Here is a 112,395-nt window from a genome sequence, read left to right on the forward strand (position 1 = left end):
AAGGTGGGTGAGTCGACCTGTTCCCGCACGGCGTCGGCGTCCAGGTACTCGATGCCCTCGGCGAGGCCCTTGGCGCGGATCTCCCCGTACCACTCCTCCAGCTCCCGGGCCTGGTAGGGCTCGGTGGCGACGTCGATCTCGCCGGTGCGCTCGAAGTCGCAGTCGATGCCGTGGCGGGCGACCGCCTCCTCGATGGCGTCGAGGTTGCGGGCGCCCAGTTCCTCCAGCCGGTGGATCTCGTCGGGCCAGCGGGTGAGGCCGTTGGACAGTCCGTGGGTGAGGGAGGCGGCGCAGAATCCGCCGTTGCGGCCGGAGGCGGCCCAGCCCACCTCGCGGCCCTCGACGAGCACCACGTCCCGCCCCGGGTCGCGCTCCTTGGCGATCAGCGCGGTCCACAGTCCGCTGTAGCCGCCGCCGACGACCAGCAGGTCGCAGGTCTCGGCGCCGGTGAGGGCGGCCTCGGGGCGGGGGCGGCCGGGGTCGTCCAGCCAGTACGGGACCGGCTGGGCGTCCGAGAGAGATTTCGTCCAGTCGTTGCTGCGGCTCATGGCACCAGGGGCCATGATTTCAACTCCCTACGAAGACAAACCGAGATGCTTTATGCCTTGCGGCGGTTTCGGCGGTTGCCGATGACCATGGAGACCAGGACGAACAGTACGGCGATCACGAACATGGCCGTACCGACGACATTGATCTGAACGGGCGTTCCGCGCTGGGCCGATCCCCACACGAACATGGGGAAGGTGACGGTCGAACCCGCGTTGAAATTGGTGATGATGAAATCGTCGAAGGACAGCGCGAAGGCGAGCAGTGCGCCGGCCGCGATGCCGGGGGCGGCGATGGGCAGCGTGACCCGGACGAAGGTCTGGAAGGGACCGGCGTACAGGTCCTGCGCCGCCTGTTCCAGGCGTGGGTCCATCGACATCACGCGCGCCTTGACGGCCGTCACGACGAAGCTGAGGCAGAACATGATGTGGGCGATCAAGATCGTCCAGAAGCCGAGCTGAGCACCCATGTTGAGGAAGAGGGTGAGCAGCGAGGCGGCCATCACGACCTCGGGCATCGCCATCGGCAGGAAGATCAGCGAGTTGATCGCGCCCCGCGCGCGGAAGCGGTAGCGGACCAGCGCGAAGGCGATGGCGGTGCCGAGTGCGGTGGCGCCCAGCGTCGCCCAGAGGGCGATCTGGAGGCTGAGCGAGAGGGAACCGCACAGCCCGGCGACCCCGCACGGGTCCTTCCAGGCGTCCGTGGAGAACTGCTGCCATTCGTAGTTGAAGCGCCCGTTCGGTTTGTTGAACGAGAACACCGTGACGATGACGTTGGGCAGCAGAAGGTAAGCGAGCGTCAGCAGTCCGGCGATGACGACGAGATTGCGCTTCAGCCAGTTGACGAAGGCCATTTAAACCAGATCCTCCGTCCCCGACTTACGGATGTAGAAGGTGACCATGGCGAGAATCGCGGCCATGAGGACGAACGAGAGCGCGGCCGCCGTCGGATAGTCCAGCACCCGCAGGAACTGGGACTGGATCACGTTTCCGATCATTCCGGTGTCGGCCGAGCCCAGCAGGGAGGCGTTGACGTAGTCGCCGGTGGCCGGGATGAAGGTCAGCAGCGTGCCGGAGACCACGCCCGGCATCGACAGCGGGAAGGTGACCTTGCGGAAGACCGTGGAGGGCTTGGCGTACAGGTCCCCCGCCGCCTCGTGCAGCCGGCCGTCGATGCGCTCCAGGGAGGTGTAGAGCGGCAGGATCATGAACGGCAGGAAGTTGTACGTCAGACCGCAGACCACCGCGAGCGGAGTGGCCAGCACCCGGTCGCCGGAGGTCCAGCCGAGCCAGCCGGTCACGTCCAGGACGTGCAGCGTGTTCAGGGCGCCGACCACCGGGCCGCCGTCCGCGAGGATCGTCTTCCAGGCCAGGGTGCGGATCAGGAAGCTGGTGAAGAACGGCGCGATCACCAGGATCATGATCAGGTTCCGCCAGCGGCCCGCCCGGAAGGCGATGAGGTACGCGAGCGGGTAGCCGAGCAGCAGGCACAGCACGGTCGCGGAGGCGGCGTAGGCGACCGACCGCAGGAACTGCGGCCAGTACTCGGACACCGCGTCCCAGTAGGTCACGAAGTGCCAGGTGACCTTGTAGCCCTCCTCCAGCGAGCCGGTCTGCACGGAGGTGGAGGCCTGGTAGACCATCGGCGCCGCGAAGAAGACGACCAGCCACAGGATGCCGGGCAGCAGCAGCCAGTACGGCGTCCAGCGGCCGCGTTTGCGCGGGGGCTTCTGTTCGGGCGCGGTCGGGGTCAGCGGCGGCGGCGCCTCGGTGAACGTGGACATCAGGCGGCCTCGCCCTCGGCCACACCGGCGTCGATGTCCTGGGCCGCGTCGAGGCCGAAGGTGTGCGCCGGACTCCAGTGCAGGACGACCTCGGCGCCGGGTGCGAGGCGGGGGTCGCGGTCGATGTTCTGGGCGTAGACCTCGAACTCGGGGCAGGCCGCGCAGTCCACGACGTACTGGGTGGAGACCCCGATGAAACTGGTGTTGGCGATCCTGCCGGTGATGCGGTTGCGGCCCTCGGGGATGGCGCCCGCGTCGTCCGCGTGGGTGAGGCTGATCTTCTCGGGGCGGACCCCGACCAGGACCTTGCCGCCCGCCTTCGCCGGGGCGGAACACCGGGCGCCCGGCAGGACGAGCTTGTCCCCGGCCGCCTTCACGACGACGTCGTCGCCGCTGCGGGTGTCGACCTCGGCCTCGATGAGGTTGGAGGTGCCCAGGAAGTTGGCGACGAAGGTGGTCCGCGGGTTCTCGTACAGATCGGCGGGGGCGCCCAGTTGCTCGACGCGGCCCGCGTTCATCACGGCGACCTGGTCGGCCATCGTCATGGCCTCCTCCTGGTCGTGGGTGACGTGCACGAAGGTGATGCCGACCTCGGTCTGGATGCGCTTGAGCTCCAGCTGCATCTGGCGGCGCAGCTTCAGGTCGAGGGCACCGAGGGGCTCGTCGAGGAGCAGCACCTTGGGGTGGTTGATCAGGGCGCGGGCGACCGCGACGCGCTGCTGCTGGCCGCCGGAGAGCTGGTGCGGCTTCTTGCGTGCCTGCTCGCCGAGCTGCACCAGGTCGAGCATCTCGCCGACCTGCTTCTTCACGCTCTTGATGCCGCGCCGGCGCAGGCCGAAGGCGACGTTCTCGTAGATGTCGAGGTGCGGGAAGAGGGCGTAGGACTGGAAGACCGTGTTGACCGGCCGTTTGTAGGGCGGCAGCGCGGTCACGTCCTGGTCGCCGAGGTGGACGGTGCCGCCGCTCGGCTCCTCCAGCCCGGCGATCATGCGCAGGGTGGTGGTCTTGCCGCAGCCGGAGGCGCCGAGCAGGGCGAAGAAGGACCCCTGGGGCACGGTCAGGTCGAGCGGGTGCACGGCGGTGAAGGAGCCGTAGGTCTTGGTGATGCCGGCGAGGCGGACGTCGCCGCCGCCGTCCGTCGCGGCCTTCTGGTTCTTCGTCGTGTTGGTCGTCATCGTCGTCACGCCCCGGTGAGCTTCGCGAACTTCTCTTCGTATGCGGTCTCTTCCTTCGAACTCAGGGAGCGGAAGGAGTGCGACCTGGCCTGCATGGCCTGGTCGGGAATGATCAGCGGGTTGTTCGCCGCGTCCTCGTCGATCTTCGCCAGGTCGTCCTTCACGCCGTCGACGGGGCAGACGAAGTTGATGTAGGCGGCGAGTTCCGCGGCCGGGCCCGGTTCGTAGTAGTAGTCGATGAGCCGTTCGGCGTTGGTCTTGTGCCGTGCCTTGTTGGGGATCAGCATGTTGTCGCTGGACGTGACGTAGCCGCTGTCCGGGATGACGAAGTCGATGTCCGGGTTGTCGGCCTTGAGCTGGACCACGTCGCCGGCCCAGGCCAGACAGGCCGCGAAGTCGCCCTTGCTGAGGTCGGACGTGTAGTCGTTGCCGGTGAAGCGGCGTATCTGGCCGCGGTCGACGCCCTTCTGGAGGCGGGCGATCCCCGCGTCGTAGTCGTCGTCGGTGAAGCGGGCCGGGTCCTTGCCCATGTCGAGCAGGGTCATGCCCATGGTGTCGCGCATCTCGGTGAGGAAGCCGACCCGCCCCTTGAGCTTCGGGTTGTCGAGCAGGTCGGAGACGGACTTCACCTCGATGCCGTCCAGGGCCTTCTTGTTGTAGGCGATGACGGCGGAGATGCCCTGCCAGGGGTAGGAGTAGGCACGGCCCGGGTCCCAGTCGGGGCTGCGGAACTGGGGCGACAGGTTGGCGAAGGCGTGCGGCAGGTTGGCCGGGTCGAGTTTCTGGACCCAGCCGAGCCGGATCAGGCGGGCGGCCAGCCAGTCGGTGAGGACGATGATGTCGCGGCCGGTCTCCTGGCCCGCGGCGAGCTGCGGCTGGATCTTGCCGAAGAACTCGCTGTTGTCGTTGATGTCCTCGGTGTACGTGACCTTGACGCCGGTGCGCTTGGTGAACGCCTCCAGCGTGGGGTGCCGGCGGCCGCTCTCGTCGACGTCCATGTACTCGGTCCAGTTGGAGAAGCGGACCTGTTTCTCCTCCTTGGAGTGGTCCTCGGCGGAGACGCCGCCCTCGGTCTTGCCGGCCGCCGGGATGCCGCAGCCGCTCAGCAGGCCGAGGCCGCCGGCCGCGAGCGCGCCGCCCGTGGAGGCGCGCAGCAGCGAACGGCGGGTGAGGGCGGCCCTGCCGCTCCTGAGTGAGCGCCGCACGGCGGCCACTTGGGCCGGGGACAGGCGGTCGGGCTCGTACTGCTCCATGCGCGTGGTTGCCCTTTCGGGTGGGTCGGCCGTGGTCGGCGGCCTCTCGTCGTGACTATCGGTCCCCGAAGACGGTGCGGTGCCAGTCCTTGGCCGCCACCGCGGTGTTGTCGAACATGACGTGCTTGACCTGCGTGTACTCCTCGAAGGAGTACGCGGACATGTCCTTGCCGAAGCCGGACGCCTTGTACCCGCCGTGCGGCATCTCGCTGATGATCGGGATGTGGTCGTTGACCCACACGCAGCCCGCCTTGATCTCGCGGGTGGCGCGGTTCGCGCGGTACACGTCCCGGCTCCAGGCGGAGGCGGCGAGCCCGTACGGCGTGTCGTTGGCCAGCCGGATGCCCTCGTCGTCGGTGTCGAAGGGCAGGACGACCAGGACGGGACCGAAGATCTCGGACTGGACGACCTCGCTGTCCTGGGCGGCGTCCGCGATCAGGGTGGGCCGGTAGTAGGCGCCGTTCTTCAGGTCACCCTCGGGCGCCTCGCCGCCGCACACCACGCGCGCGTAGGAGCGGGCCCGGTCGACGAAGGCGGCGACGCGGTCCCGCTGCACGTGGCTGACCAGCGGGCCGAGGTCGGTACCGGGCGCGAAGGGGTCGCCGACGCGGACGGTCTCCATGAGGGCGGCGGTCCTCTCGACGAACGCCTCGTACAGGGGCCGCTGCACGTACGCGCGCGTGGCGGCCGTGCAGTCCTGGCCGGTGTTGATGAGCGCGCCCGCGACCGCGCCGTGGACGGCGGCGTCCAGGTCGGCGTCGTCGAAGACGAGGAAGGGTGCCTTGCCGCCCAGCTCCAGGTGGAGGCGCTTGACGGTGGCGGTGGCGACCTCGGCGACGCGCTTGCCGACGGCGGTGGACCCGGTGAAGGAGGTCATGGCGACGTCGGGGTGGGCGACGAGGTGCTCGCCGGCCTCCCGGCCGGTGCCGCTGACGATGTTGATCACGCCGTCCGGGATGCCGGCCTCGGTCGCCGCCTGGGCGAACATCAGGGAGGTGAGCGGGGTGATCTCGGCGGGCTTGAGCACGATGGTGTTGCCCGCGGCGATCGCCGGGAGGATCTTCCAGGCGGCCATCTGGAGCGGGTAGTTCCAGGGCGCGATGGACCCGACGACGCCGATCGGCTCGCGGCGCACGTACGAGGTGTGGTCGCCGGAGTACTCCCCCGCCGACTGCCCCTGGAGGTGGCGGGCGGCGCCGGCGAAGAAGGCCGCGTTGTCGACCGTGCCCGGCACGTCGAACTCCCGCGTCAGCTTCAGCGGCTTGCCGCACTGCAGGGACTCCGCGCGGGCGAAGTCCTCGGCGCGCTCGGCGAGGACGGCGGCGAAACGGTGCAGGGCGTCGGAACGCTCGCCGGGGGTGGCGCCGGCCCAGCCGGGGAACGCCTCCCGCGCGGCGGCGACGGCCGCGTCGACGTCGTCGGGGCCGGCCAGTTCATAGGTCAGGACGTCCTCGCCGGTCGCCGGGTCGACGACGGTGTGCGTCCGTCCGGAGGTGCCCTTCGTGAGACGGCCCGCGATGTACTGGGCCCCGTCCGCGAAGCGGTCCTGGGCCGGGAATCGGTCCGGGGTGGCGTTGCCCGGGTTGTGCATGTCGGCTCTCCTCCGTCTCCCCGTGGTGGGGGCCGGCGTGGCTCAGGCTCGATGTGAGTGCCGATCCTGACAGAGCACTAGGCCACCAACAAGTGATTCCGTTGTTGCCATTTGGTTACGCGACGGAATCTGTCGACCAGGTGTCGAGTCGCCACGGAAAAGGGCGGACGGAGTGTCAGTGGCGCGTGCCACACTCGCGTGCATGGAGAAGATCACGGGAGCAGCGGTGGAGGGCACGGGCCGGGAAGCGCTGGCCGGGCGGGTCCGCGCGGGCGAGCGGATCAAGTACCTGTGCTTCTGGGGGCACCGGCCGCTCCCCGACGGCAGGCTCGGACCGAGCTGTCTGAGCCAGTGGTGGCCGTCGCCGTTCACGGTGGCGGAGGTGGAGTACCGGACGGCCGAGCACTGGATGATGGCGGGCAAGGCCCGGCTCTTCGGGGACCCGGACGCCGAGCGGCGGGTGCTGGCGGCCGCTCATCCCGCCGAGGCGAAGAAGGCGGGCCGGCTGGTGCGCGGCTTCGACGAGACGGTGTGGGAGCGGGAGCGGTTCCGGATCGTGGTGGAGGGCAGCGTCCACAAGTTCGCCTCGGACCCGGCGCTGCGGGAGTTCCTGCTCAACACGGGCGACAGAGTGCTGGTGGAGGCGAGTCCCGTGGACCGGGTGTGGGGCATCGGTCTGGCCGCGGACGACGAGGCGGCGACCGACCCGGAGCGCTGGCGCGGGCCGAATCTGCTGGGCTTCGCGCTGATGGCGGCCCGTGAGCGGCTGCGCGCGGACGGCTGCTGAGCGACGCGATTCCCGGATGTCCGCCGGGCGGCTCTTGAGCGGCCGAGGGGGCGGCCCGAGGGCCGCCCCCTTGCCGCACAGCAGGGTTCAGGCGACGCTCATCAGACTCGCGAAGGCGAGGAAGCCGAGCAGCGGCAGGATCACGGTGGCCGTGATGCCGAGCACCAGACCGGCGGTCGCGGCGCCCTTGTTGGTGGCCTCGCCCCGGGTGGCCTTGCCCCGGCCCACCGCGCCGAAGATGATCCCGAGGATGCCCAGGATCACGCCGAAGAACCAGAGGAAGAAGGTCAGGCTGCACACCACGCCGATGATGCCGAGGACCAGTCCCGTGGTCCCCATGCCGTTGCTCGGCTGCATCGGCATGGCGTAGCCCGGGGCCTGCGGATACCCCACCGGCGGGGCGGCCGGGTAGGACGCCCCCTGGTTCGGGTAGCCGTAGCCGGGCGCGGACTGCGGGTAGGCGTAGCCCCCGGCGGGCGGCTGGCCCGGTTGCTGCGGCGACCCGTATCCCCCGGGTCCGGGATTGGAGTACGACATGAACTGCTCTCCCCTCGTTGGCGCTTGACATCGTAGAGGCACTGCTGGGGGGAGGTGCTCAGCTTTCCGCCGTCACGGAGACCGGCGCGGGGCGCGAGGAGCCGTAGTAGGGGTCGTCGTAGTACGAGTCGTCGTTGATCGCGGCGGTGATCCCGACGGCGATCAGGACGATCACGGCGATGCCGAGGACGACCCCGATGATGCCCATGACGAACCCGGCCTGGGCCTGCCCGTGGTTGTTGGCCAGGCCGGCCTCCGCCTTCCGGCGGCCCTTGACCCCGAAGACGATGGCGAGCACGCCGAGCACCAGGGAGACCACGCCGTACATGCAGAACAGCGCGCAGGCCAGGATGCCGAGCACCATCGAGGCGGTGCCCATGCCGTTCTGCGGGGCCATCGGCATGCCGGGCCAGCCGTAGCCCTGGCCGTACCCGGGATAGCCGTACCCGACCGGCGCACCGGCACCGTCGGGCGCGACCGGCGGAGGCGGCACCGCGGAGTCGGGAGGGGTGTAACCGGCGCCCGGCATCGACGTGACCGTGGCCTGGTCGTGCACGCCCGGCGGCGGCTGCCAGGCGGGCGGTGTGTCCGAGGCGGGCGGCCGGGGCGGCTCCTGGGCCGGTCCGGCGCCGGCGCCCTTGTCCAGCGACGGCCCGCTCTCCGGGGGAGCCCAGGGGTCGTGTCCGCCGGCGGGATCCCCGTCGGGCCGTATCGCGTCCGTCATCTCTCGTCCCCCCGGGGTCGTTCGTGCCCGCCATGCTACGGTCCCGGGCCGCCGGGCGTGAGACCGGCCTACGATGATCCCCGAACGACCGATCAGCCGATCACCCGCGCCCCACCGCCGCCGCGCGCGGCCCGGGGCGCCGCCCTGGGGAGGAACCCTTGACCGAGCACCTCGTCGACCCCGACGTCCCGCGCGATCTGCACGCCTTCATCGCCGGACTGCCGAAGGCCGAACTGCACGTCCACCACGTCGGCTCCGCCTCCCCGCGCATCGTCTCCGAACTGGCCGCGCGCCACCGCGACTCCAAGGTTCCGACCGACCCCGAGGCGCTGGTCGACTACTTCACCTTCACGGACTTCGCGCACTTCATCGACGTGTACCTGTCCGTGGTCGACCTGATCCGCACCCCGGAGGACGTCCGGCTGCTCACCTACGAGGTGGCCCGGGACATGGCCCGCCAGCAGGTGCGGTACGCCGAGCTGACCATCACCCCGTTCTCCTCCACCCGGCGCGGCATCGACGAGGGCGCCTTCATGGAGGCGATCGAGGACGCCCGCAAGGCGGCCGAGGCCGAGTTCGGGACCGTACTGCGCTGGTGCTTCGACATTCCGGGCGAGGCCGGTCTGGAGTCCGCCGAGGAGACGGCCCGGCTCGCCACCGACGACCGGCTGCGTCCGGAGGGCCTGGTCTCCTTCGGGCTCGGCGGACCCGAGATCGGGGTGGCCCGCCCGCAGTTCAAGCCGTACTTCGACCGGGCGATCGCCGCGGGCCTGCACTCGGTGCCGCACGCCGGAGAGACCACGGGGCCGCAGACCGTGTGGGACGCCCTCACCGACCTGCGCGCCGAGCGCATCGGGCACGGCACCAGCTCGGCCCAGGACCCGAAGCTCCTCGCCCACCTCGCCGAGCGGCGCATTCCGCTGGAGGTGTGCCCGACCTCGAACATCGCCACCCGCGCGGTGCGCACCCTGGACGAGCACCCGATCAAGGAGTTCGCCCGCGCCGGCGTCCTGGTGACGGTCAACTCGGACGACCCGCCGATGTTCGGCACCGATCTCAACAACGAGTACGCCGTGGCCGCCCGGCTCCTGGGCCTCGACGAGCGGGGCCTCGCCGGCCTGGCGAAGAACGGGGTCGAGGCGTCGTTCCTCGACGCGCCGGGCAAGGCACGGATCATCGAGGAGATCGACACGTACACCGCCGCCTGGCTCGCCTCCTGAGAACCGCGCCCGACGAGAGCTGCCCCGCCATGGACACCCCGCGCGCCCTGACCGCCGTCGCCCACCGCGGCGACCCCTACCGGTACCGCGAGAACACGATCGAGTCGCTGCGTTCCGCGCTGGACCGCGGCGCGGACGCGGTCGAGACGGACGTACGCCTCACCCGCGACGGCGTGCCGGTGCTGCTGCACGACGAGACGCTGAAGCGGCTGTGGCGGCACGACCGGCCGCTGCGGTCCCTGTCGGCCGAGGAGGTGCGCGGGCTGACGGCGGGCCGGGTGCCGACGCTGGCGGAGGCGCTGGCGGCCACGGACGGCAGCCGGCTGATGCTGGACCTGCCGGGCGGGCCGGGCGAGCGGGCGGTCCGGCGCATCGTGGACGTGGTGCGCGAGTGCGGGGCGCGGGACCGCGTGTACTACACGGCGGGCGCCGCGGCCATGCTCGCGGTGCGGGCCGCCGATCCCGCCGCCGAGATCGCCATGACCTGGACGACGGCGGCCCCGCCCCGGCCCGCGCTGCTGGCCTCGGTCCGGCCGCGGTGGCTCAACTACCGGTTCGGCCTGGTGACCCGGGCCCTGGCCGAGCGCGTCCACGCCGACGGCCTGCTGCTGTCCGCCTGGACCCCGGACACCCGCCGCACGATGCGCCGGCTGCGCGCCGCGGGCGTCGACTCGATCACGACCAACCGCATCGACGTCCTGTGCGCGCTGCGCGACGTGGGCGAGGCGCGCACCGAGGTCCCGTAGAACGTGACCCGTACAACCGACGCGATCACCGCGGCCGCGCTGCGGTAGCCCCGGCAGCCGCCGCGCCACCGCGTGTGCGCCGATCGTCGCCGCGCCCGCGGGGCCGAGCCCCCGACCGCCTTTTCATCGTCCGATGAATTCACCACGTGAGCAGTCTGCTACACGCCGACGATCCCGTTCCACCGCTTCGCGAACTCCGACCGCTCCCCCGCTGCGATGTCCCGTGCGATGGCCAGCCGTTCGCGCATCGCCGCGTCCGGGAAGATCAGCGGATCCTCCGCCAGGGCCGCGGTCTCCTCGTCGTCGGAGGAGGCGAGGACGTCCTGGGCGGCGGGGACCGGGCAGACGTAGTTGACCCAGGCGGCCAGCTCCGCGGCGACCTCGGGCCGGTAGTAGTAGTCGATCAGCCGCTCGGCGTTGGTCTTGTGGCGGGCCAGGTTGGGGATCATGAGGGACTCCGCCCACAGTTCGGCGCCCTCCTCCGGGACGACGAACTCGATGTCCGGGTCGTCCGCCTGGAGCTGGATCACGTCGCCGGAGTAGGCCTGGCAGGCGAGGACGTCGCCGCTGGAGAGGTCCTTGATGTAGTCGTTGCCGGTGAAGCGGCGGATCTGCCCCTTGGCGACCTGCTTCTCCACCTGGTCGCAGATCAGGTGGAAGTCGTCCGCCTTCCAGTCGGTGATGTCCACGCCGTTGCCCTGCATCAGCAGCGCGAAGGCCTCGTCCATGCCCGACAGGAGCGTCACGCGGCCCTTGAGGTCGGCCGCCCACAGGTCGGACACGTGCCGGATCTCCCGGCCGAGCCTGCGCCGGTTGTAGGCGATCCCGGTGATGCCCGACTGCCAGGGCACGGTGAACTTCCGGCCGGGGTCGAAGGCGGGCGAACGCAGCAGCGGGTCCAGGTACTTGGTGACGTTCGGCTGGCGGTCCCGGTCCATCTCCTGGACCCAGCCCAGCCGTACGAACCGCCCGCACATCCAGTCGCTGATGACGATCAGGTCGCGGTCGGTGGGCTGGTGGTTCATCAGGGACGGGCTGATCTTGCCGAAGAACTCGTCGTTGTCGTTGATCTCCTCGATGTACTCGACGGAGATGCCCGTCTCCTCCTCGAACGCCTCCAGGGTGGGCCGCCGGCTCGGGTGCTCGTCGTCGGTGTCGATGTAGAGCGGCCAGTTGGCCCAGGTCAGCCGGTGCTCGGTGGCGGACCGGTCGGCGGCGGCGCGGTCGCCCGGGGCGACGTACGCGGCGGGCACGCCGCAGCCGGCCAGTGTGCCGAGCGCACCGAGCGCGGCGGAACCGCCCAGGCCGCGCAGCAGGGTACGACGGGACAGCGGGGGCGTCTTCGGGAGCAGGGGCATGGCACGAAGGATCCCGCCCCGCGCCCGCCGGAACAATCGACGCTGCGTCGAGCGCACCCGTACAGGCCCGACACCCTGTCGACCTGGGCGAGTTCACGACCCAGGCGGGTCCACGCCGTCCACGTGGTGCGGCCCCGGACGGGGGTTCCCGTCCGGGGCCGCACGCGAGCCGGGCTTCAGCCGTCAGGCGCCGGGCATCGTCAGGCGCCCGGCTTCCGGCGCCGTCACGCGTCCAGCGACGTCATCACGTGCTTGATCCGCGTGTAGTCCTCGAAGCCGTACCCCGACAGGTCCTTGCCGTAGCCGGACTTCTTGAAGCCGCCGTGCGGCATCTCGGCGACCAGCGGGATGTGGGTGTTGATCCACACGCAGCCGAAGTCGAGCTTCTTGGACATCCGCATCGCGCGCCCGTGGTCCTTGGTCCACACCGAGGAGGCCAGCGCGTACTCGACGCCGTTGGCCCACTCGACGGCCTGGTCCTCGTCGCGGAAGGACTGGACGGTGATGACCGGGCCGAAGACCTCCTGCTGGATGATCTCGTCGTCCTGCTTGAGGCCGGAGACGACGGTCGGTGCGTAGAAGTAGCCCTTGTCGCCGACCCGGTGACCGCCCGCCTCGACCTTGGCGTGGGCGGGCAGCCGCTCGATGAACCCGGAGACCTGCTTGAGCTGGTTGGGGTTGTTGAGCGGGCCGTAGAGCACGTCCTCGTCGTCCGGCTGACCGGTCTTGATCTCGGACGCGGCCTTCGCGAGCGCACTCACGAACTCGTCGTGGATCGACTCGTGCACGAGCACGCGGGTGGCCGCCGTGCAGTCCTGGCCGGCGTTGAAGTAGCCCGCCTCCGAGATGCCCTCGACGGCCCCCGGGATGTCGGTGTCCTCGAAGACGACGACCGGGGCCTTGCCGCCCAGCTCCAGGTGGACACGCTTGAGGTCCTTGGAGGCCGACTCGGCGACCGACATGCCGGCCCGCACGGAGCCGGTGATGGAGGCCATCGCCGGGGTCTCGTGCTCGACCATCAGGCGGCCGGTGTCGCGGTCGCCGCAGACGACGTTGAAGACGCCCTTGGGCACGATGGAGCCGATGATGTCGGCCATCAGGGCCGTGGACGCGGGGGTGGTGTCCGAGGGCTTGAGGACGACCGTGTTGCCCGCGGCGAGCGCCGGGGCGAACTTCCACACGGCCATCATCATCGGGTAGTTCCACGGCGCGACCTGCGCGCAGACGCCGATGGGCTCGCGGCGCACGAAGGAGGTCAGCCCCTCCATGTACTCGCCGGCGCCGCGCCCTTCGAGCATCCGTGCCGCGCCCGCGAAGAAGCGGATCTGGTCGACCATCGGCGGGATCTCCTCGGAGCGGGTGAGCCCGATGGGCTTGCCCGTGTTCTCCACCTCGGCCGCGATCAGTTCCTCGGCCCGCTCCTCGAACGCGTCCGCGATCTTCAGCAGGGCCTTCTGCCGCTCGGCCGGAACCAGGTCCCGCCAGGCCGGGAAGGCCGCCTCGGCGGCCGCCATCGCGGCGTCCACGTCCGCCTCCCGGGAGAGGGGGGCGGTCGCGTACGCCTCGCCCGTGGCCGGGTTGACCACTTCCGTGGTCCGTCCGTCGGCGGCGTCCCGGAACTCACCGTCGATGTAATTGCGCAGACGACGCAGCTCGGTGCTCACTGCCGGCCCTCCAAGTTCGGGTGTCCATTGACTGAGACACCCACCCTAGACGGAGCGCCGACGTTTTCAACACCCCCGCTCCCCCCGAGGTTGCGATATCCGCAGCTTGAAGCGATCGAAACAACGAATTTCATTGATCCGGGCTTGCGAAACTGTCGATACGTCGTGCACAGTGAAGCCGTGGCCAGTCGAAGCGCAGACCAGAAGGACTCCCGCGAGTCCAGGAACGGCGGTCCCCAGTTGGACGCCGTCTCCCTCGCCATCATCGAGCAGCTCCAGGAGGACGGCCGCAGGCCGTACGCCGCCATCGGCAAGGCCGTGGGTCTGTCGGAGGCGGCCGTGCGCCAGCGCGTCCAGAAGCTGCTCGACCAGGGCGTGATGCAGATCGTCGCCGTCACGGACCCGCTCACGGTGGGCTTCCGGCGCCAGGCGATGGTCGGCGTCAACGTCGAGGGCGACGTGGAGTCGGTGGCCGAGGCGCTGGCGGCCATGTCCGAGTGCGAGTACGTGGTGATGACCGCGGGCTCCTTCGACCTGATGGTGGAGGTCGTCTGCGAGGACGACGACCACCTCCTGGAGGTCATCAACCGACGCATCCGGGCCGTGCCCGGCGTGCGCTCCACCGAGAGCTTCGTCTACCTCAAGCTCAAGAAGCAGACCTATATGTGGGGAACCCGATAATCGTGAGCACCGACAGCCCCAAGGACCTCAGCAAGGCCGCGTACGACCACCTGTGGATGCACTTCACCCGCATGTCGTCGTACGAGAACGCCCCCGTCCCCACCATCGTCCGCGGTGAGGGCACCCACATCTACGACGACAAGGGCAAGCGCTACCTCGACGGCCTCGCCGGCCTGTTCGTGGTCCAGGCCGGACACGGCCGCCAGGAGCTCGCGGAGACCGCCTCGAAGCAGGCGCAGGAGCTCGCCTTCTTCCCGGTGTGGTCCTACGCCCACCCCAAGGCCGTCGAGCTGGCCGAGCGCCTGGCGAACGAGGCCCCCGGCGACCTCAACAAGGTCTTCTTCACCACCGGCGGCGGCGAGGCGGTCGAGACCGCCTGGAAGCTCGCCAAGCAGTACTTCAAGCTCACCGGCAAGCCCACCAAGTACAAGGTGATCTCCCGCGCGGTGGCCTACCACGGCACCCCGCAGGGCGCCCTGTCCATCACCGGCCTGCCGGGCCTGAAGGCCCCCTTCGAGCCGCTGGTCCCCGGCGCGCACAAGGTGCCGAACACCAACATCTACCGCGCGCCGCTCTTCGGCGACGACCCCGAGGCCTTCGGCCGCTGGGCCGCCGACCAGATCGAGCAGCAGATCCTCTTCGAGGGCCCGGACACCGTCGCCGCGGTCTTCCTGGAGCCCGTGCAGAACGCCGGCGGCTGCTTCCCGCCCCCGCCGGGCTACTTCCAGCGGGTGCGCGAGATCTGCGACCAGTACGACGTGCTGCTCGTCTCGGACGAGGTCATCTGCGCCTTCGGCCGCCTCGGCACGACCTTCGCCTGCGACAAGTTCGGCTACGTCCCGGACATGATCACCTGCGCCAAGGGCATGACCTCGGGCTACTCCCCGATCGGCGCCTGCATCATCTCCGACCGCCTGGCCGAGCCGTTCTACAAGGGCGACAACACCTTCCTGCACGGCTACACCTTCGGCGGCCACCCGGTCTCCGCCGCGGTCGGCATCGCCAACCTCGACCTCTTCGAGCGCGAGGGTCTCAACCAGCACGTGCTGGACAACGAGGGCGCCTTCCGCGCCACCCTGGAGAAGCTGCACGACCTGCCGATCGTCGGCGACGTCCGCGGCAACGGCTTCTTCTACGGCATCGAGCTGGTCAAGGACAAGGCAACCAAGGAGTCCTTCAACGAGGAGGAGACCGAGCGGGTCCTGTACGGCTTCCTCTCGAAGAAGCTGTTCGAGAACGGGCTGTACTGCCGTGCCGACGACCGCGGCGACCCGGTCATCCAGCTCGCCCCGCCGCTGATCTCCAACCAGGAGACCTTCGACGAAATCGAGCAGATCCTGCGCGCCACGCTGACGGAGGCGTGGACGAAGCTCTGATCCGTCCTCCGATCAGCCTCTGATCATGTTTTGAGAGGATCATCACCGGCCCCGGTGCCGCCCGTTCGAGTGAGACACGGCGGCCCGGGGCCTCGTGCTGTCCGGCCCCCGCGCGGGGACTGCCTAGCGTGCCCAGTGACCGATCGGCCCCGTCTTCGTTCCCCCGGAAGGGGGACGACACAGCCGGGGAAATACGGATCAGAACCGAGGTGTACGCCCATGGAGGCCCCGCCGGACAACGACGTGCTCTGGGCCCGCGCCCTGCACTTCCAGCACCACGACGGCTCCCCCGCGCTGCAAGGCGTGTCGCTCGGCGTGCGCGAGGGCGAGATCCTCGCCGTGAGCGGCCCGCGCGGCAGCGGCAAGACCACGCTGCTGCGGTGCCTGTCCGGCCTGGTCAAGCCGCAGGACGGCGAGGTCTGGTTCAACAGCGTGCCGGTGCACACCATGGGCCCGCTCGGCCGCGAACGGCTGCGCCGCGACCGCTTCGGCTGGATCGACCCCACCCCGGCACTCGTCCCGGAGCTGAACGCCTGGGAGAACGCAGCGCTCCCCCTCATGCTGCGCGGCACCGGCCGGCGCCGGGCCAAGACCGCCGCCCTGGACTGGCTGGACCGCCTCGACGTCGGCGGCAAGGCACGCCGGCGCCCGCACGAACTCCGGCAGGCCGAGCGGCAGCGCGTCTGCATCGCCCGCGCCCTCGCCGTCGCCCCGGCCGTCCTCTTCGCCGACGAGCCGACGGCCCCGCTGCACCGCGCCGACCGCGCCCAGGTGCTGCGGACGCTCACCACGGCGGCCCGCTCGCACGGCATCACCGTACTGCTCGCCACGCACGACGCGCAGACCGCCGCCCTGGCGGACCGCGCGGTGGCACTGCTCGACGGACGGCGGGTGCGGACCGTGCACCTGCCCCCGCTCGCCGAGACCGCGGTGGCCACTGGTGCCGCCGGGACTCCCGGAACGGAAGGCCGGGCGGCGTGCTCGCTCTCCGCCTGACCCGCACCGCCCACCTCGCCGTCCACCTGCGCCGCCTGCTGGTCGCGGTGGCCTCGGCGGGCACGGGCTTCCTGCTGCTGTGCGCCCTCGGCTACGCGCTGAGCCACCCGGACACACCCGGCGCCGCCGCCCTCCGCCTGGCCTGGTGCGCGGCGCCGCTGGCCGCCGCGGTACACCTCGCGGTCGCCGTGGCCCGCACGGACCCCGGGACCCGGCCCCGCGCGGGGCTGTCGGCGATCGGCCTGGGCCCCGGCCGGCTGATGGCGGTCTCGGCGACGACGACGGCCCTGTCCGCCGTACTGGGTTCGGTGGCGGCCCTGTTCCTCTTCCTCCACCTGCGCGGCGACCTGACGGGCGGCCCGCCCTCCGGCCGCGTGGCGGCGGACGCCCTGGCCGTCGGCCAGTCCCTCCCCGCCCCGGCCGTCCTGACCCTGCTGGTCCTCGTCCCGGTGATCGCCTCGGGCGCGGTGGCCCACACGCTGCGCCCCCGCGACCCCCGGCCCGCCGCGGCCACCGCCCCGCGCGGCTACGGCCGCTTCGGTGCCTACGGCTGGGGCAAGGCCCGCGAAACCTTCGGCGCCTACGGCCGCTTCGGCTCCCGCACCGCCGTTGCCGCGGGCAGTCGTGCCGCTGGGGCGGCACGGGCGGGCACAGGCGGCACCCTGCAAACGCGGGCGAGTGACCCCCGGCCCCCGGCGGCGACGGACGGCGCCACACAGACGCTGGACGCCGTCCCCTCCCACCCGGCGGACGTCACCACGCAGACGCCGGAGACAGACCCCGAGCCCACTCCCCGCCCCCCGAACACCACCGCCCTCCCCTGGGGCGTCGCCGTACTCGCCGCAGGCCTCACCGTCGAGACCTACACCGGCAACGCCTCCCCCGCCCCCACCCCCGGCACCGCCCCCTCCGCCGGCGTCCTGATCGGCTGGGCCCTCACCGCACTGGGGCTCGCCCTGGCCGGCCCGGGCCTCACCCACCTGTGCGGCAGGCTGCTGCAGGCCGCCCGCCCCGGCGCGCTGCGTCTGCTGGCCGGCCGCGTCCTCATGGAGGAGTCCCACCGCATCGGCCGCCCCCTCGGCGTCGTCGCCGCCGTAGCCGCCGCGGCCTACGTGGCCGCCACGGTGTACGACGGGGACGGACCGGCCTTCGGCCCGCTCGCCACCCTGGGCGCCCTCCTCGTGGCGGGCTGCACGGTGGCCACCCTCCTCACCGCGGCCGTCGCGGCCAAACACGCCCGCGCCGACACCACGGACGCCCTGCTCCGGCTCGGCGCGCCCCCGTCGACCCTGCGCGGCGCCGCCGCGGTACGCGCCGCCGCGCTGCTCGCCCTGTTCGGTCCGCTGACGCTGATCGTCGCGGTGCTGGCGGCGCTGCCGTTGGACCACTGAGCAACGACCGATCCGCACCCCGGACGCGAAAATATTCTTGAGAAAGTCCGCGAACCGGCGATGAGTTCCGGGGCCGCCTCCCGTCTACCTCTTCGAACGGCACGACGACCGCAACGCATGAAACGGGAGAGGCCCCCATGTACCAGCAGATGATCTTCGTGAACCTGGCCACCAACGACCTGGACGTCTCCAAGAAGTTCTTCACCGGGCTGGGCTGGGAGCTCAACGCCCAGTTCAGCGACGACAGCACCGCCTCCTTCCCGGTGAGCGACACGATCGTCGTGATGGTGCACACGCCGCAGAAGTACCTCCAGTTCACCAAGAAGGACGTCGCGGACTCGACGAAGACCAGCGAGGTGCTGATCGCGCTGAGCGCCGAGAGCCGCGAGAAGGTCGACGAACTGGTGGAGAAGGCGGTCGCGGCCGGCGGCTCGGTCACCGGCGAGACCCAGGACCACGGCTTCATGTACGGCCGGGCCTTCGACGACCCCGACGGCCACACCTTCGAGGTCGTCTGGATGGACCCGGCGGCGGTCCAGGGCTGATCAGGACGCACGCCTAGCATGGGCGGGTGGATCAGACACCCGATCAGACACCCGCCCGGCGCAGGGCCCGGTCACCGCACGGGTCGGCGTCACTGTCACAGTTCCAGTCCCACCACGCTTCGCACGACCGGGAGATCGAGAGCCTCGCCGAGTTCGACCGCGTCGTCTCGGCGTCCGCCTCCCTCGCCCACCACCGCGTCCAGGCCGTCGACCTGACGGGCCGTACGGACGCACTGCTCGCCGCCGACACCACGGGCGCCGTCTTCCTCGGCTGTCCGATGGACCCCGGCGCGGCCGCCCGGGTCCGCGCCGCCGGCGCCCTGGTCTTCCCTCCCATACCGGGCCTCCCCTTCGACCCCTACCGGGGACGCGTCTACTCCCCCGACGAGCTGTTCGCCCGCCTCGACGAGGGCTACGGGGCGACACCGGACGCCCTCGCGTACGACTGGTTCCAGCAGACCAAGGCCGACGGGGACGTCTTCGCCTCCATGCTGCGCGCGATCCACGACGACGCCGTCTCGGACGCGCTGGACGAACTCGTCGCCGGCGCCCGGGTGGTGGGCGTCATGGGCGGCCACGCCATGGCGCGCGGCACCGCGGAGTACGCGGGTGCCGCACGTCTGGGCCGCGAACTGGCCCGCGCCGGGCTCACGGTGGCCACGGGCGGCGGTCCCGGCGCGATGGAGGCCGCGAACCTCGGCGCGTACGCCGCCCCGTTCGGCGACGGCATGCTGGACGAGGCCCTGATGCTGCTCGCCAAGGTCACGTCGTTCGCGCCCTCGGTCACCGACTGGGCGCGAACCGCGTTCGAGGTGCGCGAACGCTGGCCCGACGGCGGTGCCTCGATCGGCATCCCGACCTGGTTCTACGGCCACGAACCGCCCAACGCCTTCGCCACGCACATCGCCAAGTACTTCGCCAACGCCACCCGCGAGGACGGTCTCCTGGCCCGCTCCACGGCGGGCGTGGTGTTCCTGCCGGGTGCGGCCGGCACCTTGCAGGAGATCTTCGACAACGCGACGCCGAACTACTACGAGTCGCGCGGCGAGCCCACCCCCATGGTGCTCGTGGACCGGGAGCACTGGACCGAGACCCTGCCGGCCTGGCCACTGCTGCGCTCGCTGGCGAAGGGCCGGGCAATGGAGTCTCGAATCGCACTGGTTGGCCGAATCGACGAGGCTCCGGAGGCGCTGAAACGTCTCGGCGGTTAATAAGACGGCAAAGTCAACAGCCCTCGGCGGCATATGCGTTGACACTTCTTACGCCCCGCTTATAGACCAGTGAGGCTCATGGGTGTGCTGATGCCGCGTCATCGAGCGTCGGCGCCCCCTCCACCCCCCGCATCCGCGCTCCCGTAAAGGACAAACGTGGCAGTCCTGTCCATAATCAGCCGTACGGCATCCCGCCGCGGCGCCCGCGCCCTCGGCGTCGTCGCCGCCTCCGCGGCCCTGGCGCTCAGCGCCTCCGGCACCGCCCTCGCCTGCGACATCAGCGAGTTCTCCGCCAAGGCCCAGTGCGACGGCGACAACGGTGTCATCACCGTCACCGACGTGGACCCGACCGGTGTTCCGGCCACCATCACGGTCACGCTCAAGAGCACCGGCGAGCAGGTCGGCCAGGAGACGGTCAAGGGCTCCAAGGAGGGCACCACCGTCAACTTCGCCGTGGACTGGAAGCCGAACACGGAGTACCGCGTCCACGTCAAGGCCGACAGGTACGTCGACGACTTCATCAAGCCGGACGTCACCACCCCGTCGACGCCCTGCAAGACCGAGGACACCCCGACGCCGACCCCGTCGGAGAGCTCCTCGACCCCGTCCGACGAGACGGAGTCCCCGGCGCCCGAGCCGTCCACGTCGGCCCCCGCGCCGTCGCAGCCGGAGAGCAGCGCGCCGGCGGCCGCACCGAACGACAACGCCCCGTCCCCGGCGGCCGGTGACTCCAACCTCGCCGAGACCGGCGCCAACTCCAACACCGGCATGATCGCCGGTATCGCGGCGGCCCTGGTCGTCGTGGGTGGCGGTGCCGTCTTCTTCGGCCTGCGCCGTCGCGGAGCGAACAGCAACCGCTGACGCCCGCACACCGGTTCACACAGCGGTGGCCCGTCCCGGTCCGGGGCGGGCCACCGTCGTGTCAGCCGAACGTCGCCTTCGCCGACCGGAGTTCGAGCAACTCGCGGTCACCGAGCACCTCGAGCCCCGGCGCGTCCAGCGGCAGGCGGCCGTGGAAGGCCGGCAGGACGTCCGTGAGCGGGCCGATCACCCGAGCACCACGATCTCGGCCGCGTCGAACTCCACCCCGACCGCGTCCCCGACCTCGGGCGCGTCGCGCAGCGCGCAGGCTGCCTCCAGGCGGGGCGCGTCCTCGGGCTGCAGGTGGACGGCGACGTGGGTGCCGCGGAAGGTGCGGGCCGTGACCGTGCAGCGCAGGCCCTCGTCGGCGGGGACGACACGGACCCCGGCCGGCCGCACGAGGACCGTCCGCGTGCCCTGCGGGGCGTCCTCGGGGACCGGCAGCTTGCCCCACGGGGTGTCCGCGGATTGCCCGGCGACGGACGCCTCGGCGACGTTGTCGAATCCGAGGAAACGGGCCACGAACGCGTCCGCCGGCCGCTGCCACACCTCCAGAGGCGTCCCCGACTGGGCGATCCGCCCGTCCCGCATCACCACGACCCGGTCGGCGAGCGCGAAGGCCTCGCCCTGGTCGTGGGTCACGGCCAGCACCGTCGTGCCCAACCGCCCGAACAGCTCCCGCAGTTCCACCACGAGCCGCTCCCGCAGCGAACGGTCCAGCTGCCCGAGGGGCTCGTCCAGCATCAGCAGCCGCGGCCGGGGGGCGAGGGCACGGGCCAGTGCCACTCTCTGCTGCTCACCACCGGACAGCGCGGCGACGGACCGGCGGGCGGCGTCCGGCAGCCCGACCAGCTCCAGCAGTTCCCCCACCCGGTCCCGCTGCTCGGCCCGGGAGGCGCCGCGCATCCGCGGTCCGAAGGCGACGTTCCCGGCCACGTCCCGCTGCGGGAAGAGCTGGTGGTCCTGGAACATCAGCCCGACCTCGCGCCGGTGCGCGGGCACCCCGGTCTGGTCCCGTCCGTCCAGCACCACCCGCCCGGCGTCCAGCGACTGGAGTCCGGCGACCGCCCGCAGGAGCGTCGACTTGCCGCTGCCGCTGGGCCCGAGCACACACACCACCTCGTGCGCGGCGACCGCCAGGTCGACGGTGTCGAGCACGGCCCGCCCGCCGAAGCGGACGGTGGCGCCTTCGATGCTCAGCAGGCTCGACGGCATGGGTGGCATGGGTGGCATGTCAGAACTCCCCGCTCCGGTCTGTCCGCAGCCGCTCCAGCACCACCAGGGCCACGGCGCACACCAGCATCAGAATCGTCGAAAGGGCCATCGCCTGGCCGTAGTTCATGTCCCCCGGCCGGCCCAGCAGCCGCGCCACGGCGACCGGCAGGGTCGGATTGTCGGGCCGTGCGATGAAGACGGTCGCCCCGAACTCCCCGAGTGACACGGCGAAGGCGAACCCGGCCGCGACCAGCAGCGCCCTGCGCACCATCGGCAGGTCCACCTCGCGCCACACCCGCCACGGGGACGCGCCCAGCACCGCCGCCGCCTCCCGCAGCCGCCCGTCCACCGCCCGCAGCACCGGCAGCATGGTGCGTACGACGAAGGGGACGCCCACCAGCGCCTGCGCGAGCGGCACCAGGATCCACGAGGACCTGAGGTCCAGCGGGGGTTCGTCCAGCGCGATCAGGAAACCGAAGCCGACCGTCACCGCCGACACCCCGAGCGGCAGCATCAGCAGCGCGTCGAACCCGCGTACGAAGCGGCCCGCGTCGCGCCGGGTGAGCGCGGTCGCGGCCAGCGCGCCGATCACCACGGCGATGGCGGTCGCGGCGACGGCGTACTGGAGGGAGTTGCCGATCGCCTCGATCGGCGGGACGAGGAAGGTGCCGCCGTCCTCACGGGTCAGCGCGCGGTAGTAGCCGAACCCGGAGGCGCCCAGTGACCGCTGGACCAGCACCGCGAGCGGCAGCACCAGCAGGACGGCGACGACGCCCAGGACCCCGGCCAGCAGCGCCCACTGTCCGGCTCCGCGCGGCCGGCGCGCGGTCGTGGCCGCGTCGACCAGCCTGAGGGCGCTCTCGCGCCGCCGTACCGTCCAGGCGTGCACGGCGAGGACGGCGGCGACGGCCGTGAACTGGATCAGCGTCAGCACGGCGGCCGTGGACAGGTCGAAGACCTGGGAGGTCTGGCGGTAGATCTCCACTTCGAGGGTGGAGAAGGTGGGGCCGCCGAGGATCTGGACGACGCCGAAGGAGGTGAAGGTGAACAGGAAGACCATCAGCGCGGCGGCGGCCACGGCGGGCGCCAGCGCGGGCAGCGTCACCTGCCGCCAGGCCCGCAGCCGCGAGGCGCCCAGCATCCGCGCTGCCTCCTCCTGCCGTGGGTCGAGCTGCGACCACAAGCCGCCGACGGTGCGGACGACGACGGCGTAGTTGAAGAAGACGTGCGCGAGCAGGATCGCCCACACGGTGGTGTCCAGACGCAGGCCCCACAGCTCGTCGAGCAGTCCGCCGCGCCCGACCAGCGCCAGGAAGGCCGTGCCGACGACGACCGTCGGCAGCACGAACGGCACCGTCACCACGGCCCGCAGCACCTGTTTGCCGGGGAAGTCGAAGCGGGCGAAGACGTACGCACCGGGCAGTGCGACCAGCAGCGTGAGCGCGGTGGACGCCAGCGCCTGCCAGGTGGTGAACCACAGGACGTGCCGCACGTCGGACTGTGCGAGCACGTCCCCGATCCGGCCGAGCCGCCAGACCCCGTCGACCTTGAGGCCGCGCGCGACGATGGCGGCGACGGGGTAGGCGAAGAAGACCGCGAAGAACGCGACGGGCACGGCCACGAGGCCGAGCCGCGCCGCGCTCCCGCGCACGGTCCGCGCCCGCTCGCCCTGCCGGCTCACTTCAGTACGAGGGAGGTCCACGACTTGACCCACTGGTCGCGGTTGTCGGCGATCTTCGCCGGGTCGAGGGTCTGCGGGTCCTTCGCCTGCGGCCCGAACTTCGAGAACACCTCGGGGACCTGGGCGCCCTCCCGCACCGGGTAGACGAACATGTTCAGCGGCATGTCCTCCTGGAAGGACTTGCTCAGCATGAAGTCGAGGAGCGCCTTGCCGCCCTCGGGGTTCCTGGCGTTGCCGAGCAGGCCCGCGTACTCGACCTGCCGGAAGCAGGTGCCGTCGGCGACGCCCGTGGGGGCGGTGTCCGGCTGCGGGTCGGCGTAGACGACCTCGACGGGCGGGGAGGAGGCGTAGGAGACGACGAGCGGGCGGTCGCCCCCCGCCTTCTTGCCGCCGGCCGAGCCGGAGAACTCCTCGTTGTACGCCTGCTCCCAGCTGTCGACGACCTTGACGCCGTTCGCCTCGAGCTTCTTCCAGTAGCCCTCCCAGCCCCCGTCGCCGTACTGGGCGGCGGTGCCGAGCAGGAAACCGAGACCCGGCGAGGAACTGCCCGCGTTCTCGGTGACGAGCAGGTCCTTGTACTCGGGCTTGACGAGGTCGTCGAAGGACTTCGGCGGGGTCAGCTTGTGCTCGCTGAACCAGGCCTTGTCGTAGTTGACGCAGATGTCGCCCGTGTCGACGGGCGTGACCCGGTGCTTGTCCTGGTCGGTCCGGTACTCGGGCCGGACCTGGTCGGAGCCCTTCGCCTCGTACGGCTGGAACAGGCCGTTGTCGAGGGCGCGGGACAGCAGGGTGTTGTCGACGCCGAAGAACACGTCGCCCTGCGGGTTGTCCTTGGTCAGGATGGCCTTGTTGACGGCCTGCCCGGCGTCGCCGTCCTTGAGGACCTTGACCTTGTAGCCGGACTCCTTCTCGAAGGCGGCGATGACGTCCTTCGACGCGGCCCACGAGTCGTGGCTGACGAGGGTGACGGTCTTGGCGCCGCCCGAGCCGCCGCCGGCGTCGTCGGACGACGATCCGCAGGCGGCCAGGGTGCCGACCATGCCGAGGCCGACGGCCAGGACGCTGACCTTCTTGGTGATGCTCACTGGATTCCTCCTGGGGGACCAGGAGAAGACGCGGCCCCGCCCGGAACCCCTGGCGAGGGTCCCGGGCAGGGCGCAACAGCTCGAGTGGTGACCGATCTCCCTACCCAGAATGACCTGGGCCAGGTTCGGAGGGTCTGCGGCCGGTGCCGCACTCTCAGCGCTGTGGCGCTCCCCTGTCGGAATATGAAGATGTGACTGTGCTGACGTACTTCCGCCGGTCAGGTTACCGCTCGCTCGCGGCGAGCTGACCACACGCCCCGTCGATCTCCTGTCCGCGGGTGTCCCGGATCGTCACCGGCACACCGTGCGCCGCGATCGCCTCCACGAACGCCTTCTCGTCCTCGGGCCGGGACGCGGTCCACTTGGAGCCGGGCGTGGGGTTGAGCGGAATCAGGTTGACGTGCACGGGCTTGCCCTTGAGCAGCCTCCCGAGGCGGTCACCGCGCCAGGCCTGGTCGTTGATGTCGCGGATCAGGGCGTACTCGATGGACAGCCGGCGCCCGGACTTCGCCGCGTACTCGAACCCGGCGTCCAGCACCTCGCGCACCTTCCACCGCGTGTTGACGGGGACGAGGGTGTCGCGCAGCTCGTCGTCGGGAGCGTGCAGGGAGATGGCGAGGCGGCACTTGAAGCCCTCGTCGGCGAAGCGGTGGATCGCCGGGACCAGGCCGACCGTGGAGACGGTGATGCCGCGCTGGGAGAGCCCCAGCCCGTCCGGCTCGGGGTCGGTGAGGCGGCGGATGGAGCCGACGACGCGGTTGTAGTTGGCGAGGGGCTCGCCCATGCCCATGAACACGATGTTGCTGAGCCGCGCGGGGCCTCCCGGGACCTCGCCGTCCCTGAGCGCCCGCATGCCGTCGACGATCTGGTGCACGATCTCGGCGGTCGACAGGTTGCGGTCGAGGCCGGCCTGGCCGGTGGCGCAGAACGGGCAGTTCATGCCGCAGCCCGCCTGGGAGCTGATGCACATGGTGACCCGGTCCGGGTAGCGCATGAGGACGGACTCGACCAGCGTCCCGTCGAACAGCTTCCACAGCGTCTTGCGCGTGGTCCCCTGGTCGGTCGACAGGTGCCGCACGACCGTCATCAGCTCGGGCAGCAGTGCCTCCCGCAGCCGCTCGCGCGAACCGGCGGGGATGTCGGTCCACTGCTCGGGGTCGTGTGCGTAGCGCGCGAAGTAGTGCTGCGAGAGCTGCTTGGCGCGGAACGGCTTCTCGCCGGTCGCGGCGACGGCCTCCTTGCGCTCGGCGGGCGTGAGGTCGGCAAGGTGCCGCGGGGGCCGCTTCGCTCCGCGGGGTGCGGCGAAGGTCAGCTCACCGGGGGCTGGACGGGCCACGGTCGGACAACTCCTCATGACTGCGGGCCTGTGGCAACCCCCCGCGTCTGCGGGGACGACGGCAGGACCATGCCGAAGCCAGGAGACCTCACTGGAAGACCCCCGCAGTGGCGGGGACACACGGAAGGGCCCGCAGCCACAAGCCGCAGGCCCTTCCAGGCTACCTGATCGCTGTCAACCCGACCCGACGAAGATCACCAGCAGCAGCCACACCACCGGCGCCGTCGGCAGCAGGGAGTCCAGCCGGTCCATGATGCCGCCGTGACCCGGCAGGAGGGTGCCCATGTCCTTGATGCCGAGGTCGCGCTTGATCATGGACTCGCCGAGGTCGCCCAGCGTGGCGCTGACGGCGACCGCGAGGCCGAGCAGGAGGCCCTGCCACCAGGTGCCGTCGTCGATCAGGAACTGCACGCACAGCGCGCCCGCCACCATCGCGAACGCCACCGCGCCGAGCAGCCCCTCGCGGGTCTTGCCGGGGCTGATGCGCGGGGCGAGCTTCTTCCTGCCGAAGCGCCAGCCGACGGCGTAGGCCCCGGTGTCGCTGACGACCGTCAGTATCAGGAAGACCAGGACGCGCCAGGCACCGTCGTCCGCCATCAGCATCATGGCGACGAACGTGGCCAGGAACGGTACGTAGAACGCGGCGAACAGACCCGCGGTGACGTCCTTGAGATAGCCCTCGGGCGGCTCGGTCATCCGCCAGACGAGGACCGCGAGCGCCGTCAGCGCCATGGCGACCCACGCCCCCTCGGCGCCGCGTGCGTAACCGGCGACCACCATCGCCGCGCCGCCGATGGCGAGCGGTACGAGGGGCGCCTTGATGCCCTTGCGCTCCTCCAGCCGCTTGGTCAGTTCCCACAGGCCCACGACGACGGCGACCGCGATCACGCCGACGAAGACTTCCTTGACGACGAACAGCGACGCGATGATCACCACGCCGAGGCCGACGCCGACCCCTATCGCGGCCCCCAGATCGCGGCCCGCGCTCTTCTTCTGCGGCGGCTGGGGCTGCGCCGGCTGCGGGGCGTCGGGCATGGGCTCCGGATTCTGCGGCACCGCCGCATACGGCTGCGCCGACGGGTTCTGGTCGCGATACGGCTCGTCGCGACCGGACTGGTCGTGGAACGGCTCGTCCCGGAACAGGGGACCGCTCGGCCGAGCAGTCCCCTGGTCGTCGTCGTCCTGGTCTCCGCCGTGTTCGGGTACGTCGGGCACGATGGGCATGGGGCGAGTCTGCTGCGCGTAGTGCGCATCGTACGCGGGACCCGCCGGACCGGCGCCCTGGACGGGTCCCTGGTCGGACGGCCCCCAGTACCCGGCTTGTGGCGGCGCTCCCCAGGAAGAGTCGTTCATCAGACCTCGAGCAGTTCGGCTTCCTTGTGCTTCAGGAGCTCGTCCACCTGCGCGACGTACTTGGCGGTGGTGTCGTCGAGCTCCTTTTCCGCACGGCGGCCCTCGTCCTCACCGACCTCGCCGTCCTTGACCATCTTGTCGATGGCGTCCTTGGCCTTGCGGCGCACGGAGCGGATGGACACCTTGGCGTCCTCGCCCTTGCCCTTGGCGACCTTGATGTACTCGCGGCGACGGTCCTCGGTCAGCTCGGGGAACACCACCCGGATGATGTTGCCGTCGTTGCTCGGGTTGACGCCCAGGTCGGAGTCGCGGATCGCCTGCTCGATGTTGCGCAGGGCGCTCTTGTCGAAGGGGGTCACCACGGCCATGCGCGGCTCGGGCACGGAGAACGAGGCCAGCTGGTTGATCGGCGTCGGCGCGCCGTAGTAGTCGGCCACGATCTTGTTGAACATCGCCGGGTGCGCACGGCCGGTGCGGATCGCGGCGAAGTCCTCCTTGGCGACCACGACGGCCTTCTCCATCTTCTCCTCGGCCTCGAGGAGGGTCTCTTCGATCACCACTTGCTCCTGCGTGTCTTGAGTAGGCCCGGCTGCGGTCCCCTGTCGGAGCTGCGGCCGGCTGCGTCGCGTTCTTCCTGCACGGTTCCCGACCGGCGGGACATTGTCCATCCCCCGGCCCGGTCCCGTCCCGTCCGTCCCCCGGACAGGTGGCGTCCGCGGACGGGGGGTGTTCTCCGGTCAGTCCCGGCTGCCCTGGTCACCCACGAGCGTGCCGATCTTCTCACCCTTGACGGCGCGGGCGATATTGCCCTCCTTCAACAGCTCGAAGACCACGATGGGGAGGCTGTTGTCGCGGCAGAGGGTGACGGCCGTGGCGTCGGCGACCTTCAGGTCGCGGGTGATGACCTCGCCGTAGCCGAGCGCGTCGAACTTCACGGCGTCCGGGTTGGTCTTCGGGTCGGAGTCGTAGACCCCGTCCACTCCGTTCTTGCCCATGAGCAGGGCCTCGGCGTCGATCTCGAGGGCACGCTGGGCGGCGGTGGTGTCGGTGGAGAAGTACGGCATGCCCATACCGGCACCGAAGATGACCACGCGGCCCTTCTCCAGGTGGCGCACGGCGCGCAGCGGGATGTAGGGCTCGGCGACCTGGCCCATGGTGATGGCGGTCTGCACGCGGCAGTCGACGCCCTCCTTCTCCAGGAAGTCCTGGAGGGCCAGGCAGTTCATCACGGTGCCGAGCATGCCCATGTAGTCGGAGCGGGCGCGGTCCATGCCGCGCACCTGCAGCTCGGCGCCGCGGAAGAAGTTGCCGCCGCCGATGACGATCGCGATCTGCGCGCCGTCCCGGACGACGGCCGCGATCTCGCGGGCGATGGCGTGCACCACGTCGGGGTCGACGCCCAGGCCCCCACCGCCGGAGAAGGCCTCTCCGGACAGCTTCAGCATGAAGCGGCCGCGTACTTTGCCGTCGTCGCTCTTCTCGGCCTTGGTGGTCATGGAGATCTCGCCTCTTTTACGTGGGTCACACACACGAAGAAGGCCACTGCCGGCGGGGGCGGGTTTCGCATCCCATACGCGGCAATGGCCTCCTCGTCAGATCTGCTGTCGTCCGCCGCCACGCGCGCGTACGCAACGGCGTACGCGAACGGCGCCGACGACTGCTGTCGACCCTACCGGGGTCGTACGTCCGTCGCGGTACGGACTCAGATGCCGACCTTGATGCGCGAGAAGCGCTTCAGGCTGACACCGGCCTCTTCCAGCACCTTCTGGACGGACTTCTTGTTGTCCAGGGCGTAGGGCTGGCCGAGCAGGGTGGCGTCCTTGAAGAAGCCGTTGAGGCGACCCTCGACGATCTTCGGCAGGGCGGCCTCGGGCTTGCCCTCGGCGCGGGTGGTCTCCTCGGCGACGCGACGCTCGGTCTCGACGACCTCGGCCGGCACGTCCTCCTTGGAGAGGTACTTCGGCGCGAAGGCGGCGATGTGCTGGGCGACGCCCTTGGCGATCTCGGCGTTGGGCTTGTCCAGCTCGACGAGGACACCGATCTGCGGGGGCAGGTCGGGCATCGTGCGGTGCATGTACGCGCTCACGAAGCCGCCGGAGAACTGCGCGAAGCGGTCCAGGACGATCTTCTCGCCGAGGTTGGCGTTGGCCTCGTCCACGTACGCCTGGACGGTCTTGCCGGGCTCGATCTCGGAGGCGAGCAGGGCCTCGAGGTCGGCCGGGGCGGCCTTGGCGACGTGCTCGGCGATGGTCTTGGCGACGGACTGGAACTTCTCGCCCTTGGCGACGAAGTCCGTCTCGCACTTCAGCTCGACGAGGACACCCGAGGTGTTGTCGTCGGAGATGATCGAGACGACGGCGCCGTTCTCGGCAGAGCGGCCCTCGCGCTTGGCGACGCCCTTCTGACCCTTGATGCGGAGCGCCTCGACGGCCTTCTCGACGTTGCCCTCGGCCTCGTCCAGCGCCTTCTTGCAGTCCATCATGCCGGCGCCGGTGAGCTCGCGGAGCTTCTTGACGTCGGCGGCGGTGTAGTTCGCCATGATTCCGGAATCTCTCTCGAAGTCTGAAGATCTACGGGCGCCGGACGGCGGGGGCTTCGTGGGCCCCCGCCGTCCAGAACCCGAAGGTGGTGAGGGGTCAGGCCTGCTCGGCGTCCGCGGCCGGAGCCTCGGCGGCGGGCGCCTCGGCGGCCGGGGCGGCCTCGGCGGCCGGGGCCTCGGCGGGCTTCTCGGCGGCCTCGGCGTCGTCCTTCTTCTCGGCCTTCTCGCCCTCGAGCAGGTCGCGCTCCCACTCGGCGAGCGGCTCGCCCGCGGCCTTCTCGCCCTTGGCGCCGCCGGCGGCACCGGAACGGGCGATGAGGCCCTCGGCGACGGCGTCGGCGATCACGCGGGTGAGCAGGGTGACGGAGCGGATCGCGTCGTCGTTGCCCGGGATCTTGTAGTCGACCTCGTCGGGGTCGCAGTTGGTGTCGAGGATGGCGACGACCGGGATGTTGAGCTTCCGGGCCTCGCCGACCGCGATGTGCTCCTTCTTGGTGTCCACGATCCAGACGGCGCTGGGCACCTTGGACATCTCGCGGATACCGCCGAGGGTCTTCTCCAGCTTGGCCTTCTCGCGGGAGAGGACCAGCAGCTCCTTCTTGGTGAGGCCGGAGGCGGCCACGTCCTCGAAGTCGATCTGCTCGAGCTCCTTGAGGCGCTGCAGACGCTTGTAGACGGTCGAGAAGTTGGTGAGCATGCCGCCCAGCCAGCGCTGGTTGACGTAGGGCATGCCGACGCGGGTGGCCTGCTCGGCGATGGCCTCCTGCGCCTGCTTCTTCGTGCCGACGAACATGACCGTGCCGCCGTGGGCGACGGTCTCCTTGACGAACTCGTAGGCGCGGTCGATGTACGACAGCGACTGGAGCAGGTCGATGATGTAGATGCCGTTGCGCTCCGTGAAGATGAAGCGCTTCATCTTCGGGTTCCAACGGCGGGTCTGGTGACCGAAGTGGACGCCGCTCTCCAGCAGCTCCCGCATCGTGACGACGGCCATGGCCGTATCTCCTTGGTTTTCTCGGTTGTGCCGCGCGAGCCGGACGGCTCCCGCGCCTGACGCCCGGATGCGCCTGCCACTAGGGACCGAGGGGCGCTGACACGGACCTGTGCGGGCCTCGTGTCGGGGCGTGCGAAGTCGACCCGGTGACCCGGATCGCCACCAGAAGTGTACGGGACCCGCGGGGTACCGGGTGACGCGGCTGTCCACAAGCGGTGCGCGGTCCACAGGCCCGGGCGCCGATCGGCCCCGGTGCGGGACGGTGCTCGCATGCGAACGAGGCGATGGGTGCGTGGACGGGCCTGGCTGCCGGTGCTGCCGGCCGCGCCGGCCGTCATGTCGGTCATGACCGTCCTGGCCGTACTGGCCGTACTGGGTGTACTGGGCGTCCTGGGTGTTCTGACCGCGGGGCCGCCGGGTCGGACTCCGACGGCGGCGCCGGCGGTGGCGGTCGCGGCTGCCGTGTCGGGCCGTGGGGCGGCCGCGGTACCGAGAGGCGCGGCACCGGAGGGCGCACGGAGGGCGCCCGATCCGGGGGTACCGGCTGTGGCCCGCACCTGGCCGGTCGGGGTCCGGCCCGCGGTCCTGCGGGGCTGGGAGCCCCCGGCGAGCCCCTACGGACCGGGCCACCGCGGCGTGGACCTCGCCGCGGCGGACGGGACACCGGTGCGGGCGGTGGCCGCGGGGCGGGTGTCGTTCGCGGGGCCGGTCGCGGGCCGGGGCGTGGTGTCGGTGGAGCTGGCGGGGACGGGCGATCCGCCCCTGCGGACGACGTACGCGCCGGTCGCGGCGGTGGTGGAGGAGGGCGACGTGGTGGCGGCCGGGGAGGTGCTCGGCTCGGTGCGGCCGGCGGGCTCGCACTGCGCGGGCTGCCTGCACTGGGGCCTGCTGCGGGGCGATGTCTATCTGAACCCGCTGTCCCTGCTCCCGCCGTGGCTGCTGGACGCGGGTCCGTCGAGGCTGCTGCCGGTGCTGGGGGTGCCGTTGCCCGGCCGGGCGGGGGTCAGCCCCGTACGCCCCGCAGCGCCATGGAGACGGCCGCCTCCGTGATGGCCGCCGGCTCCTCGGCCGCGCCCAGCTCGATCCGGCGTACGGCCGCGTCCACGACGCCCTGGAGGAGCATCGCCGCCAGTCGCGGCTGGTCGTGCCCCAGTTCGCCGAGCGCCTCGACGATCATCGCGATCAGCCCGCCGTGCGCGGCCCGGATCTTCTCCCGCGCGCCGGCGTCCAGCTCACTCGCGGAGATGGCCACGACGGCCCGGTGCCGCCGGTCCCCGACCAGGTCGAGCTGGGTGCGCACATACGCCTCGACCTTGGCCTCGGGCGCCGTCTCACGCTCCATGGCCGCCTCGACCTCCGCGGCCCAGACGGGGAAGTCGACGGCGCACAGTTCCTCGACGACGGCCGCCCGCGACCGGAAGTACTCGTAGACGGACGACCGGGCCAGACCCGTACGTTCGGCGAGGGCGGGGAAGGTCAGCGCCTCCGTCCCGCCGTCGGACAGCAGGGAGCGTGCCGCGTCCAGCAGGGCGGCACGCTGCATCGACCGGTGCTCGGCCACAGAGGCCGCTCGAATCCTTGGCACGTCACCACTTTACGGACGCGGCACCGGGGACGGGAGTCACCTACCGGCCGGACGCCCGCCGACGGGCGGGCCGACCGGGGGGTTCTCGTGCCGGAAGTCCAGGTCAGCGGCCGAAGCCGGCAAGCTTGGCGCGCAGTTGCAACACCGACTTGGTGTGAATCTGGCTGACCCTGCTCTCGGTCACGCCCAGCACGTTCCCGATCTCGGCGAGGGTGAGGCCCTCGTAGTAGTACAGCGTGACGACGGTCTTCTCCCGCTCCGGCAGCGTGTTGATCGCGCGGGCCAGGAGCCGCCGCAGCTCCCGGTCCTCGGCGACCTCCACCGGATTGTCGGCGGCGGTGTCCTCCAGCGTGTCCATCAGGCTCAACCGGTCACCGCCCTCGCCGCCCGCGTGCAGGAGCTCCTCCAGGGCCACCACGTTCGCCAGCGACAACTGGCTGAAGACCGCGTGGAGGTCCTCCACCGCGATCCCCATCTCCACGGCGACCTCGCTCTCCGAGGGGGTGCGGCGCAGCCGTGCCTCCAGCGTCGCGTACGCGCGTTCCACGTTGCGCGCCTTCTGCCGCACCGACCGCGGGATCCAGTCCAGCGCGCGCAGTTCGTCGATCATCGCGCCCCTGATCCGGGTGATCGCGTACGTCTCGAACTTGATCTCGCGGTCGACGTCGAACTTCTCGATGGCGTCGATCAGACCGAACACTCCGGAGGAGACGAAGTCGGCCTGCTCGACGTTGGGCGGCAGTCCCACACTGACCCGGCCCGCCACGTACTTCACGAGGGGCGAGTAGTGCAGGATCAGCTGTTCCCGCAGCCGCTCGTCGCCGGTCGCCTTGTACGACCGCCACAGCTCGTCGAGCGTCGAGGGGGCGGACGGTCGCACGCTGCCACCGTCGCGGGCGGCTGGGGGGATCGCCGCCCGGTCGGACCCGGAGGTGTGCTGGGGCATTCGTCGCCTAGTGCCGTTCTGCCGTGATGTCGTGTGCTTGAGGCCGCCGGTCTGCTTTCTGGTGGTCACCTGCTGTCGGCCGTCTGCGTGGGGGCATCGTGAGCGTAGCGTGACTGGACTGTCGCGGTGTGCGAAGGAGCGGGTGGTGACCCTACGCAGATACGTTCCGCTGGACGCTCTACCGGGGGGACGGTGATCGCTCTGGGTGATCACTCGAATACCCCAACTGCCGGAATCCCCACGGGCGTCGGGCTTCCCCCGGACGGCCGAACACGGTGCGTCAGCACGGCCTGCGACCGCCGCGAATCGAGATCATCGCCTGGCGTGTCAACTTCCAGCCGTCGCCGTGTCGTTCGACGTAACCAAGCGCTCGAAGCTCGTACAGTCTCGCGGTCGCGTCGTCCTTGGTGGTCTGGGCGCTGCGTGCCACCTCGGCCGCCGTCGCCGTTCCCCGCCCGGGGAGTCCGGCCAGTGTGCGGCGGGTCCGGGGCTCCAGGAGATCGGTGGGCAGGACCGGCCCGCGTCGCTCCGGCGGCAGCTCACCCATGGCGCCGACCAGTTCGACCACCTCGGCGGCGTCGCCGACGAGCACCGCGTCGCCGCGCAGCAACTCGTGCACCCCGGCGGAGAGCGCGCTGGTCGCCGGTCCGGGCACACCCATCACGTGCCGGCCCAGCCGCCGGGCCGCGCGGGCGGTGACCAGCGAACCGCTGCGGTAGGCGGCCTCGACCACCACGGTGCCCCGGGTGAGCGCGGCGATGACCCGGTTGCGCAGGACGAATCTGCTCGGCGTCGGATGATCGCCCGGTGGCAGCTCTCCGACGACCAGACCCTGCTCGGCGATCCTGGTGATCAGCGCCGCGTGTCCGGGAGGGTAGGGACGGTCGACACCGCAGGCGAGGACCGCGGCGGTGGCGCCGCCGGCGCCGAGGGCGCCCCGGTGTGCGGCGCCGTCGATGCCGTAGGCGCCGCCGGACACCACGACCCAGCCGCGCTCTGCCAGACCGGCGGCGAGGGTGGCGGCCATGTGGGCGCCGTACTCGGTGCAGGCGCGGGCGCCGACGACGGCGACCGACCTGAGCGCCCACATGCGCAGACTGGGCCCGCCGCGCACCCAGAGCCCGAGCGGGCGGGCGTCACCGAGGTCGTCGAGCTGCCCCGGCCACTCGGCGGTCCCCGGGATCACGAACCGCACCCCCGCGGACCGGGCGGCGGCCAGGTCACGATGCGGGTCGGCCATGCCCGCCCGGGCGCACAGGCCGGCCCACCGCTTTTCGCTCACTCCCGGCAGGGCGCGTGTGCCCTCGCGCAGGTGCCGCACGACTTCCACGACACCGCGCTCCCGCACCCACCGCCCTCCGGCCTCGTCCCCGGGCTCCAGAACCCGGGCGAGGAAGACCCGCCCGAGCAGCTCGAGGTCCAGGTCCGCCTCGCCGGGCGCGCTGCCCCTCCCGGCCGCGCCGCCGTCTCCGGCCGCGCCGTCCTTCCCGGCCGCGAGGTCCGGCCCGGCCGAGCCGTCCCCTCCGGCCGCGCCGTCTTCTCCGGCCTTCCAGCCCGCTCCGGCCGGCCCGTGCTTCCTCGCCGCGCCGTGCCTGCCGGCCGCGAAGTCCGGCCCGGCCGGGGCGCCGGCGTCAGATGCGCCGCCGCCCGGAGGGTCGACGCGCCATGGCTCATCGCTCTCCTCAGAGCCGCCTCCGGGCGGAGCGCCGCCAGCGGCCACGGCGTCGCCGTCGAACAGGGCGCCGTCCTGCGGCGGCACGGTGTCCCCGCTCACGTCAGTGCTCCCAGGGCCATCGGGACGCCGCGCGGCACCCCGGTGCGCAGTTGCAGCGCCAGGGCCACGTCCCTCGGTTCGGGGCGGTCGTGACCGACGAGGTCCGCGACGGTCCAGGCGACGCGCAGGACGCGGTCGAGTCCGCGGGCGGTGAGGACACCGCGTTCCAGGCTGCGCTCCGCCTCGTCCAGCGCACCGGGCGCGGCGCGCCAGCGGCTGCGCAGCTCCCGGCCGGGCACCTCGCTGTTCGACCGCCACGGGGTGCCCGCGAGACGGGCGGCCGCCCGCTCCCGGGCCGCGCGCACCCGGTCGGCGACCGTCGCGGTGGTGTCGCCCCGGGGGCCGGTGCCCGCCAGCTGGCCGCGCGTGACCCGGTCCACCTCGACCCGCAGGTCGACGCGGTCGAGCAGCGGCCCCGAGAGCCTGGCCTGGTAGCGCCGGATCGCCGAGGGCGGGCACTCGCACAACTCGTCGGTCCGCGAGAACCGCCCGCAGGGGCAGGGATTGGCGGCGAGCACCATCAGGAACCGCGCCGGGAAACGCACCACGCCCGCGCTGCGCGCGATGACGACGTGCCCGGCCTCCAACGGCTGGCGCAGCGCGTCCAGCGCGTGACTGCTGAACTCCGGCGTCTCGTCCAGGAACAGGACGCCCCGGTGTGCCAGCGACACGGCTCCCGGCCGCGCCACTCCGGGGCCGCCCCCGACGAGGGCCTGCATCGTCGCGGAGTGGTGGGGAGCGCAGTAGGGAGCCACGTCGATCAGGGGCTTGCCCGGCGGCAGCAGCCCCGCCACCGAGTGCACGGCGGTGACCTCGAGGGACTCCGCCCGGCACAGCCGGGGCAGGATGGCGGGCAGCCGTTCGGCGAGCATGGTCTTGCCGGCACCGGGCGGGCCTTCCAGGAACAGGTGGTGGCGACCGGCCGCGGCGACCTCCACCGCCGTGCGCGCCGACTCCTGTCCGACGACGTCGGCGAGGTCGTGACCGTGGTCGTGCTGGGCCGCTCCCACACTGTGCATTCCGGTGGCCGCGCCGGTGCCGGGCATGCGCAGACCGGCCAGGAGCGGGTCGGGGCGGCCCTGCTGTGTCTGCTCCTGCTCCTCCTCCGGCACGGGTTCGTCGGCGAGGACGGCGATCAGCTGGCGCAGGCTGCGCACGCCGAGCACCGACACCCCCGGCACCAGGGACGCCTCGGCGGCGGCGCACTCGGGTACCACCACCTGCTCGTACCCGGCGTCCGCCGCGGCCAGCACCGCCGGCAGGATGCCGCGCACCGGTCGCACCCGGCCGTCCAGACCCAGCTCTCCGATCATCACGATGTCGGCGAGCACCCGCGGGTCGATCCGCTCCGCGGCGCCCAGGACACTCGCGGCGACGGCGAGGTCGAAGCCGCTGCCGCTCTTGGGCACCGAGGCCGGGCTGAGTCCCACCGTCAGCTTCTTCTGGGGCCACTCCGCGCCCGAGTTGACCACGGCCGCCCGCACCCGGTCCCGGCTCTCCGTCAGGCTCTTGTCCGGCAGCCCCACCAGCGTGAACGCCGCCACGCCCGGTTCCAGGTCGGCCTGGACCTCCACCACCACGCCCTCGACGCCTACGAGCGCCACCGAGCACGTACGCGCGAACCCCATCACGCCACCCCCCGGGCGTGCTCGACCACGGGGGCGCCGCGCTGCGGGAGGAGGACGCCGACCAGGTCGATGCGCACGCCGCCGGGCGGAGCCCCTCCATGGGTCTGGATCCAGCGTTCGGCGAGCCGCCGCAGCCGCTCCGCCTTGTCCGGGGTCACGGCGGCCATCGGGTGCTCGAAGGAGCCGCCCCTGCGCGTCTTGACCTCGCAGACGACCAGGACGTCTCCGTCCCGGGCCACGATGTCGATCTCGCCGGTCCTGCCGCAGCGCCAGTTGCGCTCCAGCACGGTCATTCCGGCCCCGGTCAGCCGGCGGGCGGCGAGCGTCTCGCCGTACTCGCCCATCGCACCTCGTGCGTTCATGTCGGCACCACCTCCGGCGCCAACCATCACGCAGAGCAGCGGATCCCGTCACTCACGGTGAACTACTCACCGGTTGTGGAAAACTCCGTCACCCGCCCGGAAGCTCCAGGTCGCTCTTGTTCAGCTCCTCGATGTTCACGTCTTTGAACGTCAACACCCGCACCTGCTTGACGAACCGGGCCGGCCGGTACATGTCCCACACCCAGGCATCAGCCATGGAGACCTCGAAGAACACCTCGCCCTGGACCGAGTGGACCTGCATCTCGTAGTCGTTGGTGAGGTAGAAACGCCGCTCGGTCTCGATCACGTATTTGAACAGACCGACGACATCGCGGTACTCCCGGTAGAGCTTGAGCTCCATCTCGGTCTCGTACTTCTCGAGGTCCTCGGCGCTCATGGCATGTTCCCCTTCAGCCGTGCGGTCCCCCCATTGTGCGCCAGTCCCGTGCGCCCCTAGACGATTTCGGTGTCCAGGGTCACCGGGCCGGCCGGGGGACCTTCGTCGAGCAGCGTGCGCAGCAGCTCGGCGAGTCTGGTCGGATACACCGTCTCACGTGCCCGGGTCAGTTCCTGACACGTCCACCAGCGCGCTCCGGCGACGCTGCGCCGCTCCAGTTCGGTGAGGCCGGGGCCCACCGCCTCGGTGGCGGTCCGGGCGGTGCGGGCCAGGTAGTACCACTCGTCCTGGTCCCAGCGGCGGCCCGCGAAGGGGAAGGAGCACCTGCGCCGCCACAGCACCGGGCCGAGTTCGACGTCGGTGATGCCGGTCTCCTCCCGGAGCTCGCGCCGGGCGGCCTCGGCACGGGTCTCGTCGCCCTCCACACCCCCGCCGGGCGTGAACCACCAGTCGTCGGCGGGGTCGTCCGGTTCGTGCCCGTGCAGGAGCAGGATGCGGTCGTCGGGGTCGAGCAGCACGACCCGGGCGACCCGGCGCAGTCCGCCCTCGTAGGTGTCCTGTGCCGCCGGGGTCTCCTCAGCGGCCACGGGCGGGCTCCGCTTCCCTTCGGGCGCGGGAGGCCCCGGCCCGCTTGGCCAGCGGACCGTAGGCCGCACCGCCCAGGATCAGCACGGCCCCGGCGATCACCAGCGCCACGACCGTCCGCAGCGGGCCCGGTGAGGACAGGTCCCCCAGCGCCTGGAATCCGGTCGGCCGCTCCAGCATGCCGTTCATCGGCCAGGCCACGGCGTCCACGCGGGCGTCCACGGCGCCGCGCGACACGGTGCCGCGGGCCGCGTCGGTGAGGTGGGCGGTGGAGTCCACGGAGTTGTCGCGCTCGTCACCGAGGAGGAACAGGCGGCCCTCCGGGACCTTCACCGTCTGGAAGTCGCTGATCTCGGCCGGCGTGCCGGCGGGCAGGTACGGCTCGTCGATCACCTTGCCGTTGACCTTCAGTTTGCCCTTCTGGCAGCAGGAGACGGTGTCCCCGCCGACGGCGACGACCCGCTTGACCATGGGCGCGTTGGCCCAGGTCGCGTCGTTGAACACGACGACGTCGCCGCGGCGGACGTCGGCGCCGTCGATGCGCTGCGCCAGGACCCGGTCACCGGCGTCGATGGTCGGCGTCATCGAGCTGGTCGGCACGGTGTAGGGCCGGTAGACCACCGCACCCCAGCCGAACCCGCCGAGGAACAGCACCAGACCCAGCGCCACGGCGATGCCGGACAGCCGCTGCCCGGTCCGGCCGCCCGCCGGACGCCTGTTCGCCGCGCCGCCGCGCGGGACCGTACGTGTCGTGCTCTCGCCACCCATGGAGCCGCACCTTACCCGGCGGTACGCCGACGGGGCAGCCCCCTCCCGGCGACCGGAAGACGGCCGGAAGGGGGCTGTTCGAACCTCAGCGGGCTGCGGTGGGCTCAGCGGGTCTCGACCGGGGCGGTGCGGCGACGGCGCCACCAGACGAACGGAGCCACGCCGGCGAGGGCCAGACCCTGGGGAGCGACCGAGAGCGCGGCGGCGGCCGAGGACCGGGTCTGGGCCTGGGACTGCAGGCCGTCCTGGCCGAAGGTGTCCGGGACCGGCAGGGTGCTCCAGCGGTCCATCGGCCAGGCGACCACGATGGCGCGGCCGACGACCTCGTCCACCGGGACCATGCCGCCGTTCTTGTCCGACTGGTTGTAGCGCGAGTCCCGGGAGTTCTGCCGGTGGTCGCCCATGACCCAGATTTTGCCCTCGGGCACCGTGACCTTGAACCGGCCGCCCTGGTCGTCGTCCGAGCACGGCGTGTTGCCGGGGTAGACGTACGGCTCGTTCAGCGCCTTGCCGTTGACCTTGAGCGGGCCGGTCTTGTTGCACTCGACCGTGTCGCCGGCGACGCCGATGACGCGCTTGATCAGGTCCTTCTCGTCCGCGGACGGCATCAGGCCGATCCAGCTGAGGACGGTCTGGAGCGCGTTCGGGTCGGGCGTCGGCTCGCCCGCCAGCCAGTCGGCCGGATCGTGGAAGACGACGACCTCACCGCGCTCTGGTTCGGAGCCGAACCAGGGGGTCAGCTTGTCGACCAGGACCCGGTCACCGATCTGCAGGGTGTTCTCCATCGAGGAGGACGGGATGGAGAACGCCTGCACCAGGAACGTCTTGATCAGCAGGGCGAGCACCAGCGCGATGCCGATCAGGATCGGCAGTTCCTTCCAGAAGGAGCGCTGCTTCTTGGCCGCGGGAGGTGTCGCGGGCGGTGTCCCGCCGACCCCCTCCTCCTCGGTCCCGCCGTTGCGCCCGTTCTGGCCGCTGTGTCCGTTCGTCACCCTGCCGTCCTCGGTTCCGGAGCCGTACCCGGAGTCCGGGGCGCCGACCGCCGCCGGGCCGGCCGCCTCCTCGGGGCGTCCGCGGTTCTCCTCGCCGTCGTGTCCGGACCGTGCGCCAACCGCCACATCCCCCACGCCAACTCCTCACTGTCTGCCGCCGCCTGCCCCGGATACGGCGCAGGCCCACCACTCCCATAACGAGCGGGAGTTCCGCAGGGGTCGGGAGTTCCACCATCGCGTTCGGATCGTAGGGGGCAACCCTATGCGACAGCTCGGGAGCGGCGGTCGAACCGGAGGCCGAGTCGGACACGGCCGCGTACGTTTTCGGTTCGTCCAGGGTGGTCCAGTGGCCGAACGGCCAGGCGATCACCATGGCCCGGCCCACCACCTCGTCCTGGGACACCGTGCCGAAGTCGGTCTCCTGGTGGACGCGGGAGTCGGCGGAGTTGGAGCGGTGGTCGCCCATCACCCACAGCCGCCCCTCGGGGACGGTGACGTCGAACGGCGTCCGGGACGGTACGTCTCCGGGGTACAGGTAGTCCTCGTTCAGGGGAACGCCGTTGACGGTGACGCGACCCTGTTTGTCGCAGCACTTGACGTGGTCCCCGCCCACGCCGACGACCCGCTTGATGAGGTCCTTCTCGTCGTCGGACGGCAGCAGCCCGATGAAGGCGAGGCCTTCCTTGACCTGCTTGACGACGACGGGGTCGTCCTTCTTGGTGGTCTGCTCGCCCTGGAGCCAGCCGCCGGGGTCCCGGAAGACGACGACGTCCCCGCGCTGCGGCTCGGAGCCGAACCAGGGGGTGAGTTTGTCCACCAGGACCCGGTCGCCGATCCGGATGGTCTGCTCCATGGAGCCCGACGGGATCACGAAGGCCTGGACGAGGAAGGTCTTGAGCACCAGCGCAATGAGGACCGCGACGCCGATGAGGAGCGGGATCTCCTTGACGGCACCGCGTCTGCGCCGCCGTTTGACCTTGCGCTGGAGCTTGCGGCGCTCGGCGCGCGAGCGGCCGCCGGCCGGCGCGGCGGTGCGTCTCGAACCGGTGGGCAGCAGGTTCTGCGTGGGGCTGCTGGGCGCTCCCCTCGGCTTGCCCCGGCTACCCATCGGCGTCCTTGGCGCGCGCCGCACCAGCACCGGCCCCGGCCCCGGCCTCGGCCCCGGCCCCGGCCCCGGCCCCGGCCCCGGCGTCAGAAGCGTCCCCGGTGACCGTCTGCGCGTCCGGCACGCGTGCGTAGGCGTCGGGGCGGTCGAGGTGGCCGGCGTGGCCGAAGGGCCAGGCGATCCAGTCGGCGCGGCCGATCACCGCGTCCAGCGGGACCATCCCGCCGCCCGGGGAGCCCAGGTGGTCGCGGGAGTCGCTGGAGTCGGCGCGGTGGTCGCCGAGCACGAAGAGGGTCCCGTCGGGGACGACGACGTCGAAGGGCACCGTGGACGGGCGGTCTCCCGGGTACAGGAAGGCAGACTCGTCGACCGACTGGCCGTTCACCCGGATCCTCCCCTCCTCGTCGCAGCACACCACGTGGTCCCCGCCCACACCGACAACGCGTTTGATGTAGTCGCCGTGCCCGAAGAGTCCGGTGCCGTCGAAGACGACGATGTCGCCCCGCTGCGGGCGGCCATCGAAACGGTACGCCAACTTGTTTACGAGAACGCGGTCGCCGATCCTCAATCCACGCTCCATCGATCCGCTCGGGATCTGGAACGGCTGCAGCACGAAGGTGCTGAGCAGCAACAGGAACAGCAGGAGGACCAGCAGGGTCACGGTGATCCGGCCGCCCGGCACCCAGTCGGTGATCCGTCCCCCGAACGCGGAACGCGACCGATCCTCCGGGCCTTCCGCATCCGAGGGCTGCTCGGAGTCGGAGGGGCGGGAGGAGCGGTCGCGCTCCGTGTGCTGTGCTTCGGTGTCCATCGGGGCCAGATGCTATCCGGCCCCGGCACGGACCTCGGAGGGGCGCTCAGCTCTCGCGCTTCTCCTTGATCTTCGCGGCCTTGCCGCGCAGCTCGCGCAGGTAGTACAGCTTGGCGCGGCGGACGTCACCCTTGGTGACGAGCTCGATCTTCTCGACGATCGGGGTGTGCACCGGGAAGGTGCGCTCGACGCCGACGGAGAAGGAGACCTTGCGGACCGTGAAGGTCTCGCGCACGCCGGCGCCCTGACGGCGGATGACGACGCCCTTGAACTGCTGCACACGGGAGCGGTTGCCCTCGATGACGCGCACGTGGACGTTGACGGTGTCGCCGGGGCGGAAGGCCGGGACGTCGCTGCGCAGCGACGCGGCGTCGACGGAGTCGAGCAGGTGAGACATTTCGTCTGCTTTCTTCGCTGATGCCACAGGTCATCAACGGAAACTAGGTGTTTCGGAATCAGGGTCGTGCGGGTCGGGACGGGCGTCGTCTCCCCCTGTGGCAGGGGCGCGCTCCGGACGGACGCACAACAGCCGCCTATTCTTCCATGCCCGGGGTCCTGCGCCAAAATCGGCCGTACGGTTCCCCGTCCGGATCCGGCTGCCAGCCCAGGATGGAGAGCATCTCGCGGTCCTTCTTGTCGAAGGCGGCGGGCTCGCACCGTTCGATCAGGTCGGGCCGGTTGGCCGTGGTGCGGCGCAGGGCCTCGTCGCGGCGCCAGCGGGCGATCTTCCCGTGGTGGCCGCTGAGCAGCACGTCCGGGATGCCGCGCCCGCGCCACAGGGGCGGCTTGGTGTGGACGGGGCCCTCCAGCAGGTTGGCCATGGCGCCGGGGGCGAAGGAGTCGTCCCGGTGGGACTCGGCGTTGCCGAGCACGCCGGGCAGCAGCCGGGCCACGGCCTCGGTGACGACCAGGACGGCCGCCTCGCCGCCGGCCAGGACGTAGTCGCCGATGGACACCTCGTACACGGGCACCCGGGTCGCGTACTCGTCGACGACGCGGCGGTCGATGCCCTCGTAGCGGGCGGGAGTGAAGATCAGCCAGGGCCGCTCGGAGAGGTGGACGGCGAGTTCCTGGGTGAAGGGCCGTCCGCTGGGCGTGGGCACGATCAGGGCGGGCTCGCCGGACCCCGTCTCGTAGCCGTCGGCCAGGACGGAGTCCAGGGCGTCGCCCCACGGCTCGGTCTTCATGACCATGCCCGGGCCGCCGCCGTAGGGAGTGTCGTCGACCGTGTTGTGGCGGTCGTAGGTCCACTCGCGCAGGTCGTGCACGTGGACGCCGAGCTGCCCACGCGCGCGTGCCTTGCCGACGAGGGAGACGTTCAGCGGTTCCAGGTACTCGGGGAAGATCGTGACGACGTCGAGCCGCATTACGCCTCGTCCCCGGCATCCTCGGCGTCGGCGTCCCGCGCGGAGGCGATCTCGGCCCGGTCGTCGATCAGGCCGGGCGGCGGGTCGATGACCGCGCGCTGTTCGTCGAGGTCGATGTCGGTGACGATCTCGGCCACGAACGGCACGTAGACCTCGCTGCCGTCGGGGCGCTCCACGACGAACAAATCCTGCGTGGGCAGGTGGGAGATCTCGGTGATGCGGCCGACCCCGGTGCCGTCGGCGGTCACCACGTCGAGGTCGATCAGCTGGTGGTCGTAGTACTCGTCCTCGTCCTCGGGCCGCTCGCCCGGGTCGACGTCGGCGATCAGGAGGGTGTTGCGCAGCGCCTCGGCGCCGGTGCGGTCGTGGACGCCGGCGAAACGCAGCAGGAGGCGGCCGCTGTGCACCCGGCCGGTCTCGATGGTGAGCGGTCCGGCGGAGGCGGGGTCGGTGGCCAGCACGGCACCGGGCCCGAGCCTCAGCTCCGGCTCGTCCGTGCGGACCTCGACGGTCACCTCGCCCTTGATCCCGTGGGCGCGGCCGATGCGCGCGACTACCAGCTGCACTGTGCTTGATCTCCTGTCGGAACTGCGGCGAGCCCGCACGAGGGGCTCATACGACTGCGGGCCGGGGACGGCCCAGTGGCCCTCCCCGGCCCGAGCCGGTGCTGCGATTGGCGTCAGCGGACGTGGTCCACGTCGACGAGATCGACACGGACACCGCGGCCGCCGATGGCGCCCACGACGGTGCGCAGAGCGCGTGCGGTGCGGCCGTTGCGGCCGATCACCTTGCCGAGGTCGTCGGGGTGGACCCGGACCTCGAGCACCCGTCCGCGGCGCAGGTTGCGCGAGGCGACCTGCACATCGTCGGGGTTGTCGACGATGCCCTTCACGAGGTGCTCGAGAGCCTCCTCGAGCATGCTCAGGCCTCGGACGCGGAGGACTCGGCGGCGGCCTCGTCCTTCTTGTCGGCCTTCTTCTTCTGGGTGATCGCCTCACCCTTGCCCTCGTCCTCGCCACCGATCGCCTCGAAGGACGGGCGGGCCGCCTTCTCGGCCGGCTGGAGCAGCGGAGCCGGGGCGGGCTCGCCCTTGAACTTCTGCCAGTCGCCGGTCTTCTTCAGGATGGCGAGCACGGGCTCGGTCGGCTGGGCGCCGACACCGAGCCAGTACGCGACACGCTCGGCGTCGACCTCCATCACCGACGGGTTGTACGTCGGGTGGTACTTGCCGATCTCCTCGATGGCCCGGCCGTCACGGCGGGTACGGGAGTCGGCGACGACGATGCGGTAGTGAGGCGAACGGATCTTGCCCAGACGCTTCAGCTTGATCTTGACTGCCACGGGAGTGGGTTCTCCTGGTTTTGACGTGGGTGGGCACGGCGAGAGAGCCGCGTGGGGTTGCGGTACCCGAGTGCCCGATGGACGCGTCAGCCGGAGGAGAGAGGGGTCCTGTGCGACTGTCGAGTACAGCTAGCCATTGTGCCACACGCGGGCAGGCCCACCGGACCGAGGGCACCGGATCCGCCACGCGGGCAAACCACGCTGCTCCGGACGACGACGGGCACCGGCCCGGCTGCCACGAGCAGCCGGGCCGTCAGCTCACTCCCGCACCGACCACCTCCGGAATGCGGAACGGCTTGCCGCAGCCGCCGCACATGATCGGGGCCTGGGCCAGCACCGACGGGACGACGCGGACGTTGCGCCCGCAGTCGCAGACCGCCTTCACGCGCACCCCTCCCCCGGAGGAGCCGTGGCGGGCGGCCGGACCGCGGAAGCTGCGGGCCGTGTCGGTCGCGGTGGCGGCGGTGTGGGCCTTCAGCGCGCGCTGGAGGCGTTCGATCGTCGGGCGGTAGCGGCGCTTCGCCTCGGGGGTGAGCGTGACCAGCGAGAAACCGCTGCTGGGATGCGGCTCCTCGGGGTGGTCCAGGCCCATCTCCTCGGCGATCGCGAGGAATCGACGGTTGTGATAGCGCCCCGCGCGGGAGGTGTCGCGTACTCCGCGCGCGGCGGCGATGCCGTGGACTGCCTCGTGAAGCAGTCGCTCGAAGGAGAGCTCGTGCCCGCAGGCGGACGACGACTCTCCGATCAGGGACTCGGGCGCGGCAAGATCGGGCAGCTCGGTGTGGTGCCGCTGAATGTCGGCCCACGCCTGCGCCAGCTCTGCGGCGAGAACAGGTGGTGTCGTGCTCACGTAATGACAACGAGCCGGGGTGCCGCTGTGTTCCTATTCCGGGGCATCCCAAATAATTTGCACGTACCAGTCAGTTGCCGCTGATGCGTCGCGACGAGGGCGGGTGCGCTGATCTGCGGAGAAGTCTCACAGCTCGTACCAAGCTGGTGCGTAGTCCGACGTACGCGCCGGCGCGTAGCCGCCGTCCACGCGCCGGAGTGTGTGCGACCCACGCGGGCGCAAGGGGCGTTTCGGCCGCTGTCACGCCGGAGGAGCGCCGTCCGAGGGGGCGAGTCGCCGGAAGCGACGTTACCGGGTGCCCCGCCGGCGTGCGGCACCGCCCCGCCTCCCGGTGCGTCCGGGCACCGCGCGGTGGCCGCCGGACCGGCCGGCCCTGGCCGGAACCGCTCCCTCGGCCCCGTGGCCACCCACGGTCATCACCCGGCGACTCGATCCGGCCATCCGGCCAAGGGCACCCGACGGGGCCACCCCGGGTACGACGCGGCCAGGCCCACGTTGCCGGGAAGTGAAATCTCGCCAGGGTGCCGGGGATCGGGCAAACCGGGCCCCGCTACCACTGGACGCCACGGCGAGCCCGGAGTTACCTGGCATACGGGGGGAGTGCGAGCGCACTGCACGGGGGCCATGGAATCGGGCACGGCGGCAACACTCGGCGATTGGGGCGCTTTCCTATGACACCTACGCTCGTGCGGCAGCACTCATCACACGCGGGGGCGACACCTCACGTGGACCTGCGTGCACGCGCGCGTGACTGGTCCGAGATACAGGAGCGGATGCTCGTACCGCTCTACGAGGCCGTCTACGAGCGACTGGACGTGGGCGGCGACACGCGCATGCTCGGCCTCGGCTGCGGTTCCGGTCTCGCGCTGCTGATGGCCGCCGCGCGCGGCGCGGCGGTGACCGGGGTCGACTCCCGCTCCCCGGAACTCCTGGCCCTGGCCCGTCGGCGCCTGACGACCGGGACGCCCGAGGAACCGGGGACGTACGAGGGGCCGCGGTCCCCCGGAACGGACGGCACAGGCGCGCGTGCCGGCGCACCGCGCATCGTCGAGGGCTCGCCCGAGGACGCGGCGGACCCGACGGCACCGGCGTTCACCCTGGTCACCGCCTTCGAGCCCACCGGGTGCCTCGCGGGCGACGCGGAGGGGCTCGGCACACTGCTCGCCCGGGCGACGCCGCTCGCCGCGCGGGGGGCGGCCGTGGTGCTGGCCGGCTGGGGGCCGCCCGAGCGGTGCGCCACGACGTCGGTGCTGCGGGTGGCCGCCAAGCTCGCCGACCCGATGCGCGGTACCGGCGGTTGGCGCCCCGCCCTGCGTGACGACCTGGAGGAGGTCGCCCAGCGGGCCGGGCTCCGGCCGGACGGCTCGGGACGGGTCGCCTGCCCGTTCGGCTACGCCGACACCGCCAGCGCGGTGCGGGGACTGCTGTCGACCGGGCTGTTCGACGCGGCGGCCGAGGCGACCGACCCGGAACAGGTCGACAAGGAGCTGAGGGAGGCCCTCCACCCCCACCAGCGGCCGGACGGGACCGTGTGGATGCCGAACGTGTTCCGCTACCTGATCGCCCGGGTGCCTTGACAGCCGCTTCCGATCGCATGTCCGCGGTACGCGATCGGCGCGTGACGCACTTCTTCCGGTGCGGGTGTGAATGGTGTGAAGAAGTCGGACCGGAGCTTCGGCGGTTTCCCCCGGTGGATCTTGGGCCTCTACGCTGATCCACCGTTCGGGGGAACAGACACATCTGCATACAGGAGCCTGTAGTGCCGCACCGCAAGACCGCACTGCGCCTCGCCGCGCCGGTCACCGTCCTCGCCCTGGCCCTCACCGCCTGCGGGGGCGGCGACGACACCGACGCCGACGCGAAGAGCCCGGCGACCACCGAGGCCTCGCCGTCGCCCTCCCAGCCCGCCTCGGGCGGCGACATGGCGACGGGCGAGAGCGCGACGGGGAAGGTCGCGGAGGACCCCGGCGAGGTCACGTACGAGGTCCTGGCCCAGAAGGTCGACGTCGGCACCGAGGAGGAGGCCGCGAAGGCGGTGGCGGACGCCGCGGACGCCAAGGGCAAGGTGCTGGCCACCGCGCACATCAAGTACACGCACAAGAGCGGCCCCGCGCTGACCGAGGGCTCCGACGTGCACGACGGCGCCACGGTCTTCGCCGACGGGCAGCGCGGGGGCGTCCTCATCGGCGCCTCCGAGGACGCGCCGGGCTGTGAGGACCCGTACGACGTCGAGAGCTGGAAACAGGGCGAGAGCCACGTCTTCTGCGAGACCTACGTGATCCCCGCGGGCGCCACCAGCGTCGAGGTCCACTGGTCCGAGGAGGACGGCGAGCCGTACGTCTGGAAGTTCCCGCAGAAGTGAGCTGACGGGGGCAGCCTCCTCGGCCGAGGAGGCTGCCCCCGTTCTCACACAGGAACGGGCGTCAGCCCATGAACTTCTTGAACTCGTCGGGCAGCTCGAAGTCCTGACCGCCCTGCTGCGGCAGTCCGAGGGCGCCCCCGCCCTGCGCGGCGGCGGCCCGGCGGGCGGCCTCCTCCTGCTCCTGCTGCTTGCGCTTCATCGGGTTTCCGGAGCGCTGCTTGCCCTTGGCCTTCTTCTGCTGCTTCTTCTGCCGGCCGGGCCCGCCGCCCATGCCGGGCATTCCCGGCATCCCGGGCATACCGCCGCCCTGGGCCATGCGGGACATCATCTTGCGTGCCTCGAAGAAGCGCTCGACCAGGTTCTTCACCGCGCTGACCTCGACGCCGGAACCCTTGGCGATACGGGCGCGGCGCGAGCCGTTGATGATCGTCGGCTCCTGGCGCTCGGCCGGGGTCATCGACTTGATGATGGCGGCCGTGCGGTCGACGTCGCGCTCGTCGAGGTTGTTGATCTGGTCCTTCATCTGGCCCATGCCGGGCAGCATCCCCAAGAGCTTGGAGATCGAGCCCATCTTCCTGACCTGCTCCATCTGGGCCAGGAAGTCGTCCAGGGTGAAGTCCTGGCCCTTCTTGGACGCCAGCTTGGAGGCCATTTTCTCGGCCTCTTCCTGGCTGAACGTCTTCTCCGCCTGCTCGATCAGGGTGAGCAGGTCACCCATGTCGAGGATGCGGGAGGCCATCCGGTCCGGGTGGAAGGCGTCGAAGTCCTCGAGCTTCTCGCCGTTCGAGGCGAACATGATCGGCTTGCCGGTCACCGAGGCGATCGACAGGGCCGCACCACCGCGGGCGTCGCCGTCGAGCTTGGAGAGCACGACGCCGTCGAAGCCGACACCGTCGCGGAAGGCCTCGGCGGTGTTGACCGCGTCCTGACCGATCATCGCGTCGACGACGAAGAGGATCTCGTCCGGCGACACCGCGTCACGGATGTCCGCGGCCTGCTGCATCAGCTCCTGGTCGATGCCCAGGCGGCCGGCGGTGTCGACGATGACCAGGTCGTGGACCTTGGTCTTGGCGAACTCGATGGAGTCCTTGGCGACCTTGACCGGGTCGCCCACGCCGTTGCCCGGCTCGGGGGCGTAGACCGCGACGCCGGCGCGCTCGGCGACGACGCTGAGCTGGTTGACGGCGTTGGGGCGCTGGAGGTCACAGGCGACCAGGAGCGGAGAGTGGCCCTGCTCCTTGAGCCAGCGGCCCAGCTTGCCCGCGAGCGTGGTCTTGCCGGCACCCTGCAGACCCGCCAGCATGATCACGGTCGGCGGCTGCTTGGCGAAGCGCAGACGGCGGGTCTCGCCGCCGAGGATGCCGACCAGTTCCTCGTTGACGATCTTGAGGACCTGCTGGGCGGGGTTGAGCGCCTTGGAGACCTCGGCGCCCAGGGAGCGCTCCTTGACCTTCTTGATGAAGGCGCGCACGACGGGCAGCGCCACGTCGGCCTCGAGGAGCGCGATGCGGATCTCGCGGGCCGTGGCGTCGATGTCCGCCTCGGTCAGCCTGCCTTTGCCCCGGAGGGATTTGAAGGTGGCTGACAGGCGGTCGGAGAGAGTATCGAACACGGCGGCGTAGGTCCTCGCGTCGGCGTTGGTGTGGGTCGCCCTCCAGGGTATCCGGCCGGGCAAGCAAATCGTCCCTGCCCGCCGCAGGAAGCGGACGGGGACCGACGCCCCGCGGGCACGGGGACGCCGGTTCGCGGTCACCCCCGCAGCGACTCCTCCACCTCCCGCGCGACGGACGCCGCCTCTTCCCCCGGCAACGGCACCCCCTCGCCCCGCGTCACATAGAACGCGTCCACCGCGTTCGCCCCCAGCGTGGACACATGCGCGCTCCGCACCCGCACCCCGGCCGCCTCCAGCGCGCGCCCCAGCCGGAACAGCAGCCCCGGCGCGTCCTGGGCGCGGACCTCGATCACCGTGGCCAGCCGGGAGGCGGCCGGGGCGACGGTCACGCGGGGCGGGGGCGGCTCCACGCCCCGGCGCCGGGGGTGGGCGGCGTCCCGTTCGGCGAGGCGTCCGGCGATGTCCAGCGTGCCGTCCAGGGCCCTGACCAGGTCGGCACGGAGCCGGGCGGCCTGGGGCAGGGAGCCGTACTGGGCGGCGACCCGCCAGTCGAGGAGCAGGACGGAGCCGTCGACGCCGTCCGGCAGCGTCACGGACCGCAGCTCGGCCGTGCGGACGGTCAGGCGGTGCAGGGCCAGGACGCCGGCCACCGCGGGGAGGACCCCCGCCTGGTCGGGTACGGCGATCAGCAGCTCCACGCCGAGCGGCTCGGGGACGGTGCCGGCCGGGTCGTCGGCCCCGGGGTCGTCCGAGCCGCGCCCGGACGACGCACCGGACGGACCGGACGGTCGGGCCGGATCGGCCGGCGGTTCGGTCTGCGCCCGCAGTGCCAGGACCGGACCACCCGTGCGGAAGGCTTCGACCGCGAGCCGCTCGTGCTCGGCGGTGGGCGCGGCGGCCTCGGCCTCGGCCGCCGGCTCCCCGGCCAGCACCCCGGCGACCCGTTTCACCAGGTCGGCGACGAGGGAGCCCCGCCAGGACGACCAGGCGGCCGGCCCGGTGGCCAGCGCGTCCGCCTCGGTCAGGGCGTGCAGCAGCTCGAGCGTGCGCTCGGTGCCGACCGCGTCGGCGACGGCGCGCACGGTGGCCGGGTCGTCGAGGTCGCGCCGGGTGGCGGTGTCCACGAGCAGGAGGTGGTGGCGTACGAGGGTGGCGAGGACGGCCGCGTCCGCGCGGTCGAAGCCGATGCGGGCGGCGACGTCCCGGGCGATGGTCTCGCCGGCCACGGAGTGGTCGCCGGGCCAGCCCTTGCCGATGTCGTGCAACAGCGCGGCGACCAGGAGCAGGTCGGGGCGGTGCACCCGGCGGGTGAACCCGGCGGCGCGGACGGCCGTCTCGATCAGGTGCCGGTCGACGGTCCACAGGTGCACGGCGTTGCGCTGCGGGCGGCAGCGGACCCGCTCCCAGTCGGGCAGCAGCCGCGTGACCAGGCCCTCGGCCTCCAGCGCCTCCCAGACCTGCACCGTGGGCCGGCCCGAACCGAGCAGGGTCACCAGTTGCTCACGCGCCTCGGCGGGCCAGGGCGTGGGCAGGGGGCGCGCGGTGGCCGCCAGGCGCCGTACGGCGTGCAGGGAGAGCGGGAGGCCGGCCTGCGCGGCGGCGGCCGCGGCGCGCAGCGGGAGTACGGAATCGCGTTCGGGGCGCGCGGCGCGGGCGAGCACCACCTCGCCGTCCTGCTCCACGACGCCCTCGGCGAGCGGGGAGCGTTCGGCGGCCGGTTTCCCGCCGTTCCTGCCGCTCATCATGGCGCGCAGCCGCGGGCGTACGGACCGCGCGCGCAGCACGCGCCCCACTTCGCGCCAGGTGACGTCGCCCGCGTAGGAGATGACGCGGGCCGCCTCGTAGACCTGCCGGAGCAGGGCGTCGGCGTCCAGCAGGCCGAGCCCGGCCGCCACCTCGTCCTGTTCCTGCAGCGCCAGCCGGTCGGTGGCCCGGCCCGTCGCCAGGTGGAGGGCGTCGCGTACGTCGAGCAGCTGGCGCCGGGCGTCGGCGAGGCCCTCGCGCGGGGCGTCGGCGAGCCAGGACGCGGCGACGGCGCGCAGGGCGGTGGCGTCGCGCAGGCCGCCCCTGGCCTCCTTGAGGTCGGGTTCCAGGAGGAACCGCAGCTCGCCCTGGCGTTCGGCGCGCTCGGCGCACAGGTCCCGGAGCTCGGGGAGGCGTCGGGGGGCCTGGTTGCGCCAGTCGGCGAGGACGGCGGTGCGCAGGGAGGAGGTCAGGCCGAGGTCTCCGGCGAGGTGGCGTGCGTCCAGGAGCCCGAGGTGCACCTTCAGGTCCTCGCCGGCCGTCTTGCGGGCCTGCTGCGGGGTGCGCACGGAGTGGTCGAGGTCGAGGCCCAGGTCCCAGACCGGGTACCAGAGGCGGTCGGCGAGTGCGGCGACGGCCTTGTCGTCGCGGCCGTCGTGCAGCAGGAGCAGGTCCAGGTCGCTGCGCGGGGACAGCTCTCCGCGCCCGTAGCCGCCGACCGCGACGAGCGAGACGCCCGTGTGTCCCCCGGTGGCCGCGCCGAAGAGGCCCGCCAGCCAGTCGTCCGTCAGTTCGGCCAGCGCCCTGCGGCGCGGCGGCCCGGACCGCTCCCCCTCGGTGAGGAGGCGCAGCCGGGCCGCCGCGTAGCCGCCGGGTTCCGGGCCTTCTGTTTCTTCGGTCACGTCCGTGCGCGTCACCCGGCGACTCCTGTTCTTCGGTGGTGTCAGAGCGCGTCGGGTCCGCGCTCGCCGGTCCTGACCCGTACGGCCGTGTCGACCGGGACCGCCCAGACCTTGCCGTCGCCGATCTTGCCGGTGCGGGCCGCCTTGACCACGACGTCGATCAGCTGCTCGGCGTCGTCGTCCTCGGCCAGGACCTCGATGCGGATCTTGGGCACGAGGTCGACGGTGTACTCGGCACCCCGGTAGACCTCGGTGTGCCCGCGCTGGCGGCCGTAGCCGCTGGCCTCGGTGACGGTCAGGCCGTGGACCCCGAAGGCCTGGAGGGCCTCCTTGATCTCGTCGAGCCGGTGCGGCTTGACGACGGCGGTGATGAGCTTCATGCGTCCACCTTCTTGCTCGGGGCCGACCCGGCCACGGAGGCGGCCGGCGTGGCGGTCGTCCGGGCGGCGCCGCCGCCGGCGCCGCTGAAGTCGTATGCGGTCTCGGCGTGCTCGGCCTGGTCGATGCCCGACACCTCGACGTCCTCCGGCACCCGCATGCCGATCGTCTTGTCCAGCAGGAAGGCGAGGACCGCGGAGACCACCAGAGAGTAGGCGAGGACGCCGAACACGCCCGCGCACTGCTTCCAGAACTGGTCGAGGCCGCCGCCGTAGAAGAGGCCCTGGACGTCGGACTGGCCCTTGCCGCTGGCGAAGAAGCCGACGAGCAGCGAGCCGAGGATGCCGCCGACCATGTGGACGCCGACCACGTCGAGGGAGTCGTCGTAGCCGAACCTGTACTTCAGTCCGACGGCCATGGCGCAGACCACGCCGGCGATCAGCCCGACGGCGATCGCGCCCAGCGGGGAGACGGCGCCGCCCGCCGGGGTGATGGCGACCAGGCCGGAGACGGCGCCGGAGGCCGCGCCCAGGGTGGTGAAGGCGCCGTGCCGGATCTTCTCGTAGGCGAGCCAGCCGAGGACGGCGGCGCCGGTGGCGACCTGGGTGTTGACGAACATCAGCGCGCCGACGCCGTCGTCGTTGCCGAGCCACGAGCCGGCGTTGAAGCCGAACCAGCCGAACCAGAGCAGACCGGCGCCGAGCATCACCAGCGGCAGGCTGTGCGGGCGCATCGGGTCCTTCTTGAAGCCGATCCGCTTGCCGATGACGAGGATCACGCCGAGTGCGGCGGCACCGGCGTTGATGTGCACGGCCGTGCCGCCCGCGAAGTCGATCACGCCCAGTTCGAAGGCCCAGCCGCCGGCGCCCCAGACCCAGTGGGCGACGGGGAAGTAGACGACCGTGACCCACAGGGCGATGAACAGCGCCCAGGCCGTGAACTTCACACGGTCCGCGAGGGCGCCGCTGATCAGGGCCGGGGTGAGGACGGCGAACATCAGCTGGAAGACCAGGAACACGAAGACGGGGATGGTGTAGCCGTCCCACAGCTCGGTCAGGCCGATGTCGCTCAGGCCCACCCAGTCGGAGTTCCAGCCGACGAGGCTGCCGGAGTCGGTGCCGAACGCCATGGAGAAGCCGTAGAGCACCCACAGGACGGTGACGATGCCGAGGCTGATGAAGCTCATCATCAGCATGTTCAGGGTGCTTTTGACCCGGACCATGCCTCCGTAGAAGAAGGCCAGGGCCGGCGTCATGAGCATCACCAGGGCGGAGCAGATGAGCATGAAGCCCGTGTTGGCGGCGGAGAGCTCGGTCTCTGCCGCGAGCGTGATGGCTGGAGCCATCGGCGTCTCCTCGTCGTTGGTACGGCCCCGTGCGGGCGAAGCCTGGGCGGGCAGTGAGGGGTGGGCCGGTTATGCGCCATGAGATTGGCGCAGCGCGGTTTCGGTGGGGGCCCCTCGCTGTTTCGCCGCCGTGACGAAGGCGCGGTGCGTGTTACGCGTAGGTGAACGGCCGGGTGCGGACGGGTGGGGTCGCGTCGTGCCGGGACGGTCCGCACCGGGACGCGGACCGGCCGCGGCGGGCCTCCGAATGACCTGGCATGGGGGAGCCGAGTCGGGCAGTTCGGGAGGGCCGGCCGCGGCCGGGGCTGGTGGGGGTTCAGACCGCTTCGGCGGTCTCCGGCAACTCGGCGGCGAGCCGTTCGGTGAGGTCGACGACCTCACCGAGGTCGCCGAAATCGCGTACGGCCGTGTCGACGGTCTTGCGGATGCGGGTGTTGACGCGTTCGGAGCGGACCTTCTTGGCGATGCCCATGGCCTCCTTGGCCAGGACGGTGCTCTCCTCGGGTTCGCGGCGCAGCAGGTGCACGGTGGCCATGCCGATCAGGTTGAGCGCGTAGGAACGCTGGTGCTCCTCGTCCTTGGCGAACAGCTCCACGGCCCGGCGCATCAGGGGATCGGCGAGGGAGGCGTAGGCGGGGCTGCGGCCCGCCACGTAGGCGAGGTCGCGGAAGGAGTGACTGTTCTCGCCGTACAGCTCGGCCTCGGAGAAGAAGCGGATCCAGTCGGGGTCCGGCTCGTCCCACTCGTCGGCCTCGGCGAAGATGTCCTCCGCCATGCGCACCGCGCGCTTGGTGCGGCCGGGCTGGCCCATGTTGGCGTAGGCGCGTGCCTCCATCGCGTACAGCATCGACTGGGTGCGGGGGCCGGCGCAGTCGCGGCTGCCGTACTGCGCGAGGTGGATCAGCTCCAGGGCGTCGTCGGGGCGCCCGAGGTGGATCATCTGGCGGCTCATGCTGGAGAGGATGTACGAGCCCAGCGGCCGGTCCCCCGCCTCCTTGGCGGCGTGCAGGGCGAGCACGAAGTACTTCTGGGCGGTGGGCTGGAGCCCCACGTCGTACGACATCCAGCCGGCCAGCTCGGCCAGTTCGGCGGCGACCTTGAAGAGCTTGGCGCGGGTGGTCTCCGTCTGGGGTTCCTGGAGCAGGTCGGTGACCTCGTGCAACTGGCCCACCACGGCCTTGCGGCGCAGACCGCCGCCGCACTGGGCGTCCCAGCGGCGGAACATGACGGCCGTGGACTCCAGCAGCTCCAGCTCCGGCCGGGAGAGCCGGCCGCGCGCACGGGAGGAGGGGGCGGCGGACTCGCGGTCGGCCGACGGGCCCGCGGAGGGCGTGGGCACGAGCCAGCGCTGCATGGGTTCGATGAGGGACGGGCCCGCGGAGAGGGCCAGCGAGCTCCCGAGGAAGCCGCGCCGCGCCAGCATGAGGTCGCTGCGCGAGAACTCGCTGAGCAGGGCCACGGTCTGCGGGCCCGTCCAGGGGAGGTCGACGCCGGTCGCGGAGGGCGTGGGGCGGGTGGAACGCAGGCCCAGGTCCTCGACGGAGACGACGACGCCGAAACGCTCGGAGAACAGCTCGGACAGGATCCGCGGGATCGGCTCGCGCGGGTTCTCCCCGTCGAGCCAGCGGCGCACGCGTGAGGTGTCGGTGGAGATGTGGTTGGCCCCCAGCTGGCGGGCGCGGCGGTTGACCTGGCGGGCCAGCTCGCCCTTGGACCAGCCGCTGCGGGCGAACCAGGAGGTGAGCAGCTCGTTCGGGCGCTTGTCAGCGTGCGACGCGCTCCCCGCGCTCGTACCGCTTCCGCCGTTGCCACTCACTGGAACGCCCCCATCCCTGAGACCACCTGTCGCCGAGTGCGCCAAGCCCTATCAGAATGCCGGTGGTTGCGGCCCACCGTCCGGTGGTTGACACCCTTCGAACGGAGGACCGGGTTGCCTCCGGCATACCCGCAAGTGCATGTGCCCCAAGGCTCCATGCACACAAAGTAGTCCCGCGATCACTCGTTCAGCCATGGCGATTGCGGAATCGCCACCATTCGCCACCCCTTCGAATGAACTCATGGTGGCCGGGACGCGATTCACTTGACATAGGCCAACCGGGAGTCGGTGCAACGGTGCGCACCGGGGCGTGCACCCGCGGACACACCACCCGGAGTGCTTCCGGACGCTGTCTGAACGGCGCCGGGCTGGGGAGTTGGAAGCAGAGAGTCACGTTTCACGTCCGCTGCGTAACCGCCGCTGGGTCGGACCCGTTGGAGGGGGCATGGGCTTCACGATCGGTATCGGCAGCAGTCGGGGTATGCGGGAGATCCGGTCCGGCGCGCGTCGCCGCGGCCGCGCCTCGGAGTGCACCGTCGTGGCCGAGTTCACCGGACTGTGGGGCTGGGACGTGGTCCCGGGCGCCCGGACCGCCGCGGGCGCCTGCTCCTGCGGCCTGCCCGACTGCCCCGCGCCTGGCGCGCATCCCCTGGACTTCGCGCCCGAGGTTCCCGCCGGGGCGAGACTCGCCGAGGCGAGCGAGGCGTGGGGGCGGTATCCGGGCGCCGCGGTGATGCTGGCGGTCGGGCGGACCTTCGACGTGATCGAGGTGGCCGAGCCGGCCGGCCTGCGGGCGCTGTCCCGGCTGGAGCGCATGGGCCTGCCGCTGGGCCCGGTCGCGGCGACGCCGCAGGGCCGCGCCCACTTCTTCGTCGCGCCGGGCGCCGCCGCCGAACTGCCCCGACTGCTGTACCGCATGGGCTGGGACGACCCGTCCGCCCTCGACCTGCGCGGCCTCGGCCCGGGTACGTACATCACGGCCCCGCCCTCCGACCGCGGCGGCCGGGGCCCGGTGCGGTGGCTGCGGCCCCCGGCCCTGGACTCGGCCACGAAGCCGCCGGCGGCCCGGCTGCTCCTGGGGACGCTGGCGTACGTGGCCCATCGCTCCCGGGCGTAACCGTCCGTCCGGGGCGCCGGTACGCCCGGGCGCACCCGTCTTCGGGCCGCCCGCCCCGGCCGCGTCACACGGCGAAGCGCCCGTCTCCCGGTCGTCCGGAAGGCGGGCGCTTCTCGCATGCGTGCCGTACGCGGAGGTGCGCAGGCGGCGCGGCGTCACTCGCCGATGAGGGCGTCCACGAAGGCCTCGGGCTCGAACGGCGCCAGGTCGTCCGCGCCCTCGCCGAGCCCGATGAGCTTGACCGGCACACCCAGCTCGCGCTGGACGGCGACCACGATGCCGCCCTTGGCCGTGCCGTCCAGCTTGGTCAGCACGATGCCGGTGATGTCCACGACCTCGGCGAAGACCCGGGCCTGGATCAGGCCGTTCTGGCCGGTGGTGGCGTCGAGGACGAGCAGCACCTCGTCCAGCGGGGCGTGCTTCTCCACGACGCGCTTGACCTTGCCCAGCTCGTCCATGAGGCCGGTCTTGGTGTGCAGGCGGCCGGCGGTGTCGATGAGGACGACGTCCGAGCCCAGTTCCTTGCCCTCCTTGACCGCGTCGAAGGCCACGGACGCCGGGTCGCCGGCCTCCGGCCCGCGCACGGTGTGGGCGCCGACCCGCTCGCCCCAGGTCTGGAGCTGGTCGGCGGCGGCGGCACGGAAGGTGTCGGCGGCACCGAGGACGACGCTGCGGCCGTCGGCGACCAGGACGCGGGCGAGCTTGCCGGTGGTGGTCGTCTTGCCGGTGCCGTTGACCCCGACGACCATCACGATGCCGGGCTTGCCGGTGGCGGGCTCGGTCTTGACCTCGCGGTCCATGTCGGGGCCGACGAGGTTGACCAGCTCCTCGCGCAGCAGTCCGCGCAGCTCTTCGGGGGTGCGGGTGCCGAGCACCTTCACCCGCTCGCGCAGCCGCTCGACCAGCTCCTGGGTGGGCTGCACGCCGACGTCGGCGGTGAGCAGCGTGTCCTCGATCTCCTCCCAGGTGTCGTCGTCGAGGTGCTCCCGGGACAGCAGGGTCAGCAGGCCCTTGCCGAGCGCGTTCTGCGAGCGGGAGAGGCGGGCGCGGAGCCGGACCAGTCGGCCGGCGGTGGGCTCGGGAACCTCGATCTGCGGGATCTCGAGCTCTTCGACGACGGGCGGCTCCTCGACGGTGGCGGTGCCGCCGTCCGGGAGGTCGACCTCCTCTATCGTCCGGCGCGTTTCGTCGCGCGGCGTCTCGGCCTCTTCACCGACGTGCGGCTCGGCCGGAGGGGCGGTGATGTCGGGCGTGGCGGGAGGAGGCGGAGGCAGCTGCTTCTTGCGGCGACTGCCGACGACCAGCCCGCCGAGCGCGCCGATCACGACCACGGCGATGACTACAGCAAGGATGACGATTTCCATAACGGGACCAGTATGCGTGACCTCCGGCACGGGCCCCCGTTGCCGACCCCCTTGTCGGCCTCTCGTCCAGTCCTCGTCGAGCCCTCGTCGGCTCTTTGTGGTTTCGTCCGAAGGACAAAGGGCCCTGGAGGGAACGAGTCGGAGCAAAGTACGATGGAGGAGGACGCGTCAACGCGCGTAGAGTCCCGACCGGCCCCTCTTCCCCACGATCGAGGCACGGACCCCCCACATGAGCAAGACCGCCGAGAACGAAGGCGCCCTGGAAACCCGTGGCATCGAGCAGGTGCCCGACCACGAGCGCACCGCCCGGACCCGCGAGCTGTTCCCGACCTGGGTCGGCGCCAACATCAGCGTGCTGCTGCTCACGATGGGCGCGAGCCTCGTCGTGGCGTACCACCTCAACTTCTGGCAGGCCCTGGTCGTCGCGGCCGCCGCGCCCGTCGTGTCGTACGGCCTGGTGGGCCTGATCGGCATCGCCGGCAAGCGCGGCGGCGCTCCCGGGATGGCGCTGTCCCGTGCCGTGTTCGGGCAGCGGGGCAATCTGCTGCCCGGTTCGCTGATCTGGGTGGCCCGCTGGGGCTGGGAGACGATCAACGCGGTGACCGGCGCCTATGCCGTGCTCACCGTGCTGGACATCGTGTTCGGCATACGGGCGAACAGCGTGCTGGACATGGTGACGCTGCTGGCCTTCGTCGTGGCGACCTTCGCGATCTCCGGGCTGGGCATCAACGCCGTGCAGAAGTGCAACAAGTACGCGACGTACCTCTTCGGCGCCTTCTCGGTGCTGGTCCTCGGCTACCTGGTCGTCGACACCGACTGGTCCGCGGTCTTCGACCGTTCCGCCGGTTCGGTGGCCGCGATGATCACGGGCGTCGGTCTGATCGCGGCCGGCGGGGTGAGCTGGATCCCGTCGGCGCCGGACTTCACCCGGTACCTGCCGCGTACGGCTTCCTCGAAGGGAATCGTGGGTGTCACGGTCGGCGGCGCCGGAATCGTCGTCCTGCCCATGGTCCTGATGGGCATGATCATGGCCGTCTCCACGCCGGACCTGGCCTCGGCCGCCGACCCGGTCTCCTTCCTGGGCGAGATCCTGCCCACCTGGATCGCGGTGCCCTACCTGCTGATCGCGCTGATCGGCATGCTGCTGATCAACTCGATGTCGATGTACTCGGCGGGCTTCACCGCGCAGACCCTGGGCTTCAAGGTCCCGCGGCACTGGGCGGTCTCGGTCAACGCCGTGATCTCGCTGGTCTTCGGCGGCGTGCTGATGCTGGTGGCGACCAGCTTCATGGGCTCCTTCATCGCCTTCCTGTCGCTGCTCGCGGTCGCCTTCTCGGCCTGGGTCGGCGTCTTCGGCGCAGACATGCTGCGCGGGCGGGAGTACGACGGCGAGGCGATGGCCGACACCTCGCGCACCAGCGCCTACTGGTACCGGGGCGGCTTCTCCCCCGCCGCCGTCGTCGCCTGGGCGGTGGGCCTGGCCGCCGGTCTGATGTTCACCACGTCCGACTGGTTCACCGGCCCCCTCGCGACCAACAACTTCGTCGGCGAGTACGGGCTCGGCTGGGTGGCCACGGTGGTGATCTCCGGACTGCTCTACGCGGTGCTGCCCAAGCCGGCGCCGGTCGTGCCGCCGGCCCCCGCCGAGCGCGCGGAGCGGCACGAGGACGAGACCGTGTCCGTCTGAGGAGGCGCGGGGGTCCGGGGCGCTCGGGGCGTCGGAAGAGGCGGGACCGCAGGACGGGGGAAGGACGCCGCGGAGGAACCCGGACGCGCCGGGCCACGGCGCCCGGGGGCGGAAGGACGCACCGGGCCACGGCGCACGGGGGCGGAAGGACGCCCGGGGGCGCGGGACCGTCCCGCCCGTCGGGTCACGGGCGGGTCAGCGCGAGGACGACGTTGTGCCCGCCGAAACCGAGCGAGTGGCTGACCGCGGCGCGGACGTCCTGGCGGCGGGGTGCCTTGACGACGCAGTCGAGGTCGAACTCGGGTGCGGGGGCCGTCAGGTTGGCGATCGGCGGGACGCGCCGGTGTTCGAGGGTCAGCACGGTCAGCGCCGCCTCGATGCCGCCCGCGGCGCCCAGCGCGTGCCCGAGGACCCCCTTGGCCGCCGTGACGCTGGGCCGGTGCGGCAGCACCCGTGAGACGAGCTCCGCCTCGACGGCGTCGTTGAGCGCGGTGGAGGTGCCGTGTGCGTTGACGTGGTCGACGTCGTGCGGGTCGAGACCGGCCTCGGCGAGCGCGGTGCGCAGCGCGGCTTCCGCTTCGCGCCCGTCGGGGGACGGCGCCGTGGGGTGATGGGCGTCGGTGGTCGCGCCGCAGCCCGCGAGCAGCGCGCGGGGCGGCCTGCCGCGGGCGGCGGCGTCGGCGACGCGTTCGAGGACCAGGACGCCGGCGCCCTCCGCCATGACGAACCCGTCGCGGTCGGCGGCGAACGGCCGGGACGCCCCGGCGGGCTCGGCCGTGCGTCCGGAGAGGGCGCCCATGCGCCAGAAACCCGTGGTGGACAGGCGGCTGATGCCGGCCTCGACGCCGCCGGCCACCGCCACGTCGCACACGTCGGCGGCCAGCAGGTCGCGGGCCAGGGCGAGGGCGGTGGCCCCGGAGGCGCAGGCGGTGGCGGGGGCGAGACTGACGCCCCGGGCCCCGAGGTCGATGGCGACCTCGCCGGCGCCGAGGTTCGGCAGAGCCAGCGGGATGGCGAGCGGTGAGACGAACTCGGGGCCGCGCCCGTCCAGGCGCCGCGCCTGCTCCTCCCACTTGTCCACACAGCCGATGCCGCAGCCCAGAAGGGTGGCGACGCGGGCACCGTCCCAGTCGGCGGGCCGGTGTCCGGCGTCGCGGACGGCCTCCCGGGCGGCGAGGACGGCGAGCTTCGCCGGCCGCCCCATGCGCCAGGACCGGCGCCCGACCCGCCGGTCCAGTTCGTCGTCGGTCAGGGGGACCCGGCAGGAGAAGTCCACGGGCAGACCGGTGAGGGCCGGGTCGGGGGCCGCGGTGCCGGTTCCCGCGCACACCGCCTCCCAGGTGGCCGCCGTTCCCTCCCCGCCTGGCGTGATCAGGCCGAGCCCGGTGATCGCGACGGGGGCGCGTGGCGTCACGGCGCGGTCACCGACCGGGCCCGCAGGGTGTCGAGGTGCTCGGTCACCTGGGCGAGGGTGGTCGCTCGGGTGGCGTGCTCCTCCTCGACCCGGACCTCCAGGCGTTCCTGGAGGATGAGCGCGAACTCCGCGAGGGCGAGCGAATCCATCTCGAGCTGTTCCAGGGTGCGGTCGGGGCTGATCAGATCCTCGGGGATCTTGAACGTGGTGGTCAGCACGGAGTGGATCACGTCGTACGTGTCGGTCATGGCTGGGCGGTTCCCTTCTCGGGGCCGGTGACGGCGGGACGTGCGGGTACGGGCGGGTGCTGCGGCTCCGGCGGGCCGGTCGGCGAGGAGGCGTCCGCCGGCCGGGACGCGTCCGCCGGCCGGAGCCCTTCGGTCGGCCCCCACGACGGGCCGGGGCCGGAGGGGCAGGGGCCGGAGGGGCAGGGGCCGGAGGGGCAGGGGCCGGAGGGGCGCTGTCCGCGGGGACGCGTCGGCTCCGGCAGGAGGCGGGCGAGGGTGTCCGCGCCGGACGCGGGACGGCCGGCGGCCTCGAACGCCGCGCGGACGCCGTCCGCGAAGCCGAGCGGCGGCTCGAAGCCGAGGCCGGTGCGGACGGCGGTGAGGTCGAACCAGTGCGGGTGCACGAGTTCGGCGACCAGGAAGCGGCTCAGGCCGTGGGTGCCGGGGTCCCCCAGCAGCCGGCCGGCGGCTTCGCGCACGGCCGCCACGGTGTGGGCGAGGGCGGGGGGGACGGGCCGCCAGACGGCGCGGATCCCGGCGGTGGCGAGGAGCAGGGCGACGAAGTCGCGCAGCGGCAGCGGCTCGCCCTGGGCGACGAAGTAGGCCCGGCCGCCGACCGGGCACCCCTGGTGGAGGCGGTCGAGGGCGAGCAGGTGGGCGTGGGCCGCGGTGCGGACGTGGGTGGTGTCGACGAGGTTGGACCCGTCGCCCGGCATGACGAGGCGGCCGCGGCGGACGGCGCGGGTCAGGCCGGGCAGGAAGTGCGGGTCGCCCGGTCCCCAGATGACGTGCGGGCGCAGGGCGAGGGTGGCGAGACCGGGGCCGTGGGCGTCGAGGACCAGCGTCTCCGCGACGGCCTTGGTGTGCGGGTAGGCGGCCAGGTACCGCCGGGGGCGGGGCAGCCGCTCGTCGGCGTTCTCCAGGCCCCCGGGCCCGAAGGCGACGCTGGCGGTGGAGGTGTGGACGAGGGTGCGCACCCCGAGCCGACGGCACCGGTCGAGGACGGTGCGGGTGCCGTCGACGTTGGTGCGCCAGTAGGGGGCCGACGGGCCGCCGGCCCCGGCGAGGGCCGCGTTGTGGACGACGGCGTCGCAGCCCCGCAGCGCCCGGTCGACGGCGTCGGGGTCGGTGAGGTCGCCGTGGACCTGGCGCACGCCGAGCCGGGTCAGCGCCGCGCTGGGGCGGCGGCTGAGGGAGACGGTCGCGGTGCCCCGGGCGGTGAGCTGACGGCAGATCTCGGCTCCGAGGAAGCCGCTGCCGCCGGTGACGAGGACCCGGCCGGGCGGGGGTGTGCTCACCGGACGCCGCGCAGGCGCCGGGCGGCCCAGACGGCCAGCCGCTCGCGGTCGATCTTGGAGTTGTGGCGGATGTCCGTCGGGAACCCCGGGTGGACCAGGACGGCGCCCACGTGCCGCCCTTCGGGACGGCGGTCCAGCAGCTCCCGCACCGCCGCGACCGCGGCAGCGCGACCGGACCCCCGCCCCGTCAGCTCCACGCACAGGACGGCCCGCTGCCTGCCGGGCGCCCCGACACCGACGAGGGCGGTGCGCCGTACGCCGGGCACGGTGTCGGCGGCGGCCTCGACGTCCTCGGTGGTCAGGGCGTAGCCGGGGCCGACGACACGGTGGCTGCGGCGCCCGTGGAACCAGATGCGGCCCTCCGCGTCGATGCGGCCCATGTCGCCCGTCCGGTGCTGCACCCCCTGGCCGGTGAGGATCTTGGCCGCCGCGGTGGCCTCGGGCCGGGCGTGGTAGGCGGGGCTGACGTTGGCCCCGGTGACGGCGATCTCGCCGACGCCGTCGGGGTCCGCGTCCAGGATCCGTGCCGCGACCCCGTCGACGGGCCGGCCCACGCACGTGCCGGTGCCCGGCGGGCGGACGTCGGTGGTGCGGATGGCGCTGACGGGCAGGCACTCGGTGGCTCCGTAGGCGCTGAGCACCTCGGCGTCCGGCCGCAGCACGGCGTGCAGGGCGTCGGCGAGGCCCGCGCGCAGCGGGGCGCCGAAGGAGATCACGCGGTCGACGCAGGAGAGGGTGAGGCGTCGGCGCGCGCAGTGCTCGGCGAGCAGACCGAGGACGGCCGGCGAGCCGACCACGACGTCCGTCCGCTGTTCCAGGAGCGGACGGACCAGGCGCTCGGGCGGGGTGCGCGCCGGGGCCCGGTGGCTGACCGCGGGTGCCACGGTCCGGTGACCGAGCACCGGACCGAGCAGGACGACGGGCAGGAAGCCGGCGAGCAGTGCTCCGTCGGTGCCGACCAGGCGGGCGAGTGTCTCGGCCTGCCCGACGAGGGTGCTGTGGTGGTACTCGGCTCCCTTGGGGACACCGGTCGATCCGGAGGTGAAGGCGATCAGCGCCAGGCCGTCCGGTGCCGGCGGGCGGGCGCTGTGTCCCTCCGGACCGGCGTCCGGTGCCGCCGGCCCGGAGGGCGCGTTGCCGCGCCGGGGCAGGGGCAGGCGCCGCCGGAGCCCGGGTACGGCGGCACCCGTGACGACCGCCGTCCGTACATGGCCGCGGGCCCAGCCCAGCGCCGTACGGCCCAGGTGGGCGAGCGGCTCGCCGACGAACACTTCTGGGGCCACCTCGTCCAGGCACTGGCGCAGGTCGGCCCGGGGGAGGCCGGGGTCGACCAGGACCGGGACGGCCCCGGCCGCGAGCAGTCCGTGGACGGTGGTGAACAGGTGGTACGGGTCGCCGGTCATGGTCACGGCCTTGTGGCCGGGGCGCACTCCGGCCCGCTCGAAGGCCTCGGCCGCCTCCCGGCATCCGTCGACGAGCCGGGCGAACGTGACCGCCCGGCCGGCGCCGTCGCGGCGGCCGTGGACGAGAGCGGTGTCGTGCGGGCGTTCCGCGGCGAGCTGTTCGAGCCGGGCGTGCAGATGTGCCATGTCAGCCCCGTTCCGTGGACGAGAGGAACCCGCGGACGTCGCGGCCGAGCCGGTCCGCCGCGTCCTCCATGACGTAGTGGCCGGCGTCGGGGTAGCGGTGGACCCTCGCGTGCGGGAAGCGGCTCTCCCACTCCCGCAGGAGGAGCGGCGTGAACACCGGGTCGCGCATGCCCCAGCCGACGAACAGCGGCGCGGTGCCGGGGCCGGTCCCGTCGTCGTCCGGTTCGAGGAGCCGCCAGGCCTCCTCCCGGTCGTCGCGCGGGATGCCGCGTACGAAGTCCACGACCGCGCGCCGGTCGGCGCCGCGGGCGAGCGGCAGCAGGTACGCCCGCCGCTCGGCCCGGCCCAGCGGAGCCACGACCCCGCCGCGTACGGCGGCCCGGGGGAAGAAGTTGGTGGCGTGCGCCAGGGCCGCGACGCCGCGGTGGTCGCGGATCCAGCGCAGGTACACCGGCAGCCGGTAGCCGGCGGGCCAGGGGAAGCAGACGGAGTTGAGCACCACCACACGAGCCGGGCGCAGGGCCCTGCGTCGCGCCCAGGCCCAGCCGAGCGGACCGCCCCAGTCGTGCAGCACCAGGGTCCAGCCGTCGCGGGGCGCGCCGCGGTCGGCGACGAGGTGGTCGAACAGGGCGTCGAGGTGGTCGAGTTGCAGCAGGTGCCGGTCCAGGGGCGCGGCCGGTGCCGGCGGTCGCGGCGACAGTCCCAGCCCGGCGAGGTCGGGGGCGACGCAGCGGAAGTCCGGGGCCAGCGCGGCCATCAGGTGGCGCCACTGGTAGCTCCAGGACGGGTTGCCGTGCAGCAGCAGCACGGGCGGGCCCGAGCCCGTGTCCACGTAGTGCTGGCCGGTCCGCGGAACGCGCCGCCACCGGTCGGCCGCCGGATATCCGGGCAGCAGATCGGCCGGCGGCGTGGGGGGAGGCATGGCGCCACGGTAAGGGCGGGACCGTCCGCCGGACCGCGCCGACGGCGCGCGGACGCCTGAACTTCACCCGGCCGGGCCACAGGGGCCGCGGACGTGAACCGCCGTGCGGCGCACTGGAGTTCATCACACTTACCGGCTCCCGGTGACCGCCCGGCGCGCTGCACCGGCTGGGAGCCGCGCGGTGGGCGAGCATGCCGGTGACCGCTAGGAGACCGCCGGAGCACGGGCGGTCCCGCCGCACTTCGGCATCGTCGGGAGGCAGTTAATGCGTGCGCCAGAGGTGGAGCGTGAGGACGTCGGGCTGCTCACGGAGTTGGAGCCGGTGGTGGCGCGTGCCCTGGACGCCCACTTCCGCGGTGCCGACGACTGGTACCCGCACCGGTTCGTGCCGTGGGCGCTGGGCCGCAACTACGAGGGCGTCCTCGAGGGCGAGCCGTGGGCGCCGGAGCAGGGCGCCATGGAGTCGGCGGTGCGGGACGCGCTGCTGCACAACCTGTTGAGCGAGGACAACCTGCCCAGCTACCACCGGGTGATCGCCGAGCTGTTCGGCCGGGACGGCGCGTGGGGCACCTGGGTCAACCGGTGGACGGTCGAGGAGGACCGGCACGGCACGGCCATCCGGGACTACCTGGTCGTCACGCGGACCGCGGACCCGGTGGCGATGGAGGACGCCCGCCGCCTGCACCTGCAGACGGGCTACGACAGCGACTACCGCGGCGACGTCCTCGCCGGGCTGGTGTACGTGACCCTGCAGGAACTGGCCACCCGGATCTCGTACCGCAACATCAAGCGGATCTCCGGCGAGCCGGTGTGCGTGGCGCTGCTGCAGCGGATCGCGCAGGACGAGAACCGGCACATGCTGTTCTACCGACGGGTCCTCGAGGCGGCGATGGAACTCCAGCCGGACCGCACGGTGGGGGCCCTGGCGACGGTGGTGGCGACGTTCAGGTCCCCCGCGCACGGGGCGCCCGACTTCGCGCGCCTGTCGATGTCGATGGCGCGCTCGGGCGTCTACTCCCCCGTGACCCACCACGCGGAGGTGCTCGTACCGGTGATGCGCCACCTGCGGGTGTTCGACCGGACCGGGCTCGGTGCCGACGGCGAGGCGGCGCGGGACCGGCTGGCGGAGCTGTTGCGGAAGTCGGAGGCGCAGGCCCGCAGGTTCGCCGGTCACGTGAACTCCGCGCTCTGAGCGCACGGTTGCGCGCGGTGCCCCTCGCCGGTGGCGGGAGGGCACCGCGCGGTCGCGTGCCTCAGCGGGCCGCGGGCACGGTGGCCGCGGCGGAGTAGAGGTCGTGCCGGGTCAGTCCGAGCGCGCCGAGCGAGGGCAGGACGACCTCCGTGATGAAGGCGCCGTTGCCGAAGCCCGTGGTGCGCACGGTCTCGCGCTCCGCGCGGTCCGGCAGCAGTTCGTGGGCGGGCATGCGGAAGGTGCGCACCACGTGGGCGAGGTCCTTCAGCGTGCCGGCGCGGTCCTCGTCGAGGTGCAGGCCCAGGATCCGCTGGTAGAAGCGGCAGTGCGCCATCTCGTCCCGGCCGATCAGCCGGTAGACCTCGGCCAGTACCGGATCTCGCGTCCGCTGGGCGAGTTCGCGCTGCTTGCGGTAGCTGACGAAGGTCGTCAGTTCCTGCAGCGCGGAGTACACCACCATCTGCCGGGGCGTCCGGTACGGCGCCTCCCAGTGGCGCGCCGCCACCGCGTCCCCGAAGTCCCGCATCTGCGCCTCGGTGCGCTGGCCGCTGCGCAGCAGGTACTCGCGCAGGGCCAGCGCGTGCTTGGCCTCCTCGTAGCCCCAGTTCGCGGAGAACCACGCCTGCCCGTAGTCGCCGACGAGCAGCGACAGGTGGGCCTGGAGGTAGTCGGGGAGGAACATCTCGATGCCGCAGAACGTCTCGGCGGCGAGCGCCAGTCCGGGTTGTGCGGGCACCTCCTCCAGGCGGTCCCAGGGCACGTCGTCGAAGACGTTCCAGCGGCGGGTCCGTTCGGCCCGCTCGAAGAAGGTCATGAACTCCCGGTGGAACGCCTCGCGCAGCGCGATCGAGGTCATCGCACGACCGGGGCCGGAGCGGACGCGGGTGCGGGCACGGACCCGGATGCGGATGCGGGCTCCCGCGTCTGCGTCTGTGCCTGTGCCTGTGTCTGTGCCTCCGCCCCCGCCTGCGCCTCCGTCTGCGTCTGCGTCTGCGCCTCCGCCTGGGGCGCCGCCCGGTCGAGCATGTCGTAGAGGTCCCCGATCGTCTCCACGCTGCCCAGGGCGGCGTCCGGGACCCGCAGGCCCAGTTCCGTCTCGGCGACGACGATCATTTCGAGGAGCTGCACGGAGTCCACTCCCAGCGCGCGGATGTCGGTGTCCCGGTGCAGGTCTCCGGGGTCGCGCTGGGTGACCTGCCGGTATGCCCGGTGCAGCACCTGGGGGATGTCGGTCGGTGTCATGGGCCGTTCCTTGGGGGGTCGGTGGTTACGGGTGGGAGGTGGCCGAGGAGGTAACGGCGGCGCATCTCCTGGCGCCGGGGCTTGCCCGAGGTCGTCTTCGCGACCGTGCCCGGGGCGACGGCCACGACGTCGCCCAGGCCGAGGCCGAGGCGGCGCGAGACGGTCTCCCGTACGGCGCCGTCGATGTCACCGCTCCGGTGGGGCCGGCACTCGGCGACCACGACCACCTCCTCGGTGTCGGTTCCGGGCCGGGTGAAGGCGACGGCGCCTCCGGGGCGGACGCCGTCGACCGCCTCGGCGGCCCACTCGACGCGCTGCGGGTCGATGTTGCGCCCCTGGACGACGAGGACGTCCTTCAGCCGGCCCGCCGGGTGGATGACGCCGTCGACCAGGTAGCCGCGGTCCCCGGTGCGCAGCCAGCCGTCTTCGGCGACCGGGGTCGGCCGGTCACGGGTCCCGTCCACGTACCCGGCGCACACGGAGGGTCCGCGCACCCAGATCTCGCCCACCTCCCGGTCGGCGCCGGGCAGTCCGGACTCCGTGACGACACGTGCCTCGTGGCCGGGGAAGGGGCGGCCGCAGCCCACGATCTCCACGGACTCCTCGTCGTCGCCGCCCGGTTCGGCGCGGTCGTGGTCGCGCAGCCGGGGCCAGGAGACCCGGTCCGGGCGGAAGGCCGCGCCCCGGGGGGCGAGGGACACCGCGAGCGTGGACTCGGCCAGTCCGTAGCACGGGCGCAGCGCCGCCGGGTCGAGACCCGCCACCCGGTGGGCGTCGGCGAAGTCCCGCAGGGTGCGGGGGCTGACCGGTTCCCCGCCGCACAGCAGGGTGTGCGCCGCGGAGAGGTCGAGGCGGGCCAGGCGGTCCGCGTCGGTGCGCCGGGTGGCCAGCGCGTAGGCGAAGTTGGGGGCGCCGGTGATCGTGCCGCGCACGTCGGACAGGGTGCGCATCCAGACGCCCGGGTCGCGGACGAACAGCCGGGTGGCGATCAGGGTCACCGGTACGCCCACGGTCAGCGGGGCGAGGACGAAGCCGACCAGGCCCATGTCGTGGTGGAGCGGCAGCCAGCTCACGCCGTGGTCGCGGGCCGGGTCCGCGGCCAGTCCGTGCCGCATGATGGCGAGGCCGTTGGCGGTCACCGATCCGGCGGTGGCCACGACGGCCCGCGGCCGCCCGGTGCTGCCGCTGCTGAACTGGAGGTAGGCGGTCCGCTCCGGCCGGTAGGCGGCGGGGCGGGGTACGTCGGTCCCCGGCGGGACGTCCTCCAGGGACTCGTAGGACAGGTGGCGGGCCGGCGTCCCGGGGATCAGGGCGAGTGCCGGCTCCTCGGCGACGACGAGGTCCGGACGGGCCGCGGGAAGCGCCGCGGCGAGCCCCTCGCTCCACGCGTCGCGCCGCCCGAGGACCGGCGGAGGCGGAAGCGGAACCGGGATCATCCCGGCCCAGAGGGCACCGAGGAAGGCGGGGACGAACCGTCCGGGGTCGTCGGCCAGCAGGGCCACCCGGCTGCCGGGACCCGTCCCGCACGCGGTCAGCCTCCGGGCGCGGTCGCGCACCTCGTCCAGGAGCCGGGCCCTGGACAGTTCCCGGACGCGGCCCTCCCCGTCCACGTACCGGTGGGCCGGGGAAGGGTCCCCCTCCCAGGTCGCGAGGACCGAGCAGATCCAGGCCTCGCCCGGCGGGCTCGCCCCGTCCCGTTCGCGGGGCCGCTCCTCGTCGGCGCGGGGGCGGCCGGTGCGGTTCACCACTGGCACAGCGCGAGGCCGCAGCTCGTGCCGCTGGCGAGCCCGAACAGGGCGACGAGGTCGCCGCGGTGGAGGCGCCCGGTGTTCTCGGCCTCGACCAGTTGCAGCGGGAGACTGCCGGTGCCGACGTTGCCGTACCGCGGGAAGACCGGGACGACGCGGTCCCGCTCGGCGCCGACGGCGTCGCAGAGGGTGCGGGTGAAGGGCACCGACGCCTGGTGGACGCAGACGAGGTCGGCGTCGCCGATCTTGAAGCCCAGCTCCGCCATCTCCCGTGCGCCGTCCTGCGCGAAGGTCAGGCAGGAACGCACGAGGGACTCGGAGTCGATCCGCGGGCACCCGGGCCGGTCGTCGGTGCCGAAGTAGGGGTTGACCATGGTCGCGGCGTCCCAGCCGGCCGAGTCGGCGGCGAACCGCATGGCGATCAGCCCGGGGGTGTCACCGGCCCGCAGGAGCAGCGCCGCGCCCATGTCGCCGCCGGTGTAGGCGGGCATGGCGTAGGCGAGTCCGGAGCGGTCGGCCACCGGCAGCCGCATCAGCCGGCTGGGCAGTTCGCCGGTGACGACCAGGACCGTCGTGTGGGTCCCGGTCCTGATCAGCGCGTCGGCGATCTGCAGGGCGTTGAGCACGCCGTTGCAGGCGTTCTTCACGTCGAAGACGGGGGCCGTCACGGCGAGTTTGTGTGCGACCACGTGGGCGGTCGCGGGTTCCTCCAGGTCCTCGCTGACCCCCGCGAAGATCAACAGATCGACCTCGCCCGGCGCCACCCCGGCCCGCGCCAGCGCGGACTCGCCCGCCGCGGCCGCGAGGTCGGACGGCAGGGTTCCCGGCGGGGCCACGCGACGCTCTTCGAGGCCGTAGAGGCGTTCCAGTACGCCTTCCACGATGAGCAGGTGGGGGTTGGTGGCGCGCACCATCTCCTCGACCTCCGCGACCGGTTGGCGCCGCGGGGGATGATGAACGGCCGCACTGGTAATCCGACTGAAGCAGGAAATGTGTCCTCCCGGGGCGCACACGGCGGCCGACCGGGCGGCAGGGCTTACGACGGCCGAGCCGAAGACTCTCGGAGCGATCGATCCGGAATGACCGATTCGCGCAGCAGGATGCCACGCGGGCCGCGCCCGGCGGCGCGAGCCACTCCGGGGTGTTCCAAGGTGTTCGGACGGATCTCGTCGCACCCGTACCACGACACCGCCGCCCCCGACCGGGCGATGGCCGGTCGGGGGCGGCGGACGGTACGGGGAGAGGGGCAGCGGGGACTTGGCCCTTCTCCCCGGGTTCGGGGGGCGGGCGGGTCAGCCCATCTCCTCCAGGGCCTTGCCCTTGGTCTCCTTCACGAACTTCAGCACGAAGGGGATGGAGAGCCCGGCGAAGACCGTGTAGATCACGTAGGTGACGGAGAGGTTCCAGTCGGCCAGCGACGGGAAGCTCGCGGTGATGGCCCAGTTGGCGATCCACTGCGCGGAGGCGGCCACGCCCAGCGCGGCGGCGCGGATCCGGTTGGGGAACATCTCGCCGAGGAAGACCCAGACGACCACACCCCACGACAGGGCGAAGAAGAGGACGAAGACGTGGGCGGCGATCAGGGCGACCCAGCCCTGGGTGGCCGGGAGCTTGCCGTCGACCAGGTCGAAGGAGAAGGCCCACGCCTCCAGCGCGAGGCCGATCACCATGCCGACGGAGCCGATCAGGGCGAGCGGCTTGCGGCCGATGCGGTCCACGAAGATCATCGCGATCACGGTGCCGACGATGTTGATGATCGACGTCGTGAACGAGTAGAAGAACGACTGCGTCGGGTCGACGCCGACCGACTGCCACAGCGTCGAGGAGTAGTAGAAGGCGACGTTGATGCCGACGAACTGCTGGAAGACCGACAGGCCGATGCCGATCCAGACGATGGGCTTGAAGAAGAAGCTGCCGCCCAGGAGGTCCTTGAAGGAAGACTTCTCCTCGCGGTGCATCGCGTGCTCGATCTCGGCGACGCGGGCGTCGAAGTCCACGTCCTTGCCCTCGACCTCCTGAAGGATCTCCTTGGCGCGCTCGCGCTTGCCGACCGAGAGCAGGAAGCGGGGGGACTCGGGGATGGCGAAGGACAGCAGGCCGTAGAGGACGGCCGGGATCACCATGACGCCGAGCATGACCTGCCAGGCCTCCAGGCCCATCAGCTCGCCGCGCTGGTCGCCGCCGGCGGCGTTCAGCAGGCCCCAGTTGACCAGCTGGGACACGGCGATGCCGATGACGATCGCGGCCTGCTGGAAGGAGCCGAGCCGGCCGCGGTAGGCGGGCGGGGAGACCTCGGCGATGTAGGCGGGGCCGATCACCGACGCCATGCCGATGGCGAAGCCGCCGATGATGCGCCACATGGCCAGGTCCCACAGCGCGAAGGGCAGTGCGGAGCCGACGGCGCTGACGGTGAAGAGGACCGCCGCGATCTGCATGCAGCGGATACGGCCGATGCGGTCGGCGATGCGGCCGGCGGTGGCGGCGCCGATGGCGCAGCCGATCAGGGCGATGGCGATGACCTGGGCCAGCACCGCGGAGCCGACGTCGTAGCGGTCCCGGATGGCCTCGACGGCGCCGTTGATCACGGAACTGTCGTAGCCGAACAGGAAACCGCCCATCGCGGCCGCCGCCGCGATGAAGATGACGTGCCCGAGATGATCGGGGTGAGCCGTCCTGGCTCCTGGACTGGGTGCCTGCGATGTGCTGGCCACGTGTACTCCTCGGGCTACCGGCAACGCTGCCGGGGCGGTTCGCCCTTCGAGGTGCCACTGAAGGGACCTGAAGGTAAAAGCAACGTTGCAGAGACTATGCCTTCAAGTTTCGAAGTCAATAGGGCAAGAGGTGTGAGTTTTGAGGCTCTGGGCGGGTCCACTCGTTCAAGAATTGAAGTTAACTGTGGTCGGGCGGCCTTACGCTGAGGGTGCTCGAACTAGCGCAACCGCTGGCTGATGACCTTCGACACACCGTCGCCCTGCATGGACACGCCGTAGAGCGCGTCGGCGACCTCCATCGTGCGCTTCTGGTGCGTGATCACGATCAGCTGCGAGGCCTCCTGCAGCTCCTGCATGATCCGGATCAGCCGCTGCAGGTTGGTGTCGTCGAGGGCGGCCTCCACCTCGTCCATCACGTAGAACGGGCTCGGCCGGGCCTTGAAGATCGACACCAGCATCGCCACCGCGGTCAGCGAACGCTCCCCGCCGGAGAGCAGCGACAGCCGCTTGACCTTCTTGCCCGGGGGCCGGGCCTCGACGTCCACGCCCGTGGTGAGCATGTTGTCGGGGTCGGTCAGGATCAGCCGTCCCTCGCCGCCCGGGAAGAGCCTGCCGAAGACGCCCTCGAACTCCCGGGCGGTGTCCCGGAAGGCCTCGGTGAAGACCTGCTCGACGCGCTCGTCGACCTCCTTGACGACCTGGAGCAGGTCGGCGCGGGTCTTCTTCAGGTCTTCCAGCTGCTCGCTGAGGAACTGGTGCCGCTCCTCCAGCGCCGCGAACTCCTCCAGCGCCAGCGGGTTGACCTTGCCGAGCTGCTGGTAGGCGCGCTCGGCGGCCTTCAGCCGTTTCTCCTGCTCGGCGCGGACGAACGGCCGCGGGCGGTTGCGCGGGTGGTCCGGGTCCTCGGGGAGCACCTCGCCGTCGGCGGGGGGCGAGGGCGGCACCTCTTGATGGGGGCCGTACTCGGCCGCGAGCCCCGCCGGTTCCACACCGAGTTCCTCCAGCGCCTTGGTCTCCAGCTGCTCGATGCGCAGCCGTTTCTCGGCGCCGAGTACCTCGCCCCGGTGAACTGAATCCGTCAACTTGTCCAGCTCCGCCTTGAGGTCGCGTCCGGCGGTGCGCGCGGCGGTCAGCTCCTGTTCGCGGCGGGCCTTGGCGGCCTCGGCGAGGGTGCGCTCCTCGTCGGCGCGGGTGAGGGAGACCTCGACGTGGGCGAGCAGCTGCCGGGCGCCGGCGGCGACCGCCTCGGCGACGGCCGCCTCGTGCCTCAGCCTGGCCCGCCGCTGCTCGGCACGCGCGCGTGCCTCGCGTTCGGCGCGGGCGGCCCGGTCGAGGGAGTCGGCCCGCCCGGCGAGTCCCTTGACCCGCTCCTCGTGCGTACGGACCTGGAGACGTGCCTCCATCTCGGTCTGGCGGGCGTTGGCACCGTCGGCGGCGAGCCGGTCGCGGGCGGCGGTGTCGGGCTCCTCCTCGACCGGCATCTCCTCGGCGACGGCCAGCCGCTCGGCCAGTTCCTCGACCTCCATGAGCGCCTTGTCCAGCGCCTCCTGCGCCCGGGCGGCAGCGGCGGCGGACCGTTCCGCCTCCCCGGCGGCGCCGCGCGCCTGTCCCGCAAGCCGCCCGAGCTGCTGGGCGACGGACGACTTCTCCCGGTCGGCGGCCCGGCGCCGCTCCCCCAGCTCCTCGACGAGCGCGGCGCACTCCCGGCGCCGCGCGACGGCCGCTTCCTGCGCCCCGGCCAGTTCCCCGCACCGCACGCCCAGCTCCTCCAGCTCGGCGGCGGCCTGGTCCACGGACGCCTGCACCTCCAGGAGGCTGGGCGCCCCGGCGGACCCGCCCTGTGCGAAGTGGGCGCCCAGCAGATCCCCCTCGGCGGTGACGGCGGTCAGCCCGGGGCGGGCGTAAACGAGGTCCTCGGCGTCCTCCAGGGTGGCGACGACGACGATCCCCCGCAGCAGTCGCCGTACGGCGGGCATCAGCTCGGCGGGACCCTGGACCAGGTCGGCGGCGTACGGCGGCCCGTCCGCACGTGTGTCGCGCAAGTCGTCCGGTACGGCGTCGGGGGCGCCGGCGAGCAGCAGTGCGGCGCGGCCCGCGTCCTGCTTGCGCAGCAGGCGGATGGCGTCGGCGGCGGCTGCCGGGGAGGTCACCGCGAGGGCGTCGGCGGCGGTGCCGAAAGCGGTGGCGAGGGCGGCCTCGTGGCCGGGCGTCACGGTGAGGAGCCCTGCGGCCGGGCCGAGCAGGCCGGTGAGCCGGTCCTTGGCGGCGAGCAGTGCGCCGGTGCCGTCCTTGCGGCGCAGTCCCAGGGCCAGTGCCTCGTGGCGGGCCTGCGTGGCGGCGCGCTCGCGTTCCGCGGCGGTGGCCGCCTCCCGGGCGGTGCTCAGCGCGGCCTCCGCCTCGGCCAGCCGCAGCTTGGCGGCCTCGTGGCGCTCGGCCAGTTCCCGGTCGTCGGCGTCGAGTCCGTCGACCTCGGCCTGGAGGGTTTCGTACTCCTCCTGGGCGGCGGCGGCACGCTCCCGCGACTCGTCGCGGGCCTCGGCCAGCCGTTCGATCTCGGCCTGGGCGGAGGCGGCGCGGGAGCGGGCGGCGCCGACCTGGCCGTTGAGCCGGGCAAGCCCTTCACGGCGGTCGGCGATGGCGCGGGCGGCGTCCTTGAGGCGGCGTTCCTCCTCGGCGAGTTCGCGTTCGAGGTCGGCGCGGTGGGCGACCGTGTCCTCCAGGGCGTGCTCGGCCGCCTCCAGGGCCGCTTCGAGTTCCGCCTCCTGCTCGCGGACGCGGGCGGCCTCGCGCTCCAGCTCCTCCGGGTCGCGGCCCCGGCGCTCCTCGGGCGGTGCCGAGGTGGCGCTCTTCACGCGCGCGTCGGCGAGCGAGATCGTGCCGCGTACCCGTTCGGCGAGCTGGGACAGCTCGTACCAGGTCTGCTGGGCGCGCTGGAGGCGCGGGGTGAGCCGGCGCACCTCGTCCTCCAGGTCCGCCTCGCGGCGCAGGGCCCGGCCGAGCTCCCGCTCGGCGGCCTCCTTGCGCTCCTTGAGGGCGGCCTCGTCGGCGATCTCGGCCCGCAGGGCCTCGCGCATCCGGACGAGGTCGTCGGCGAGGAGCCGGAGCCGGGCGTCGCGGAGGTCGGCCTGGATGACGGCGGCCCGCCGGGCGACCGCCGCCTGGCGGCCGAGGGGCTTGAGCTGGCGCCGCAGCTCGTCGGTGAGGTCCTGCACGCGCGCGAGGTTGGCCTGCATCGCGTCCAGTTTCCTGAGCGCCTTCTCCTTGCGCTTGCGGTGCTTGAGGACGCCGGCGGCCTCCTCGATGAAGGCGCGGCGGCCCATCGGGTCGGCGTGCAGAACGGAGTCGAGCTGGCCCTGGCCGACGATGACGTGCATCTCGCGGCCGATGCCGGAGTCGGAGAGCAGTTCCTGGATGTCGAGGAGGCGGCAGGTGTCGCCGTTGATCTGGTACTCGCTGCCGCCGTTGCGGAACATGATCCGCGTGATGGTGACCTCGGCGTACTCGATGGGCAGGGCCCCGTCGGAGTTGTCGATGGTCAGCGACACCTCGGCCCGGCCGAGCGGCGGGCGGCCGGTGGTGCCGGCGAAGATGACGTCCTCCATCTTGCCGCCGCGCAGCGACTTGGCGCCCTGCTCGCCCATGACCCAGCTGAGCGCGTCGACGACGTTGGACTTGCCCGAGCCGTTCGGGCCGACGACACAGGTGATGCCCGGCTCGAACCGGAGCGTGGTCGCCGAGGCGAACGACTTGAATCCGCGGAGGGTCAGGGCCTTCAGGTGCACGCCGTCGGACTCTACCTTTCGGGTCTGTCTCACTCCACGAACCGGTGAACCGCCGCGGTTTCACCGGTGAACGTGCAGGGCACATCAGACGTTGAAGAGGGTGAAAGGTTGCGCGGGGCAGGGACGGCGGGGCGAGCGGCGAGACAGGGACGGGGGCCGGGAAAGAAAGAAGGGACGCCGAAGCGTCCCTTGCAGACTCTGACACCTGAGCGGTTGTACGGGCGGGCCCAACCACTGCTGTGCCGTAGTGGAGCGATGCAGTGATCAGGTGAGCGCAGGCTCCGCCTGGTGTGCGTCAACGCTCTCCATGCTCTCCATGATCCTGTCGTGAGAAGCGGCAGCCGCCAGCGCGTCCTTCTCCGCCTGGATTCGTCCGAGCTCGGATTCCAGGTCCTGGACGCGCTGCTGGAGCCGTCGCATCTCGGCGAGGAGTCGAGGGTCGGAGCCGCCGACGTAACCGAGAAGCGCCTTTGCCATGATGGATGGTCCTCCACAATGAGTGACCGACCGAAGCGGTGTGGGTCGTCAGGGAATCGCACCCGCGGTGCTTGGCACTATGGAGTTTTGCTGCCGTTCAACCATGCCAAACAGCTAAGGTGCGCGGGGCTTTCAGCGTCTCACCAAAAAGTTTGACGGTCAACACGATCACGCCCCGTATCGGCGGGCGCCCGGGGGCACGCGGCCGGAAAACGGCGGCGCGGCGACTCCTGCGGACCCCTCGGGGCGTGGCGATCATTCTGCGTGCGGAGCCTCCCACGGGCGGCCGCCCTTGGCAACCACCTGCCCGTTTTCGTTCCGGCCGCCTCTGCGGGAGGGGGTCCTTCCGGTGCTCTGGGGCCCTCGCGCGACCGGTCGTCAGCGGATGGCGAAGCCCTCGTAGCCCCCGCGGGGTGTGTCCCAGATCTCGGTGACTCCGTCCACGCGTCCGGGCGTGTCGTCACCGCGCAGCCAGTCGAGCAGCCCCTCGCAGCGCTCGCGGGGGCCCTCCGCGACGACCTGGACTCGACCGTCGCCCAAATTGAGAGCAAAACCACTCATCCCGCCGAGTTCCAGCGCCCTGGCCCGCGTGAACCAGCGGAAACCCACGCCCTGGACCTGTCCGCGCACCCACGCGACCAGTCGTACATCCTCGCTCATGACTGCAACCTAACCAGTCAATGTCCCGCGCGACACTTCACCCCCAGGCGCCATGCGGTACCGTCCCGGTCCAATGAATCCCACATGAAACTCACTCGATCGTGTGAGTTTCGTGTTGATCTTGAGCAAAGTCGACCGCAGGGCACCGCCCCCGCGCGAGGACGAGGACGAGGAAGGCCAGGACATGGGACGCCACCGACGCTCCGCCGCCGGCCGCGCCGCCACGGGCCGCGCCACGGGGGGCCAGGAGACGGCCGGTACGACGACGGGACGGGGCAGCGCCCCGCAGGCACCGGACGAGACCCCCGCGATGGGGATCGCCCCCTACCTGAACCCCGAGGCGTACGCCGAGGTCCGCGCCAAGAGCGACGCCTACCTGTTCGCGGACGGCCCGGACGGCGAGGCCCCGCAGGCCGGCCGCACCGTCGCCTTCCCCGCCGAGGGGTACACGCCCGACGCCGGCTCGGGATCCGGCGGAGGACGCCGCCGTCGCCGCAAGAAGGCGGCCGCCGGTGTCCGCACCGGTCTCCTCGGCGTGTCCGCTGCGGTCGCCATCGGCACGGTGGCGGTGGCCACGGGCGCGGTTCCCGGCCTCGACAACTACCGGATCGGTGGCGACAGCAGCACCGGCGGCGACCCGGTGCGGGCCCAGGAGGTCCCGACGAACACCCCGTCCCAGCAGGGCGGCACCTCGGGCAGCGCCGGCCCGGGCCGGGGCGACGACGCCGCCACGAGCCGCGGCACCGACCGCTCCGCCTCCCCCTCCCGGTCCTCCTCGTCGCCGTCCGCGCCGAAGGAGTCGCAGGGGGCGGAGAAGGAGTCCGCCAAGGACTCCCCGTCCCCCTCGCAGTCCTCCCCCGCCGCCTCGGCACCGGCCTCGAAGCCCGCCGCGCCGGCCGGGACGCCGTCGAAGACCAGGACGCCGAAGACGCCCCCGAGCGCCAAGCCGAAGCCCACGCCCTCCCGCCCGGCCGCCGGGGAATCCTCCAGGCCCGGCACGCCCCCGGCCGTCTCGGAGGAAGCCGTCGCCGAGGCGCAGGTGGTGAAGCTGGTCAACGAGGAACGGGCCAAGGTGGGCTGCAGTCCGGTGGCCGCGAACAGCGCCCTGGGCGAACTGGCCGGGGACTTCAGCCGGGCCATGGCCACCCAGGGCTTCTTCGACCACACCGACCCCAGCGGCGCGACCCCCTGGGACCGGGCCGCCGCGGCGGGCATAAGCGGCCTCGGGGGCGAGAACATAGCCCGCGGCCAGGCCGACGCCCAGGCCGTGATGGACGCCTGGATGGCCAGCCCCGGCCACCGGGCCAACATCCTGAACTGCGACTTCACCACCCTGGGCGTCGGAGTCCACTTCGGCTCCGGCGGCCCGTGGTGGACACAGGACTTCGGCTACTGAGATAACCGCAGGTCAGAGGGTTAGGCGCCCTCGTGGGCCGCGTCCGGGCCGTCAGCGGCGGGCTCCTCGTCAGAGAAGACGCGATCCACGGCAGCCCGGGTCCGGGTCCCGCTCGACGGCATCAGGTGCGTGTAGGTCCGCAGCGTGAAGCCGGGGTCGTGGTGACCCAGGTACTCGCTGAGAGCCTTGATGCTCTCCCCCGCGTCCAGCAGCACCGAGGCGTAGAAGTGCCGCAAGGCGTGCATGCCGTTGTCCCGACCAGGCTCGACACTCGCGGCCCGAAGTGCCGGCCGCCACACGCGATCGTTGAAGCGGCTCCGGTCGAGCGGCAGCCCGCCAGGACCAGTGAAGATGAGCGATGCCGTGACAGGCGGACCATCGAGGTTCTTCCACGGAAGCGTGATCCGCGTCGCGGGGTGGCGCTTGAGGTGAGCGGCCAGGGCGAAGGCGACGGACTTGGGGAGAGGGACGTCACGTTCCTTGCCACCCTTGGGCGGAGCGAACACCGGCCGGTGTGTGCGCAGTAGCTTGACCTGCCGGACGACGTGGACCACTCCCCCGAGGAAGTCGACGTCTTCCACGGCCAGGCCGAAGACCTCTCCTTGGCGCAGGCCGCACCCGGCAGCGACGTTCACAAGCGCCTGGTAGCGGTCTGGCAGGACCGAGCGCACATCCATGATCCGCTCAGCAGGCCACGGCTTGATCTTGCGAGGCTCCAGACGCGGCGCACGCACGGACCGAGCGCTACACGGGTTGGCGCGGATGATCCGGTCTTCCATGGCGGAGGTGAACACCGTCGACACGTGGGCGAAGATGCCGCGTCGGTACCCGGCGGAGAGCCCACGGTCCTCCAGCGTCCGCAGCCAGACCCGCAGATGCGACGGTGTGAAGGAGGCCAGAGGCCGAGAGCCCAGGTACGGAATCGCATGCAGGCGGAGACGGCTTTCCACCGACTCACGGGTCAGCGGGTCAGTGATCTGCGAGGCCATCCACTCAGTGGCGTACTGCTCGAACGTGACCTTGCCAGCCACGGGGTCCACGTAGTCGCCGCGCGACATGTCGGCCTCGATGTTGGCCAACCACTGCTCTGCCTTGCGCTTCTGCTTGTCCGGGAAGCTCTTGGACTTCTCGGAGCCGTCGGGGCCGACGTAGCGGGCGCGGTAGCGCAGGCCGATGCCGAAGCGGTCGGTCTTGACCTTGACGGTCTTGCCGTCGGTGCCGGTGTCGACCTTGTACCAGCGGTCTTGCACGTGTCCGGCCATCAGGCGGCCCTCTCCATCTGGGTCTCGACCCAGACGCGGACGTCTTCGGGGTCGAAGCGAAGGTGCCGGCCGACGCGGAAGCCGCGCGGTCCGGTCTGCTTGCGGCGCCACTGGTAGACGGTCTCGACCGGGATGCCGAGGAGGTCGGCCAGGTCGACGGGGGTCAGGTAGCGGTCGGGCAACGAGCGCTTCATGCCCACACCTCCATGTCGTCCATGTCGTGCAGGTCAGCGAGTGCTTCGCGTGCTGTGTCTCGGTTCAGGCGCAGGTCCCGGGCGATGCTGGCAGCGAGCCAGGATTCGCCGGGGCTGTGGCCTTGTCCGGCGTAGGTCCAGTGGGCGAGGACGAGCGTGGAGCCGTCGGTGTCGTCGAGGTCTTCGGAGAGCCCGCGTTCGCGGTGTTCCTGGCGTGCGCGGTAGTCGGCGCGGGTCTGGCGCAGGGCGCCGAGGGTGGTGGAGTAGCGGCGGGACTTGGTGGAGAAGTGCCCGCGGAAGCCGAGCATGTGAGCCCACCGGGCCAGCAGCCGGTCAGGGTAGGCGGCATCGAGCAGGCAGCACGCTTCGATCAGCCGCCGCGTGTGCGCGGGCAGGTCGAGCCGGTCGAGTTCCGAGAGCTCCCCGATGCGGCGGTCCACGGTGCCGGTGGTCTCGGCGGCTTTGGTGGCGTACTTGGCGACGTAGGAGGCGACAGCCTGTTCGGTCAGTTCCTCGTGGCCCAGGGCGCCGATGGGCTGCACGTCGACCTGCGTTCCCCAGTGCAGGGTGCGGGCGGGGAAGTCACCGGCAGCCGGGACGGGGACGGCGACGCGGGCGGCGGCGGCCCGGATCGCGGCGTCCAGGAGAGCGACGGTGGCCCACGCGGGCGGGGCGGTGTCGGGGCCGTCCGGTCCGTCGAGGCGCACTACTGCGTGGAAGTGGACGGCACCGCGTTTCTGGAATTCGGCGACCTTGCCGAAGGAGACCCGGCATTCCTCGCGCAGGGCGGCTTGGGTGATGCCCGCGCGGGCGGCGATCTCGCGGCGCAGGTAGATGGTGAAGCGGCGCCACAGGTCCCCTGCGTGGTTGTTCCACAGCACCGCCCCGGCGTAGTCGTACCGCCCAGGGTCCAGGGCCGTGCCCAGGGCGGGGTCAGTCTCGCCGTGCTGGATACCGCAGCGGCAGCGGCCGGAGGCGGGCCGGTTGTGGACCGGACCGAAGGACGGTGCAGTGAGGGTGGCGAAGACGCGCGGGTGATCCCGCACGGTGGCGGGCACGTCCTTGCGTTCGTCGCCGGTGATCCCGGCGCGGATCAGGTGGTAGGTGTCTCCGGCGTAGGTCCAGGCGCAGGCGGGGCAGCGGGAGGCACGGCGGTTGCCGCAGGCCACCCGGAGGCGTCCGCCCGGCTCTTGGTCGGTGGAGTAGGAGTAGAGGACGTCGCCGGTCTTGGCGTCGCGGGTGACCGTGGAGCCTTGCAGGTGGATCGGGTTGGAGCAGCCGCCCGTGCGGCGGATCTGCTCGCGCCAGCGGTCGAAGCCCGGAGTATTGGCGACCCGCAGGAGGTCAGCGAGGGTGAGGGGGTCGGTGCCCACGGCCGACGCCACGTCAGCGACGGCAGCCGTGGGAACGGGCAGGTGCGTCACGCGGCCACCGCCCGCAGGTGAAGGGTGGCGGGCCGGGTCGGGGTGGCCGTGGCGTATAGGTGATCGAGGGTGGCGAGGTAACCGCCGACCATCGGGGCCGAACCCAACCGGCGCAGGTGCAGGACCGGAGCCAGAGCCGGGGTGAGTCCGTCGATCGGCGTCGTGACCAGCAGGTCATCATCCGCGCGCATCACGTCGGCCCGCAGACCGGGGTGCGTCGACAGGCGCAGGCCGGGGACCGCCAGCAGCGAGGGGAACACGTCGCCCAGTCCGGTGACCGGTCCGGCCGGGTTCTCCGGGGTGACGATGCGGACGCGAACACCGGCCGATGCCTTCTCGGCGAGCAGGGTCGGCAGGTCCCAGACCGCATCGGCCAGGAACAGCAGGTTGGACACTGCCAGATCGATGACCGTCGTCGCGTTGGCCAGGGTGGAGCGCCACAGGCTGTAGGGGACGGTGGAGCGCATCGGGTAGCAGGCGACGACCTCATCCTGCGCGGTCGGGGTGGAGCGGTGACGCTCACCGAGCTTGGGCCACAGGTGATAGGCGTCCGCTCCGAGGAGCTTCGCGGCGGCTTCCGCGTTACGGGCGTGCGGAGTCCGATCCGAGTTCAGCCAGCGGTCGACCGACTTCGGGTCGATGCCGAGGTGATCGGCCAGGCCCTCGATCGTCACGTTCGCGGCGACCATGGCGCCACGCAGCCGCTCATTACCGGTGATCGTCGCGGTGCTCATGCGGCCACCGCCCCAGAGAGCGAGGCGAGCGACTGGCCCGTCTCCCAGACGAAGGGCAGGGCCACCGGGCAGCGCTCCCGACCGTGGACCAGGACGCCGACGCCGTTCACGTTGATCCAGTCGAGCCCTCCCACCGCACCGCAGGCCCAGCACGGCGAAGGGACGACCACAGCGTCATCACGGCGGGACAGCGGAGCGGCTAACCGCGTCGGGTGCGAGCCAACAGGCATCACGGGCATGATGGGACTTCCCTTCGAGGGAGCCAGGGGCGGCGGTTCTTCTTGGCGGTTGAGGCGCCGTCCCTGGGCAGGCGATGTTGTGCTGGATCTCTCATCCCTAAGGTTCCCTAGGGCACCTTAGGGTGTCAAGCGGTACGCTAGGGAAGTAGCCACTGAGACAAGGGAGCTGACGCAATGGCGGACCAGGCAGACAATCGAGCGCCCTATGCGCAGATTGCCGCCCACTACGCGGAGCTGATCACGTCTGGCGAACTCCAGCCGGGCTCGCTTCTGCCGAGCATCAAGAACCTGTCGCAAGAGTGGAGCGTCAGCGCCGCGACAGCCGAGAAGGCGTTGCGGAAGCTGCGTAACGAGGGCCTGGTCAGGGGCATCCACGGCATCGGGACCGAGGTCCTAGACCGCCCCGCCCCTATGTCCTCTGGGGCTCAGCGCCAGGACCGAGGCCGCCGCACCGGGTCCAGCTGGGGAACCGGCGAACGGTCCGACTCGCATCAGGCTTCGGTAGTGCCGGCGCCCGCAGAGGTGGCCCAAGCATTGGACCTCAAGCCCGGCTCGAACGTGATCCGACGCAGCCGGGTCTACCGTGACCGACACGGCATCGTCGCGCACTCGACGTCATGGATTCCCGTCCGGTACGGAGAGCTGATCCCACAGCTCACGAGCAGCGAGCGGCTGACCGGGGGAACGTCACTGCAACTCATCGCGCAGGTAACCGGTCGCCCTATCACGCACCGGTTCGACACCGCGTCGGCTCGACTGCTCACCCTCGAGGACGCGAAGCTGTTGGAGCTGGACCCCCAGAAGGCCCCGCGGGACCCGGTGGTCGTCATGACTGCGAGGTTCGTCGACAGCGAAGGCGCCGTCGTTGAATACGGCGTCGACCTCGGCGGCCCCGGTCGTACGTGGCAGACGGAATCGGAAGTCACCCAGTGAACGGCGCGCGCCAGCCGTTCTGTGTCCTCATGGTGGGGCTCCCCGGCTCAGGGAAGACGACTCTGGCCCGTGTGCTAACAGCACGAGGGTTCGTCAGGCTCTGCCCGGACGAAGAGATGTTCCGGCGCCATGGGGTGTACGGGGTCGACTTCCCCCGAGGGACGTTCCCGACCCTTGAGCGGCCGATCCTCGAAGAGACCGCCGTCCAACTCCGCGAGGAGCTCCAGGCCGGTCACGACGTGGTGGTCGACCACGGCTTTTGGACGCCGGAAGACCGCGCCCACTGGCGATCGATCGCTACCGAAGGTGGCGCGATTTCGGTGGTCGTCTACCTGGAGGCCAGTCACGAAGAGCTGTGGTCGCGCGTCAGTAAGCGCAATGCTCGGCACGAGGACGACCCGAACTCGATCTACTTCGCCGAAAGCGACCTGATCCGCTATCGCAAGCGGTTCGTGGCCCCAGAGCCCGACGAGCCGCACCTTGTCTACAACGGGGACCCCGAGTCTGTACTTAAGACGCTGCACTCGGAGCTGGACCGCGCATAGCCGGAAGCACGAAGCCACCCCGGCACGAGTTACAGGTTTCTCTACCTCATCAAGCACCCGTCGTCGCTTCGCTCCTCCGGGCGGGCGCGGGCGGCCGGCGGCGCCCGCGCTCATGTCTCCGCCCCGCTCGGCACCGCCGGCCGCCCGTGCCCGCCCAAGAGGCAGGCATACAGGCATGAGGTCAGGACACGTCGTGGCTGGGGCGGTCGGCTCCACGGCTTTAGGCAGCCACTTTGGGGCGAGCCTCTAAGATCATGGCCCCAACGTCGTGCTGCAACGGGCAGGTCCACAGACTGCCCGACTCGCCGGAAGCTTAAGGGGCCATGATCACTCGCCCCAAAGCAGCTCCAGCCCAAAGCCGCTCCGCCGACCTCACGTCATCGGCCGTTGCAGGCCCTGGTAGAACACGCGTGTGACCTACAGATTCACTGCGAATATCGCCTACGGGTGGCACGAACCGGGGCCAGACATCTATGCCCTGACTGCCGGAGTTGCCGAGTCGGACGGCGGAGAAAGCTTCGCGCTTGAGTTCCAGTGCGGCTTCGAGGAACCCGATGCGCAGAACATCCGCAACGGCTGCGACTCCTACTGCGTTGTCACCCCCGACCAGGGCACCGCGTACGGATGCGTGCGCACGGTGGAGCTGGAAGGAGACATCCTGCGGGTCACGTTCGACCCCGATTCCTTGGAAGCCCTGTTCCTTGATGATCCGGTAGTGGAGGCAGTGCTACATGCACCGGCCGCGGACATAGCTCGCATGAGGGAGGCACTCACGCGCATCCTCACCTACGGCCGACCGGACGCGCTCCCGATCGTGGTCGGGGTCTGAACTACGGTCGTCGCTCGGGCCGTCCCCGGGCCGTGCGGGGGTACTCAACGACGACCAACGCTGACAACCACCGACAGCTAAGTCGCAGGTCGCAGCGTTGATCGATTACATGACCGCAGGTCGGAGACCCGGCCCCGCACTTCTTCGGCTACTGAGCCAACGGCAGGTGTCACGTGGCCCGTTCGAAGCTGTCGGCCCCGAACCCTTCCCACTCGACGGTCATGCCGTGCGCGGTCAGTCCGTAGACGCGCCCCACGGAGCGGTCGGTGTTGCCGTCGTCGCACGTGAGCCGGATGACGTGCACCCCGTCTTCCCTGGCCGCGTTTCCCCGGCAATGGCGGTCGCCCGTCAGTTCGACCTTCGCGCCCTCGATGCGAAGCACGAACACTCCGCCCGGCCCAGAACTCCAGGTGGCGGACTGGGTACCCCAGGTGCCGCCGAGCATCGCGTCGACCGACGTCGGCGAGGGCGAGGGCGAGGCCGACGGCTTGGCCCCGTCCGGGTCGGTGCCTCCGCATCCCGACAGTGCGACGACGGCAGCCACGATCACGGCGCCCTTGCCCACCTGCTTGATCACGTCACCCCTCCGGCGGACCAGCCACCAGGGCCGGCACCGGGGGCGGCCTCGCTGGTCAGAAGACGTTGAGACTATCAACACACTGGTGGCCGCGGAGTGCGTCCGAGGTCGCGCCTCCTGCTGCCCACCACCCTGCGCACTCTGCGGCGCAGCGCTGTGCTCACGTACGCTGGGGGCATGTCGACCACGCAGGAGCGGACGGCGGAGCAGGACCTGCCGTACGACGTGTTCTCCCGGGCCTGTCCCTCGCGCGGCACCCTGGAGCACGTCACGGGGCGCTGGGGCGCGCTGACGCTGGGCGCGCTGTACGAGGGGTCGTTCCGGTTCAACGAGCTGCGGCGCCGGGTGGACGGCGTCAGCGAGAAGATGCTCGCGCAGACCCTGCACGCGCTGGAGCGCGACGGGCTGGTGCACCGCGAGGCGCAGCCCACCAACCCGCCCCGCGTGGACTACGAGCTGACGGCGCTGGGGCGCGAGGTGGCCGGACGGCTGCTCGCGCTCATCGAGTGCGTCGAGGGACGGATGGACGAGGTGCTGGCGTCGCGCGAGCGGTACGACGAGCGGCGGACGCCTACGGCGTGACCCTCGGCGGTCGCTGGCACTTCGGGCAGAAATAGCTGGAGCGGTTCATCCAGGGCCGGCGGCGCATCGGTGTGGCGCAGCGGCGGCAGGGCAGGCCCTCGCGGCCGTACGCGTCGAGTGAGCGGTCGAAGTAGCCGGACTCGCCGTTGACGTTGACGTACAGGCTGTCGAAGCTGGTGCCGCCCACGGCGAGGGCCGCGTTCATCACGTCCCGGACGTGGCCGAGGAGTTCCGTGGTGCGGGGGCGGGTGAGGGTGGCCGTCGGGCGTTCGTAGTGGAGGCGGGCGCGCCACAGGGCCTCGTCCGCGTAGATGTTGCCGACGCCGCTGATCAGGGACTGGTCGAGCAGGGCCCGTTTGATCGTGGTGCGCTTGCGGCGCAGGGCGAGGTGGAAGGCCTCGTCGTCGAAGAGCGGGTCCAGCGGATCGCGGGCGATGTGGGCGATGACGTCGGGCAGTCCGTCGGCGGACGTGTCGTGCAGGGAGAGGCCGCCGAAGGTGCGCTGGTCGACGAAGCGGAGTTCGGTGCCGAGGGCGTCGGCGAAGCGGACGCGGACGCGCAGGTGCTTCTCGGCGGGTGTCTCGTGCGGCTGGACCAGGAGCTGGCCGCTCATGCCGAGGTGGGCGAGTACCGCCTGGCCGGTGTCCTCCAGGGGCAGCCACAGGTATTTGCCGCGGCGGCTGGGGGTGCCGATGCGGTGGCCCTCGAGGCGGTGGGCGAAGTCGTCGGGGCCGGCGATGTGCCGGCGTACCGCTCGCGGGTGCAGGACCTCGGCGTCCGCGACGGTCCGGTGGGCGACCCAGCGCTCCAGGCCGCGCCGTACGACCTCTACCTCGGGCAACTCGGGCATGGCTTCCCCTCGGGTGGGCCGGTGGACGGGACCGGTGGACGGATGACGAGCCGAACGCCCGCCCCGGAGGCGGGGCGGGCGTTCGGACCGTGCGGTGGGTGGGTCAGGCGGAGGCGGACGCCTCGTCGGGGTCCACGTCGACGGCGTCGGCCGTCGCCTTGGCGCGCTCGTCCGCCGCGGCCCGGATGGACCGCCACGCGGATTCCGCGGCCTGCTGCTCCGCCTCCTTCTTGCTGCGGCCGGTGCCGGTGCCGTACGAGACGCCTCCGACGCGGGCGGCAGCAGTGAAGGTCTTCTCGTGGTCGGGGCCGGTCTCCGTGACCAGGTACTCGGGGACGCCGAGCCCTTCGGTCGCGGTGAGCTCCTGGAGGCTGGTCTTCCAGTCCAGGCCGGCACCGAGGTTCGAGGACTTCTCGATCAGCGGGTCGAACAGGCGGTGCACCAGTTCGGAGGCCGCGTCGAGGCCCTGGTCGAGATAGACCGCGCCGATCACCGCTTCGAGGGTGTCGGCGAGGATGGACGCCTTGTCCCGGCCGCCCGTGCCCTCTTCACCGCGTCCGAGCCGGATGAAGGAGCCGAGTTCGAGCCCGCGGCCCACCTCCGCCAGCGCACGCGAGTTGACCACCGCGGCCCGCAGCTTGGCCAGCTGGCCTTCGGGCAGGTCGGGGTGGGTGCGGTACAGCGTGTCCGTGACGACGAGGCCGAGGACGGAGTCACCGAGGAACTCCAGCCGCTCGTTCGTCGGCAGACCGCCGTTCTCGTACGCGTAGGAACGGTGGGTCAGTGCGCGCACCAGAAGGGCGGACTCGAGCTGGTAGCCGAGCCGCCCTTCCAGAAGCGTGTGGGACGAGGCCTGGGTGTCCGCCTTCTTCTTGGCGGGTGGGTCCGCCTTGGCGTCTTCCGCCTTCTTGGGGACTGACACAGTGCCTCTCACCAGCCGCTCAGACCTCGAGGACCTGGCGCTTGTTGTAAGTGCCGCAAGACGGGCACGCGATGTGCTGCTGCTTGGGCTCGTGGCAGCGCTCGCACGCAACCAGGGTGGGGACCGCAGCCTTCCACTGCGACCGGCGGTGGCGCGTGTTGCTGCGCGACATCTTCCGCTTCGGAACAGCCACGGCTACTTCTCCTGCTTCTCGGCGGCGTCCGCGGAATCCGACCCGTCGCCGCTCATCTCGTCCTTCTCGCCGTCTCCGAGTGAACCGGCGAGTCCCTGCAATGCCGCCCAACGAATGTCGACGGCGTCGTGGTGGTGGTCAGGGTCGTCCGCCAGGCGCACTCCGCACTGGGAGCACAGGCCCGGGCAGTCTTCCTGGCACACCGGCTGCATCGGCAGTGCGAGCACCACCGCGTCGCGCAGCACGGGTTCGAGGCCGATCAGTCCGTCCTCGACGAAGAGCCTGTCCTCGTCGTCCTCGGCGTCGTCGCCCGGTTCCGCCACGGGGCGGCCACGGTCGTCGGCGTCAGGGTACGAGAACAGTTCCTGGAAGTCCGCTTCGAGCTGCTGCTCGAGCGGCTCCAGACACCTTACGCACTCTCCCTCGGCCCTGGCACGGGCGGTGCCTGTGACGAGCACACCTTCCATGACCGACTCGAGCCGGAGATCGAGCTCCACCGGGGCGCCTTCCGGCACTCCGATGACCCCCTGGAGACCGAAGTCCTTGGGGGCGTCGACCGTGCGGGTCAGGCGCTGGAGCGCACCGGGCCGCCGCCCCAGCTCGTGCGTGTCGAACACGAGGGGGTCGCGGTGGTCGAGGCGCGCGTTCAGAACCATTCCTGCTTTCGGTCTTCGTGGGTGGGGGGCGCCGCCCTTCGGTGTTCCCGGGCAGCGGCGATCGCGGACGTACGCGCGACCGAAGAGCCAGGATACTGGACCATTCGCTCTCGGCCCAATCCGGGCCGGGCGACCCCCTCGCTCCTCAGAGTCCGCGGCCCTGTTCGTAGGCCCTCAACTGCTCGGCGCTGATCATGCTGGTGTCGAAGAGGCTGGTCTCGTCGAGCGCCTGCGGCTGGGCCTGCGCCGCGTGCGGGGGCTGCTGCGGGGGCTGGGGGTAGCCCTGCTGTCCGGCGTACGTGTGCTGCCCGCCGTCGTACGGGTAGCCGTACGGATCGGTGCCCTGCTGCGGGTAGCCGTACGGGTCCTGCCCGCCGTCGTAGGTCTGCTGGTACGCCGCGTACGGGTCCGGCTGCTGCTGCGCCGCGTAGCCGTACGCCGGTTCCTGGGCCGGCATCTCCGGCACGGCCTGCGCGGGCACCTGGGCGGCGGCGGGCTGCTGCTCGCCGTACTGGGGCTGCTCGGCGGGGGCGGCCGGGGCGTCGGCGAGGCCGGCCAGGCCGGCGAGGTAGTCGGCGTCGCTGGAGTGCTGGACGGTGGTCGTGTCGTCGGCGAGGGCACCCAGGTCGTCGGTGGCGATGCGGCCGTGCAGCTTCTGGCGGCCCTTGCCGACCGCTTCCAGCGTCTTGGCCAGCACGGCCTCGAAGGCGCCGAGCTTGGTGTCGACGTAGGCGTCGGCGTCGCGGCGCAGGGTCTCGGGGTCGTGGCTGCGCTCGGGGGCGTCCTCGTCCTCGTAGCCGTTCTCGTCGAGGCCGGGTCCGGTGCCGAGGAGCTTCTCACGGCCGCGGCCGACGGAGCCGAGGGTCTTGGTGAGGACGACCTCGAAGTTGGCGAGCTTGGAGTCGACGTAGTCGTCGGCCTCGGCACGGACCTCCTCGGCCTCCTGGCGGGCCTCGGCGAGGATCCGGTCGGCCTCGGCCTGGGAGCGGCGGGCGACCTCGGTGTCGGCGATCAGGGAGCCGCGCTCGGCGTGTGCGCTCTCGATGATCCGCTCGGCCTCCTGGCGGGCCTGCGCGACCATCTGCTCGCGGTCGCCGATCAGCTCCTGTGCCTGGGCGAGGGAGCCGGGCAGCTCGGCGCGGAGCTCTTCCAGCAGCGAGAGCAGTTCGGCGCGGTTGACCACGCACGAGGCCGACATGGGCATGGCGCGGGCGCCGGAGACCATCGCGGTGATCTCGTCGAGCTTGTTCTGCACGTCCACCGTGTGCTCGCCACTCTCTACAGCTGTGTTGGAGACGGACGGGACGACTGTACGACCCTGGGGTGTCCGGGGGACACCGGGTGACGGATTGTCAGTCCCCGCGGGCTGCGGCGGTGGTCGCGCGAGGGACGGTCAGCGGTTCCTCAGGCGCTCCGTGAGGGCTTCGAGGACCAGCGGCGGCACCAGGTGGGAGATGTCGCCGCCCCAGGTCGCGACCTCCTTGACCAGGGAGGACGACATGAAGCTGTAGGTCGGGTTGGTGGGGACGAAGAGGGTCTCCACACCCGAGAGGCCGTTGTTCATCTGGGCCATCTGCAGCTCGTAGTCGAAGTCGCTGACCGCGCGCAGGCCCTTGACGATGGCCGGGATCTCGCGCTGCTTGCAGAAGTCGACGAGCAGACCGTGGAAGGACTCCACGCGGACGTTGCCGTACTCGGCGGTGACCTGGCGGATGAGGTCGATCCGCTCATCGATCTCGAACAGGCTCTTCTTGGACCGGTTGATCATCACCGCGACGTAGACCTCGTCGTAGAGGCTGGAGGCACGGGCGATGATGTCGAGGTGTCCGTTGTGGATCGGGTCGAATGACCCGGGACAGACGGCACGGCGCACTTGTGTTCCCTCGCTCTCCGGTCCGGTCATCGTGCGTCTTCGCACGTAGAGGCGGCGCGACCGTACCAAAACGTTCCCTCGCCGTAGCGACGGGACCTGATCGCCTCGAAGTCGTCCGGCCAGCGGAATTCGCCGCCTCTGGTGCTGCGCTCCACGGTGACGAGCGCTTCCGGCGCGAGCCACCCCTGAGTGCGGAGTGTGAGCAGGATCTCCCGAAGATCGTCGTCCGAGACGGCGTACGGCGGGTCCAGGAAGACGACGTCGTACGGCTCCGCCGGGGCCGGAGTGCGGATGATCTGTTCCGCTTTGCCCACCCTGACCTCGGCGCCGGGCAGACCGAGGGACGAGACGTTCCCGCGGACCGTGCGGGCGGCGCGGGCGTCGGCCTCGACGAGCAGGACGTGCCCGGCGCCGCGGGACAGCGCCTCCAGGCCGACGGCGCCGGACCCCGCGTACAGGTCGAGGACCCGCTCGCCGTCCAGCGGGCCGCCGAGCAGGGACTGCCAGGTGGAGAACAGGCCCTCGCGCGCGCGGTCGGAGGTGGGGCGGGTACCGGTTCCCGGCGGGACGGCCAGGCGACGTCCGCCGGCCTTGCCGGCGATCACGCGGGTCATGTCTGCGTCCTTGTCGGTGTGCTCGGGTGGACGGACGGTGTCCGTTGCCAGTCTGTCAGCCCTTCTCCAGGTACTGCTCCCGCTCCTCGTCCAGCAGTGCCTCCAGGGCCGTGCGCAGACCCGGCAGGCTGGTCAGCTCCGGGTCGGCGGCCACGACGGCGGCCGCCTCCTGTCTGGCCTCCGCGATGATCTCCTCGTCCTCGATGACGGCGAGGACCCGCAGGGAGGTGCGGGCACCGGACTGGGCCTGGCCGAGGACGTCGCCCTCGCGGCGCTGTTCGAGGTCGATGCGGGAGAGCTCGAAGCCGTCGCGGGTGCTCGCGACGGCGTTCAGCCGCTGCCGGGCCGCGCTCGCCTCGGGCATCTCGCTGACCAGCAGGCACAGGCCGGGGGCGGAGCCGCGGCCGACCCGGCCGCGCAGCTGGTGGAGCTGGGAGACGCCGAAACGGTCGGCGTCCATGATCACCATCGCGGTGGCGTTGGGGACGTTGACGCCGACCTCGATGACGGTGGTGGCGACCAGGACGTCGGTCTCCCCGGCGGCGAAGCGGCGCATGACCGCGTCCTTGTCGTCGGGCTGCATACGGCCGTGCAGGATCTCCACCTTGAGCCCCTGGAGCGGTCCCTTGGCGAGCTGCTCGGCGACGTCGAGGACGGCGAGCGGGGGGCGCTTGTCGGCGTCGCCCTCCGGGGCCTGCTTGGACTGCTTCGCGCCCTTCTTCGGGTCGTCGTCCCCGTCGCCGATGCGCGGGCAGACGACGTACGCCTGGTGGCCGTTCGACACCTCCTCGCGGACCCGTTCCCAGGCCCGGGTGAGGAAGTGGGGTTTGTCGGCGGCCGGGACGACGTGGCTGGCGATCGGGGACCGGCCGGCGGGGAGCTGGTCCAGGACGGAGGTCTCCAGGTCGCCGAAGACGGTCATCGCGACGGTGCGCGGGATGGGTGTGGCGGTCATGACGAGCAGGTGCGGGGGCTGCTTGCCCTTGCCGCGCAGGGCGTCGCGCTGCTCGACGCCGAAGCGGTGCTGCTCGTCGACGACGACCAGGCCGAGGTCGTGGAACTGGACCTTGTCCTCGATCAGCGCGTGGGTGCCGATGACGATGCCCGCCTCGCCGGTGGCCAGGTCGAGCAGGGCGTGCCGGCGGGCGGCGGCGCCCATGGAGCCGGTGAGCAGCACCACCTTGGTGGCGTGCTCGGCGCCGCCGAGCATGCCGCCCTCGGCCAGCTCGCCCATCATCTCGACGACCGACCGGTGGTGCTGCTGGGCGAGCACCTCGGTGGGCGCCAGCATCACGGCCTGTCCGCCGGAGTCGACGACCGCGAGCATGGCGCGCAGGGCGACCAGGGTCTTGCCGCTGCCCACCTCGCCCTGGAGCAGCCGGTGCATCGGGTGGTCGGTGGCGAGGTCGTCGAAGATCTCGCGGGAGACCCGCTGCTGGCCGTCGGTGAGGGTGAAGGGGAGGCGGTCGTCGAAGGCGGCGAGCAGGCCGTCGGAGCCGGGTTCGCGCGGGACGGCGGGGAGCTGGGTCTCGGCGTGGCGGCGGCGGGCGAGGGCGACCTGGAGGACGAAGGCCTCGTCCCACTTCAGGCGGGCGCGGGCGTCCTCGATGTCGGCCTTGGTGTGCGGGCGGTGGATCTTGAGCAGGGCCTCGGGCAGGGAGACCAGGCCCCGGCCCTCGCGCAGGGAGTCGGGGAGCGGGTCGACGGCCTCCCGGGCGCTGGGCAACACCGTCTGGATCGCCTTGGCGAGCTTCCAGGACTCCAGCTTGGCGGTGGCCGGGTAGAGGGGGATGAGGGCGCCCGCCCAGGACTCGGCGGTCTCCTCGCCGTCGGTGTCACCGCGCAGCAATTCGTACGCCGGGTGGGCCAGTTGGAGTCGGCGGTTGAAGACGGAGACCTTGCCCGCGAACATCGCGCGGGTGCCCGGCAGGAGTTCCTTGTGGGGCTTGTGGACGCCGTTGCCGAAGAAGACCAGTTGGAGGCGGCCGCTGCCGTCCGTGATGGTCACCTCGAGGCGCTGGCCCTTGCCGCGCGGGGCCTTCGACGAGGCGAAGGTGTGCAGGCGGGCGTCGGCGACCTGGGCGACCACGGTGACGTGCTCGTCCATCGGGAGGTCGGCGAGGTGGGTGAGCTGGCCGCGCTCCTCGTACCTCCGGGGGTAGTGGTGGAGGAGGTCGCCGACGGTGTGCAGGCCGAGGTGCTCGGCCATCACCTTCGCGGTGGCGGGGCCGAGCACCTTCTTCAGGGGTTCTTGCAGTGCGGGCACGAGATCCATTGCACACCACGTCACTGACAACGCACCGGGGAAGCGCCGTACCGGCCCCGTGCGGGTCTCCCTACTCCACGCCGACCAGCAGCAGCGCGCCCTGCCTGCCGCCCGGGTAGACCACCGTGTCGACGGCGAGGTACGCCTCGCGGACGCGGGCCTCCAGCCCGTCGGCGAGGGCCTGCGGGGCCTCGTCGCCGAGGACCAGGGTGACCAGCTCGCCGCCGGCCGACAGCATGCGGTCCAGGACGGTCGCGGCGACCTCGGAGACGTCGGCGCCGATCACGGCCACGTCGCCGTCGATGAGGCCGAGCACGTCCCCGGCCTGGCAGATGCCGGCCGTGGTCCAGGACTGGCGTTCGGCGACGGTGACCTCGGCGTGGCGGGTGGCGCCGGCTGCCGAGGTCATGGCCACCACGTCCTCGTCGAAGCGCCGCCCGGGCTCGTGCACGGCGAGCGCGGCGATGCCCTGGACCGCGGAACGGGTCGGGATGAGGGCGACGCGGACGCCCTCGGTGCGGGCCTGCTCGGCCGCCGCCGCCGCGGTGTGGCGCAGGTCGGCGTCGTTGGGCAGCAGCACCACCTCGCGCGCGTGCGCCCTGCGTACGGCCTGGACCAGCTCGCCGCTCGCGGGCGGCTCGCCGGGGCGCGCGAGCAGGGTGGTCGCGCCGGCCTCGGTGTACAGCGCGGCCAGCCCCTCCCCCGGTACGACGGCCACCACGGCGCGCTGGGCCCGCTCCCGGGGCGGGCGCTCCGTGCCGGTGGTGTGCGCGTCGCCCTGCCCGAAGTGGGTGATGCGGATCCGGTACGGCCGCCCGGCCTCGACGCCCGCCTCCACGGCGGCGCCCGCGTCGTCCACGTGCACGTGGACGTTCCACAGTCCGTCGCCGCCGACGACGACGAGGGAGTCCCCGAGGGCGTCGAGCCGCTGCCGCAACCGGGCCACGGCCGCGTCCTCGGCCTCCAGGAGGTAGATCACCTCGAAGGCGGGGCCGCCCTCGCCCTCCTCTGCGCACTCCCCCGCCGCCCGGGCCTCGGCGGGACCCTCACCGCCGGGCTCCACGCGCGCGTGCGGCACGGCGACCGGTCCCGGCGCCCGGCCCGTGAACGTCTCCACCAGGGCCGCGAGGACCGTCACCAGTCCGTGCCCGCCCGCGTCGACGACTCCGGCGCGCTCCAGGACGGGCAGCTGCCCCGGGGTGGCGACGAGCGCCGCGCGGGCGCCCTCGTACGCCGCACGGGCCACCTCGGCGCAGTCGCCCTCCGCACCGTCGGCCGCGTCGGCGGCGGCCGAGGCGACGGTCAGGACGGTGCCCTCGACCGGGTGGGCCACGGCCTGCCGGGCGGACGCGGCGGCGTGCCGCAGGGCCAGCCGCAGGCCGGGGCCCTCGGTGTGGGCGGAGTCACCCCGCTCGGCGAGCACCTGGGCCATGCCGCGCAGCAGCTGCGCGAGGATCGTGCCGGAGTTGCCCCGCGCGCCGATCAGCGCGCCGTGCGCCATGGCGCCCACGGCGTCGGCCAGTGAGGGCCCGCCGTCCGCGTCCAGGGTGCCCCCGCCCGCGTCCCGGGCCGCCCCGTCCAGCTCGTGCGCCGCGAAGACGGCCTCCACGGCGGCGGCGGCCGACTCGACGGTCAGGTACAGGTTCGTGCCGGTGTCCCCGTCGGCGACGGGGTAGACGTTGATCGCGTCGATCTCCTCGCGCGCCCGTCCCAGCGCGCGCAGCGACAGGCCGCACCAGGTACGCACCGCCAGAGCGTCGAAGAACCTCTGCGGCACCTGCGCCACCTGCGCCTCCCTGGAGTGCGGACGTGGCTGGCAGCGTAGACCTTGGGCCGCCGGCCCACCGGAACAGGGCCGGGACGGACCCCTGAGCTGCCGTGGTAGTTTCGTTGTACGGGAGCAGCCGTTGTATGCTGCTCCGGTTGCCCGATCCCGGTCGGGCCATCCCCCTGGCACCGCCACTCAGATCCCGGCCCGTTCGCGAGTCCGAGAGCTTGATCCCGGCATGCCGGGATCAACCGTAAGTGCATCTGAAGTCTTTGGAGTGACCCGTGGCTGCCAACTGCGACGTCTGCGGCAAGGGGCCGGGCTTCGGCAACAACATCTCGCACTCGCACCGCCGTACGTCCCGTCGCTGGAACCCGAACATCCAGCGTGTGCGTACCGTGGTGGGCGGGACGCCGAAGCGCGTGAACGCTTGCACCTCGTGCATCAAGGCCGGCAAGGTCTCGCGCTGACGCATCAGCTGAGCGCGCGGCCACTGCCTGGTCCGCTGTAGGGAGCCGGTCCACCTCGTGTGGGCCGGCTTTTTGCCGTACCCGGACACCGGCCGTGCCGGACTTCCGTGCCGGACTTCCGCGCCGCGCCCTGCTTCCGCACCGGGCCCCGCGGGGACGGGCTGGGAGGCGCCGAGCGTGCTGAAGGCGCTGGAGGAGGCCGACTCGCCCTGCTCGGCGACGACGGGCGCGGCTCCATCATGGGCGGCAGGGGCACGGGCGTCGCCGTCGTCGGCGCGTAGGTCCTGGCCGGGGAGATCGCCCTGGCGGGCGGCGACCGCCGGACCGCGTTCGCCGAGTACGAGACGCGGATCCGGGGGTTCGCCAAGGGCTGTCAGAAGAGCGCCGACCACGCGGGGCCGTTCTTCGCCCCGCCCACCGAGCGCCGCATCCGCAGCCGGGACCGCACGTACCGGCTGCTCGGCCACCGCCTGGTGGCCGGCGTCTTCAAGCGGCTCACGGAGAAGGAGGCCACCGGCATCGATCTCAGGGAGTGTCCCGCCTGAGCGCCCAGCCGTGGTCCACCGGTCCGATGCCGCCGCCGAGCGGGAACCCGGCCGCGATCGCCCCGGTGACGTACTCCTTGGCCGCGCTCACCGCGTCCGGCACCGACTGCCCCTTCGCCAGCCCGCAGGCCACGGCCGAGGCGAGGGTGCAGCCCGTGCCGTGCGTGTGGCGGTTGTCGAGGCGGGGGGCGCGCAGCCAGTGTTCCTCGGAGCCGTCGGTGAGCAGGTCTACGGCGTCGCCGGCCAGGTGGCCGCCCTTGATCAACACCCAGCGCGGGCCGTACTCGAGGACGGCGGCCGCGGCCCGGCGCAGGTCGGTGTCGGAGTCGACTCGTACGCCGGTGAGTTGGGCGACCTCGTCGAGGTTGGGCGTGGCGACGGTGGCGACCGGGAGGAGCCTGGTGCGGACCGACTCCAGGGCCGAGGCGGCGAGCAGCGCGTCCCCGTGCTTGGAGACGCCGACCGGGTCGACGACGGCGGGCGCGTCGGTGCCGGCGAGCAACTCGGCGACGGACTCGACCAGTTCGGCGGAGGAGAGCATCCCGGTCTTGACCGCCTGGACGCCGATGTCGTCCACGACGCTGCGGTACTGGGCGCGCACGGCGTCCACCGGCAGTTCCCAGGCGCCCTGCACGCCGCGGGAGTTCTGCGCGGTGACCGCGGTCAGGACGCTCATGCCGTGGGTGCCGAGGGCGAGCATCGTCTTCAGGTCGGCCTGGATGCCGGCGCCGCCGCCGGAGTCGGAGCCCGCCACGGTGAGGACCAGGGGCAGTGCCGTCACGCTTCCACGTCCCCGCCGAAGTGGTCCCAGCCGCCCTTGCTGGTCCAGGGCGCCCCGTCCACGGTGACCTGGGGCAGCGCGGAGGGGTTGAGCACCTCGCCGATGACCTTCCAGCGGGCGGGCAGCTTCACGTCCGGCGGGAAGGTCGCCACGATCGCGTGGTCCTCGCCGCCGGTGAGGACCCACTGCATGGGGTCGACGCCGACGGCCTGCCCGATGTCGTTCATCTGGGACGGGATGTCGATCTGCCCGGAGCGCACGTCGATCCTGACCTTGCTGGCCTCGGCGATGTGCCCCAGGTCGGCGATCAGTCCGTCGCTCACGTCGCACATGGCGGTGGCGCCCAGGCCCGCGGCTGCCGGACCCGCGTGGTACGGCGGCTCGGGGCGGCGGTGGGCCTCGACGAAGGCGCGCGGCGAGCGGAAGCCGCGGGAGAGGACGGCGAACCCGGCGGCGGACCAGCCGAGCCAGCCGGTCACCGCGACGAGGTCGCCGGGCTGGGCGCCGGCCCGGGTGACGGGCTCCTGGTTGCGCAGGTCGCCGAGGGCGGTGATGGAGACGGTGATGGTGTCGCCGCGCACCACGTCGCCGCCGACCACGGAGGCGCCCGCGACCTGGCACTCGTCGCGCAGCCCGTCCATCAGCTCGGTCGGCCAGGTCACCGGCAGTTCGGCGGGCACGACCAGGCCGAGCAGCAGCGCGGTCGGCACGGCGCCCATGGCGGCGATGTCGGCCAGGTTCTGCGCCGCCGCCTTGCGGCCCACGTCGTACGCGGTGGACCAGTCCCGGCGGAAGTGCCGCCCCTCGACGAGGATGTCGGTGCTGGCCACCACCCTGCGGTCGGGCGCGGCCACCACCGCGGCGTCGTCGCCGGGTCCGACCCGGACCGCGGGGGTGGTGGTGAGACGGGAGGTGAGCTCCCTGATGAGCCCGAACTCCCCCAGCTCACCAACAGTGCCCTTCATCGCCTTGGCTCCCCTTCTGTCCCGGTCCCTGTCCGCGTCCGTGTCCGGTCGCGCGTCATCTCTGTCCTCGTTACGGTCGAATGGACCGTCGCCACGGTCGGCGTGATCGTCAACTCGTGTCCCTGGGGCACCCCGACGCGCGAGGTCCGCGGCCCGCGGGTCTCCCCTCGGAGAGCGGCTACGCGATACCGTGGCGTTCCTTTTCCCCACATGATCCTCGTGGCCGCTCTGGAGGTTCCGTGGTACAGGCGTACATCCTGATCCAGACGGAGGTCGGCAAGGCGTCGACCGTCGCCGAGACGATCAGCAAGCTCCCCGGCGTGATCCAGGCCGAGGACGTGACAGGACCTTACGACGTCATCGTCCGCGCCCAGTCGGACACCGTCGACGAACTGGGTCGCATGGTGGTCGCCAAGGTCCAGCAAGTGGACGGCATCACCCGCACCCTGACCTGTCCGGTCGTCCATCTCTAGCTCCTGCCCCCTCTCCGCCGCTGGGTCCCGTCCCTGTTGATCGCCGACGCGGGCTGTTCCTCAGCAGACGACGGCGAGTCGGTGACGGTTCCCGGACCGGACAGGAAACCCGCTGATCATACTGCGAGAAGGCGACCCCCGAGGGAGTCGCCTTCTCTGTGGTCACGGCGCGGAACGCGTCAGCGCAGTCCCGTGGACCGCCGCAGCGCCGCCTGGACCAGCCGGTCCACCAGTTCCGGGTAGCTCACGCCGCTCGCCTGCCACATCTGCGGGTACATGGAGATCGGGGTGAAGCCGGGCATGGTGTTGATCTCGTTGATGACGAACTCGCCGTCCTCCGTGAGGAAGAAGTCCGCGCGCACGAGCCCCTCGCAGGAGGCTGCGTCGAACGCCGCCACGGCGAGGCGCTGGACCTCGGCGGTCTCCTCGGGCGTGAGCGGGGCGGGCACGATGCCCGGGGTGGAGTCGATGTACTTGGCCTCGAAGTCGTAGTACGCGTGCTCCGACGGCGGCGGGATCTCGGCCGGGACGGAGGCGCGGGGGCCGTCCTCGAACTCCAGCACCCCGCACTCGATCTCCCGGCCCCGCAGCGCCGCCTCGACCAGGATCTTCGGGTCGTGGCGCCGGGCCTCCTCGATCGCCTCGTCGAGGCCCGCGAGGTCGTCGACCTTGGTGATGCCGATCGAGGAACCCGCGCGCGCGGGCTTCACGAACAGCGGCCAGCCGTGCTCCCCGGCGAAGTCGACGATCTTCCTGCGGGCGCCGGCACGGTCCTGCTCCCACTCGCGGGGCCGGACCACCACGTACGGGCCGACCTTCAGTCCGTAGGAGGCGAAGACCGCCTTCATGTACTCCTTGTCCTGGCCGACGGCGGAGGCGAGCACGCCCGCGCCGACGTAGGGCACACCGGACAGCTCCAGCAGACCCTGGAGGGTGCCGTCCTCGCCGTAGGGGCCGTGCAGCACGGGGAAGACGACGTCGACCTCGCCGAGCGCCTTGGGCACCGAGCCGGGTTCGCTGTAGACGACCTCGCGGTTGGCGGGGTCGACGGGCAGCAGCACGCCGCCCTCGGTCGACTCGGCCAGTTCCTCGACGTCGGGCGTACGGCGTTCGGTGATCGCCATGCGTTCCGGTTCGTCGGCGGTGAGGGCCCAGCGGCCGTCCCGGGTGATGCCGATCGGCAGGACGTCGTAGCGCGTCCGGTCGATGGCCGCGAGGACGGCGCCGGCGGTGACCACGGAGATCCCGTGTTCGGAGCTGCGCCCGCCGAACACGACGGCCACACGCGGTTTGCGGGACGGCCGCGCGGGGCTCTGCTCGGGGCTCTGGGGGAGGTTCTCGGTGCTCATATCGCGTTGAGCGTACCCGCCCGTAGGGCCGTGAGACAGCGTCGGCGGGGCCGCGTGGCGCGCGGGTTCCGGATCGCCCCGGGAGGGGTCGCTCAGCGTCGTTCGGGCTTCGCGCTGCGCGACATCAGTTCCTTCACGGCGACCATCGGGGACTTGCCCTCGTGCACGATGGCGACGACCGTCTCGGTGATCGGCATGTCGACGCCGTGCCTGCGGGCCAGGTCCAGCACGGACTCGCAGGACTTGACGCCCTCGGCGGTCTGCTTGGTGACCGCGATGGTCTCCTCCAGGGTCATGCCCCTGCCGAGGTTGGTGCCGAAGGTGTGGTTGCGCGACAGCGGCGAGGAGCAGGTCGCCACCAGGTCGCCGAGCCCGGCGAGCCCGGAGAAGGTCAGCGGGTCGGCGCCGAGCGCGACCCCGAGGCGGGTGGTTTCGGCGAGGCCGCGGGTGATCAGGGAGCCCTTGGCGTTGTCGCCGAGGCCCATGCCGTCCGCGATGCCGACGGCGAGACCGATCACGTTCTTCACGGCGCCGCCCAGTTCGCAGCCGACGACGTCGGTGTTGGTGTAGGGGCGGAAGTACGGCGTGTGGCAGGCGGTCTGGAGCCGCTGGGCGACGGATTCGTCGGGGCAGGCGACCACGGCGGCGGCGGGCATCCGGGCGGCGATCTCGCGGGCCAGGTTGGGCCCGGTGACCACGGCGATGCGCTCAGGGCCGACCTTGGCGACGTCCCCGATCACCTCGCTCATCCGCATCGCCGAACCGAGTTCGACGCCCTTCATCAGCGAGACCAGGACGGTGCCGGGCGCCAGCAGCGGCGTCCAGTCGGCCAGTCCCGCGCGCAACGTCTGGGAGGGGACGGCGAGGACGGTGAAGTCGGCGTCGTGCGCCGCCTCGGCGGCGTCGGTGGTGGCCCGCAGGTTCTCGGGGAGTTCCACGCCGGGCAGGTAGTCCGGGTTGGTGCGGGTGGAGTTGACGGCGTCGGCGAGTGCGGCGCGGCGCCCCCACAGGGTGACGTCGCAGCCCGCGTCGGCGAGGACCGTGCCGAAGGCGGTGCCCCAGGATCCGGTGCCGAAGACGGCCGCCTTGACCGGCTTGCTCACGTGCTCTGCCCTTCTGCCTGCTCTGCCTGCTGCGCCCGCGCCCGTGCCTGTGCCTGTGTCCGGCGCCGCTGTTCGATCCGCTCGCGGCGCGGGTCGTAGGGGGTCTCGGGTGCCTTCTCGCCGCGGATCTCCTCCAGCTGGCGGGTGACGGCGGCCATGATGACCTCGGTGGCCTCCTTGAGCACCTCCGCGGTCATCTCCCGGCCGTAGAACCGCGACAGGTCCACCGGCGGGCCGGCGAGCACCCGGTGGGTCTTCCGCGGCAGGAGGTTCGGCTTCTTGGCGTACGGCGGCAGCAGTTCGTTGCAGCCCCACTGGGCGACCGGGATCACCGGGCACTTGGTCTGCAGGGCGACGCGCGCGGCACCGGTCTTGCCGGTCATGGGCCAGCCGTCCGGGTCGCGGGTGAGGGTGCCCTCGGGGTAGAACGCGACGCACTCGCCGCGCTCCACGGCGTCGATCGCGGCCCGGAAGGCGCTGAGCGCGTCCGTGCTCTCGCGGTAGACGGGGATCTGTCCGGTCCCCCGCATCGCGGCGCCGACGAAGCCCTTCTTGAAAAGGCCGCTCTTCGCCAGGAATCGCGGGACGCGTCCGGTGTTGTACTGGTAGTGCGCGTACGCGAAGGGGTCGACGTGCGAATTGTGGTTCACGGCGGTGATAAATCCACCCTCGGCCGGAATGTTCTCCATTCCCCGCCAGTCCCGCTTGATCAGAACCACCAGCGGCGGTTTGCAGATCACCGCGGCCAAGCGGTACCAGAAGCCGATTCTGCGGCGGGGCACGCTGACACCTTTCCTCCAGGGCCTGGGGCCGGACAAGTGTCGCCCCGGGCCGCCCGTCTGTCGAGAACACCGTACGCCCCGAAGAGTGAACCGCCAGGTCTCGCAGGTGACAATGGCGGCGACGAGAGAAGGACGGAACCTCGTGCAGTGGACCTTGGTCGTACCCGTGAAGCACCTGGCCCGGGCCAAGAGCAGGCTGGCGGACACCGCGCACGACGGGGTGCGGCCGGGGCTCGCGCTGGCGTTCGCCCAGGACACCGTGGCGGCCGCGCTGGCCTGCCCGGCGGTCGCGGATGTGGCAGTCGTCACGGACGACGCGCGGGCCGGGCGGGAGCTGGCGGCGCTCGGCGCGGGCATCGTCGCGGACGAACCCGGCGGCGGCCTGAACGCCGCGCTGGCGCACGGAGCCGCCGCGGTACGGGCGGTCCGGCCACAATGCCCGGTGGCCGCGCTCAACGCCGATCTTCCCGCGCTGCGGCCGGCGGAATTGGCTCGGGTGCTGGCCGCGGCCGCGCAATTCCCGCGCGCTTTTCTCCCGGACGCGGCCGGAATCGGCACCACCTTGCTGGCGGTGGCGCCGGGCCGTGAATTGGCCCCCTCATTCGGTGCGGATTCACGGGCCCGCCACCGCGCGTCCGGCGCGGTGGAACTGCGTCTGGGCGCCGTGGACTCCGTACGGCAGGACGTCGACACCGGCGGTGACCTCCGCTCCGCCCTGGCGCTCGGGGTGGGGCCCCGTACGGCCGCGGTGGCGGCGCGGCTGCTGATCGCCGGGCAGTAGGCTGCGCGCATGCAGGCGACCGCGTACACGTACGACCCCGAAAGCCGCAGCGGGCAGGTGCTGCTCGACGACGGCACGCCCGTGCCCTTCGACGCGGCGGCGTTCGACGCGGGGGGTCTGAGACTGCTGCGGCCGGGGCAGCGGGTGCGGATCGAGACCGAGACCGAGGCGGAGGGCGACGCCGGGGCCGGAGGCGCAGCCCGGGACGCGGGACTCCGGATCACGCTGGTGACGCTGCAGACGTTCTGATCCGCGGGCCCTCGTACCCCCCGGACACGCCGCGGGCCGGACTCCGAGAGGGAGTCCGGCCCGGCGCGTGAGTGCCCTGTGCCCGTTCGCCTGACGCTGTCCGCCGCTGCTCGCAGGGGCTGCGGCTGCCTGCTACTTCTTGCGGGCGGTGGCCTTCTTGGCGGTGGTCTTGCGGGCCGTCGACTTCTTGGCCGGGGCCTTCTTGGCGGTCGCCTTCTTCGCCGGGGCCTTCTTGGCGGCGGTCTTCTTGGCGGCCGCCGTGGTGCTCTTGGCGGCGGACTTCTTGGCGGTGGTCTTCTTCGCCGTGGTCTTGGCGGCGCCGGTGGTCTTCTTCGCGGCCGTCTTCTTCGCCGCCGCGGAGGTCTTCTTGGCCGCGCCCGTGGTCTTCTTCGCGGCGCCCGTGGCCTTCTTGGCGGCGGCCTTCTTGCCCGCGGCCTTGGAGATGGTGGGCGGCGGGCCGGACAGGCTGCCCTTGGGGGCCTTCTTGACCGCGATGTCGTTCTTCGGGAGCTTCTTCGAGCCGCTCACCAGGTCCTTGAAGCCCTGGCCCGCGCGGAAGCGCGGCACGGAGGTCTTCTTGACCCGAACCCGCTCGCCCGTCTGGGGGTTGCGGGCGTAGCGGGCCGGGCGGTCGACCTTCTCGAAGGAACCGAAGCCGGTGACCGAGACCCGGTCGCCCGCGACGACGGCACGGACGAGGGCGTCCAGGACCGCGTCGACGGCGTCGGCGGCCTGCTGCCGGCCTCCCAGCTTGTCGGCAATCGCTTCTACGAGCTGCGCCTTGTTCACGTCTTCCCCTTCGGAGACCTCGCCAGAACGAATGTGTTCAAGCTTTTTCGCACGTTAGGCAGATATATACCGCAAATCAAACACGAAACGGGCTAATCACCCTTGTGCCGCAACGGACTCGGGCAGCCCGGCCGGTTCAGCCTTCCTCTTCGGGGAATCGGCCCGCGTCGAGGTCGGCGGTGAACCGGTCCAGGCGCCTTGCCGCACCGGCGAGATCGTGTTTGGCCGCGGCCGTAATGACCAGCAGCTTCCGGGTCAGCGCCATCCGTACGCCCTCCGGGACTTGCAGTGCGCGCACTCTTGTGTGCGCTTCCTTGAGCCGGACCGCGACCGCCGTATAGAGCTCGAGTTGGCCGTCGTGTTCCATGCACAGATTGTGCCATCTGGGGCGAGTTGTCGCCTGCGCAGGGGGCAACTGCCGCCCCGAACGGCCTTCCTGGCGCATCCGGAAACCGGTCCTCGCGACCTCACGTACCCCGGCAACAACGCCTCTAACGTGGGAAGTTGTGCGTCACGCCCGGCATCGGCGGCCTCGGGCGGATCCGAAAACGGCCGTACCCCCGATCGGGCTGATCGGGGGTACGGCGGGTGTGCTGGGTGGCCGAAACTCGACCTTGCGAAGCACCCCCGGGAACGCGTGGGGGCTCCGGGGATCAGACCTGGAGGGTCTGCGGCTTGAACGACGGGCGCTTCGCCTCGTACGCGGCGATGTCCGCCTCGTTCTGGAGGGTGATCGAGATGTCGTCCAGCCCGTTCAGCAGCCGCCAGCGGGAGTTCTCGTCCAGCTCGAAGGAGGCGGTGACGCCCTCGGCACGGACCTCGCGGGCCTCCAGGTCGACCGTGATCTCGGCCTGCGGGTCCTTCTCCACCAGGTCCCACAGCGCGTCCACGGTCTTCTGGTCGAGGACGACGGTGAGCAGGCCGTTCTTCAGCGAGTTGCCGCGGAAGATGTCGGCGAAGCGGGAGGAGATCACGGTCTTGAAGCCGTAGTTCTGCAGGGCCCAGACGGCGTGCTCGCGGGAGGAGCCGGTGCCGAAGTCGGGGCCCGCGACCAGGACGGTGGCGCCCTCGCGCTCGGGCCGGTTGAGCACGAACTCCGGGTCCTTGCGCCAGGCCTCGAAGAGCCCGTCCTCGAACCCGTCCCGGGTCACCTTCTTGAGCCAGTGGGCGGGGATGATCTGGTCGGTGTCGACGTTGCTGCGGCGCAGCGGGACGGCCCGGCCGGTGTGCTTGGTGAACGCTTCCATGACTCTCAGACTCCAGCGGGCGTGGGGGCGTCGGCGGCGGACAGGTCGGCCGGGGAGGCCAGGTGGCCCAGGACCGCCGTCGCGGCCGCGACCTGCGGCGACACCAGGTGGGTGCGGCCGCCCTTGCCCTGGCGTCCCTCGAAGTTGCGGTTGGAGGTGGATGCGGAGCGCTCGCCCGGGGCCAGCTGGTCCGGGTTCATGCCCAGGCACATCGAGCAGCCCGCGTGCCGCCATTCGGCGCCGGCCTCCTTGAAGACCACGTCCAAGCCCTCGGAGACGGCCTGCAGGCCGACCCGCGCGGAGCCCGGGACGACCAGCATGCGTACCCCGTCGGCGACTTTGCGGTCCCGGACGATCTCCGCGGCGGCCCGCAGGTCTTCGATGCGGCCGTTGGTGCAGGAACCCACGAAGACCGTGTCCACCTTGATGGAGCGCAGCGGCTGACCGGCCTCCAAGCCCATGTACTCCAGGGCCTTTTCGGCGGCGAGGCGCTCCGAGGCGTCCTCGTACGAAGCCGGGTCGGGGACGGCCGCGGAAAGCGGGGCGCCCTGGCCGGGGTTGGTGCCCCAGGTGACGAACGGCGCCAGCTCGGCGGCCTCGATGACCACCTCGGCGTCGAACTCGGCGTCGTCGTCCGTGCGCAGCGTCTTCCAGTACGCGACCGCCGCGTCCCAGTCGGCGCCCTCGGGGGCGTGCGGGCGGCCCTGGAGGTAGGCGAAGGTGGTCTCGTCGGGGGCGATCATGCCCGCGCGGGCGCCGGCCTCGATCGACATGTTGCAGATGGTCATGCGGGCCTCCATCGAGAGCTTCTCGATGGCCTCGCCGCGGTACTCCAGGATGTAGCCCTGGCCGCCGCCCGTGCCGATCCGCGCGATGATCGCCAGGATCAGGTCCTTGGCCGTGACTCCGTCGGGCAGCTCGCCGTTGACGGTGATCGCCATGGTCTTCGGGCGGGCCATGGGCAGCGTCTGGGTGGCCAGCACGTGCTCGACCTGCGAGGTGCCGATGCCGAACGCCAGCGCGCCGAAGGCGCCGTGCGTGGAGGTGTGCGAGTCGCCGCAGACCACGGTGGTGCCGGGCTGGGTCAGACCGAGCTGGGGGCCGACGACGTGCACGACGCCCTGCTCGACGTCGCCCAGCGGGTGCAGCCGGACGCCGAACTCCGCGCAGTTCTTGCGCAGCGTCTCCAGCTGGGCCCGGGAGACCGGGTCCGCGATGGGCTTGTCGATGTCGAGCGTCGGGGTGTTGTGGTCCTCGGTGGCGATGGTCAGGTCGAGCCGCCGCACCGGGCGGCCGCTCTTGCGGAGGCCGTCGAAGGCCTGCGGGCTGGTCACCTCGTGCAGCAGGTGCAGATCGATGAAGAGGAGGTCGGGCTCGCCCTCGGCGCGCCGGACGACGTGGTCGTCCCAGACCTTCTCCGCGAGTGTCCTACCCATCGCTTTCCCTTCGGTCGGCACGAAGCGCCGACCCAACTAGTGATCTTGGGGAAGCGGTGCCCGCACCCCTGTGTTTCCGGGCAACCGCCACCAGGCCCTCTCGTCACGGGCCGTTGTGACTTCGTGCCATCCAGAGTGGCGGGTTCCACGGAAAATTGAACTTGCGTTTCACAGAGTGAGACGGGAGTATCGTTGCATGGACAACAGTAGCGGCGTCGGCGTTCTGGACAAGGCGGCCCTCGTCCTGAGCGCTCTGGAGTCCGGCCCGGCCACCCTCGCGGGGTTGGTCGGTGCGACCGGACTGGCACGACCCACGGCCCACCGCCTGGCCGTGGCGCTGGAACACCACCGTATGGTGGCGCGCGACATGCAGGGCCGTTTCATCCTCGGCCCGCGCCTGGCCGAGCTCGCGGCGGCGGCCGGTGAGGACCGCCTGCTCGCCACGGCGGGCCCGGTCCTCACCCACCTGCGCGACGTCACGGGCGAGAGCGCCCAGCTCTACCGCCGCCAGGGCGACATGCGCATCTGCGTGGCCGCGGCCGAGCGCCTGTCGGGCCTGAGGGACACGGTCCCGGTCGGCTCCACGCTCACCATGAAGGCCGGCTCCTCGGCGCAGATCCTCATGGCCTGGGAGGAGCCCGAGCGCCTCCACCGCGGCCTCCAGGGCGCCCGCTTCACGGCGACGGCGCTGTCCGGCGTGCGGCGCCGCGGCTGGGCCCAGTCCATCGGCGAGCGCGAGCCCGGCGTCGCGTCCGTCTCCGCGCCGGTGCGCGGCCCCTCCAACCGCGTGGTGGCCGCCGTGTCCGTCTCCGGGCCCATCGAGCGACTCACCCGCCACCCCGGCCGCATGCACGCGCAGGCCATCATCGACGCCGCCGGCCGCCTCTCCGAGGCCCTGCGCCGCAACGGCTGACCGCCCCCGAACGCTGCTGACCGGTCACGGGCCCGCCTCAACGCCGCGGCGGGCCCGGCGCCGTTCTCAGACCCCGTCGGGGGCCTCCCCCGGGGCGACGACGCGCCTCTCGGCCCTCGCCACAGCCGCGTCCGCCGCCTTGGCCGACCGGTACGCGAAGCGGTCGCGGGCGCGCTTGCCCCGCCGCTCCAGGGACACCCGGCCGTGCGCCGCCGCGAGCCCGAACGCGGGCATGTCGGCGTAGATCGACTCGTAGGACCCCTCGGGCACGACGTACGCCTCGTGCCAGAGCCCCACGTGCCCGCGCACCCTGCCCTTGCGCTCCTTGCCGTTGATGACCGCCCAGGCCCGGTGGTGGAACATGTCGGGCGAGTGCGCGTACCGGTAGAGCTTCTCCTTGGACTCCCAGTACTGGACGACGTAGTACGTCCGCGGCGAGGCCGTCAGCAGGACGTGGTGCAGGAGCCCGCGCTCCGGGGCCTTCGCCAGCTCGCGGAGCATGCGCGGCATGGCGAGGAAGACCGGCAGCCAGTGGTGCACAGCCCAGAAGTGGTTGATCCGCATGCCGATCAGCAGGACGGTCACGTCCCCCTCGGCGGCGGCGGTGGTGCGGGTCGCGGTCGCGGACTTGCCCGGCATGAACGCCTCCCCGTTGTCGGTGAGCTGCACTGTCCAAGTGCCACTGCTTGGATAGTGGCGCTATCCGAAGGAGGGTGCAAGGGATGCGACTGGCCGACCTGAGCAAGCGCAGCGGGGTGTCCACCGCGACGATCAAGTACTACCTGCGGGAAGGGCTGTTGCCGCCGGGTCGGCAGATCAACGCGACCACGGCCGAGTACGACGAGGACCATCTGCGCCGGCTGCGGCTGGTGCGGGCGCTGATCCAGGTCGGCAAGGTGCCGGTGGCCGCGGCCCGGGAGGTCCTGGGGCACGTCGACGACGACTCGCTGGGCCGCACCGTCCGGCTGGGAGCGGCCCTGTGGGCGCTGCCGCAGGAAGCCGAGCCCGACGAGGCGGACCCGGCAGTGGCCGCCGCCCGCGTCGAGGTGGACCGGCTCCTCGAACTGCTGGGCTGGGAGACCTCGCGGGAGATGGCACCGCTCTCCCCCGTGCACCGCTCCCTGGTGGTGGCGGTGGCCGCGCTGCGCCGGCTCGACTATCCGTGGGACGCGGAACTGATGGCGCCCTACGGCGCATTGATGATGGAAGTGGCCCGACGGGACCTGGACTTCATGGAGAGCCACGCCTCGGAGGCGGAGCAGGTCGAGCTGGCGGTCGCGGCGGCGGTGCTCTTCCAGCCGGTGCTGCGGGCCCTGCACCGGCTGGCACAGGAGGAGGAGTCGGCGCGGCGGTACGGCATCGAGTAAGTGCGTGAGGAACGCCGAAGGGGGCTCCCGCCTCGGCGGAAGCCCCCTCGGGACTTCGAGTACCCCCGACCGGATTCGAACCGGCGCTACCGCCTTGAGAGGGCGGCGTGCTAGGCCGCTACACAACGGGGGCGTGGATCTTGCAGGCGTTCAATACTACATCGCCGCAGATCCGAGCTGGTCTACCAGGACTCGAACCTAGACTAACTGAACCAGAATCAGTCGTGCTGCCAATTACACCATAGACCAATGTGGTTTAGACCAGTTCGTACCCCCGACCGGATTCGAACCGGCGCTACCGCCTTGAGAGGGCGGCGTGCTAGGCCGCTACACAACGGGGGCCCTAGCGATCCTGCATCGAGAACAGTGGGAGCTACCCGGGCTGTCCTCGCGGGAAGGATCTGTACCCCCGACCGGATTCGAACCGGCGCTACTGCCTTGAGAGGGCAGCGTGCTAGGCCGCTACACAACGGGGGCTTTGCAGATTTAGCTCTGCGAGCTGGCCTACCAGGACTCGAACCTAGACTAACTGAACCAGAATCAGTCGTGCTGCCAATTACACCATAGGCCACTGGAACGCAAGCCCCGGAGGGTTCTTGTTCTAGCGTTGCGCTTCCGGTTCCCGGCCGTTCGGCCCGCTCTCCGGCGGCGCAGGAAGAACATTACCCGAAGGTGGACGGGGCTCCAAAACGGGTATCGGCGCCGAGGAGCGCGGGAAGTTCGGAGAGCGAGGCGATACGGCGCGGTCCGGCCGGCGGGTCGACGGTCGCGCAGACGCCGCCGCGGTCGATCCACACGGACAGCAGCCCGGCGTCGGCGGCGCCGCGACCGTCGATCTCCGGGTGGTCCCCGACGTAGGCGACCTCGGACGGCGGGAGGGCCAGGGCGTCGCAGGCCGCGAGGAAGGCACCGGCCTCCGGCTTGGAGACGCCCAGCTCGGCGGCGCACAGGATGGCCTCGAAGCGGTCGTGCACGCCGAGGACGCGCAGCTTGCGGTCCTGGACGGTGAGGCTGGAGTTGGAGAGCACGGCGTGCCGGTGGCTGCCGGCGAGCGCGTCCAGGACGGGCATCACGTCGGGGAAGAGGGACCAGGCGGCCTCGTAGTGCGTGACGTACCGCTGGAACCAGCCGTCGGCCTCGGCGTCCGTCAGCTCCGGACGGCCCAGGAACACCCGGGTGCGGTCGCGGCGCTGTGTGACGAAGTCCACCTCTCCGGCGGAGAAGCGCGCCCACTGCTGGTCGGTGATCTCCCGCCAGCGCACGAGGGCCTGCTCGGCCGACCCGTACCCGGCGAGGAGCCCCTCGGCGGCCAGATGGGCACGCATGCCCTCGCGGTCGGCGGTGGTGTAGTCGAAGAGCGTGTCGTCGACGTCCCAGACCACGGCGCGAATGCTCATGATCCGACGGTAACGCCGGGACGGGGCGGTCCGGGTGCCTTTCGGCGCTCCGGTGGCCGGTGCGGTCATGGCCGTCGTCCCGGAGATCTTCGCCGGGAGTGCCCCTCCTCATCGACGAGGCCGACGTACGGTGACCGAGCGGCGAGGGGCGGCACCCGGAGTTCCGGGTGCCGCCCCTCGCCGCCGTCTGCGCCTCGAGCGCGGGCGTTACGCCGCGAGCCGCGCCAGCGCCGCGTCGATGCGGGCCAGCGCCTTCTCCTTGCCCAGGACCTCGAGGGACTCGAAGAGGGGCAGGCCGACCGTGCGGCCGGTGACGGCGACGCGGACGGGGGCCTGGGCCTTGCCGAGCTTGAGGCCGTGGGCCTCGCCGGCGGCCAGGACGGCCTCCTTGAGGGCCTCCGGGGAGGTCCAGTCGGCGGCGTCCAGCTTCTCGCGGGCCGTGGTCAGGAGCGCGTCCGAGCCCTCCTTCATGGCCTTGGTCCAGCTCGCCTCGTCGAAGACCGGCTCCGGCAGGAACAGGAAGTCGACGTTGTCGGTGATCTCGGAGAGCACCTTCAGGCGGGTCTGCGCGTGCGGCGCGATCGCCTGCCACTTGGCCTCGTCGAAGTCCTCCGGCGCCCAGGGGGCGACGGGGGCCTTCAGCCAGGGGCGGCAGCGCTCGGTGAAGTCCTTGACCTCGAGGAGGCGGATGTGGTCGGCGTTGATCGCCTCGCACTTCTTCAGGTCGAAGCGCGCCGGGTTGGGCTGGACGTCGTTGACGTCGAAGGCCGCGACCATCTCCTCGATGGTGAAGATGTCCTGGTCGGCGGAGAGCGACCAGCCGAGCAGGGAGAGGTAGTTGAGCAGGCCCTCGGGGAGGAAGCCGCGCTCGCGGTACAGGTTGAGGCTCGACTGCGGGTCGCGCTTGGAGAGCTTCTTGTTGCCCTCGCCCATGACGTACGGCAGGTGGCCGAAGGCGGGGATCTCCTTGGCGATGCCCAGCTCGGTCAGCGCCTTGTACAGGGCGATCTGACGCGGGGTGGAGGAGAGCAGGTCCTCGCCGCGCAGGACGTGGGTGATCTCCATCAGGGCGTCGTCGACCGGGTTGACGAGCGTGTACAGGGGCGCGCCGTTGGCCCGGACGATGCCGTAGTCCGGGACGTTCTCCGGGAGGTAGGTGATCTCGCCGCGGACCAGGTCCGTGAAGGTGATCGCCTCGTCGGGCATCCGGAAGCGGACGATGGGCTCGCGGCCCTGGGCCTTGTACTCCTCGACCTGCGCGGCGCTCAGGTCGCGGCAGTGGCCGTCGTAGCCGGAGGGCTTGCCGGCGGCGCGGGCGGCCTCGCGGCGGGTGTCCAGCTCTTCCTGGGAGCAGTAGCAGTGGTAGGCGTGGCCGGCGTCCAGGAGCTTGTGGGCGACGTCCTTGTAGAGGTCCATGCGCTGCGACTGGCGGTACGGCGCGTGGGGGCCGCCGACCTCGGGGCCCTCGTCCCAGTCGAAGCCCAGCCAGCGCATCGAGTCCAGGAGCTGGTTGTACGACTCCTCGGAGTCGCGGGCCGCGTCGGTGTCCTCGATGCGGAAGACCAGCGTGCCCTGGTGGTGCCGGGCGAACGCCCAGTTGAACAGGGCGGTGCGGACCAGGCCCACGTGGGGGTTGCCGGTGGGGGACGGACAGAAACGGACGCGTACGGGGGAGCCGGATGCGCTAGCCACGCTTGACAACCTTGTTGGTGAGAGTGCCGATGCCTTCGATGGTGACGGCGACCTCGTCGCCGACGTTGAGGGGGCCGACGCCGGCCGGGGTGCCCGTGAGGATCACGTCACCGGGGAGCAGCGTCATCGCCTCGGAGATGTTGACGATCAGATCCTCGATGGAGTGGATCATCTCGCTGGTGCGGCCGAGCTGGCGCTGGCCGCCGTTGACCGTGAGCTGGATGGTCAGGTCGCTCGGGTCCAGGTCGGTCTCCACCCAGGGGCCCAGCGGGCAGGACGAGTCGAAGCCCTTGGCCCTGGCCCACTGCTTCTCGCGGCGCTGGACGTCGCGGGCGGTGACGTCGTTGGCGCAGGTGTAGCCGAAGATCACGTCCTTGACGCGCTCGCGCGGGACCTCGCGGCACATGCGGCCGATGACGACGGCGAGTTCGGCCTCGTGGTGCAGTTCCTCGGTGAAGGAGGGGTACTGAATGGCGTCGCCGGGGCCGATCACGGAGGTGGACGGCTTGAAGAAGGCGAACGGGGCGTCGGGCACCTCGTTGCCGAGTTCGCGGGTGTGCTCGGCGTAGGTGCGGGCGAAGGCGACGACCTTGTTGGGGAGTACCGGCGGCAGGAGCCGCACCTTGCTCAGGGGCACCTTGGTGCCGGAGAGCTCGTAGTCCGCGAACGGGATGCCCTTGATGATGTCGAGGACGAGCTGGTCCGGCTGGTCGCCCTCGACCGCGCCGAAGGCGACGTTCCCGTCGATGGAGAACCTGGCGATGCGCACGGGTTGCTTGGCCCCTTGACTGAGCTGGCTGGAGTCTGACGCTCCAGGCTATCGCGGTGGGCCTGGTCCGCCCGGCAGGTCGTCGGAGGCCGGGCCGCCGCTGAACGGACGGCGGCCCCGAGGCGTACTACTCTGCGACCGACGCCGCGGCCGGGGCTTCCATGAGGATCGTGCGGCGGGGGTTGGCGGTCTGGGCGGGGAGCTCGACGGCGTGCTCCGGCTGCTCCGGCGTCCGCAGCTCGTCGGCGTCCTTGAGGTGCGCCAGCGTCGTGCGTCGCGGGTTGGCGATCTTGTGGAACATCATCGTCGTCTTCACGGTTGTTCTGAGCCCTGTCGTGTCCGGGCGCCCGAGGGCGTGGAGAGCCCCTGCGAGGGCGCGGGTTGTCGGTTTTGCCTTCTCTGTAAAGCGTCAGGCTAGACACGCCATTCCCCGCAGCCCGCGGGGGAGACCAGGAACCAGGTGTGAGTTTGCTCACTTATCAAGGGTCAAACCGGTCAATTGCGACGCCGACGCCACTCCGACCAATCAGACATTGCACACCTGAAGCCATCATTCCGCTGCTGATCATGGCGACTGGGACACCCGCCCCACCTCGGCGACTCGCGCACATACGTCCGCTTTGCGGGTGATCATCTTCTACGTCAGGTGACTCGCCCCTCACGTGCTGTCACGTATCTCACGG

General features: G+C 71.8%; 111 protein-coding genes, 5 tRNA genes, 2 pseudogenes and 1 riboswitch (1 of these 119 cut by a window edge). Of the genes and pseudogenes, 28 read left to right on the forward strand and 90 right to left on the reverse strand.

Features of this window, described 5'->3' with window-relative positions; all coding sequences use genetic code 11:
* The 6 genes in view from NI25_RS10990 to NI25_RS11015 are tightly spaced (at most 55 nt apart) and all read right to left on the reverse strand, a layout consistent with a single transcriptional unit that may run on beyond the window.
* Nucleotides 1-563: the beginning of an NAD(P)/FAD-dependent oxidoreductase gene (locus tag NI25_RS10990; RefSeq protein ID WP_061442293.1), read on the reverse strand. The gene continues 865 nt to the left of window position 1, outside the view; only the first 563 of its 1,428 coding nucleotides appear in the window; it begins with the start codon at nt 561-563; the stop codon falls past the left edge of the window.
* A gap of 35 nt (nt 564-598) precedes the next feature.
* A complete protein-coding gene (locus NI25_RS10995; RefSeq protein WP_061442294.1) occupies nt 599-1,399 on the reverse strand; it encodes an ABC transporter permease in 801 nt (266 codons plus the stop codon).
* Nucleotides 1,400-2,329 carry an ABC transporter permease gene (locus tag NI25_RS11000; RefSeq protein ID WP_061442295.1) on the reverse strand — a complete coding sequence of 310 codons (930 nt, stop codon included), beginning with the start codon at nt 2,327-2,329 and terminating at the stop codon, nt 1,400-1,402. It lies immediately after the preceding gene.
* Nucleotides 2,329-3,504 (reverse strand): ABC transporter ATP-binding protein, encoded by a 1,176-nt coding sequence (locus NI25_RS11005; RefSeq protein ID WP_061446865.1) that lies wholly within the window; start codon nt 3,502-3,504, stop codon nt 2,329-2,331. Before NI25_RS11005 ends, NI25_RS11000 begins: the two co-directional genes overlap by 1 nt.
* Before the next feature lie 5 nt (nt 3,505-3,509).
* Nucleotides 3,510-4,757 (reverse strand): ABC transporter substrate-binding protein, encoded by a 1,248-nt coding sequence (locus NI25_RS11010; protein ID WP_061442296.1) that lies wholly within the window; start codon nt 4,755-4,757, stop codon nt 3,510-3,512.
* 55 nt (nt 4,758-4,812) lie between these two features.
* The gene (locus NI25_RS11015) at nt 4,813-6,348 is read right to left on the reverse strand and encodes a gamma-aminobutyraldehyde dehydrogenase (RefSeq protein WP_061442297.1); all 1,536 of its coding nucleotides are present in this window, start codon (nt 6,346-6,348) and stop codon (nt 4,813-4,815) included.
* Between the two features lie 202 nt (nt 6,349-6,550).
* On the opposite strand from NI25_RS11015, the gene NI25_RS11020 reads away from it, so the two are divergent.
* Complete coding sequence (locus NI25_RS11020; RefSeq protein ID WP_199560879.1) at nt 6,551-7,135, forward strand: NADAR family protein; 585 nt, start codon at nt 6,551-6,553, stop codon at nt 7,133-7,135.
* An 87-nt stretch (nt 7,136-7,222) separates the two neighbouring features.
* Here the strand turns inward: NI25_RS11020 and NI25_RS11025 are convergent, their stop codons facing one another.
* Together NI25_RS11025 and NI25_RS11030 are read right to left on the reverse strand one after the other, a co-directional pair.
* Complete coding sequence (locus NI25_RS11025) at nt 7,223-7,672, reverse strand: DUF4190 domain-containing protein (protein ID WP_061442299.1); 450 nt, start codon at nt 7,670-7,672, stop codon at nt 7,223-7,225.
* Between the two features lie 58 nt (nt 7,673-7,730).
* The gene (locus NI25_RS11030) at nt 7,731-8,396 is read right to left on the reverse strand and encodes a DUF4190 domain-containing protein (RefSeq protein ID WP_061442300.1); all 666 of its coding nucleotides are present in this window, start codon (nt 8,394-8,396) and stop codon (nt 7,731-7,733) included.
* 57 nt (nt 8,397-8,453) lie between these two features.
* Between NI25_RS11030 and NI25_RS11035 the strand changes: the two are divergent.
* Nucleotides 8,454-9,616, forward strand: a pseudogene (locus tag NI25_RS11035) (adenosine deaminase).
* 29 nt (nt 9,617-9,645) lie between these two features.
* Nucleotides 9,646-10,362: a glycerophosphodiester phosphodiesterase gene (locus NI25_RS11040; protein ID WP_061442302.1), complete on the forward strand. Its 717-nt coding sequence runs from the start codon at nt 9,646-9,648 to the stop codon at nt 10,360-10,362.
* A 158-nt stretch (nt 10,363-10,520) separates the two neighbouring features.
* Here the strand turns inward: NI25_RS11040 and NI25_RS11045 are convergent, their stop codons facing one another.
* Nucleotides 10,521-11,720 carry a polyamine ABC transporter substrate-binding protein gene (locus NI25_RS11045; RefSeq protein WP_061442303.1) on the reverse strand — a complete coding sequence of 400 codons (1,200 nt, stop codon included), beginning with the start codon at nt 11,718-11,720 and terminating at the stop codon, nt 10,521-10,523.
* 224 nt (nt 11,721-11,944) lie between these two features.
* Entirely contained in the window at nt 11,945-13,384 is a 1,440-nt protein-coding gene (locus NI25_RS11050; protein WP_061442304.1) for a gamma-aminobutyraldehyde dehydrogenase, read from the reverse strand.
* 165 nt (nt 13,385-13,549) lie between these two features.
* Here NI25_RS11050 and NI25_RS11055 point away from each other — a divergent pair, with 165 nt between their 5' ends.
* From NI25_RS11055 to NI25_RS11085, 7 genes are all read left to right on the forward strand, one after another.
* Complete coding sequence (locus NI25_RS11055; RefSeq protein WP_052838356.1) at nt 13,550-14,065, forward strand: Lrp/AsnC family transcriptional regulator; 516 nt, start codon at nt 13,550-13,552, stop codon at nt 14,063-14,065.
* A 2-nt stretch (nt 14,066-14,067) separates the two neighbouring features.
* Nucleotides 14,068-15,441 carry an aspartate aminotransferase family protein gene (locus NI25_RS11060; RefSeq protein WP_061442305.1) on the forward strand — a complete coding sequence of 458 codons (1,374 nt, stop codon included), beginning with the start codon at nt 14,068-14,070 and terminating at the stop codon, nt 15,439-15,441.
* Between the two features lie 219 nt (nt 15,442-15,660).
* Entirely contained in the window at nt 15,661-16,437 is a 777-nt protein-coding gene (locus tag NI25_RS11065) for an ABC transporter ATP-binding protein (protein ID WP_061442306.1), read from the forward strand.
* The gene (locus tag NI25_RS11070; RefSeq protein WP_061442307.1) at nt 16,419-17,828 is read left to right on the forward strand and encodes a hypothetical protein; all 1,410 of its coding nucleotides are present in this window, start codon (nt 16,419-16,421) and stop codon (nt 17,826-17,828) included. Before NI25_RS11065 ends, NI25_RS11070 begins: the two co-directional genes overlap by 19 nt.
* A 137-nt stretch (nt 17,829-17,965) precedes the next feature.
* Entirely contained in the window at nt 17,966-18,373 is a 408-nt protein-coding gene (locus tag NI25_RS11075) for a VOC family protein (RefSeq protein WP_061442308.1), read from the forward strand.
* A 92-nt stretch (nt 18,374-18,465) separates the two neighbouring features.
* Nucleotides 18,466-19,584: an LOG family protein gene (locus tag NI25_RS11080; RefSeq protein ID WP_061446866.1), complete on the forward strand. Its 1,119-nt coding sequence runs from the start codon at nt 18,466-18,468 to the stop codon at nt 19,582-19,584.
* A gap of 156 nt (nt 19,585-19,740) precedes the next feature.
* Nucleotides 19,741-20,445, forward strand: coding sequence for an LAETG motif-containing sortase-dependent surface protein (locus NI25_RS11085; protein ID WP_061442309.1), 705 nt, complete (start codon nt 19,741-19,743; stop codon nt 20,443-20,445).
* Nucleotides 20,446-20,506: 61 nt separating this feature from the next.
* Here NI25_RS11085 and NI25_RS40480 read toward each other — a convergent pair whose 3' ends face one another.
* From NI25_RS40480 to rpsB, 10 genes are all read right to left on the reverse strand, one after another.
* Nucleotides 20,507-20,635, reverse strand: a complete 129-nt coding sequence (locus tag NI25_RS40480; protein WP_267485612.1) for a hypothetical protein — start codon at nt 20,633-20,635, stop codon at nt 20,507-20,509.
* Entirely contained in the window at nt 20,632-21,660 is a 1,029-nt protein-coding gene (locus NI25_RS11090; protein ID WP_061442310.1) for an ABC transporter ATP-binding protein, read from the reverse strand. The genes NI25_RS40480 and NI25_RS11090 overlap by 4 nt, the downstream gene beginning before the upstream one ends.
* A gap of 19 nt (nt 21,661-21,679) precedes the next feature.
* On the reverse strand, nt 21,680-23,341 hold the full coding sequence (locus tag NI25_RS11095; protein ID WP_107071692.1) for an ABC transporter permease: 1,662 nt from the start codon (nt 23,339-23,341) through the stop codon (nt 21,680-21,682).
* Nucleotides 23,338-24,426 carry a thiamine ABC transporter substrate-binding protein gene (locus tag NI25_RS11100; protein ID WP_061442311.1) on the reverse strand — a complete coding sequence of 363 codons (1,089 nt, stop codon included), beginning with the start codon at nt 24,424-24,426 and terminating at the stop codon, nt 23,338-23,340. The genes NI25_RS11095 and NI25_RS11100 overlap by 4 nt, the downstream gene beginning before the upstream one ends.
* 79 nt (nt 24,427-24,505) lie before the next feature.
* A riboswitch (TPP riboswitch) is annotated at nt 24,506-24,611 on the reverse strand.
* A 38-nt stretch (nt 24,612-24,649) separates the two neighbouring features.
* Entirely contained in the window at nt 24,650-25,762 is a 1,113-nt protein-coding gene (gene rlmN / locus NI25_RS11105; RefSeq protein WP_233520717.1) for a 23S rRNA (adenine(2503)-C(2))-methyltransferase RlmN, read from the reverse strand.
* A 174-nt stretch (nt 25,763-25,936) separates the two neighbouring features.
* Complete coding sequence (locus tag NI25_RS11110; protein WP_061442313.1) at nt 25,937-27,115, reverse strand: phosphatidate cytidylyltransferase; 1,179 nt, start codon at nt 27,113-27,115, stop codon at nt 25,937-25,939.
* On the reverse strand, nt 27,115-27,672 hold the full coding sequence (gene frr / locus NI25_RS11115) for a ribosome recycling factor (RefSeq protein WP_030402292.1): 558 nt from the start codon (nt 27,670-27,672) through the stop codon (nt 27,115-27,117). The genes NI25_RS11110 and frr overlap by 1 nt, the downstream gene beginning before the upstream one ends.
* Nucleotides 27,673-27,852: 180 nt before the next feature.
* Nucleotides 27,853-28,611 carry a UMP kinase gene (gene pyrH, locus NI25_RS11120; RefSeq protein WP_007444937.1) on the reverse strand — a complete coding sequence of 253 codons (759 nt, stop codon included), beginning with the start codon at nt 28,609-28,611 and terminating at the stop codon, nt 27,853-27,855.
* Nucleotides 28,612-28,817: 206 nt separating this feature from the next.
* A complete protein-coding gene (gene tsf / locus NI25_RS11125) occupies nt 28,818-29,654 on the reverse strand; it encodes a translation elongation factor Ts (protein WP_061442314.1) in 837 nt (278 codons plus the stop codon).
* A gap of 97 nt (nt 29,655-29,751) precedes the next feature.
* Complete coding sequence (gene rpsB, locus NI25_RS11130; RefSeq protein WP_031039588.1) at nt 29,752-30,648, reverse strand: 30S ribosomal protein S2; 897 nt, start codon at nt 30,646-30,648, stop codon at nt 29,752-29,754.
* Nucleotides 30,649-30,918: 270 nt separating this feature from the next.
* Here rpsB and NI25_RS11135 point away from each other — a divergent pair, with 270 nt between their 5' ends.
* On the forward strand, nt 30,919-31,698 hold the full coding sequence (locus NI25_RS11135) for a murein hydrolase activator EnvC family protein (protein ID WP_420710712.1): 780 nt from the start codon (nt 30,919-30,921) through the stop codon (nt 31,696-31,698).
* Here NI25_RS11135 and NI25_RS11140 read toward each other — a convergent pair.
* From NI25_RS11140 to NI25_RS11220, 17 genes and pseudogenes are all read right to left on the reverse strand, one after another.
* Nucleotides 31,652-32,209 (reverse strand): TetR/AcrR family transcriptional regulator, encoded by a 558-nt coding sequence (locus tag NI25_RS11140; protein ID WP_061442315.1) that lies wholly within the window; start codon nt 32,207-32,209, stop codon nt 31,652-31,654. The genes NI25_RS11135 and NI25_RS11140 overlap by 47 nt on opposite strands.
* Nucleotides 32,210-32,336: 127 nt before the next feature.
* A complete protein-coding gene (gene whiG, locus NI25_RS11145; RefSeq protein ID WP_061442316.1) occupies nt 32,337-33,179 on the reverse strand; it encodes an RNA polymerase sigma factor WhiG in 843 nt (280 codons plus the stop codon).
* A gap of 280 nt (nt 33,180-33,459) precedes the next feature.
* Complete coding sequence (gene dprA / locus NI25_RS11150) at nt 33,460-34,602, reverse strand: DNA-processing protein DprA (RefSeq protein WP_061446869.1); 1,143 nt, start codon at nt 34,600-34,602, stop codon at nt 33,460-33,462.
* Between the two features lie 347 nt (nt 34,603-34,949).
* The gene (locus NI25_RS11155) at nt 34,950-36,581 is read right to left on the reverse strand and encodes a YifB family Mg chelatase-like AAA ATPase (protein ID WP_061442317.1); all 1,632 of its coding nucleotides are present in this window, start codon (nt 36,579-36,581) and stop codon (nt 34,950-34,952) included.
* Nucleotides 36,581-36,943, reverse strand: coding sequence for a YraN family protein (locus tag NI25_RS11160; RefSeq protein ID WP_061442318.1), 363 nt, complete (start codon nt 36,941-36,943; stop codon nt 36,581-36,583). Before NI25_RS11160 ends, NI25_RS11155 begins: the two co-directional genes overlap by 1 nt.
* 88 nt (nt 36,944-37,031) lie before the next feature.
* Nucleotides 37,032-37,340, reverse strand: a complete 309-nt coding sequence (locus NI25_RS11165; RefSeq protein WP_003965949.1) for a DUF2469 domain-containing protein — start codon at nt 37,338-37,340, stop codon at nt 37,032-37,034.
* A 56-nt stretch (nt 37,341-37,396) separates the two neighbouring features.
* Complete coding sequence (locus NI25_RS11170) at nt 37,397-37,927, reverse strand: NUDIX hydrolase (RefSeq protein ID WP_061442319.1); 531 nt, start codon at nt 37,925-37,927, stop codon at nt 37,397-37,399.
* Nucleotides 37,917-38,693 (reverse strand): signal peptidase I, encoded by a 777-nt coding sequence (gene lepB / locus NI25_RS11175; protein ID WP_061442320.1) that lies wholly within the window; start codon nt 38,691-38,693, stop codon nt 37,917-37,919. Before lepB (NI25_RS11175) ends, NI25_RS11170 begins: the two co-directional genes overlap by 11 nt.
* Before the next feature lie 104 nt (nt 38,694-38,797).
* Nucleotides 38,798-39,820, reverse strand: coding sequence for a signal peptidase I (gene lepB, locus NI25_RS11180; RefSeq protein ID WP_061442321.1), 1,023 nt, complete (start codon nt 39,818-39,820; stop codon nt 38,798-38,800).
* Nucleotides 39,711-40,793: pseudogene (gene lepB, locus NI25_RS37525) on the reverse strand (signal peptidase I); the annotation flags it as partial. The pseudogene lepB (NI25_RS37525) and the gene lepB (NI25_RS11180), both read right to left, overlap by 110 nt.
* A complete protein-coding gene (gene lepB, locus NI25_RS11190; protein ID WP_061442323.1) occupies nt 40,786-41,601 on the reverse strand; it encodes a signal peptidase I in 816 nt (271 codons plus the stop codon). The pseudogene lepB (NI25_RS37525) and the gene lepB (NI25_RS11190), both read right to left, overlap by 8 nt.
* A gap of 46 nt (nt 41,602-41,647) precedes the next feature.
* Nucleotides 41,648-41,998: a 50S ribosomal protein L19 gene (rplS, locus tag NI25_RS11195; RefSeq protein ID WP_007444857.1), complete on the reverse strand. Its 351-nt coding sequence runs from the start codon at nt 41,996-41,998 to the stop codon at nt 41,648-41,650.
* Nucleotides 41,999-42,134: 136 nt separating this feature from the next.
* Entirely contained in the window at nt 42,135-42,968 is an 834-nt protein-coding gene (trmD, locus tag NI25_RS11200; RefSeq protein ID WP_061442324.1) for a tRNA (guanosine(37)-N1)-methyltransferase TrmD, read from the reverse strand.
* A complete protein-coding gene (gene rimM / locus NI25_RS11205) occupies nt 42,968-43,534 on the reverse strand; it encodes a ribosome maturation factor RimM (RefSeq protein ID WP_061442325.1) in 567 nt (188 codons plus the stop codon). Before rimM ends, trmD begins: the two co-directional genes overlap by 1 nt.
* 113 nt (nt 43,535-43,647) lie before the next feature.
* Nucleotides 43,648-43,887, reverse strand: coding sequence for an RNA-binding protein (locus NI25_RS11210; RefSeq protein ID WP_003973401.1), 240 nt, complete (start codon nt 43,885-43,887; stop codon nt 43,648-43,650).
* Nucleotides 43,888-43,889: 2 nt separating this feature from the next.
* The gene (rpsP, locus tag NI25_RS11215; RefSeq protein ID WP_007444852.1) at nt 43,890-44,309 is read right to left on the reverse strand and encodes a 30S ribosomal protein S16; all 420 of its coding nucleotides are present in this window, start codon (nt 44,307-44,309) and stop codon (nt 43,890-43,892) included.
* Nucleotides 44,310-44,562: 253 nt separating this feature from the next.
* Nucleotides 44,563-45,159 carry a hypothetical protein gene (locus NI25_RS11220; protein ID WP_061442326.1) on the reverse strand — a complete coding sequence of 199 codons (597 nt, stop codon included), beginning with the start codon at nt 45,157-45,159 and terminating at the stop codon, nt 44,563-44,565.
* Nucleotides 45,160-45,830: 671 nt separating this feature from the next.
* Between NI25_RS11220 and NI25_RS11225 the strand changes: the two genes are divergently transcribed.
* Nucleotides 45,831-46,736 (forward strand): class I SAM-dependent methyltransferase, encoded by a 906-nt coding sequence (locus tag NI25_RS11225; protein ID WP_061442327.1) that lies wholly within the window; start codon nt 45,831-45,833, stop codon nt 46,734-46,736.
* A 182-nt stretch (nt 46,737-46,918) separates the two neighbouring features.
* On the forward strand, nt 46,919-47,521 hold the full coding sequence (locus NI25_RS11230) for a hypothetical protein (RefSeq protein WP_061442328.1): 603 nt from the start codon (nt 46,919-46,921) through the stop codon (nt 47,519-47,521).
* Nucleotides 47,522-47,582: 61 nt separating this feature from the next.
* On the opposite strand, the gene ffh is transcribed toward NI25_RS11230, so the two are convergent.
* The 5 genes from ffh to NI25_RS11255 all read right to left on the reverse strand — a co-directional run bounded on the left by ffh (nt 47,583) and on the right by NI25_RS11255 (nt 55,317).
* Nucleotides 47,583-49,133, reverse strand: a complete 1,551-nt coding sequence (ffh, locus tag NI25_RS11235; protein ID WP_061446870.1) for a signal recognition particle protein — start codon at nt 49,131-49,133, stop codon at nt 47,583-47,585.
* 137 nt (nt 49,134-49,270) lie between these two features.
* Nucleotides 49,271-51,793 carry a [protein-PII] uridylyltransferase gene (locus NI25_RS11240; protein WP_061442329.1) on the reverse strand — a complete coding sequence of 841 codons (2,523 nt, stop codon included), beginning with the start codon at nt 51,791-51,793 and terminating at the stop codon, nt 49,271-49,273.
* Nucleotides 51,794-51,819: 26 nt separating this feature from the next.
* The gene (locus NI25_RS11245; protein ID WP_030402312.1) at nt 51,820-52,158 is read right to left on the reverse strand and encodes a P-II family nitrogen regulator; all 339 of its coding nucleotides are present in this window, start codon (nt 52,156-52,158) and stop codon (nt 51,820-51,822) included.
* Entirely contained in the window at nt 52,155-53,501 is a 1,347-nt protein-coding gene (locus NI25_RS11250; protein ID WP_061442330.1) for an ammonium transporter, read from the reverse strand. The genes NI25_RS11245 and NI25_RS11250 overlap by 4 nt, the downstream gene beginning before the upstream one ends.
* A 316-nt stretch (nt 53,502-53,817) precedes the next feature.
* Nucleotides 53,818-55,317 (reverse strand): hypothetical protein, encoded by a 1,500-nt coding sequence (locus tag NI25_RS11255; RefSeq protein WP_061442331.1) that lies wholly within the window; start codon nt 55,315-55,317, stop codon nt 53,818-53,820.
* 445 nt (nt 55,318-55,762) lie between these two features.
* On the opposite strand from NI25_RS11255, the gene NI25_RS11260 reads away from it, so the two are divergent.
* Nucleotides 55,763-56,434 carry a bifunctional DNA primase/polymerase gene (locus NI25_RS11260; protein ID WP_061442332.1) on the forward strand — a complete coding sequence of 224 codons (672 nt, stop codon included), beginning with the start codon at nt 55,763-55,765 and terminating at the stop codon, nt 56,432-56,434.
* 155 nt (nt 56,435-56,589) lie between these two features.
* Here the strand turns inward: NI25_RS11260 and ftsY are convergent, their stop codons facing one another.
* Nucleotides 56,590-57,798, reverse strand: a complete 1,209-nt coding sequence (gene ftsY, locus NI25_RS11265; RefSeq protein ID WP_061442333.1) for a signal recognition particle-docking protein FtsY — start codon at nt 57,796-57,798, stop codon at nt 56,590-56,592.
* Between the two features lie 229 nt (nt 57,799-58,027).
* Here ftsY and NI25_RS11270 point away from each other — a divergent pair, with 229 nt between their 5' ends.
* Nucleotides 58,028-59,485: a cytosine permease gene (locus NI25_RS11270; RefSeq protein WP_061442334.1), complete on the forward strand. Its 1,458-nt coding sequence runs from the start codon at nt 58,028-58,030 to the stop codon at nt 59,483-59,485.
* A 184-nt stretch (nt 59,486-59,669) separates the two neighbouring features.
* On the opposite strand, the gene NI25_RS11275 is transcribed toward NI25_RS11270, so the two are convergent.
* The 5 genes from NI25_RS11275 to NI25_RS11295 are packed head-to-tail and all read right to left on the reverse strand — an operon-like array spanning nt 59,670 to nt 64,935.
* Nucleotides 59,670-60,899: a beta-ketoacyl-[acyl-carrier-protein] synthase family protein gene (locus NI25_RS11275; RefSeq protein ID WP_061442335.1), complete on the reverse strand. Its 1,230-nt coding sequence runs from the start codon at nt 60,897-60,899 to the stop codon at nt 59,670-59,672.
* On the reverse strand, nt 60,896-61,147 hold the full coding sequence (locus NI25_RS11280; RefSeq protein ID WP_061442336.1) for a phosphopantetheine-binding protein: 252 nt from the start codon (nt 61,145-61,147) through the stop codon (nt 60,896-60,898). The genes NI25_RS11275 and NI25_RS11280 overlap by 4 nt, the downstream gene beginning before the upstream one ends.
* On the reverse strand, nt 61,144-62,424 hold the full coding sequence (locus NI25_RS40140) for an NAD-dependent epimerase/dehydratase family protein (RefSeq protein WP_233520718.1): 1,281 nt from the start codon (nt 62,422-62,424) through the stop codon (nt 61,144-61,146). Before NI25_RS40140 ends, NI25_RS11280 begins: the two co-directional genes overlap by 4 nt.
* The gene (locus NI25_RS40145; protein ID WP_061442337.1) at nt 62,421-64,013 is read right to left on the reverse strand and encodes an AMP-binding protein; all 1,593 of its coding nucleotides are present in this window, start codon (nt 64,011-64,013) and stop codon (nt 62,421-62,423) included. Before NI25_RS40145 ends, NI25_RS40140 begins: the two co-directional genes overlap by 4 nt.
* Nucleotide 64,014: 1 nt before the next feature.
* The gene (locus NI25_RS11295) at nt 64,015-64,935 is read right to left on the reverse strand and encodes an alpha/beta fold hydrolase (protein ID WP_061442338.1); all 921 of its coding nucleotides are present in this window, start codon (nt 64,933-64,935) and stop codon (nt 64,015-64,017) included.
* 265 nt (nt 64,936-65,200) lie between these two features.
* Between NI25_RS11295 and NI25_RS11300 the strand changes: the two genes are divergently transcribed.
* Nucleotides 65,201-66,127, forward strand: a complete 927-nt coding sequence (locus NI25_RS11300; RefSeq protein ID WP_061442339.1) for an acyl-ACP desaturase — start codon at nt 65,201-65,203, stop codon at nt 66,125-66,127.
* A gap of 61 nt (nt 66,128-66,188) precedes the next feature.
* On the opposite strand, the gene NI25_RS11305 is transcribed toward NI25_RS11300, so the two are convergent.
* From NI25_RS11305 to NI25_RS11340, 8 genes are all read right to left on the reverse strand, one after another.
* A complete protein-coding gene (locus tag NI25_RS11305) occupies nt 66,189-66,983 on the reverse strand; it encodes an acyl-ACP desaturase (RefSeq protein WP_061442340.1) in 795 nt (264 codons plus the stop codon).
* Nucleotides 66,980-67,369: an acyl carrier protein gene (locus NI25_RS11310; RefSeq protein WP_061442341.1), complete on the reverse strand. Its 390-nt coding sequence runs from the start codon at nt 67,367-67,369 to the stop codon at nt 66,980-66,982. Before NI25_RS11310 ends, NI25_RS11305 begins: the two co-directional genes overlap by 4 nt.
* Nucleotides 67,366-69,117 (reverse strand): AMP-binding protein, encoded by a 1,752-nt coding sequence (locus NI25_RS11315; RefSeq protein WP_061442342.1) that lies wholly within the window; start codon nt 69,115-69,117, stop codon nt 67,366-67,368. Before NI25_RS11315 ends, NI25_RS11310 begins: the two co-directional genes overlap by 4 nt.
* A complete protein-coding gene (locus NI25_RS11320; protein ID WP_107071695.1) occupies nt 69,111-70,031 on the reverse strand; it encodes a 3-oxoacyl-ACP synthase III family protein in 921 nt (306 codons plus the stop codon). Before NI25_RS11320 ends, NI25_RS11315 begins: the two co-directional genes overlap by 7 nt.
* Before the next feature lie 378 nt (nt 70,032-70,409).
* A complete protein-coding gene (locus tag NI25_RS11325; RefSeq protein ID WP_061442343.1) occupies nt 70,410-71,828 on the reverse strand; it encodes a sugar porter family MFS transporter in 1,419 nt (472 codons plus the stop codon).
* Between the two features lie 218 nt (nt 71,829-72,046).
* On the reverse strand, nt 72,047-75,610 hold the full coding sequence (smc, locus tag NI25_RS11330; RefSeq protein ID WP_061442344.1) for a chromosome segregation protein SMC: 3,564 nt from the start codon (nt 75,608-75,610) through the stop codon (nt 72,047-72,049).
* Between the two features lie 264 nt (nt 75,611-75,874).
* A complete protein-coding gene (locus tag NI25_RS11335; protein ID WP_030188592.1) occupies nt 75,875-76,087 on the reverse strand; it encodes a hypothetical protein in 213 nt (70 codons plus the stop codon).
* A 378-nt stretch (nt 76,088-76,465) separates the two neighbouring features.
* Nucleotides 76,466-76,747 carry an acylphosphatase gene (locus NI25_RS11340; protein ID WP_061442345.1) on the reverse strand — a complete coding sequence of 94 codons (282 nt, stop codon included), beginning with the start codon at nt 76,745-76,747 and terminating at the stop codon, nt 76,466-76,468.
* A gap of 184 nt (nt 76,748-76,931) precedes the next feature.
* Here NI25_RS11340 and NI25_RS11345 point away from each other — a divergent pair, with 184 nt between their 5' ends.
* Nucleotides 76,932-78,143 (forward strand): CAP domain-containing protein, encoded by a 1,212-nt coding sequence (locus NI25_RS11345; RefSeq protein ID WP_061442346.1) that lies wholly within the window; start codon nt 76,932-76,934, stop codon nt 78,141-78,143.
* Nucleotides 78,144-78,163: 20 nt separating this feature from the next.
* Here the strand turns inward: NI25_RS11345 and NI25_RS11350 are convergent, their stop codons facing one another.
* From NI25_RS11350 to NI25_RS39375, 5 genes are read right to left on the reverse strand one after another with little or no spacing between them, the layout of a single operon-like run.
* The gene (locus NI25_RS11350) at nt 78,164-79,405 is read right to left on the reverse strand and encodes a tyrosine-type recombinase/integrase (RefSeq protein ID WP_061442347.1); all 1,242 of its coding nucleotides are present in this window, start codon (nt 79,403-79,405) and stop codon (nt 78,164-78,166) included.
* Nucleotides 79,405-79,599 carry a helix-turn-helix domain-containing protein gene (locus tag NI25_RS11355; protein ID WP_061442348.1) on the reverse strand — a complete coding sequence of 65 codons (195 nt, stop codon included), beginning with the start codon at nt 79,597-79,599 and terminating at the stop codon, nt 79,405-79,407. The genes NI25_RS11350 and NI25_RS11355 overlap by 1 nt, the downstream gene beginning before the upstream one ends.
* Nucleotides 79,596-81,023: a replication initiator protein RepSA gene (gene repSA, locus NI25_RS11360; protein WP_078884596.1), complete on the reverse strand. Its 1,428-nt coding sequence runs from the start codon at nt 81,021-81,023 to the stop codon at nt 79,596-79,598. Before repSA ends, NI25_RS11355 begins: the two co-directional genes overlap by 4 nt.
* Nucleotides 81,020-81,757 carry a helix-turn-helix domain-containing protein gene (locus NI25_RS11365; protein WP_148315122.1) on the reverse strand — a complete coding sequence of 246 codons (738 nt, stop codon included), beginning with the start codon at nt 81,755-81,757 and terminating at the stop codon, nt 81,020-81,022. Before NI25_RS11365 ends, repSA begins: the two co-directional genes overlap by 4 nt.
* A complete protein-coding gene (locus tag NI25_RS39375; protein ID WP_158508441.1) occupies nt 81,754-81,891 on the reverse strand; it encodes a hypothetical protein in 138 nt (45 codons plus the stop codon). The genes NI25_RS11365 and NI25_RS39375 overlap by 4 nt, the downstream gene beginning before the upstream one ends.
* Before the next feature lie 279 nt (nt 81,892-82,170).
* Between NI25_RS39375 and NI25_RS11370 the strand changes: the two genes are divergently transcribed.
* The 3 genes from NI25_RS11370 (at nt 82,171) to NI25_RS11380 (ending at nt 84,303) form a co-directional block, all read left to right on the forward strand.
* Entirely contained in the window at nt 82,171-82,929 is a 759-nt protein-coding gene (locus tag NI25_RS11370) for a GntR family transcriptional regulator (RefSeq protein WP_061442350.1), read from the forward strand.
* Nucleotides 82,926-83,474, forward strand: coding sequence for an AAA family ATPase (locus tag NI25_RS11375; protein WP_267886331.1), 549 nt, complete (start codon nt 82,926-82,928; stop codon nt 83,472-83,474). The genes NI25_RS11370 and NI25_RS11375 overlap by 4 nt, the downstream gene beginning before the upstream one ends.
* 412 nt (nt 83,475-83,886) lie before the next feature.
* A complete protein-coding gene (locus tag NI25_RS11380; RefSeq protein WP_061442351.1) occupies nt 83,887-84,303 on the forward strand; it encodes an Imm10 family immunity protein in 417 nt (138 codons plus the stop codon).
* Nucleotides 84,304-84,472: 169 nt separating this feature from the next.
* On the opposite strand, the gene NI25_RS11385 is transcribed toward NI25_RS11380, so the two are convergent.
* Nucleotides 84,473-84,880 (reverse strand): hypothetical protein, encoded by a 408-nt coding sequence (locus tag NI25_RS11385; protein WP_228955508.1) that lies wholly within the window; start codon nt 84,878-84,880, stop codon nt 84,473-84,475.
* A gap of 177 nt (nt 84,881-85,057) precedes the next feature.
* Here NI25_RS11385 and NI25_RS11390 point away from each other — a divergent pair, with 177 nt between their 5' ends.
* Nucleotides 85,058-85,462: a winged helix-turn-helix transcriptional regulator gene (locus NI25_RS11390; protein ID WP_061442352.1), complete on the forward strand. Its 405-nt coding sequence runs from the start codon at nt 85,058-85,060 to the stop codon at nt 85,460-85,462.
* Here the strand turns inward: NI25_RS11390 and mutM are convergent.
* The 9 genes from mutM to NI25_RS11435 all read right to left on the reverse strand — a co-directional run bounded on the left by mutM (nt 85,452) and on the right by NI25_RS11435 (nt 94,622).
* Nucleotides 85,452-86,312, reverse strand: a complete 861-nt coding sequence (gene mutM / locus NI25_RS11395) for a bifunctional DNA-formamidopyrimidine glycosylase/DNA-(apurinic or apyrimidinic site) lyase (protein WP_061442353.1) — start codon at nt 86,310-86,312, stop codon at nt 85,452-85,454. The genes NI25_RS11390 and mutM overlap by 11 nt on opposite strands.
* Nucleotides 86,313-86,415: 103 nt before the next feature.
* Entirely contained in the window at nt 86,416-87,246 is an 831-nt protein-coding gene (gene rnc / locus NI25_RS11400; RefSeq protein WP_061442354.1) for a ribonuclease III, read from the reverse strand.
* 7 nt (nt 87,247-87,253) lie between these two features.
* Complete coding sequence (gene rpmF, locus NI25_RS11405) at nt 87,254-87,427, reverse strand: 50S ribosomal protein L32 (RefSeq protein ID WP_003951102.1); 174 nt, start codon at nt 87,425-87,427, stop codon at nt 87,254-87,256.
* Between the two features lie 2 nt (nt 87,428-87,429).
* A complete protein-coding gene (locus NI25_RS11410) occupies nt 87,430-88,083 on the reverse strand; it encodes a YceD family protein (RefSeq protein WP_061442355.1) in 654 nt (217 codons plus the stop codon).
* A 145-nt stretch (nt 88,084-88,228) separates the two neighbouring features.
* Nucleotides 88,229-89,344: a hypothetical protein gene (locus tag NI25_RS11415; protein WP_061442356.1), complete on the reverse strand. Its 1,116-nt coding sequence runs from the start codon at nt 89,342-89,344 to the stop codon at nt 88,229-88,231.
* A gap of 132 nt (nt 89,345-89,476) precedes the next feature.
* Nucleotides 89,477-89,956 carry a pantetheine-phosphate adenylyltransferase gene (coaD, locus tag NI25_RS11420; RefSeq protein ID WP_107071696.1) on the reverse strand — a complete coding sequence of 160 codons (480 nt, stop codon included), beginning with the start codon at nt 89,954-89,956 and terminating at the stop codon, nt 89,477-89,479.
* A gap of 26 nt (nt 89,957-89,982) precedes the next feature.
* Nucleotides 89,983-90,570, reverse strand: coding sequence for a 16S rRNA (guanine(966)-N(2))-methyltransferase RsmD (gene rsmD / locus NI25_RS11425; RefSeq protein ID WP_061442357.1), 588 nt, complete (start codon nt 90,568-90,570; stop codon nt 89,983-89,985).
* A 55-nt stretch (nt 90,571-90,625) separates the two neighbouring features.
* Nucleotides 90,626-92,845, reverse strand: coding sequence for an ATP-dependent DNA helicase RecG (recG, locus tag NI25_RS11430; RefSeq protein ID WP_061442358.1), 2,220 nt, complete (start codon nt 92,843-92,845; stop codon nt 90,626-90,628).
* Nucleotides 92,846-92,906: 61 nt separating this feature from the next.
* On the reverse strand, nt 92,907-94,622 hold the full coding sequence (locus NI25_RS11435; RefSeq protein ID WP_061442359.1) for a DAK2 domain-containing protein: 1,716 nt from the start codon (nt 94,620-94,622) through the stop codon (nt 92,907-92,909).
* 266 nt (nt 94,623-94,888) lie between these two features.
* On the opposite strand from NI25_RS11435, the gene rpmB reads away from it, so the two are divergent.
* Complete coding sequence (gene rpmB / locus NI25_RS11440) at nt 94,889-95,074, forward strand: 50S ribosomal protein L28 (RefSeq protein WP_003993230.1); 186 nt, start codon at nt 94,889-94,891, stop codon at nt 95,072-95,074.
* Nucleotides 95,075-95,181: 107 nt separating this feature from the next.
* Nucleotides 95,182-95,355, forward strand: a complete 174-nt coding sequence (locus NI25_RS40150) for a hypothetical protein (protein WP_233520719.1) — start codon at nt 95,182-95,184, stop codon at nt 95,353-95,355.
* A gap of 244 nt (nt 95,356-95,599) precedes the next feature.
* Here the strand turns inward: NI25_RS40150 and thiD are convergent, their stop codons facing one another.
* Both thiD and NI25_RS11450 read right to left on the reverse strand, forming a co-directional pair.
* Complete coding sequence (gene thiD / locus NI25_RS11445; protein WP_061442360.1) at nt 95,600-96,400, reverse strand: bifunctional hydroxymethylpyrimidine kinase/phosphomethylpyrimidine kinase; 801 nt, start codon at nt 96,398-96,400, stop codon at nt 95,600-95,602.
* A complete protein-coding gene (locus NI25_RS11450; RefSeq protein ID WP_061442361.1) occupies nt 96,397-97,365 on the reverse strand; it encodes a thiamine-phosphate kinase in 969 nt (322 codons plus the stop codon). Before NI25_RS11450 ends, thiD begins: the two co-directional genes overlap by 4 nt.
* A gap of 239 nt (nt 97,366-97,604) precedes the next feature.
* On the opposite strand from NI25_RS11450, the gene NI25_RS11455 reads away from it, so the two are divergent.
* Nucleotides 97,605-97,838, forward strand: coding sequence for an Lrp/AsnC family transcriptional regulator (locus NI25_RS11455; RefSeq protein WP_003973433.1), 234 nt, complete (start codon nt 97,605-97,607; stop codon nt 97,836-97,838).
* A gap of 179 nt (nt 97,839-98,017) precedes the next feature.
* Here the strand turns inward: NI25_RS11455 and NI25_RS11460 are convergent, their stop codons facing one another.
* The 3 genes from NI25_RS11460 to NI25_RS11470 all read right to left on the reverse strand — a co-directional run bounded on the left by NI25_RS11460 (nt 98,018) and on the right by NI25_RS11470 (nt 101,072).
* On the reverse strand, nt 98,018-99,187 hold the full coding sequence (locus NI25_RS11460; RefSeq protein ID WP_061442362.1) for a D-alanine--D-alanine ligase family protein: 1,170 nt from the start codon (nt 99,185-99,187) through the stop codon (nt 98,018-98,020).
* 92 nt (nt 99,188-99,279) lie between these two features.
* A complete protein-coding gene (locus NI25_RS11465; RefSeq protein ID WP_061442363.1) occupies nt 99,280-100,290 on the reverse strand; it encodes an NAD(P)H-dependent glycerol-3-phosphate dehydrogenase in 1,011 nt (336 codons plus the stop codon).
* Nucleotides 100,287-101,072, reverse strand: a complete 786-nt coding sequence (locus tag NI25_RS11470; RefSeq protein ID WP_061442364.1) for a lysophospholipid acyltransferase family protein — start codon at nt 101,070-101,072, stop codon at nt 100,287-100,289. The genes NI25_RS11465 and NI25_RS11470 overlap by 4 nt, the downstream gene beginning before the upstream one ends.
* A gap of 142 nt (nt 101,073-101,214) precedes the next feature.
* Here NI25_RS11470 and cofC point away from each other — a divergent pair, with 142 nt between their 5' ends.
* Both cofC and NI25_RS11480 read left to right on the forward strand, forming a co-directional pair.
* A complete protein-coding gene (cofC, locus tag NI25_RS11475) occupies nt 101,215-101,853 on the forward strand; it encodes a 2-phospho-L-lactate guanylyltransferase (RefSeq protein ID WP_061442365.1) in 639 nt (212 codons plus the stop codon).
* Nucleotides 101,854-101,862: 9 nt separating this feature from the next.
* Nucleotides 101,863-102,102, forward strand: coding sequence for a hypothetical protein (locus tag NI25_RS11480; RefSeq protein ID WP_061442366.1), 240 nt, complete (start codon nt 101,863-101,865; stop codon nt 102,100-102,102).
* Nucleotides 102,103-102,234: 132 nt separating this feature from the next.
* Here the strand turns inward: NI25_RS11480 and NI25_RS11485 are convergent, their stop codons facing one another.
* The 4 genes from NI25_RS11485 to leuC form a co-directional block, all read right to left on the reverse strand.
* A complete protein-coding gene (locus tag NI25_RS11485) occupies nt 102,235-102,891 on the reverse strand; it encodes an HU family DNA-binding protein (RefSeq protein ID WP_061442367.1) in 657 nt (218 codons plus the stop codon).
* 136 nt (nt 102,892-103,027) lie between these two features.
* Nucleotides 103,028-103,258 carry a hypothetical protein gene (locus NI25_RS11490; RefSeq protein WP_052838413.1) on the reverse strand — a complete coding sequence of 77 codons (231 nt, stop codon included), beginning with the start codon at nt 103,256-103,258 and terminating at the stop codon, nt 103,028-103,030.
* A 286-nt stretch (nt 103,259-103,544) separates the two neighbouring features.
* On the reverse strand, nt 103,545-104,138 hold the full coding sequence (leuD, locus tag NI25_RS11495) for a 3-isopropylmalate dehydratase small subunit (RefSeq protein ID WP_061442368.1): 594 nt from the start codon (nt 104,136-104,138) through the stop codon (nt 103,545-103,547).
* A gap of 5 nt (nt 104,139-104,143) precedes the next feature.
* A complete protein-coding gene (leuC, locus tag NI25_RS11500) occupies nt 104,144-105,574 on the reverse strand; it encodes a 3-isopropylmalate dehydratase large subunit (RefSeq protein WP_061442369.1) in 1,431 nt (476 codons plus the stop codon).
* A 196-nt stretch (nt 105,575-105,770) separates the two neighbouring features.
* Here leuC and ndgR point away from each other — a divergent pair, with 196 nt between their 5' ends.
* Nucleotides 105,771-106,487, forward strand: coding sequence for an IclR family transcriptional regulator NdgR (ndgR, locus tag NI25_RS11505; RefSeq protein WP_011030305.1), 717 nt, complete (start codon nt 105,771-105,773; stop codon nt 106,485-106,487).
* Between the two features lie 66 nt (nt 106,488-106,553).
* Here the strand turns inward: ndgR and NI25_RS11510 are convergent, their stop codons facing one another.
* Complete coding sequence (locus NI25_RS11510) at nt 106,554-107,126, reverse strand: DUF4188 domain-containing protein (protein ID WP_061446875.1); 573 nt, start codon at nt 107,124-107,126, stop codon at nt 106,554-106,556.
* 83 nt (nt 107,127-107,209) lie between these two features.
* On the opposite strand from NI25_RS11510, the gene NI25_RS11515 reads away from it, so the two are divergent.
* Nucleotides 107,210-107,854: a MerR family transcriptional regulator gene (locus NI25_RS11515; protein WP_061442370.1), complete on the forward strand. Its 645-nt coding sequence runs from the start codon at nt 107,210-107,212 to the stop codon at nt 107,852-107,854.
* Nucleotides 107,855-107,914: 60 nt separating this feature from the next.
* Here the strand turns inward: NI25_RS11515 and NI25_RS11520 are convergent.
* From NI25_RS11520 to NI25_RS11560, 9 genes are all read right to left on the reverse strand, one after another.
* Nucleotides 107,915-107,987, reverse strand: a tRNA-Glu gene (locus tag NI25_RS11520).
* A gap of 44 nt (nt 107,988-108,031) precedes the next feature.
* Nucleotides 108,032-108,103, reverse strand: a tRNA-Gln gene (locus NI25_RS11525).
* 20 nt (nt 108,104-108,123) lie between these two features.
* Nucleotides 108,124-108,196 (reverse strand) — tRNA-Glu (locus tag NI25_RS11530).
* Nucleotides 108,197-108,258: 62 nt separating this feature from the next.
* Nucleotides 108,259-108,331 (reverse strand) — tRNA-Glu (locus NI25_RS11535).
* Nucleotides 108,332-108,353: 22 nt separating this feature from the next.
* Nucleotides 108,354-108,425, reverse strand: a tRNA-Gln gene (locus NI25_RS11540).
* 91 nt (nt 108,426-108,516) lie between these two features.
* Nucleotides 108,517-109,251: an HAD family hydrolase gene (locus NI25_RS11545; protein ID WP_061446876.1), complete on the reverse strand. Its 735-nt coding sequence runs from the start codon at nt 109,249-109,251 to the stop codon at nt 108,517-108,519.
* 207 nt (nt 109,252-109,458) lie between these two features.
* Complete coding sequence (gltX, locus tag NI25_RS11550) at nt 109,459-110,943, reverse strand: glutamate--tRNA ligase (protein ID WP_061442371.1); 1,485 nt, start codon at nt 110,941-110,943, stop codon at nt 109,459-109,461.
* Nucleotides 110,936-111,712, reverse strand: coding sequence for a fumarylacetoacetate hydrolase family protein (locus NI25_RS11555; RefSeq protein ID WP_061442372.1), 777 nt, complete (start codon nt 111,710-111,712; stop codon nt 110,936-110,938). The genes gltX and NI25_RS11555 overlap by 8 nt, the downstream gene beginning before the upstream one ends.
* Before the next feature lie 127 nt (nt 111,713-111,839).
* Complete coding sequence (locus NI25_RS11560) at nt 111,840-112,028, reverse strand: hypothetical protein (protein ID WP_061442373.1); 189 nt, start codon at nt 112,026-112,028, stop codon at nt 111,840-111,842.
* Nucleotides 112,029-112,395 lie beyond the last annotated feature (367 nt).

It is taken from the genome of Streptomyces sp. CCM_MD2014 (genome assembly GCF_000772045.1).
Lineage (GTDB): Bacteria > Actinomycetota > Actinomycetes > Streptomycetales > Streptomycetaceae > Streptomyces > Streptomyces salinarius.

Coding starts and splice junctions, on each gene's coding strand:
- NI25_RS11090 (WP_061442310.1), bottom strand. CDS start 21,660: ATGCCGTCGAGCCTGCTGAGCATCGAAGGCGCCACCGTCCGCTTCGGC.
- NI25_RS11015 (WP_061442297.1), bottom strand. CDS start 6,348: ATGCACAACCCGGGCAACGCCACCCCGGACCGATTCCCGGCCCAGGAC.
- NI25_RS11270 (WP_061442334.1), top strand. CDS start 58,028: ATGAGCAAGACCGCCGAGAACGAAGGCGCCCTGGAAACCCGTGGCATC.
- NI25_RS11355 (WP_061442348.1), bottom strand. CDS start 79,599: ATGAAGCGCTCGTTGCCCGACCGCTACCTGACCCCCGTCGACCTGGCC.
- NI25_RS11020 (WP_199560879.1), top strand. CDS start 6,551: ATGGAGAAGATCACGGGAGCAGCGGTGGAGGGCACGGGCCGGGAAGCG.
- NI25_RS11545 (WP_061446876.1), bottom strand. CDS start 109,251: ATGAGCATTCGCGCCGTGGTCTGGGACGTCGACGACACGCTCTTCGAC.
- NI25_RS11160 (WP_061442318.1), bottom strand. CDS start 36,943: ATGAACGCACGAGGTGCGATGGGCGAGTACGGCGAGACGCTCGCCGCC.
- tsf (WP_061442314.1), bottom strand. CDS start 29,654: ATGGCGAACTACACCGCCGCCGACGTCAAGAAGCTCCGCGAGCTCACC.
- rsmD (WP_061442357.1), bottom strand. CDS start 90,570: ATGACCCGCGTGATCGCCGGCAAGGCCGGCGGACGTCGCCTGGCCGTC.
- lepB (WP_061442320.1), bottom strand. CDS start 38,693: ATGGGTGGCGAGAGCACGACACGTACGGTCCCGCGCGGCGGCGCGGCG.
- ftsY (WP_061442333.1), bottom strand. CDS start 57,798: ATGGAAATCGTCATCCTTGCTGTAGTCATCGCCGTGGTCGTGATCGGC.
- NI25_RS11480 (WP_061442366.1), top strand. CDS start 101,863: ATGCAGGCGACCGCGTACACGTACGACCCCGAAAGCCGCAGCGGGCAG.
- NI25_RS11250 (WP_061442330.1), bottom strand. CDS start 53,501: ATGGCTCCAGCCATCACGCTCGCGGCAGAGACCGAGCTCTCCGCCGCC.
- NI25_RS11030 (WP_061442300.1), bottom strand. CDS start 8,396: ATGACGGACGCGATACGGCCCGACGGGGATCCCGCCGGCGGACACGAC.
- NI25_RS11040 (WP_061442302.1), top strand. CDS start 9,646: ATGGACACCCCGCGCGCCCTGACCGCCGTCGCCCACCGCGGCGACCCC.
- NI25_RS11390 (WP_061442352.1), top strand. CDS start 85,058: ATGTCGACCACGCAGGAGCGGACGGCGGAGCAGGACCTGCCGTACGAC.
- NI25_RS11300 (WP_061442339.1), top strand. CDS start 65,201: ATGCGTGCGCCAGAGGTGGAGCGTGAGGACGTCGGGCTGCTCACGGAG.
- NI25_RS11340 (WP_061442345.1), bottom strand. CDS start 76,747: ATGAGCGAGGATGTACGACTGGTCGCGTGGGTGCGCGGACAGGTCCAG.
- NI25_RS11460 (WP_061442362.1), bottom strand. CDS start 99,187: ATGAGCACCGAGAACCTCCCCCAGAGCCCCGAGCAGAGCCCCGCGCGG.
- NI25_RS11310 (WP_061442341.1), bottom strand. CDS start 67,369: ATGACACCGACCGACATCCCCCAGGTGCTGCACCGGGCATACCGGCAG.
- NI25_RS11245 (WP_030402312.1), bottom strand. CDS start 52,158: ATGAAGCTCATCACCGCCGTCGTCAAGCCGCACCGGCTCGACGAGATC.
- NI25_RS40145 (WP_061442337.1), bottom strand. CDS start 64,013: ATGGCACATCTGCACGCCCGGCTCGAACAGCTCGCCGCGGAACGCCCG.
- NI25_RS11000 (WP_061442295.1), bottom strand. CDS start 2,329: ATGTCCACGTTCACCGAGGCGCCGCCGCCGCTGACCCCGACCGCGCCC.
- pyrH (WP_007444937.1), bottom strand. CDS start 28,611: ATGACCACCAAGGCCGAGAAGAGCGACGACGGCAAAGTACGCGGCCGC.
- rpsB (WP_031039588.1), bottom strand. CDS start 30,648: ATGGCCGTCGTCACGATGCGGGAGCTGCTGGAGAGCGGCGTCCACTTC.
- NI25_RS11260 (WP_061442332.1), top strand. CDS start 55,763: ATGGGCTTCACGATCGGTATCGGCAGCAGTCGGGGTATGCGGGAGATC.
- NI25_RS11350 (WP_061442347.1), bottom strand. CDS start 79,405: ATGGCCGGACACGTGCAAGACCGCTGGTACAAGGTCGACACCGGCACC.
- NI25_RS11450 (WP_061442361.1), bottom strand. CDS start 97,365: ATGAAGGGCACTGTTGGTGAGCTGGGGGAGTTCGGGCTCATCAGGGAG.
- NI25_RS11370 (WP_061442350.1), top strand. CDS start 82,171: ATGGCGGACCAGGCAGACAATCGAGCGCCCTATGCGCAGATTGCCGCC.
- trmD (WP_061442324.1), bottom strand. CDS start 42,968: ATGCGGCTCGACGTCGTCACGATCTTCCCCGAGTACCTGGAACCGCTG.
- NI25_RS11005 (WP_061446865.1), bottom strand. CDS start 3,504: ATGACGACCAACACGACGAAGAACCAGAAGGCCGCGACGGACGGCGGC.
- leuD (WP_061442368.1), bottom strand. CDS start 104,138: ATGGAAGCGTTCACCAAGCACACCGGCCGGGCCGTCCCGCTGCGCCGC.
- NI25_RS11155 (WP_061442317.1), bottom strand. CDS start 36,581: ATGGGGTTCGCGCGTACGTGCTCGGTGGCGCTCGTAGGCGTCGAGGGC.
- NI25_RS11135 (WP_420710712.1), top strand. CDS start 30,919: ATGCGAACGAGGCGATGGGTGCGTGGACGGGCCTGGCTGCCGGTGCTG.
- NI25_RS11490 (WP_052838413.1), bottom strand. CDS start 103,258: ATGGAACACGACGGCCAACTCGAGCTCTATACGGCGGTCGCGGTCCGG.
- NI25_RS11410 (WP_061442355.1), bottom strand. CDS start 88,083: ATGGTTCTGAACGCGCGCCTCGACCACCGCGACCCCCTCGTGTTCGAC.
- NI25_RS11515 (WP_061442370.1), top strand. CDS start 107,210: ATGCGACTGGCCGACCTGAGCAAGCGCAGCGGGGTGTCCACCGCGACG.
- NI25_RS11065 (WP_061442306.1), top strand. CDS start 15,661: ATGGAGGCCCCGCCGGACAACGACGTGCTCTGGGCCCGCGCCCTGCAC.
- leuC (WP_061442369.1), bottom strand. CDS start 105,574: ATGGGTAGGACACTCGCGGAGAAGGTCTGGGACGACCACGTCGTCCGG.
- NI25_RS11025 (WP_061442299.1), bottom strand. CDS start 7,672: ATGTCGTACTCCAATCCCGGACCCGGGGGATACGGGTCGCCGCAGCAA.
- NI25_RS10995 (WP_061442294.1), bottom strand. CDS start 1,399: ATGGCCTTCGTCAACTGGCTGAAGCGCAATCTCGTCGTCATCGCCGGA.
- NI25_RS11295 (WP_061442338.1), bottom strand. CDS start 64,935: ATGCCTCCCCCCACGCCGCCGGCCGATCTGCTGCCCGGATATCCGGCG.
- NI25_RS11210 (WP_003973401.1), bottom strand. CDS start 43,887: ATGCTCGAGGAGGCTCTCGAGCACCTCGTGAAGGGCATCGTCGACAAC.
- whiG (WP_061442316.1), bottom strand. CDS start 33,179: ATGCCCCAGCACACCTCCGGGTCCGACCGGGCGGCGATCCCCCCAGCC.
- NI25_RS11280 (WP_061442336.1), bottom strand. CDS start 61,147: ATGACCGACACGTACGACGTGATCCACTCCGTGCTGACCACCACGTTC.
- NI25_RS11075 (WP_061442308.1), top strand. CDS start 17,966: ATGTACCAGCAGATGATCTTCGTGAACCTGGCCACCAACGACCTGGAC.
- NI25_RS11045 (WP_061442303.1), bottom strand. CDS start 11,720: ATGCCCCTGCTCCCGAAGACGCCCCCGCTGTCCCGTCGTACCCTGCTG.
- recG (WP_061442358.1), bottom strand. CDS start 92,845: ATGGATCTCGTGCCCGCACTGCAAGAACCCCTGAAGAAGGTGCTCGGC.
- rplS (WP_007444857.1), bottom strand. CDS start 41,998: ATGTCTCACCTGCTCGACTCCGTCGACGCCGCGTCGCTGCGCAGCGAC.
- NI25_RS11225 (WP_061442327.1), top strand. CDS start 45,831: ATGACACCTACGCTCGTGCGGCAGCACTCATCACACGCGGGGGCGACA.
- NI25_RS11510 (WP_061446875.1), bottom strand. CDS start 107,126: ATGCCGGGCAAGTCCGCGACCGCGACCCGCACCACCGCCGCCGCCGAG.
- NI25_RS11345 (WP_061442346.1), top strand. CDS start 76,932: ATGGGACGCCACCGACGCTCCGCCGCCGGCCGCGCCGCCACGGGCCGC.
- ndgR (WP_011030305.1), top strand. CDS start 105,771: ATGGACAACAGTAGCGGCGTCGGCGTTCTGGACAAGGCGGCCCTCGTC.
- NI25_RS11305 (WP_061442340.1), bottom strand. CDS start 66,983: ATGACCTCGATCGCGCTGCGCGAGGCGTTCCACCGGGAGTTCATGACC.
- mutM (WP_061442353.1), bottom strand. CDS start 86,312: ATGCCCGAGTTGCCCGAGGTAGAGGTCGTACGGCGCGGCCTGGAGCGC.
- NI25_RS11110 (WP_061442313.1), bottom strand. CDS start 27,115: ATGAACGACTCTTCCTGGGGAGCGCCGCCACAAGCCGGGTACTGGGGG.
- NI25_RS11320 (WP_107071695.1), bottom strand. CDS start 70,031: ATGGTGCGCGCCACCAACCCCCACCTGCTCATCGTGGAAGGCGTACTG.
- lepB (WP_061442323.1), bottom strand. CDS start 41,601: ATGGACACCGAAGCACAGCACACGGAGCGCGACCGCTCCTCCCGCCCC.
- NI25_RS11165 (WP_003965949.1), bottom strand. CDS start 37,340: ATGAGCGCCGAGGACCTCGAGAAGTACGAGACCGAGATGGAGCTCAAG.
- NI25_RS11335 (WP_030188592.1), bottom strand. CDS start 76,087: ATGGCAAAGGCGCTTCTCGGTTACGTCGGCGGCTCCGACCCTCGACTC.
- NI25_RS11365 (WP_148315122.1), bottom strand. CDS start 81,757: ATGAGCACCGCGACGATCACCGGTAATGAGCGGCTGCGTGGCGCCATG.
- NI25_RS11010 (WP_061442296.1), bottom strand. CDS start 4,757: ATGGAGCAGTACGAGCCCGACCGCCTGTCCCCGGCCCAAGTGGCCGCC.